At 72.5% G+C, this 112,130-nt stretch carries 109 protein-coding genes and 1 tRNA gene (2 of these 110 cut by a window edge); 36 read left to right on the top strand and 74 right to left on the bottom strand.

The features are described 5' to 3' along the window. Positions 1 to 1,941: the 3' portion of a fused isobutyryl-CoA mutase/GTPase IcmF gene (gene icmF / locus J2X46_RS19060; RefSeq protein WP_310253364.1), read on the top strand. 1,314 nt of this gene lie to the left of the window's left edge; the window shows 1,941 of its 3,255 coding nt (coding positions 1,315-3,255); its start codon lies off the left edge, out of view; its stop codon occupies positions 1,939 to 1,941. Positions 1,942 to 2,087: 146 nt separating this feature from the next. On the opposite strand, the gene J2X46_RS19055 is transcribed toward icmF, so the two are convergent. From J2X46_RS19055 to J2X46_RS19030, 6 genes are all read right to left on the bottom strand, one after another. Then, positions 2,088 to 4,103, bottom strand: coding sequence for an ATP-binding protein (locus J2X46_RS19055; RefSeq protein ID WP_310253363.1), 2,016 nt, complete (start codon positions 4,101 to 4,103; stop codon positions 2,088 to 2,090). A gap of 130 nt (positions 4,104 to 4,233) precedes the next feature. After that, positions 4,234 to 12,141, bottom strand: a complete 7,908-nt coding sequence (locus tag J2X46_RS19050) for a hypothetical protein (RefSeq protein WP_310253361.1) — start codon at positions 12,139 to 12,141, stop codon at positions 4,234 to 4,236. A gap of 209 nt (positions 12,142 to 12,350) precedes the next feature. Further along, complete coding sequence (locus tag J2X46_RS19045) at positions 12,351 to 13,139, bottom strand: SurA N-terminal domain-containing protein (protein ID WP_310253360.1); 789 nt, start codon at positions 13,137 to 13,139, stop codon at positions 12,351 to 12,353. Positions 13,140 to 13,217: 78 nt separating this feature from the next. Further along, positions 13,218 to 13,607 carry a hypothetical protein gene (locus J2X46_RS19040; RefSeq protein ID WP_310253358.1) on the bottom strand — a complete coding sequence of 130 codons (390 nt, stop codon included), beginning with the start codon at positions 13,605 to 13,607 and terminating at the stop codon, positions 13,218 to 13,220. Between the two features lie 24 nt (positions 13,608 to 13,631). Further along, positions 13,632 to 14,372, bottom strand: coding sequence for a SigB/SigF/SigG family RNA polymerase sigma factor (locus tag J2X46_RS19035; protein ID WP_310253356.1), 741 nt, complete (start codon positions 14,370 to 14,372; stop codon positions 13,632 to 13,634). 109 nt (positions 14,373 to 14,481) lie between these two features. Then, entirely contained in the window at positions 14,482 to 15,459 is a 978-nt protein-coding gene (locus J2X46_RS19030; protein WP_310253354.1) for an AraC family transcriptional regulator, read from the bottom strand. A 189-nt stretch (positions 15,460 to 15,648) separates the two neighbouring features. Here J2X46_RS19030 and J2X46_RS19025 point away from each other — a divergent pair, with 189 nt between their 5' ends. Further along, positions 15,649 to 15,996, top strand: coding sequence for an ANTAR domain-containing protein (locus J2X46_RS19025; protein ID WP_310253352.1), 348 nt, complete (start codon positions 15,649 to 15,651; stop codon positions 15,994 to 15,996). Next, a complete protein-coding gene (locus J2X46_RS19020; protein WP_310253350.1) occupies positions 15,993 to 16,706 on the top strand; it encodes a GAF and ANTAR domain-containing protein in 714 nt (237 codons plus the stop codon). The genes J2X46_RS19025 and J2X46_RS19020 overlap by 4 nt, the downstream gene beginning before the upstream one ends. A 7-nt stretch (positions 16,707 to 16,713) precedes the next feature. On the opposite strand, the gene J2X46_RS19015 is transcribed toward J2X46_RS19020, so the two are convergent. The 3 genes from J2X46_RS19015 to J2X46_RS19005 form a co-directional block, all read right to left on the bottom strand. Beyond that, the gene (locus J2X46_RS19015) at positions 16,714 to 17,424 is read right to left on the bottom strand and encodes a GAF and ANTAR domain-containing protein (RefSeq protein WP_310253348.1); all 711 of its coding nucleotides are present in this window, start codon (positions 17,422 to 17,424) and stop codon (positions 16,714 to 16,716) included. Between the two features lie 119 nt (positions 17,425 to 17,543). Then, positions 17,544 to 17,744 carry a CDGSH iron-sulfur domain-containing protein gene (locus tag J2X46_RS19010; RefSeq protein WP_310253346.1) on the bottom strand — a complete coding sequence of 67 codons (201 nt, stop codon included), beginning with the start codon at positions 17,742 to 17,744 and terminating at the stop codon, positions 17,544 to 17,546. Next, positions 17,741 to 18,685 (bottom strand): iron-containing redox enzyme family protein, encoded by a 945-nt coding sequence (locus J2X46_RS19005; protein WP_310253345.1) that lies wholly within the window; start codon positions 18,683 to 18,685, stop codon positions 17,741 to 17,743. The genes J2X46_RS19010 and J2X46_RS19005 overlap by 4 nt, the downstream gene beginning before the upstream one ends. 88 nt (positions 18,686 to 18,773) lie before the next feature. Between J2X46_RS19005 and J2X46_RS19000 the strand changes: the two genes are divergently transcribed. Together J2X46_RS19000 and J2X46_RS18995 are read left to right on the top strand one after the other, a co-directional pair. Beyond that, the gene (locus J2X46_RS19000) at positions 18,774 to 19,478 is read left to right on the top strand and encodes an ANTAR domain-containing protein (protein ID WP_310253344.1); all 705 of its coding nucleotides are present in this window, start codon (positions 18,774 to 18,776) and stop codon (positions 19,476 to 19,478) included. Positions 19,479 to 19,533: 55 nt separating this feature from the next. Then, positions 19,534 to 20,001, top strand: coding sequence for a hypothetical protein (locus J2X46_RS18995; protein WP_310253342.1), 468 nt, complete (start codon positions 19,534 to 19,536; stop codon positions 19,999 to 20,001). 16 nt (positions 20,002 to 20,017) lie between these two features. Here J2X46_RS18995 and J2X46_RS18990 read toward each other — a convergent pair whose 3' ends face one another. After that, on the bottom strand, positions 20,018 to 20,668 hold the full coding sequence (locus tag J2X46_RS18990) for an ANTAR domain-containing protein (RefSeq protein WP_310253340.1): 651 nt from the start codon (positions 20,666 to 20,668) through the stop codon (positions 20,018 to 20,020). 163 nt (positions 20,669 to 20,831) lie between these two features. Here J2X46_RS18990 and J2X46_RS18985 point away from each other — a divergent pair, with 163 nt between their 5' ends. Then, positions 20,832 to 20,987 carry a hypothetical protein gene (locus tag J2X46_RS18985; RefSeq protein ID WP_310253338.1) on the top strand — a complete coding sequence of 52 codons (156 nt, stop codon included), beginning with the start codon at positions 20,832 to 20,834 and terminating at the stop codon, positions 20,985 to 20,987. Positions 20,988 to 20,989: 2 nt separating this feature from the next. On the opposite strand, the gene J2X46_RS18980 is transcribed toward J2X46_RS18985, so the two are convergent. From J2X46_RS18980 to J2X46_RS18965, 4 genes are all read right to left on the bottom strand, one after another. Further along, positions 20,990 to 21,436 (bottom strand): hypothetical protein, encoded by a 447-nt coding sequence (locus tag J2X46_RS18980; protein WP_310253336.1) that lies wholly within the window; start codon positions 21,434 to 21,436, stop codon positions 20,990 to 20,992. Between the two features lie 266 nt (positions 21,437 to 21,702). Next, positions 21,703 to 22,629, bottom strand: coding sequence for a carbohydrate ABC transporter permease (locus J2X46_RS18975; RefSeq protein WP_310253334.1), 927 nt, complete (start codon positions 22,627 to 22,629; stop codon positions 21,703 to 21,705). Further along, complete coding sequence (locus J2X46_RS18970; protein WP_310253332.1) at positions 22,626 to 23,561, bottom strand: sugar ABC transporter permease; 936 nt, start codon at positions 23,559 to 23,561, stop codon at positions 22,626 to 22,628. Before J2X46_RS18970 ends, J2X46_RS18975 begins: the two co-directional genes overlap by 4 nt. Before the next feature lie 3 nt (positions 23,562 to 23,564). Further along, the gene (locus J2X46_RS18965) at positions 23,565 to 24,911 is read right to left on the bottom strand and encodes an ABC transporter substrate-binding protein (RefSeq protein WP_310253331.1); all 1,347 of its coding nucleotides are present in this window, start codon (positions 24,909 to 24,911) and stop codon (positions 23,565 to 23,567) included. 166 nt (positions 24,912 to 25,077) lie between these two features. Between J2X46_RS18965 and J2X46_RS18960 the strand changes: the two genes are divergently transcribed. From J2X46_RS18960 to J2X46_RS18950, 3 genes are read left to right on the top strand one after another with little or no spacing between them, the layout of a single operon-like run. Further along, complete coding sequence (locus tag J2X46_RS18960) at positions 25,078 to 27,084, top strand: beta-galactosidase (protein ID WP_310253329.1); 2,007 nt, start codon at positions 25,078 to 25,080, stop codon at positions 27,082 to 27,084. Continuing rightward, entirely contained in the window at positions 27,084 to 27,881 is a 798-nt protein-coding gene (locus J2X46_RS18955; protein ID WP_310253326.1) for a DeoR/GlpR family DNA-binding transcription regulator, read from the top strand. The genes J2X46_RS18960 and J2X46_RS18955 overlap by 1 nt, the downstream gene beginning before the upstream one ends. Continuing rightward, positions 27,871 to 30,018, top strand: coding sequence for an alpha-galactosidase (locus tag J2X46_RS18950; protein WP_310253325.1), 2,148 nt, complete (start codon positions 27,871 to 27,873; stop codon positions 30,016 to 30,018). Before J2X46_RS18955 ends, J2X46_RS18950 begins: the two co-directional genes overlap by 11 nt. Positions 30,019 to 30,090: 72 nt before the next feature. Here J2X46_RS18950 and J2X46_RS18945 read toward each other — a convergent pair whose 3' ends face one another. From J2X46_RS18945 to J2X46_RS18905, 9 genes are all read right to left on the bottom strand, one after another. After that, entirely contained in the window at positions 30,091 to 31,068 is a 978-nt protein-coding gene (locus J2X46_RS18945) for a zinc-binding dehydrogenase (protein ID WP_310253323.1), read from the bottom strand. 103 nt (positions 31,069 to 31,171) lie between these two features. Continuing rightward, positions 31,172 to 31,774 (bottom strand): rhomboid family intramembrane serine protease, encoded by a 603-nt coding sequence (locus J2X46_RS18940; RefSeq protein WP_310253321.1) that lies wholly within the window; start codon positions 31,772 to 31,774, stop codon positions 31,172 to 31,174. 30 nt (positions 31,775 to 31,804) lie between these two features. Beyond that, positions 31,805 to 32,497, bottom strand: coding sequence for a response regulator transcription factor (locus J2X46_RS18935; protein WP_310253320.1), 693 nt, complete (start codon positions 32,495 to 32,497; stop codon positions 31,805 to 31,807). Between the two features lie 43 nt (positions 32,498 to 32,540). Then, a complete protein-coding gene (locus J2X46_RS18930; RefSeq protein ID WP_310253319.1) occupies positions 32,541 to 33,197 on the bottom strand; it encodes an ANTAR domain-containing protein in 657 nt (218 codons plus the stop codon). 107 nt (positions 33,198 to 33,304) lie between these two features. Then, a complete protein-coding gene (locus J2X46_RS18925) occupies positions 33,305 to 33,967 on the bottom strand; it encodes an HAD family hydrolase (RefSeq protein WP_310253317.1) in 663 nt (220 codons plus the stop codon). A 28-nt stretch (positions 33,968 to 33,995) separates the two neighbouring features. Next, positions 33,996 to 34,622, bottom strand: a complete 627-nt coding sequence (locus J2X46_RS18920; RefSeq protein WP_310253316.1) for a hypothetical protein — start codon at positions 34,620 to 34,622, stop codon at positions 33,996 to 33,998. Positions 34,623 to 34,634: 12 nt separating this feature from the next. Further along, positions 34,635 to 36,062, bottom strand: coding sequence for a gamma-aminobutyraldehyde dehydrogenase (locus J2X46_RS18915; RefSeq protein WP_310253314.1), 1,428 nt, complete (start codon positions 36,060 to 36,062; stop codon positions 34,635 to 34,637). Between the two features lie 19 nt (positions 36,063 to 36,081). Beyond that, positions 36,082 to 36,405: a cupin domain-containing protein gene (locus tag J2X46_RS18910; protein ID WP_310253312.1), complete on the bottom strand. Its 324-nt coding sequence runs from the start codon at positions 36,403 to 36,405 to the stop codon at positions 36,082 to 36,084. Positions 36,406 to 36,547: 142 nt separating this feature from the next. Next, positions 36,548 to 38,176 carry a PucR family transcriptional regulator ligand-binding domain-containing protein gene (locus tag J2X46_RS18905; RefSeq protein ID WP_310253310.1) on the bottom strand — a complete coding sequence of 543 codons (1,629 nt, stop codon included), beginning with the start codon at positions 38,174 to 38,176 and terminating at the stop codon, positions 36,548 to 36,550. A gap of 106 nt (positions 38,177 to 38,282) precedes the next feature. On the opposite strand from J2X46_RS18905, the gene J2X46_RS18900 reads away from it, so the two are divergent. From J2X46_RS18900 to J2X46_RS18890, 3 genes are read left to right on the top strand one after another with little or no spacing between them, the layout of a single operon-like run. Further along, positions 38,283 to 39,806 (top strand): CoA-acylating methylmalonate-semialdehyde dehydrogenase, encoded by a 1,524-nt coding sequence (locus tag J2X46_RS18900; protein ID WP_310253309.1) that lies wholly within the window; start codon positions 38,283 to 38,285, stop codon positions 39,804 to 39,806. After that, entirely contained in the window at positions 39,799 to 41,157 is a 1,359-nt protein-coding gene (locus J2X46_RS18895) for an aspartate aminotransferase family protein (RefSeq protein ID WP_310253307.1), read from the top strand. Before J2X46_RS18900 ends, J2X46_RS18895 begins: the two co-directional genes overlap by 8 nt. A 12-nt stretch (positions 41,158 to 41,169) precedes the next feature. Then, positions 41,170 to 42,582, top strand: a complete 1,413-nt coding sequence (locus J2X46_RS18890) for an FAD-dependent oxidoreductase (RefSeq protein ID WP_310253305.1) — start codon at positions 41,170 to 41,172, stop codon at positions 42,580 to 42,582. 258 nt (positions 42,583 to 42,840) lie between these two features. Here the strand turns inward: J2X46_RS18890 and J2X46_RS18885 are convergent, their stop codons facing one another. Genes J2X46_RS18885 through J2X46_RS18865 form a run of 5 tightly spaced genes read right to left on the bottom strand, consistent with a single transcriptional unit; the run spans position 42,841 to position 47,141 of the window. Then, the gene (locus J2X46_RS18885; RefSeq protein ID WP_310253302.1) at positions 42,841 to 43,626 is read right to left on the bottom strand and encodes a putative hydro-lyase; all 786 of its coding nucleotides are present in this window, start codon (positions 43,624 to 43,626) and stop codon (positions 42,841 to 42,843) included. 5 nt (positions 43,627 to 43,631) lie between these two features. Continuing rightward, a complete protein-coding gene (locus tag J2X46_RS18880; RefSeq protein WP_310253300.1) occupies positions 43,632 to 44,501 on the bottom strand; it encodes a biotin-dependent carboxyltransferase family protein in 870 nt (289 codons plus the stop codon). Beyond that, on the bottom strand, positions 44,498 to 45,109 hold the full coding sequence (gene pxpB / locus J2X46_RS18875; RefSeq protein ID WP_310253299.1) for a 5-oxoprolinase subunit PxpB: 612 nt from the start codon (positions 45,107 to 45,109) through the stop codon (positions 44,498 to 44,500). The genes J2X46_RS18880 and pxpB overlap by 4 nt, the downstream gene beginning before the upstream one ends. Continuing rightward, positions 45,109 to 45,885: a 5-oxoprolinase subunit PxpA gene (locus J2X46_RS18870; protein WP_310253298.1), complete on the bottom strand. Its 777-nt coding sequence runs from the start codon at positions 45,883 to 45,885 to the stop codon at positions 45,109 to 45,111. Before J2X46_RS18870 ends, pxpB begins: the two co-directional genes overlap by 1 nt. A 2-nt stretch (positions 45,886 to 45,887) precedes the next feature. Further along, positions 45,888 to 47,141, bottom strand: coding sequence for a divalent metal cation transporter (locus J2X46_RS18865; protein WP_310253296.1), 1,254 nt, complete (start codon positions 47,139 to 47,141; stop codon positions 45,888 to 45,890). Positions 47,142 to 47,244: 103 nt separating this feature from the next. Between J2X46_RS18865 and J2X46_RS18860 the strand changes: the two genes are divergently transcribed. After that, positions 47,245 to 47,934 carry a GntR family transcriptional regulator gene (locus tag J2X46_RS18860; protein WP_310253294.1) on the top strand — a complete coding sequence of 230 codons (690 nt, stop codon included), beginning with the start codon at positions 47,245 to 47,247 and terminating at the stop codon, positions 47,932 to 47,934. 19 nt (positions 47,935 to 47,953) lie between these two features. Here the strand turns inward: J2X46_RS18860 and J2X46_RS18855 are convergent, their stop codons facing one another. Further along, the gene (locus J2X46_RS18855) at positions 47,954 to 48,562 is read right to left on the bottom strand and encodes a M15 family metallopeptidase (protein ID WP_310253292.1); all 609 of its coding nucleotides are present in this window, start codon (positions 48,560 to 48,562) and stop codon (positions 47,954 to 47,956) included. An 87-nt stretch (positions 48,563 to 48,649) separates the two neighbouring features. Here J2X46_RS18855 and J2X46_RS18850 point away from each other — a divergent pair, with 87 nt between their 5' ends. After that, the gene (locus tag J2X46_RS18850; RefSeq protein WP_310253290.1) at positions 48,650 to 49,321 is read left to right on the top strand and encodes a response regulator transcription factor; all 672 of its coding nucleotides are present in this window, start codon (positions 48,650 to 48,652) and stop codon (positions 49,319 to 49,321) included. Further along, positions 49,314 to 50,417, top strand: a complete 1,104-nt coding sequence (locus J2X46_RS18845; protein WP_310253288.1) for a HAMP domain-containing sensor histidine kinase — start codon at positions 49,314 to 49,316, stop codon at positions 50,415 to 50,417. Before J2X46_RS18850 ends, J2X46_RS18845 begins: the two co-directional genes overlap by 8 nt. Positions 50,418 to 50,426: 9 nt before the next feature. Here J2X46_RS18845 and J2X46_RS18840 read toward each other — a convergent pair whose 3' ends face one another. Next, the gene (locus tag J2X46_RS18840) at positions 50,427 to 50,903 is read right to left on the bottom strand and encodes a PPOX class F420-dependent oxidoreductase (protein WP_310253287.1); all 477 of its coding nucleotides are present in this window, start codon (positions 50,901 to 50,903) and stop codon (positions 50,427 to 50,429) included. A 69-nt stretch (positions 50,904 to 50,972) separates the two neighbouring features. Here J2X46_RS18840 and J2X46_RS18835 point away from each other — a divergent pair, with 69 nt between their 5' ends. Further along, positions 50,973 to 52,232, top strand: coding sequence for a hypothetical protein (locus J2X46_RS18835; RefSeq protein ID WP_310253285.1), 1,260 nt, complete (start codon positions 50,973 to 50,975; stop codon positions 52,230 to 52,232). On the opposite strand, the gene J2X46_RS18830 is transcribed toward J2X46_RS18835, so the two are convergent. Further along, positions 52,229 to 53,587 (bottom strand): ATP-binding protein, encoded by a 1,359-nt coding sequence (locus J2X46_RS18830; RefSeq protein WP_310253284.1) that lies wholly within the window; start codon positions 53,585 to 53,587, stop codon positions 52,229 to 52,231. The two genes, J2X46_RS18835 and J2X46_RS18830, sit on opposite strands and share 4 nt — an antisense overlap. Further along, entirely contained in the window at positions 53,584 to 54,258 is a 675-nt protein-coding gene (locus J2X46_RS18825) for a response regulator transcription factor (RefSeq protein ID WP_310253282.1), read from the bottom strand. The genes J2X46_RS18830 and J2X46_RS18825 overlap by 4 nt, the downstream gene beginning before the upstream one ends. Before the next feature lie 121 nt (positions 54,259 to 54,379). Here J2X46_RS18825 and J2X46_RS18820 point away from each other — a divergent pair, with 121 nt between their 5' ends. Next, positions 54,380 to 54,706 carry a PepSY domain-containing protein gene (locus J2X46_RS18820; RefSeq protein ID WP_310253279.1) on the top strand — a complete coding sequence of 109 codons (327 nt, stop codon included), beginning with the start codon at positions 54,380 to 54,382 and terminating at the stop codon, positions 54,704 to 54,706. Here J2X46_RS18820 and J2X46_RS18815 read toward each other — a convergent pair. The 3 genes from J2X46_RS18815 to J2X46_RS18805 form a co-directional block, all read right to left on the bottom strand. Further along, complete coding sequence (locus J2X46_RS18815; protein ID WP_310253278.1) at positions 54,669 to 55,310, bottom strand: phosphatase PAP2 family protein; 642 nt, start codon at positions 55,308 to 55,310, stop codon at positions 54,669 to 54,671. The two genes, J2X46_RS18820 and J2X46_RS18815, sit on opposite strands and share 38 nt — an antisense overlap. A 155-nt stretch (positions 55,311 to 55,465) precedes the next feature. After that, positions 55,466 to 56,770: a HAMP domain-containing sensor histidine kinase gene (locus J2X46_RS18810; RefSeq protein ID WP_310253277.1), complete on the bottom strand. Its 1,305-nt coding sequence runs from the start codon at positions 56,768 to 56,770 to the stop codon at positions 55,466 to 55,468. A gap of 24 nt (positions 56,771 to 56,794) precedes the next feature. Continuing rightward, positions 56,795 to 57,460, bottom strand: coding sequence for a response regulator transcription factor (locus tag J2X46_RS18805; protein ID WP_310253275.1), 666 nt, complete (start codon positions 57,458 to 57,460; stop codon positions 56,795 to 56,797). 136 nt (positions 57,461 to 57,596) lie between these two features. On the opposite strand from J2X46_RS18805, the gene J2X46_RS18800 reads away from it, so the two are divergent. After that, the gene (locus tag J2X46_RS18800) at positions 57,597 to 58,055 is read left to right on the top strand and encodes a DUF2231 domain-containing protein (protein ID WP_310253273.1); all 459 of its coding nucleotides are present in this window, start codon (positions 57,597 to 57,599) and stop codon (positions 58,053 to 58,055) included. On the opposite strand, the gene J2X46_RS18795 is transcribed toward J2X46_RS18800, so the two are convergent. Then, complete coding sequence (locus J2X46_RS18795) at positions 58,041 to 60,311, bottom strand: aminotransferase class III-fold pyridoxal phosphate-dependent enzyme (RefSeq protein ID WP_310253271.1); 2,271 nt, start codon at positions 60,309 to 60,311, stop codon at positions 58,041 to 58,043. The genes J2X46_RS18800 and J2X46_RS18795 overlap by 15 nt on opposite strands. Positions 60,312 to 60,359: 48 nt before the next feature. Between J2X46_RS18795 and ppk2 the strand changes: the two genes are divergently transcribed. Next, positions 60,360 to 61,172 (top strand): polyphosphate kinase 2, encoded by an 813-nt coding sequence (gene ppk2, locus J2X46_RS18790; RefSeq protein WP_310253269.1) that lies wholly within the window; start codon positions 60,360 to 60,362, stop codon positions 61,170 to 61,172. Positions 61,173 to 61,176: 4 nt separating this feature from the next. Here the strand turns inward: ppk2 and J2X46_RS18785 are convergent, their stop codons facing one another. The 8 genes from J2X46_RS18785 to J2X46_RS18750 all read right to left on the bottom strand — a co-directional run bounded on the left by J2X46_RS18785 (position 61,177) and on the right by J2X46_RS18750 (position 67,123). After that, positions 61,177 to 62,469 carry an Nramp family divalent metal transporter gene (locus tag J2X46_RS18785; protein ID WP_310253266.1) on the bottom strand — a complete coding sequence of 431 codons (1,293 nt, stop codon included), beginning with the start codon at positions 62,467 to 62,469 and terminating at the stop codon, positions 61,177 to 61,179. Between the two features lies 1 nt (position 62,470). Further along, positions 62,471 to 63,301: a twin-arginine translocase subunit TatC gene (gene tatC, locus J2X46_RS18780; protein ID WP_310253265.1), complete on the bottom strand. Its 831-nt coding sequence runs from the start codon at positions 63,299 to 63,301 to the stop codon at positions 62,471 to 62,473. 13 nt (positions 63,302 to 63,314) lie between these two features. Continuing rightward, positions 63,315 to 63,599 carry a twin-arginine translocase TatA/TatE family subunit gene (gene tatA, locus J2X46_RS18775; protein ID WP_310253259.1) on the bottom strand — a complete coding sequence of 95 codons (285 nt, stop codon included), beginning with the start codon at positions 63,597 to 63,599 and terminating at the stop codon, positions 63,315 to 63,317. Continuing rightward, positions 63,596 to 64,018, bottom strand: a complete 423-nt coding sequence (locus tag J2X46_RS18770) for a twin-arginine translocase TatA/TatE family subunit (RefSeq protein ID WP_310253258.1) — start codon at positions 64,016 to 64,018, stop codon at positions 63,596 to 63,598. The genes tatA and J2X46_RS18770 overlap by 4 nt, the downstream gene beginning before the upstream one ends. 76 nt (positions 64,019 to 64,094) lie before the next feature. Next, entirely contained in the window at positions 64,095 to 64,265 is a 171-nt protein-coding gene (locus tag J2X46_RS18765) for a hypothetical protein (RefSeq protein WP_310253256.1), read from the bottom strand. Further along, complete coding sequence (locus J2X46_RS18760) at positions 64,262 to 65,161, bottom strand: ferritin-like domain-containing protein (protein WP_310253254.1); 900 nt, start codon at positions 65,159 to 65,161, stop codon at positions 64,262 to 64,264. The genes J2X46_RS18765 and J2X46_RS18760 overlap by 4 nt, the downstream gene beginning before the upstream one ends. Before the next feature lie 207 nt (positions 65,162 to 65,368). After that, positions 65,369 to 66,061, bottom strand: a complete 693-nt coding sequence (locus tag J2X46_RS18755; protein ID WP_310253252.1) for an NAD(P)-binding domain-containing protein — start codon at positions 66,059 to 66,061, stop codon at positions 65,369 to 65,371. 42 nt (positions 66,062 to 66,103) lie between these two features. Further along, a complete protein-coding gene (locus tag J2X46_RS18750; protein WP_310253250.1) occupies positions 66,104 to 67,123 on the bottom strand; it encodes an NADPH:quinone reductase in 1,020 nt (339 codons plus the stop codon). A 191-nt stretch (positions 67,124 to 67,314) separates the two neighbouring features. On the opposite strand from J2X46_RS18750, the gene J2X46_RS18745 reads away from it, so the two are divergent. Next, positions 67,315 to 68,577, top strand: coding sequence for an MFS transporter (locus J2X46_RS18745; protein ID WP_310253249.1), 1,263 nt, complete (start codon positions 67,315 to 67,317; stop codon positions 68,575 to 68,577). Here the strand turns inward: J2X46_RS18745 and J2X46_RS18740 are convergent. After that, positions 68,531 to 69,454 carry a LysR family transcriptional regulator gene (locus J2X46_RS18740; RefSeq protein WP_310253248.1) on the bottom strand — a complete coding sequence of 308 codons (924 nt, stop codon included), beginning with the start codon at positions 69,452 to 69,454 and terminating at the stop codon, positions 68,531 to 68,533. The two genes, J2X46_RS18745 and J2X46_RS18740, sit on opposite strands and share 47 nt — an antisense overlap. Before the next feature lie 117 nt (positions 69,455 to 69,571). Here J2X46_RS18740 and J2X46_RS18735 point away from each other — a divergent pair, with 117 nt between their 5' ends. Beyond that, positions 69,572 to 69,949: a hypothetical protein gene (locus tag J2X46_RS18735; RefSeq protein WP_310253246.1), complete on the top strand. Its 378-nt coding sequence runs from the start codon at positions 69,572 to 69,574 to the stop codon at positions 69,947 to 69,949. On the opposite strand, the gene J2X46_RS18730 is transcribed toward J2X46_RS18735, so the two are convergent. After that, positions 69,930 to 71,309: an L-serine ammonia-lyase gene (locus J2X46_RS18730; protein WP_310253245.1), complete on the bottom strand. Its 1,380-nt coding sequence runs from the start codon at positions 71,307 to 71,309 to the stop codon at positions 69,930 to 69,932. The two genes, J2X46_RS18735 and J2X46_RS18730, sit on opposite strands and share 20 nt — an antisense overlap. 156 nt (positions 71,310 to 71,465) lie before the next feature. On the opposite strand from J2X46_RS18730, the gene J2X46_RS18725 reads away from it, so the two are divergent. Then, complete coding sequence (locus J2X46_RS18725) at positions 71,466 to 72,026, top strand: sugar O-acetyltransferase (RefSeq protein ID WP_310253244.1); 561 nt, start codon at positions 71,466 to 71,468, stop codon at positions 72,024 to 72,026. 4 nt (positions 72,027 to 72,030) lie between these two features. Here J2X46_RS18725 and J2X46_RS18720 read toward each other — a convergent pair whose 3' ends face one another. Genes J2X46_RS18720 through J2X46_RS18695 form a run of 6 tightly spaced genes read right to left on the bottom strand, consistent with a single transcriptional unit; the run spans position 72,031 to position 76,974 of the window. Then, positions 72,031 to 72,801 carry an NAD(P)-binding domain-containing protein gene (locus J2X46_RS18720; protein ID WP_310253242.1) on the bottom strand — a complete coding sequence of 257 codons (771 nt, stop codon included), beginning with the start codon at positions 72,799 to 72,801 and terminating at the stop codon, positions 72,031 to 72,033. Then, positions 72,798 to 73,781 carry a zinc-binding alcohol dehydrogenase family protein gene (locus tag J2X46_RS18715; RefSeq protein WP_310253240.1) on the bottom strand — a complete coding sequence of 328 codons (984 nt, stop codon included), beginning with the start codon at positions 73,779 to 73,781 and terminating at the stop codon, positions 72,798 to 72,800. Before J2X46_RS18715 ends, J2X46_RS18720 begins: the two co-directional genes overlap by 4 nt. After that, entirely contained in the window at positions 73,781 to 74,140 is a 360-nt protein-coding gene (locus J2X46_RS18710; RefSeq protein WP_310253239.1) for a hypothetical protein, read from the bottom strand. The genes J2X46_RS18715 and J2X46_RS18710 overlap by 1 nt, the downstream gene beginning before the upstream one ends. Beyond that, complete coding sequence (locus tag J2X46_RS18705) at positions 74,137 to 75,015, bottom strand: hypothetical protein (protein WP_310253237.1); 879 nt, start codon at positions 75,013 to 75,015, stop codon at positions 74,137 to 74,139. Before J2X46_RS18705 ends, J2X46_RS18710 begins: the two co-directional genes overlap by 4 nt. Positions 75,016 to 75,028: 13 nt before the next feature. After that, entirely contained in the window at positions 75,029 to 75,814 is a 786-nt protein-coding gene (locus J2X46_RS18700; protein ID WP_310253235.1) for a citryl-CoA lyase, read from the bottom strand. Next, the gene (locus J2X46_RS18695; RefSeq protein WP_397215177.1) at positions 75,811 to 76,974 is read right to left on the bottom strand and encodes a CaiB/BaiF CoA transferase family protein; all 1,164 of its coding nucleotides are present in this window, start codon (positions 76,972 to 76,974) and stop codon (positions 75,811 to 75,813) included. Before J2X46_RS18695 ends, J2X46_RS18700 begins: the two co-directional genes overlap by 4 nt. A 172-nt stretch (positions 76,975 to 77,146) precedes the next feature. Here J2X46_RS18695 and J2X46_RS18690 point away from each other — a divergent pair, with 172 nt between their 5' ends. From J2X46_RS18690 to J2X46_RS18680, 3 genes are read left to right on the top strand one after another with little or no spacing between them, the layout of a single operon-like run. After that, entirely contained in the window at positions 77,147 to 78,628 is a 1,482-nt protein-coding gene (locus J2X46_RS18690) for an amidohydrolase family protein (RefSeq protein WP_310253230.1), read from the top strand. A 3-nt stretch (positions 78,629 to 78,631) separates the two neighbouring features. Then, positions 78,632 to 79,444 carry an IclR family transcriptional regulator C-terminal domain-containing protein gene (locus tag J2X46_RS18685; protein WP_310253228.1) on the top strand — a complete coding sequence of 271 codons (813 nt, stop codon included), beginning with the start codon at positions 78,632 to 78,634 and terminating at the stop codon, positions 79,442 to 79,444. Further along, on the top strand, positions 79,441 to 79,869 hold the full coding sequence (locus J2X46_RS18680) for a DUF1810 domain-containing protein (protein WP_310253227.1): 429 nt from the start codon (positions 79,441 to 79,443) through the stop codon (positions 79,867 to 79,869). The genes J2X46_RS18685 and J2X46_RS18680 overlap by 4 nt, the downstream gene beginning before the upstream one ends. 26 nt (positions 79,870 to 79,895) lie before the next feature. Here J2X46_RS18680 and J2X46_RS18675 read toward each other — a convergent pair whose 3' ends face one another. The 3 genes from J2X46_RS18675 to J2X46_RS18665 form a co-directional block, all read right to left on the bottom strand. Next, positions 79,896 to 80,888, bottom strand: coding sequence for an aldo/keto reductase (locus tag J2X46_RS18675; RefSeq protein WP_310253226.1), 993 nt, complete (start codon positions 80,886 to 80,888; stop codon positions 79,896 to 79,898). A 24-nt stretch (positions 80,889 to 80,912) separates the two neighbouring features. After that, positions 80,913 to 82,187 carry a hypothetical protein gene (locus J2X46_RS18670; protein ID WP_310253224.1) on the bottom strand — a complete coding sequence of 425 codons (1,275 nt, stop codon included), beginning with the start codon at positions 82,185 to 82,187 and terminating at the stop codon, positions 80,913 to 80,915. 176 nt (positions 82,188 to 82,363) lie between these two features. Continuing rightward, positions 82,364 to 82,436, bottom strand: a tRNA-Thr gene (locus tag J2X46_RS18665). A gap of 132 nt (positions 82,437 to 82,568) precedes the next feature. Here J2X46_RS18665 and J2X46_RS18660 point away from each other — a divergent pair. Next, positions 82,569 to 83,012 (top strand): OsmC family peroxiredoxin, encoded by a 444-nt coding sequence (locus J2X46_RS18660; protein ID WP_310253223.1) that lies wholly within the window; start codon positions 82,569 to 82,571, stop codon positions 83,010 to 83,012. Between the two features lie 3 nt (positions 83,013 to 83,015). Here the strand turns inward: J2X46_RS18660 and J2X46_RS18655 are convergent, their stop codons facing one another. From J2X46_RS18655 to J2X46_RS18640, 4 genes are all read right to left on the bottom strand, one after another. Further along, positions 83,016 to 84,572: an alpha/beta hydrolase gene (locus J2X46_RS18655; RefSeq protein ID WP_310253221.1), complete on the bottom strand. Its 1,557-nt coding sequence runs from the start codon at positions 84,570 to 84,572 to the stop codon at positions 83,016 to 83,018. Next, complete coding sequence (locus J2X46_RS18650) at positions 84,569 to 85,741, bottom strand: DNA polymerase III subunit delta' (RefSeq protein WP_310253220.1); 1,173 nt, start codon at positions 85,739 to 85,741, stop codon at positions 84,569 to 84,571. Before J2X46_RS18650 ends, J2X46_RS18655 begins: the two co-directional genes overlap by 4 nt. Further along, on the bottom strand, positions 85,738 to 86,376 hold the full coding sequence (gene tmk, locus J2X46_RS18645) for a dTMP kinase (RefSeq protein ID WP_310253219.1): 639 nt from the start codon (positions 86,374 to 86,376) through the stop codon (positions 85,738 to 85,740). The genes J2X46_RS18650 and tmk overlap by 4 nt, the downstream gene beginning before the upstream one ends. Positions 86,377 to 86,486: 110 nt before the next feature. Further along, the gene (locus J2X46_RS18640) at positions 86,487 to 87,191 is read right to left on the bottom strand and encodes a hypothetical protein (RefSeq protein ID WP_310253217.1); all 705 of its coding nucleotides are present in this window, start codon (positions 87,189 to 87,191) and stop codon (positions 86,487 to 86,489) included. Between the two features lie 178 nt (positions 87,192 to 87,369). Between J2X46_RS18640 and J2X46_RS18635 the strand changes: the two genes are divergently transcribed. Beyond that, complete coding sequence (locus tag J2X46_RS18635) at positions 87,370 to 88,083, top strand: histidine phosphatase family protein (RefSeq protein ID WP_310253215.1); 714 nt, start codon at positions 87,370 to 87,372, stop codon at positions 88,081 to 88,083. Between the two features lie 4 nt (positions 88,084 to 88,087). Here the strand turns inward: J2X46_RS18635 and topA are convergent, their stop codons facing one another. Next, on the bottom strand, positions 88,088 to 90,802 hold the full coding sequence (gene topA / locus J2X46_RS18630) for a type I DNA topoisomerase (protein ID WP_310253213.1): 2,715 nt from the start codon (positions 90,800 to 90,802) through the stop codon (positions 88,088 to 88,090). A gap of 265 nt (positions 90,803 to 91,067) precedes the next feature. Here topA and J2X46_RS18625 point away from each other — a divergent pair, with 265 nt between their 5' ends. Next, positions 91,068 to 91,868 (top strand): hypothetical protein, encoded by an 801-nt coding sequence (locus J2X46_RS18625; RefSeq protein WP_310253211.1) that lies wholly within the window; start codon positions 91,068 to 91,070, stop codon positions 91,866 to 91,868. On the opposite strand, the gene J2X46_RS18620 is transcribed toward J2X46_RS18625, so the two are convergent. The 3 genes from J2X46_RS18620 to J2X46_RS18610 are packed head-to-tail and all read right to left on the bottom strand — an operon-like array spanning position 91,861 to position 94,184. Continuing rightward, positions 91,861 to 93,330, bottom strand: coding sequence for a class I SAM-dependent methyltransferase (locus J2X46_RS18620; protein ID WP_310253209.1), 1,470 nt, complete (start codon positions 93,328 to 93,330; stop codon positions 91,861 to 91,863). The two genes, J2X46_RS18625 and J2X46_RS18620, sit on opposite strands and share 8 nt — an antisense overlap. A 33-nt stretch (positions 93,331 to 93,363) precedes the next feature. After that, positions 93,364 to 93,705, bottom strand: a complete 342-nt coding sequence (locus J2X46_RS18615) for a hypothetical protein (protein WP_310253207.1) — start codon at positions 93,703 to 93,705, stop codon at positions 93,364 to 93,366. Then, complete coding sequence (locus J2X46_RS18610) at positions 93,702 to 94,184, bottom strand: hypothetical protein (protein ID WP_310253205.1); 483 nt, start codon at positions 94,182 to 94,184, stop codon at positions 93,702 to 93,704. The genes J2X46_RS18615 and J2X46_RS18610 overlap by 4 nt, the downstream gene beginning before the upstream one ends. Positions 94,185 to 94,336: 152 nt before the next feature. On the opposite strand from J2X46_RS18610, the gene J2X46_RS18605 reads away from it, so the two are divergent. From J2X46_RS18605 to J2X46_RS18595, 3 genes are all read left to right on the top strand, one after another. Beyond that, complete coding sequence (locus tag J2X46_RS18605) at positions 94,337 to 95,020, top strand: response regulator transcription factor (RefSeq protein WP_310253203.1); 684 nt, start codon at positions 94,337 to 94,339, stop codon at positions 95,018 to 95,020. Then, entirely contained in the window at positions 95,017 to 96,348 is a 1,332-nt protein-coding gene (locus J2X46_RS18600; protein WP_310253201.1) for a HAMP domain-containing sensor histidine kinase, read from the top strand. The genes J2X46_RS18605 and J2X46_RS18600 overlap by 4 nt, the downstream gene beginning before the upstream one ends. Before the next feature lie 75 nt (positions 96,349 to 96,423). After that, positions 96,424 to 97,317, top strand: coding sequence for a hypothetical protein (locus tag J2X46_RS18595; protein ID WP_310253199.1), 894 nt, complete (start codon positions 96,424 to 96,426; stop codon positions 97,315 to 97,317). A gap of 140 nt (positions 97,318 to 97,457) precedes the next feature. On the opposite strand, the gene J2X46_RS18590 is transcribed toward J2X46_RS18595, so the two are convergent. Both J2X46_RS18590 and J2X46_RS18585 read right to left on the bottom strand, forming a co-directional pair. Beyond that, on the bottom strand, positions 97,458 to 99,785 hold the full coding sequence (locus J2X46_RS18590) for a sodium-translocating pyrophosphatase (RefSeq protein WP_310253198.1): 2,328 nt from the start codon (positions 99,783 to 99,785) through the stop codon (positions 97,458 to 97,460). Positions 99,786 to 99,940: 155 nt separating this feature from the next. Beyond that, a complete protein-coding gene (locus J2X46_RS18585) occupies positions 99,941 to 100,276 on the bottom strand; it encodes an anti-sigma factor antagonist (RefSeq protein WP_310253197.1) in 336 nt (111 codons plus the stop codon). Between the two features lie 157 nt (positions 100,277 to 100,433). On the opposite strand from J2X46_RS18585, the gene J2X46_RS18580 reads away from it, so the two are divergent. Together J2X46_RS18580 and J2X46_RS18575 are read left to right on the top strand one after the other, a co-directional pair. Then, a complete protein-coding gene (locus J2X46_RS18580) occupies positions 100,434 to 102,740 on the top strand; it encodes a DEAD/DEAH box helicase (RefSeq protein WP_310253196.1) in 2,307 nt (768 codons plus the stop codon). 18 nt (positions 102,741 to 102,758) lie between these two features. Then, a complete protein-coding gene (locus tag J2X46_RS18575) occupies positions 102,759 to 103,061 on the top strand; it encodes a hypothetical protein (RefSeq protein WP_310253194.1) in 303 nt (100 codons plus the stop codon). A 9-nt stretch (positions 103,062 to 103,070) separates the two neighbouring features. Here J2X46_RS18575 and J2X46_RS18570 read toward each other — a convergent pair whose 3' ends face one another. From J2X46_RS18570 to ssd, 7 genes are all read right to left on the bottom strand, one after another. Further along, entirely contained in the window at positions 103,071 to 103,406 is a 336-nt protein-coding gene (locus tag J2X46_RS18570; protein WP_310253191.1) for an Rv3654c family TadE-like protein, read from the bottom strand. Continuing rightward, positions 103,403 to 103,774 (bottom strand): pilus assembly protein, encoded by a 372-nt coding sequence (locus tag J2X46_RS18565; RefSeq protein ID WP_310253189.1) that lies wholly within the window; start codon positions 103,772 to 103,774, stop codon positions 103,403 to 103,405. The genes J2X46_RS18570 and J2X46_RS18565 overlap by 4 nt, the downstream gene beginning before the upstream one ends. Further along, entirely contained in the window at positions 103,774 to 103,947 is a 174-nt protein-coding gene (locus J2X46_RS18560; protein ID WP_310253187.1) for a DUF4244 domain-containing protein, read from the bottom strand. The genes J2X46_RS18565 and J2X46_RS18560 overlap by 1 nt, the downstream gene beginning before the upstream one ends. A gap of 233 nt (positions 103,948 to 104,180) precedes the next feature. Continuing rightward, the gene (locus tag J2X46_RS18555) at positions 104,181 to 104,867 is read right to left on the bottom strand and encodes a type II secretion system F family protein (protein ID WP_310253185.1); all 687 of its coding nucleotides are present in this window, start codon (positions 104,865 to 104,867) and stop codon (positions 104,181 to 104,183) included. Further along, positions 104,864 to 105,529, bottom strand: coding sequence for a type II secretion system F family protein (locus J2X46_RS18550; RefSeq protein WP_310253183.1), 666 nt, complete (start codon positions 105,527 to 105,529; stop codon positions 104,864 to 104,866). Before J2X46_RS18550 ends, J2X46_RS18555 begins: the two co-directional genes overlap by 4 nt. Then, entirely contained in the window at positions 105,523 to 106,686 is a 1,164-nt protein-coding gene (locus J2X46_RS18545) for a TadA family conjugal transfer-associated ATPase (protein WP_310253181.1), read from the bottom strand. Before J2X46_RS18545 ends, J2X46_RS18550 begins: the two co-directional genes overlap by 7 nt. Positions 106,687 to 106,753: 67 nt before the next feature. Further along, positions 106,754 to 107,764 (bottom strand): septum site-determining protein Ssd, encoded by a 1,011-nt coding sequence (gene ssd / locus J2X46_RS18540; protein ID WP_310253180.1) that lies wholly within the window; start codon positions 107,762 to 107,764, stop codon positions 106,754 to 106,756. Between the two features lie 134 nt (positions 107,765 to 107,898). Between ssd and J2X46_RS18535 the strand changes: the two genes are divergently transcribed. Further along, positions 107,899 to 108,696: an HAD-IB family hydrolase gene (locus J2X46_RS18535; protein ID WP_310253178.1), complete on the top strand. Its 798-nt coding sequence runs from the start codon at positions 107,899 to 107,901 to the stop codon at positions 108,694 to 108,696. Between the two features lie 434 nt (positions 108,697 to 109,130). On the opposite strand, the gene J2X46_RS18530 is transcribed toward J2X46_RS18535, so the two are convergent. After that, positions 109,131 to 109,850 (bottom strand): oxidoreductase, encoded by a 720-nt coding sequence (locus J2X46_RS18530; RefSeq protein WP_310253176.1) that lies wholly within the window; start codon positions 109,848 to 109,850, stop codon positions 109,131 to 109,133. Between the two features lie 11 nt (positions 109,851 to 109,861). Beyond that, positions 109,862 to 110,587: a hypothetical protein gene (locus tag J2X46_RS18525; RefSeq protein WP_310253175.1), complete on the bottom strand. Its 726-nt coding sequence runs from the start codon at positions 110,585 to 110,587 to the stop codon at positions 109,862 to 109,864. 29 nt (positions 110,588 to 110,616) lie between these two features. Here J2X46_RS18525 and J2X46_RS18520 point away from each other — a divergent pair, with 29 nt between their 5' ends. Both J2X46_RS18520 and J2X46_RS18515 read left to right on the top strand, forming a co-directional pair. Further along, positions 110,617 to 111,468, top strand: a complete 852-nt coding sequence (locus J2X46_RS18520; RefSeq protein WP_310253173.1) for a class I SAM-dependent methyltransferase — start codon at positions 110,617 to 110,619, stop codon at positions 111,466 to 111,468. A gap of 21 nt (positions 111,469 to 111,489) precedes the next feature. Beyond that, positions 111,490 to 112,130, top strand: the beginning of a protein-coding gene (locus J2X46_RS18515) for a calcium-binding protein (protein WP_310253171.1). The gene runs 790 nt beyond the window's last position; 641 of the gene's 1,431 nt are visible here — the first part of the coding sequence; it begins with the start codon at positions 111,490 to 111,492; its stop codon lies beyond the right edge, outside the window.

Here is a 112,130-nt window from a genome sequence, read left to right as displayed (position 1 = left end):
GTGCGGGGCTACCACGCGCAGACCGAGACGCTCGTCGCGGCGTCCCAGCGGCTCCAGCGGATCGAGGCCGTGGCCGCCGAGCTGGGTCTCGATACACCCGGCTCGTCCCTCGCCGGGCACTCGACCACCGATGGTTTGCCCGCCCTGCTGGAGTCCGCCCGCAAGGACGTCCCGCACGAGGTCGCCGACCAGATCGCGGCGTGGCCGGCGGTCGTGGAGTCCTACTCCGGCGACGAGCAGGTGGTGAAGGTCCGCGACAAGGAGATCCACACCAAGCTGACCAAGGAGTCGCTGAGCGGCAACAAGATCCCGCGCGTCTCGCTGCCCCGCTTCACCGACCACGGCGAGCTGGTGCGCTTCTGGCGCAACGAGAACCTCCCGGGCTACTTCCCCTTCACGGCCGGCGTCTTCCCGTTCAAGCGTGACAACGAGGATCCGGCCCGCATGTTCGCCGGCGAGGGCGACCCGGCACGCACCAACCGCCGCTTCAAGATCCTCTCCCACGGCAACGACGCGACCCGCCTCTCGACGGCCTTCGACTCGGTGACGCTCTACGGCCGCGACCCCGACCCGCGCCCCGACGTCTACGGCAAGGTCGGCACGTCGGGCGTCAGCGTCGCGACCCTCGACGACATGAAGGCGCTGTACGACGGCTTCGACCTCGTCGCGCCCACCACGTCCGTCAGCATGACGATCAACGGCCCCGCCCCCACGGTGCTGGCGTTCTTCCTGAACACCGCGATCGACCAGCAGGTCGACGCGTTCCGCGACAAGGAGGGCCGCGAGCCCAGCGAGGAGGAGCGCGCCACCCTGGCGGCGTACGCCCTCGCGAACGTCCGCGGCACCGTGCAGGCCGACATCCTCAAGGAGGACCAGGGCCAGAACACCTGCCTGTTCTCCACCGAGTTCTCGCTGCGGATGATGGCCGACATCCAGGAGTGGTTCATCCAGCAGCAGGTGCGCAACTTCTACTCCGTCAGCATCTCCGGCTACCACATCGCCGAGGCCGGGGCGAACCCCATCAGCCAGCTCGCGTTCACCCTCGCCAACGGCTTCACCTACGTCGAGGCCTACCTCGCGCGCGGCATGAAGATCGACGACTTCGCGCCCAACCTGTCGTTCTTCTTCTCCAACGGCATGGACCCCGAGTACTCCGTCCTCGGCCGCGTCGCCCGCCGCATCTGGGCAGTCACCATGAAGGAGAAGTACGGCGCCTCGGAGCGGTCGCAGAAGCTGAAGTACCACGTCCAGACGAGCGGCCGGTCGCTGCACGCGCAGGAGATGGACTTCAACGACATCCGCACCACGCTGCAGGCGCTCATCGCGATCTACGACAATGCCAACAGCCTCCACACCAACGCATACGACGAGGCGGTGACGACCCCGACGGAGGAGTCCGTACGCCGCGCGCTGGCGATCCAGCTGATCATCAACCGCGAGTGGGGCCTGGCGATGAACGAGAACCCGCTCCAGGGCTCCTTCATCATCGACGACCTCACCGACCTCGTGGAGGCGGCCGTCCTCGCCGAGTTCGACTCGATCAACGAGCGCGGCGGCGTGCTCGGCGCGATGGAGACCGGCTACCAGCGCGGCCGGATCCAGGACGAGTCGATGCTCTACGAGCACCGCAAGCACGACGGCTCGCTGCCGATCATCGGCGTCAACACGTTCGTGAAGGAGTCGGCCGCCGACGCGCAGCCGCAGGAGATCGAGCTCGCCCGTGCCACCGAGTCCGAGAAGGAGTCGCAGCTCTCCCGCGTGCGTGCCTTCCAGGCCGAGCACGGCGCGGAGGCGCAGGAGGCGCTGGCCCGGCTCAAGGACGCCGCGGTGTCGGGCGAGAACGTCTTCGCCGTCCTGATGGACGCCGCCCGCGTCTGCTCGCTCCAGCAGGTGACCGAGGCGTTCTTCGAGGTCGGCGGCCAGTACCGCCGCAACGTCTGAGCCTCACGGACGCGCGTCAGCGCGGACGTGAACGCGAAGAGGTTGAGGGCCCCCGGTCCGACGAAGCGAAGCGAGTCGGGCCGACGGGGGAAGCGACCGAGGTACGAGATCGCGACGGGCGGCTCGAAACCCAGTGAGCGTGCGAGCTAGGCGGAGGCGCGCTCGCCCGAGCGCGACGACTCGGGCAGCGGCACCACCATCTCCGAGGCCGGCAGGTCGAAGCGGAAGATCGAGCCCGGGCCGGGTTCGGCGGGCAGGCACTCGATCGACCCGCCGTGACGGTGCACGATCGTCTGGCAGATCGACAGGCCCATCCCGGTGCCGCGGAAGCCGGCGCGGACCGCGTCGCTGCGGTGGAACCGCTGGAAGATGAGCGTGCGCTCGTGCTCGTCGACACCGACCCCGTTGTCGCGCACCTCGACGACCACGCGCGAGCCCTGGCGCCGGGCCGTCACCCCGACCACCGCCGGGACGCCCGGGCGGGCGTACTTCACCGCGTTGTCGATCAGGTTGGCGAAGAGCTGGCGCACCGCTAGCCGGTCCGCGTGCACGGCCGGCAGCTCCCCGGACACCTCGAGCACGTCGTCGGGGCCGAGGAGCGCGCCCGCGAGCGTCAACATCCCGTCGGCGCCGGTCAGCGCGATGTGCTCGGGCACGAGGTCACCGGCCTCGGCGAGGGCGTGCGCGAGCAGGTCGTCGATCAGGTCGGCCATCTGGATCGAGGCACGCTCCGCGCGCTGGAGCGCGGCGTAGGTCTGGGTGTCGGCGTCCATGTCCTCGGTCGCCAGGCCGATCCAGGAGCGGATGGCCGTGAGGGGGCCGCGGAGGTCGTGCGCAGCCGTCGAGGCGAAGCTCACCAGGGGGCGCAGGCCCTGCCGGTGCTCGGTGACCTCGCGCAGCACGAGCAGCACGGCCGAGCCGCTCTCCTCGCCGCGTCGGGACGGGAGCACCGCCCGCGAGACGGCGAGGACGATCTCCTCGCCGGAGTCCAGTGGCACCTGGACGTCACCGACACCGAGCTCGGCGCGCAGCGCGCCGGTGTTCGCGGCATCGGGGTTGACGACCAGCTCGACGAGCGCGGTGAGGGCGACGGAGTCGGGAACCCCCGGACGCACGCGGTGCGCGAGGCGCCGACTCGCGCCGTTGCTGCGCTCGATGCTGCCGTCCGCGCCGACGACGACCAGGCCCTCGCCCATGCTCTCGGTCATCTCCGCGAGCAGCGTGGCCTGCTCGGCGGCGCGCTCCTGCGCCCGAGCTGTGCGCGCGACCAGCTCGTCGATGCGGTCGCTCAGGGTTCCGACGCCGAGACCGGTCAGCAGCACGGTGACCAGGAAGACCTGGGTGAGCACAGCGGCCTCGACCGGGTCGCCCATGCTCGCGAACGGGCCGAGGCCGGCGAGGGTCAGCACGAGGGCGCCGAGTCCCAGAGTGAGTGCGTGGATCGCGGCGAGGTAGGTCGGGAAGCGAGCGGCCGACCAGACGCACAGCGAGACCACCACGAACGCGAGCGGGAGCGGCTGGACGAAGATCGCGACCAGGGCGAGCAGGGAGACCGCCCACAGCAGCACCAGCTCGAGTCGTGAGCCGCCACGCGCACGGGGAGCGACGTGCTGGGTGTACCACTCCCAGGCGAGGTGGCCGATGCAGCCGACGACGAGGATTCCCGCGAAGTGGCGGGTGAACCAGGCCTGCGGGACCCACGCGTCCACGCTGCTGCCGGACGCCCAGACGCCGACGGCACCGATCAGGGCACCCGCGGCGCTGCCGAGCGCGGCGGCGCCGCAGGTGCGGGCCAGCGTCCTCGGCGACCGGAAGCTCTCCGTGCCACCCGCGCCGAGGAGCGTCGGGCACCAGCGCCTCATCAGCGTCACGGTGAGCCAGGTCTGGAACGTCACCGACAGCGACCCGGAGAGCACGACGAGGTACGGCGCACCGGTGGCCCAGACGACGCCGGCATGGATGGCGAGCAGCGGGGCCAGGACCCGCAGCTGCCGACTCGGCGACTCGGCGAGCAGCCAGAGCATCGCCACGCCGGCGCCTGGCCACACCAGGCTCACCGTCTGGCCGTCGATGACCGTCAGCCGTGCGACGACCGCCAGCAGCGCGTACGCCACTCCGAACCCGGCAGCCCACGGGAGCGCGAGAGGAGTGCGAGGCCTCACCGGAGGGTCTCCGACCGTGCCCCTCGCCCGAGGAGCGGGTCCCCGAAGACACGGATCTGACACACGAGGTCAACTTTAGTGCCTCGCGTGCCTACGCGAGGTGAACAACGAGAACTCGGCCCCGGGCCGATCAGCCGGGATACCCCCTCAGGTTCCGCCCGCGGTCGAGCCGTACCGCCGAGCCGTTGAGCCATCCCTGACCGGGGTTGGCGGAGCCACCGCGGAGCTCGCACGTGTTGTCGCGGTAGTTGGTCATCTGCGCGCCCAGGCCCGGACCGAAGCGACAGTCGTCGCGACCGGCGTCGCCGTACAGCCGGTTCCAGTGGTCGCGGGGCGCGGCCTGCTTGGACGCCGAGGTCCCGCCGCCGTCCAGGTCGTCGTTCCCGGCCCCGCCGCGTACGACGTCGCGGCCCAGGCCACCGTTCATGTCGTCGTCCCCGGCATCGCCGTCGAGGTAGTCGTGGCCGGTGCCACCGAGGATCTTGTCGGCGCTCGCTCCGCCGCTCATCAGGTCGTCGCCGTCCTGGCCACGCAGCACGTCCTCGCCGTTGCCGCCGGAGATGTCGTCGTCCCCGGCATCGCCGTCGATCTCGTCGACGGCCGTGCCGCCGTCGAGGAGGTCGTCCCCACCGCCGCCGGACAGGGTGTCCGGGCCGTCGTTGCCCCGGACCTGGTCGTCGCCCGACTCGCCGAAGATCGTGTCCGCGAGGATGCCACCCGAGATCAGGTCGTCGCCGGTCCCGCCCCAGAGCGTGTCGGCCCCCTCGTCGCCGTTGACCGTGTCGTTGCCTGCCTCGCCCCGGACGGTGTCGTCGCCGGTGTTGCCCGACAGGGTGTCGTTGCCGTCGCCTCCCCAGATCGCGTCGCCGCCGAAGCTGCCGGCGATCCGGTCGTCGCCCGCGTCGCCGCGCAGCTGGTCGGTCAGGTCACCGCCGTCGACGACGTCGTTGCCCGCGCCGGCGCTGATCACGTCCTCGCCGCCTCCACCGTTGATCGTGTCGGCACCCGCGGTACCAGTGATCCGGTCGTTGCCGTCGTCGCCGTTGACCAGGCCCGTCGTGCCGTTGATCGTGTCGTCGCCGGGACCGCCGCTGACCGTTCCCACCGTCTGGCTAATCGTGTCGTCTCCGGCACCGCCGCTGACGGGGCCGTTGGTCGAGGACACGTCGTCGTTGCCGGTGCCGCCGTCGACGGAGCCCACGGTCCCCGAGATGGTGTCGTTGCCGTCCTCGCCCAGGATCGTCCCCGACGAGGAGGAGATCCGGTCGGCGCCGGTGCCGCCGCGCACCGTGTTGGCGCCGGCACCCGCGTCGATCGTGTCGTCCCCGGCCGCCCCGTCCACCGCGTCGGCCGACTCTCCGGTCGAGATGGTGTCGTTGCCGTCACCGCCGTTGACGTCGTCGATCGCCGCGCCCCCGATGATCGTGTCGGCGCCCGGGCCACCGTTCACGGTGCTGGCACCGGTGCCGGTGTCGATGCGGTCGTCACCGTCGTCGCCGGCGACCGTGTCCGTCCCGGCGCCGGTGGTGACCACGTCGGCGCCGCCTCCGGCCACGACCCTGTCGTTGCCCTGCGCGGTGGTGATGGTGTCCCCACCGTCGGCGCCTGCGACGACGACGGACACCGCGGGGGCCGTCGCGGTGCGGGCACCGGGGCCGTACGCCACGGACGCGGGGGTCGTCACGGTGCCCGTCGGGCCATAGCCCCAGACCACGTCGTCGCCGCCCCTGCCGAGGATCTCGTCCCCGCCCCCGCCACCGCAGATGACGTCGTTCCCGGTGGTGCCAAGAAGATTGCCGGCCGGTCCAGTCTGGTTGCCCGAGTCGCCCCAGACCGTGCAGGTGAACGAGGCGTCGACCCTCAGGTCGAGCGTCGTGCTCGCGCCCGCAGCGACCGACCCGACCGCGCACGTGACGGGGCCGTCAGCGTCGGGCGAGGTGCACCCGCCCGGCAGCGTCCCGGCCAGGGTGAGGTCGCTCGACAACGGCACGGTGACCACCGTGTTCTCCGAGGAGGCCGGACCGCGGTTGGTCACGGTCGCCCTGAGGACGAAGTCGTCGCCCAGCCCGGTCGAGGTGAGTGCCGTACCGCTCGTCGTACGTGCGGCCAGGGTGAGGGCCAGGTCCGGGTCGCCCTGGACCGCCACGATGAAGTCACGTCCCGCGGCGGGGCCGGTCAGGCCGGCGCCGTTGGTGGCGCGCACCTCGAAGCGGTGCGGACCCGCCGGGAGGTCGTTGAAGCCACGCGGCGACGGGCAGGCACCGAAGGCGGCGTTGTCCATCCGGCACTCGTACGTCGCCGGAGCGTCGTCGGCCACGAACGAGAACGACACGTCGGCGGTGGTCACCGTCCCCGACGGCCCGGCCGTGATGGTGACCGTGGGCGGGGTGTTGTCGACGACCCACGCGCGGGTCGCCACACCCGCATTGCCGAACGAGTCCGTGGCCTCGACACGGAAGCTGTGGGACCCGTCGGCGAATCCGGCGAGGTCGACAGGCGAGGAGCACGGCAGGTGGGAGACCCCGTCCAGCCAACAGGTCAGGGTCGCGCCGGGGTCGTCGACGGAGAAGACCAGGTGTGCCGTGCGGGCCGTCGTGGCGGGCGAGGGGCCGTCGGTGAAGGTGACGACCGGCGGCGTGGCGTCGACGAAGAAGTTCCTGCCCTCGGCGCCCCGGTTGCCCGCCCCGTCCGTCGCCCGCACGGAGAAGGAGTGCGGACCGTCAGCGAGCCCGTTGAAGGTCAGGGAGCCCGAGCACGGCTCCCAGGTGCCACCGTCGAGCAGGCACTCGACGGTGGCCGTCACGTCGTCGACGGTCCACGTGTAGGTCGCGGTCCGGCTGGCGTGGTTGCCCGAGGGGCCGGAGGTGATCACCACGTCGGGCTCGGTGCCGTCCACCGTCCACGACATCACCGCGGTCTGCCCGACGTTGCCGGCCGCGTCGGTCGCACGGATGCGGACCGTGTGGGCTCCGTCGGCCAGGACCGGGTCGAAGGGGCTGGCGCAGGCCTGCCACGCACCGCCGTCGACCTGGCACTCCACCGTGCCCGGCTCGCTGACCGTGAAGACGAACCTGCTGCCCGCGACGCTCGTGACGCCCGTGGGCCGCTGCGTGACCGTGACGACAGGTGCCGTCGCGTCCACTGTCCAGGTGTACGTCGCCGGCGTCGGGTCGGCCAGCCCGGCCGCCACGGCCCGCACGCGGAAGGTGTGCGAGCCGTCCGCCAGCGGACCGACCTCGACGCCGGTGGCGCATGAGGTGAAGGCCGCGGCACCGTCGAGCCGGCACTCGAAGGTCGCGCCGGCCGTGTCGGAGCTGAAGGTGAAGGTCGGCGTCGTGTCGTTGCTCGGCGAGCCGGGGCTGTTGTCGATGGTGGTCTCGGGCTCGGGCGTGTCCACCGTCCAGGTCCGCGAGGCGCTCGGGCCCGTGTTGCCCGCCGCGTCGGTCGCCCGGACCCGCACGGTGTGGGCACCCTGGTCGAGGCCGTTGTAGGTGACCGGGCTGGAGCACGCCACGAAGGCCGCACCGTCGAGGCTGCACTGGGTGGTCACCGGGGACTCGTCGACGGTGAAGGTCAGCGTCGCGCTCGTCTGGCTGACCGTGCCGGTGGGGCCGCCCGTGATCGTGACCGTCGGCGCGACGGTGTCGACCACCAGCACCCGCTCCGCGATCGGTCCCGTGTTGCCTGCTGCGTCGGTCGCCCGGATCTGCAGGGTCCGCGTGCCGTCGGCGAGACCGGTGAAGGCGTGCGGCGACGTGCAGGGCGCGAAGGGGCCGGCGTCGACCCGGCAGAACGTGTCGGCCGACTCGCTGACGGTGAACCCGAGGGTCGCGCTCGCGGTGGTGATCGAGCCGGTCGGCCCGCTGGTGATCGTGACGACCGGTGCGGTCGTGTCGACGCGCCACGTGGCGGAGACGATGTCGGAGACGTTGCCCGCGGGGTCGGTGGCCCGCACCTCGAGGACATGGGTCCCCTCGGCCAGCCCGGCGCGGGTCTCGGGTGACGAGCACCCGGCCCAGGCCCCACCGTCCAGGCGGCACTGCACGGTCGCGGTCGCGTCGTCGACGATGAAGGTGACCGTGCCGGTGGTGCCCTGGGCGATCGCAGCCGGCTGGCCGGTGATCGTCACCACCGGTGCGACCGCGTCCACGACCCACGTGCGGGTGGCCTCCGTTCCCTGGTTGCCGGCGGCGTCGGTGGCGCGGACCCGGAACGTGTGCGACCCGGAGCCGACGGCGCCGAGGTTGTCGGGCGACGAGCACGCATAGGGCGCCCCACCGTCGAGCCGGCAGGTGAAGGTGGCCGGCTCGTTCGCGGTGAACGTGAAGGACGACGGTCCGGCGCCCACCGTCCCGGACGGACCGGAGGTGATCGTGGTGGTCGGGCCGACCGTGTCGACGCTCCACGTCGCCTCGGCCGGGGACGGGTCGCGGAGCGAGCCCTGGATCACCGCACGCACCCGGACGGTGTGCGAGCCCTGGCCGAGACCGGTGAGCTGGAGCGGGCTGGCGCACGCCGCGTACGCCGCCCCGTCGACCTGACACTCGAAGGTGACGGGGCTGTCCGGCGAGGTGAACGAGATCGACGCGGACGTCGAGGACACACGGCCGGACGGTGCGGCGGTGATCGTCGTCTCCGGCGGGTCGGTGACCAGCGTCCACTCGCGGGACGCGACTGCGCTGGGGTTGCCGGCGCGGTCGACGGCCCGCACCTCGAAGCGGTAGTCGCCGTCCGGCAGGCCGTCGTACGACACGCTGGTGCCGCAGGGCACGAACGCCCCCGGCACCAGGCGGCACTCGAAGGTCGCCGGCTCGTCGGCCTGGTAGCTCAGCACGGCGGCGAAGTCGGGGTCGACGACGACGCCGGAGGGGCCGGTCAGGTCGATCACGGTCGGGTCGACGGTGTCGACGGTCCACGAGCGCGTGGCGGCCGTCGCGTCGGTCTTGCCGGCGAGGTCGACCGCACGGACGGCGAAGGTGTGGTCCCCCTGCGCGAGCCCGGACAGCACGTGGGGCGTGGAGCAGGCGACGTACACAGCACCATCGAGGCTGCACTCGAACGTCGCCGTCTCGTCGGCGACGAAGGTGAAGGTGGCGCCCGTCGAGGACACGAAGCCCGTCGGACCGGCGGTGATCGCGGTCTCGGGTGCCTTGGTCTCCACCGTGAACGGCACGGAGGTCACGGGCCCGAACGCGCCGCCGGTGGATCGCGCCTGCACCCGCAGCAGGTGCGCGCCGTCACCCAGCCCGGTGAAGGCCTGCTCCTGGGCGTACGCGCCGTTGCCGAGGGGGTCGTAGCACGACTGGCTGCCCAGGTCGTCGTCCGCGCCGTCGAGCTCCCAGCGGAAGCAGTCCGCCCCCGGGGCCGACCACGCCATGGCCGCGGTCCCGGTGGGCAGGACCTGCCGCGGCCGCGACGAGACCGTCACCCACGGGGCGCTGTTGACCCGGAAGGTGCGCGTGGTGACGGGCCCGAACGTGCCCGCGAACGACCTGCCCTGCACCCGCACCCGGTGCACGCCGTCGGCGAGGGACGCGAAGGCCTGTGCCTGGGCGTAGGCGCCGTTGCCGGTCGGGCTGTAGCAGGACTGGTTGTCGAGGTCCGCCTCCGCACCGTCGAGCACCCAGCGGAAGCACTCCGCCTCGTCAGCGGTCCACGAGAAGGCCGCCGCCGCGGTCGGGATGGTCGCGTCGTCGGCCGGGCCCGAGACGAAGCGCGGCCGTGCGCCGAGCGCTGTGTCCACCGTGAAGGTGCGGGTGACGACGGGCCCGAAGGTGCCCGCCACCGTGCGGCCCTGCACCCGCACCGTGTGCGTCCCGTCCGTCAGGTTGGCGAAGGCCTGCACGCGCGCGTAGGCGCCGTTGCCGTTCGGGCTGTAGCAGGACTGGGTCGAGAGGTCGTCGTCGGCGCCGTCGAGCTCCCAGCGGAAGCAGTCGGCCTGGTCGGCGGTCCAGGAGTACGCCGCCGCAGGGCCGGGCACGGTCGAGCCCTGCGCCGGGCCGCTGGTGAACCGCGGACGGGTGGCGTCGGAGGCGTCCACCGTGAAGGTGCGGGTCGTCACCGACCCGAACGCGCCGGCGTCCGACCTGCCCTGGACCCGGAGCACGTGCACGCCGTCCTCGAGCGGGCCGAACGCCTGCCCGAGCGCGTACGCGCCGTTACCGCTCGGCGAGTAGCAGGACTGCGTCCCCAGGTCGTCGTCGGCGCCGTCCATCTCCCACCGGAAGCAGTCCGCACCGGCAGACGCCCACGAGAAGGCCGCCCACGGCGTCGCGATGGTGCCGGACACCCCGGAGGTGAGCTGCGGACGGGTCAGGTCCGAGGTGTCGACCGTGAACGTGCGCGTCGTGACCGCCCCGAAGTCACCGCTCGTGGAGCGCGCCTGCACCCGGAGCGTGTGGGGCCCGTCGACCAGGGTCCCGAAGGTCTGCGCGACGGCGTAGGTGCCGTTGCCGTTCGGGCTGTAGCAGGACTGGCTCGAGAGGTCGTCGTCGGCGCCGTCGAGCTGCCACCGGAAGCAGTCGACGTCCTCGGCGATCCAGGCGAAGGCCGCCCACGAGCTGCCGATCGTGCCCTGGGGACCGACGACGATGTCGGTGCTGGTGGACGACCCCGTCGCGGGGACCAGGGTGAACGTGGTCGAGGCGATCGGCCCGGGGCCGGTCGTGTCCACTCCTCGTACGTCGAGCTGGTGGGCGCCCGCTGCGGCCGAGCCCGTCACGTGGCCCTCGGCGCCGGACCCGCAGGCCTGCCAGTCACCGTCGTCGAGGCGGCACTGGTGGCTCTGGGCGCCGGACGACCGGAAGGCGGCGGCGTACGCCGTCCCCGCGAGGGTTCCCGCCGGTCGCACCTCCCAGGTCACCTGTCGTTGCGGAGCGATCGTGAAGTCGGTGGAGACGACCGGTCGAGCTCCCTGGCCGTCCTGCGGGCGCACCTCGAGCCGCCAGGCACCGTCCTCGAGGATCGGCGAGGTCCACGACCCCTGCTGGCCGTTGCCGCACGACGCGAAGTCCGGCAGCGTCGCCGGGACGGGATCGGTGAGGAAGGCCCGGCACTGGTAGCCGTGCACGCCGGGTGCCCGGAACGTGGCCGACACGACGCGGCCGTCGATGGTCGCCCCCGGGCGCGAGACCCAGTCGACGGAGCCGTCGACCGCCACCACGAACGCGCTCGAGGCGACCGACCCGGCCTCTGCCCCGTCGATCGCCCGGACGTCGAGGCGCCAGGCGCCGTCCTCGAGCTCGGGGCTGGTCCACACGCCGTCGCGACCGTTGCCGCACGAGCTGAGCCCCGGAAGCGGGTCCGGCAGCGGGTCCGTGCGCACCAGCCGGCACTCGTACTGGCTCGCGCCCGCGGCGACGAAGCGCGCCGAGACGGTCCGCCCATCGGTCACGTCCGCCGGCTCCTCGCGCCACGAGATGCCGAGCGGGTCGGCGACCGTGAACGTGGCCGTCGCCACTGGCCCGGGGACCGAGCCGCGGATCGCCCGCACCTGCAGGGTGTGCGGACCCGAGGGGAGCTGGGTGGAGGTCCAGTAGCCGTCGCGGCCGGTTCCGCAGGACGCATACGGCCCGCCGTCCAGCCGGCACTCGAACGACGCGGCGCCGGCGGCGGAGAACGTGGCCGACACGACGCGGGCGGCATAGCTGCCCGCCGGCTCGACGACCCACTGCACGACCGGGACGGAGGTGACCGTCCAGTCTCGCGTCGAGCTCGGACCGGCCCCGCTGCCGTCGCGGCCGCGCACCTCGAAGGTCCAGTCGCCATCGGCCAGCGCGCTGGTCAGGTGACTTCCGGTGACGCCGCAGTCGGCGTACGCCGGCCGCGATCCGGCCGGTGTGCCGGCGGCGAACACCCGGCAGTCGTACGACGTCGAGCCGGGCGCGTCGAACGTGAACGCGGCGTACGGCGTCTCGACCGTCGCAGTGGGATGACCGGTGATGACAGGGGCACCCGGGGCAGCACCGGCGGGCGCTGGCACGAGGGCGAGACCTGAGACGACCAGCAGGGAGGCGATCCACGCGACAGTCCTGGACATGGTGCCTCGCTCACGAGCGTCAGCAAGCCCTACCGAGAATCGACCCGCGGTGGTGTGGTTGGCCGGTCGCGGACCGGATCCGCCCGCGACCTACCGCAGTCGTAGACCTGTGAGCCTGCTGTGCGCATGATCGATTTGCGGTAGGTCGACCTCGCCCGGGTAAAGAAAGCGGCGCCCCACCTCCTTGGGGGTGGGGCGCCGCGCTGTGCTCAGAGGTTGATCGTGATGTCCGCGTCCTTGCGGAGGTCCTTCAGCAGCGACTCGGCGACCTTGCCGACCTGCTCGGAGCGGGCCTGCTCCTCGAGCTGGTCGTGCACCTGGGCGAAGGGCGGGATCTTCTGCCCCTTCTGGCCGGACTGCGCCTGCTGCTTCTTGGCCTGGGCGTAGAGCGCGCGGAGCTCCTTCTCGGTCGGGTCGATCGACCCGTCCTCGTCGGCCGCGAGCTGCTCGACCATGACCTGGGTCTCGACCTGCGAGCGCGCCTGGTCCTCGCTCATGCCCTGCTTCTCGACGGCCTTGAGGAGCTCCTCGGCCGAGCCCATCTGGTTCTGCTTCGCCAGGGTCTCGAGCTCGGCGTCGACGTCGTCGTCGCTGACCTCGATGCCGCGCGAGTCGGCCTCCTGGGAGAGCAGCTCGGTGTCGACGAGCTCGTCGACGGTCTGCTTCTTCAGGGCGTCCTCGTCGGGGGCCTGGCCGCCCATCTGGGCCTGGCTGGTGGCCTGCTGGAAGGCCACCTCGTAGATCGGGACGAACTCGTCCTTGGTGACCTCCTCGCCGTTGACCTCGGCGACCACGTCGGGGATGCCGTCGAGGTCGGGCTCGGCCGCGGCGTCGGCCGAGGAGCTGGCGGACGGGTCGGCCGACGCGGAGGAGTCGTCCGACGCCTTGGAGTCGTCGTCCCCGCCGGCGTTGCAGGCGGTGAGGGTCAGGAGGGCGGCGGCCGCGAGGGCGCCGACGGTGGTCCGGGCAGGCCGGTGGGTGCGGATCGTGTGAGTCATCGCGCTCGACCGTACGCACCGTTCCTGAGCGCCCTCCTCAGGTTCCTCAGGGAGCGGGAAGCAGGCGCCGGAGCAGGCTCAGAGGCGGTCGGGGACGATGAGCGCGTCGGGGTCCTGGCGCACCGGCAGCTGCGCGAGCGCCGTTCGCACGAGGGTCACGCGCGCTGCGACCGCCACCTTCTGGCGCAACCGGCCGACGCCGGTCTCGCCGAGGGTCTCCTCCACCGCGGTCGCCACCTGCGCATCGGTGAACGTGGGGCGGGTGCCGGCCGCGACCTCGATGTCGGGCAGGGCGAGCATCACCGGGAGCACCTGGCTGCCGACGGCCTCGAGGAGGTGGTAGCGGTCGATCTTGCTCATCGCCTCCCAGGCCTCGTCGTCCTTGGCGCGGCGGCGCGCCTTGCCTGCGGCCACGATCTTCGCGGCGGCCGTGACGGTGACGGTCAGCTCGTGCTCGGTGAAGCGCATGCGGCCAGCATGCCCGATCCGCCCTCAGGCGGCGGGCGTCGGCTCGACGAGCCGCTCCTTCAGGTCGGCGAGGATCCGGGTCAGCACGCGGGACACCTGGGCCTGGGTGAGCCCGATGTCCTCGGCGATCTCCTGCTGGGTGCACTCGTCGACGAAGCGCAGCCGGACGATGCGCTGGTCGCGGTCGGAGAGGCGTCGTACGACGGGCCGGAGCACGACGCGTGCCTCCGCGGACTCGATCTCACGGTCCTCGGAGCCGAGCAGGTCGCCCAGCGTCGAGGTGCCGTCCCCGACGGCGCCGTCGAGCGAGGTGGGCGTGAAGCAGCCGTCGGCCGAGAGCGCCTCGACGACGTCGGAGAGGTCCGCCTCGAGGTGTACGGCGACCTCGCTGGGCCGGGGCGAACGGCCCAGCTTCGCCTCGAGCTCGCGTTGCGCGCGGGTGATGCGACGCTGCAGCTCCTGGACGCGGCGCGGCGGCCGGACCATCCAGCCCGCGTCACGGAAGTGGCGGCGCAGCTCGCCGCGCACGGTGGGGACGGCGTACGAGAGGAAGTCGTGGCCGGCCTCGGGGTCGAAGCGGCGCGCCGCCTTGGTCAGACCGAGGAGGGCGACCTGCTCGAGGTCGTCGAGGTCGATGCCCCGGTTGCGGTAGCGCGCAGCCATCGAGCGGGCGATCGGCATGTTCTCCTCGACGAGGGCGTCGGAGGAGGGCGAGGAAGGAGCCGGCGCGAGGGCAGGCTCGGGGAGGATCGACACGGGAACCACGGGTCGCTCCCTTCGGGTGCGGGTGGCGCTCGCCGTGGTCTCCAGCAAGTGACACCTCCACACTCGCATGGTCCAGACCAGTTGCAAAGCCGCAATACGAACCGGGCGCTCAGGTGTGCGAACGGTGCAGCGTGTCGCGGGGGTTCTCGTCGAACAGCTCGCGGTAGCCGGTGGCGAAGCGGCCGGCGTTGTGGAAGCCGAACCGACCCGCCGCCTCCCCCACCGTCACCGACGACCCGTCACGGAGCGCCTGGCGGACCAGGTCGAGCCGCACGCGGCGCAGGTAGGCCATGGGGGTGCAGCCGAGGTGCCGGCGGAAGGCGTACTGGAGGCCGCGCGGGGTGATGCCGCACTCGCGGGCGAGCTCGGCCATGCTCAGGTCCTCGTGGGCCCGGGCCTCGATGACGCGCACGGCCCGACGCAGCGTGGCCGACGTGACGTCACCGAGGTCGCGGGTCGGCGCCCGGAGGTCGTCGTCGGTCACGACGTTGTTGGGGAAGGTCTGGAGCAGCGTGTGCCCGAGCAGGCGCGACGCGGCCGACCTGGCCAGTGGGGCCCGGGCGCCGGGGTAGTCGCGGCTGAGCTGGTCGACGGTCGCCCGCCACTGCGCGCCCGCCGCGGGAGTCCGGGGCACGTAGCTGCTGAACGACACGTGCTCCCAGGGGTAGTCGAGCACCACGTCCTCCACGGCCTGCGTGACGACCTCGGCGGTGAGCGTGGTCGCACGCACCTCCACGCGGTCGCTGGTGCCCGTGAACGGCATGTCCCAGCCCGACATCAGCAACGTGTCCCCGTCGTGGACGCGGTCGGTGCGGTGGTCGCGGGTGTACTCCGACGTGCCGCCGAGCAGGTCGACGACGACGAGGGCGGGCATCGGGTCGGAGTCGAAGGCGATGCGCCCGTCAATGTGGAGGACGTCGAAGGCGAGCGCGCCGTGGTCGGCGCGACTGTGGCGCACGCTGCCCATCGCGCCGGTGAGCCGGAGCGTGGTGCCGTAGGCGTGGTCGAGCCACTGGCGCGCGTCGTCGCCCTCGCCCTCGAAGTCGAAGGCAGCTGGGCTTCCGCGCCGGGAGCCGGACTCCGGCACTGGAGGACCTCCTCGGGCGAGGAGCGGGCGACCCGTTGGCTGGAGTCCCCTCCACCGTAGCCCCCTCCGCGAAGAACCCACCCCGAGGGAGGTGCACGTCGGGGGTTGTCAGACCCCGCCTGTAATGTGGCGGGGCACGATCACGAGCTCCGCCCTGTGTCCGCGGACCGACGTCATGAAAGGTGACGTATGTCTGGGACACACCTGTCGGCCGACGAGCCCGTCCACCCCGCCGATGCCCTGCGCACCGAGATCGCGCAGCTGCGCGAGGCGGTCGCCTCGCAGCGTGACATCGGCATGGCGATCGGCCTGCTCTCGGCACGCTTCGGGTGCAGCACCGAGCAGGCGTGGCGCACGATGCTGCGGGTCTCGCAGGACAGCAACACCAAGGTGCGCCGCGTCGCCCGGGTGCTCGTCGCGATCCACGACGGCACCGCGGACGCGGCTGCCGAGGAGCTCCTCGCCTCGTTCGTGGGACATCTGCCCGCGTCGGGCTGGCACCGAGGGGCGGGTGCGGGGGAAGATCTGGCACCGTGAACATCGATGACGGCGCCCTCGCAGAGAGCCTGCGACGGCTCACCCAGCCCCGCGACGACGACGGCACCATCACCTCCTCGCTCCAACTGGTGGTGAAGGCGTGCGTCGACCTGTTCGGCGTCGGCGGCGCCGGGATCCTGATCGCCGACGAGCAGGACGTGCTCACCTACGCCGCCGCCAGTGACGGCCCCGGCCGGGTCCTCGAGCAGACCGAGGCCGAGGCCGGCGAGGGCCCGTGCACCGAGGCGTTCGTGAAGAACCGGATCGTCACCACCCGCGACGTCACCGCCGAGGCCGACCGCTGGCCGGTCCTCGCCAAGACCCTGGCCTCGCAGCCGGTGCGTGCGGTGCTCGGGGTGCCGGTGCGCCTCGGCGGCGTGCCCGTCGGCACGCTCGACGTCTACCAGGAGCACGTGCACGACTGGGACGACAGCGAGGTCGCCGCCCTCGAGCGCTACGCCGAGGTCATCGCGACCACCCTCGACGCGGCCCTGCACGCCCACACCGCCGGCGAGCTCGCCCGCCAGCTCCAGTACGCCCTCGACTACCGCGTGCTCATCGAGCGCGGGGTGGGCTACCTGATGGCCAAGGAGCAGCTCGACGCGGTCGCCGCGTTCCAGGTGCTGCGCGGCGCCGCGCGCCAGCGTCGTACGAAGATCGGGCTGATCGCCGAGCACGTCCTCGAGACGGGCGCACTCCCGGTCGACTGACCTCCGGTCAGTCGACCGCCTGCTCGGTCGGCTCGTGCGGGATGGCGCGCGTCTCGACGATCTGGGTGGCGACGTCGCGCAGCTTGACGTTGGTGGTCGACGAGAGCCGCCGCAGCAGCTCGAAGCTCTGGTGCTGGTCGATGCCGTAGCGCTCCATCGCGATGCCCTGTGCCATGCCGATGACGTGGCGCGAGCTGACGGCCGTCTGGAGCGTGGTCGCGCGGCGGGCCGAGGAGAGCGCGTTGGTGGCGTGGACGGCGTAGACCAGGGCGAGGTCGACGACGTCGCGGTCGGCGAACCCGCCGGGCTCGGCGCTGTAGAGGTTGAGCGCACCGAGCGGCTCGTCGCGGTCGTTCACCGCGACCGACAGCAGGGAGCGCACGCCCATCTCTGCGGCGCGCGGACCCCACACCGGCCAGCGGGGATCGGTCTCGACCGTCCCGCTGCGCAGCCAGCCGCCGGTGTCGGTGATCTCGACGCACGGCCCCTCGCCCAGGGCGTACTGGAGGGCGTCGGCCTCCTGCGCCACCGGGTCGCTCGTGGCGAGCGTCTTGTGGCCGTTGCGGGAAGTGCGGATGGTGAGGCTCACGAGGGCGGCCTCGGGGACGAGCTCGCGCATCCGGGTGACGATCGCGCGAGAGGTGAGTGCCTCGTCGGGCTCGAGCTGGAGCTCGGCGGCCAGCGCCGCGAACACGGCCGAGGAGTCGTGGGTCGACAATCTAGATCCCTGCAAGATTCGCAGCTGAGACCCGTGTTCTGGAGTCGGGCACAAGTTAGCGAGCCGACGGACCGCCGATCAACGCGACACCGCGCACAGGGTGGATCCGGCTGGAAGCCTCAGCGCCGCGGGACGACCTTGTGCGTGCCGTCGCACCACGGCAGCCGGCTCGACTTCTCGCAGCGGCACAGCGCGACCACCGGACGCTCGACGGCGTGGACCGTCCCGTCCTCAGCCTGCACCGAGGTGGCGCCCCGCACCAGCGCCGGCCCGTGTGGCTGCAGCACGACGTCGGGGTGCGGGTAGGTCTCGTCGCTCACCGCTGGATTCCCCACGACGAGAAGAGCGCCGACGCCACCCGCGCCTCGAGGTCGAGGCAGGTCCAGGCGCCGAACAGGATCTCCGCGGCCTGGTCCGGCTCGTCCTCGGCGAGGGTGCCGCAGATGGCGTGCGCGGCGAGGACCTCGTGGACCGCGTCGGCCTCGACGTGCTCGTCGTAGTACGCCGCCATCGGCCCGTTGAGCTCCAGGCGGGCGAGACCCTGCGAGATCTTGCGCGCCGGGATCGAGCTGGTCATCTCGAAGGCTGCGAGGTGGCCCATCGCCGCGCCGCGGAGCCTGCGGTGCAGCCCGAACATCGAGAGCGCGTTGTTGAGCTCGAGGGTCTCGGGCAGCGCGTCGTCGACGTAGGCGCCGTACTCCGGGCGGAGGCCGACGGCCTCCATCCCCCGGGCGAAGAGCTCGGAGTGCAGGCGGTTCGGGTCGCCGTCGCCGTACTCGTCGAACTGCAGCTCCATCAGCGCCGCCTTGGCCCGGGCGGGCAGCCGTGGCACGACCCACGTGGTCGGGTCGGCCTCCTTGAGCTGGTAGACCGAGCGCTGCCGGACCATCTCGAGCACCTGGTCGCGGGTGGCGTGGCGCCGCACGTGGTCGGCCAGCGACGGCCCCTCATGCGTGGCCACCAGGTCCTCCAGCGCAGCAGGTACGTCGGCCGGACCCGGGTCGGCGCCGGGCCAGCGGCCGCGGAGCCGGTCCTCCAGCGCGGCCTCGAGCCGCTGGCGCACGACCAGGAGCTCCGCGTCCCACTCGGCCGCGGGATCGGCGTCCTCGAAGCCGCGGTAGGACAGCTCGTGGAGCGTCCAGAGCGAGACGGCCTCGTCGTCCCACGACTCGGGTGCGGGCGCGGGCCCGGCACGGCCGGCGGAGGTGAGCTGCGCCAGCAGCCACTCGCTGGCGCGACCGCGCGGCTTGGGAATCCTCATGAGCCGTGGTTCCCCCCGCGCGGCCGGGGCATGCGCGGAATCGCCGCGCGCTTGTCGCCGGACGGGCACCGTGGGACGGTGGAGGGCCATGACCCGCGACACGTTCGAGCGCCAGCTCGCCGATGCGGTGCGCGAGCTGAACGCCCAGTCGGACCCACCGCACACCCTCGAGACGATGGTCGCGATCACCCCCGAGTTCTTCGACTACTGCGACTTCGTCGGGGTGTCGCTGGTCGAGCGCGACCGCATCCGCACCCCGGCCGCCACGAACGAGAAGCTGCGCGAGCTCGACGAGTCGCAGTACGACCTCGGCCAGGGCCCCTGCCGTGAGGCGATCCGCGAGCACGAGACCGTCCTCGTCGAGGACCTCGAGACCGACGACCGCTGGCCCGTGTGGGGCCGCGCGATGGTGACGGAGCTGGGCATCCGGTCGAGCCTGAGCTTCCGGCTGTTCACCCGGCCCGACAACTCGTGGGGCGCCCTCAACGTCTACTCGACCCGTCCCCACGCGTTCTCCGACGAGGACGTCCTGCACGGGCACACCATCGCGGCGATGTCCGCCGTCGTGCTGGCCCGCTCCATCAACGACGAGCACCTGGCCCGCGCCCTGGAGTCCCGCACGGTCATCGGCCAGGCCCTCGGGATGGTGATGGAGAGGTACGGGCTCGACGAGGAGACCGCCTTCAACGTGCTGCGCCGGCTCGCCTCGGAGGACAACCGCAAGCTGCGCGACCTCGCGGCCCAGGTGGTGGCCGACCGCGGCCTCCCGGACGCCGGACCGGCGCTGTCCTGAAGGTCCGCCCGAGGGTGCGTGGCGCCGCTCCCGGCGGCCGTGTGAGGCTCGCTCCATGACCGACCACCCGACGCCTGAGCACCGTCGACCCGACGGCGTCACCGACGCCACCGTCGAGGCGGTCGGCAAGCTCTCGGCTGCGCTGGACCACGTCGAGGACGCCCGCGGCCACCTCTATGCGTTCCATCGGTTGATGGGGAGTGCGGAGAGCACTCTTGAGGAGGCCACGGAGATGGTGCGCGCGGCGGGGCACACCGAGCTCGCCGACGCGCTCGACCGCGAGGCCCTGGGTGCCAACCCGCTGCCGGGCATGTGGTCGTTCCAGATGGTCGAGGAGTTCGACGACGGCTTCTACGCCCGGGCCAAGGGGCTCCACCAGCGCGCGCTCGACGAGCTGCTCGAGGGGCGGCGCCACGTCTTCGAGGCGGAGATGAAGGAGCTGCGCCGCACTCGCGGGCGCGAGGGCCACGAGGCCACGCCGGGTGACGTCGAGGGCGACCCCGAGTACGACGACCGGGGCTAGCCGGTCCCTGCCTCGGTCAGGCGAGGAGGGTCCGCGCCACCTGAGCGGCCTGGGCCTCGGTCACGCCGGCACGCGCGGCCGCCTCGCACAGGACGAGGTACGCGTCGTCGGTGGTGACCCCGAGTCGCGCGGCGACCACCCCGACCGCCACGTCGACCAGGCGCTGGCGACGCAGCCGTTCGGGTGCCTCCTCCGCCCGGTGCAAGGTCTCGAAGCCCAGGTCGGCGTTGGTCACGGCACCGCCCTGCCACCCTCCGAGCGCGTCCACGAGACCGTCGAGCCGACCGTGGAACGCGTGCGCGGTCGAGGCGTAGAGGTCGATGGTCAGCACCGCCCGGCCCTCCTCGACGACCGGCAGCGAGACGGTGCTGCGGATCCCGTCGAAGGCACGCTCCCTGGCCATCTCGGCCCATCCCGACTCGTCGAGGGCGTGCGGGTCGCCGTCCTCGGGCACCCCCGCGTCGTCACCGTCGGACCTGCCCGGCGCAGAGTCGTCGACGAGGGTGAAGGTGAGGTCCTCGTCGAGCAGCGTCACGCTGAGCGCGACGCACTCGGGCACGGTGCGTACGGCCCAGCCCTCGATCACCCGGAGCAGGACCTCGACGTCGTCGACCGCTGCCGTGGCGTACTCGTCCAGTGCTTCCCTGCTCTGGGGCAGCAGCTTCATGGATTCCTTCGAGTCGGTGCAGCGAAGACACCGATGCTGCTCCTCGGCCACGAGGGGCCACCACACCCGGCGGGGCGTGGGCGGACGGCGCTACTGATCGCAGCCGCAGTGGGTACGGGAGATGCGCTCCACCCGACGACCCCCACCCGGAAGGAGATCCTCGATGACCACCCCCGGCCAGACCCCCGAACCGTCCACGGACCCGCAGACGCACCCCGACACCGACCCGGTCAACGACCCGGCGCACGACGCCGGCCCCGACGACGGCTGGACCTCCGAGGGAGGGGCCACGCCGGAGGGGCCGGCGACCGACGACTGACGTCAGCGGTTGGCGCAGACCAGGTCGGCGGTGAGGGCGTCCTCCGACGACAGCTTCGCGTCCGGGCCGCAGACGAGGTCGAGCGGGTCGGCGGCCTTCTCGACCGTGGCGACCCCCTGGTCGAAGGCGGGCACGACGTCCGCGCACGCGTGCTCGAGGCCGATCCGGGTCAGCGCGGAGGTGGCCGTGTCGCCACTGAGGGCGAGGTGCGCGCTCCACGCGCCGGCGTCCGTGCGCTGGCAGTCGACCGCTGCGCTGGCCCGCAGGGCGTCGAAGTCGAACGTGTCCGCACCGAGCTCGTCCTCCACGGCGGCCCGCCACGCGGCGGTCGCCTCGTCCTCCTGCTGGGCCGCCTTCTCGGCGGTGGCCGGCGTCGCGTCGGACTCGCCGCCGGAGCAGGCGGAGAGAGCGGGGACGAGCAGGGCCAGGGCGAGGACGAGAGCACGCATGCGAGCAGGCTAGGAGCGATCTGCGCGCCTCGTCCGGGGTTCGTTACTGATCAGTACGTGATGCTGGCAACACCACGCCGCACCAGACCGCTGGTTGAGCAGGGCGCTCTGGCGCCCGTGTCGAAACCAAGGCCCAGCGGTGACCTTGGTTTCGACACGCTCGCTGCGCTCGCTGCTCAACCGGCGGAAGGCGCTGCGCTCGCTGCTCAACCGGCGGAAGGCGCTGCGCTCGCTGCTCAACCGGCGGAAGGCGCTGCGCTCGCTGCTCAGCCCTTGGTCGAGCCCAGGGTCAGGCCGGAGACGAACTGCTTCTGGAGGGCGAAGAAGACCACCAGCACGGGCAGCGCGACGATGATCGAGCCCGCCGCGACGAGGTTGGTGTCGGTGAAGAACTGGCCGCGCAGGTTGTTGAGCGCGGAGGTCACCGGCAGCTTGTCGCCCTGCTGGATGAGCACGGTCGCCCAGAAGAACTCGTTGTAGACCCAGGTGACCTGGAGGGTCGCCAGCGCCGCGAGGGCAGGGCGTACGAGCGGCATGGTCAGCTGCCAGTACTGCCGCCACACGCTCGCCCCGTCGAGCTCGGCGGACTCGTAGATCTCGTAGGGCAGCGTCTTCATGTAGTTGCTGAGGACGAAGGTGCAGAAGCCCATCTGGAAGGCGGTGTTGACCAGGATCAGTGCCCAGAAGCTGTTCAGCAACGAGCCGGAGTCGCTGAGGAAGTACGGCACCGGGATCTGGCGGAACATCCGGAAGACCGGGATCAGCAGGGCCTGCGGGGGCAGCAGGTTCGCGGCGAGGAAGACACCGAGCAGGGTCAGGTTGAAGCGGTAGCTGAAGCGGGCCAGCACGAAGGCGACCATCGAGGACAGCCACAGCGTCAGCAGCACCGCCGGGATCGTGACCAGCAGCGAGTTCTTCATGTGGAGCCCGAAGTCGGCGCGGGTCCAGGCGTCCACGTAGTTGGAGAAGGTCCAGCCGCCGAAGGAGAGGTAGCCGTTGGCCTGGGTGTAGTCGTACTCCCGGAAGGAGTTGACCAGGGCCCACAGCAGCGGGAACAGCCAGGCCAGGGCGAGCAGGGCCATGATCACGGTGGCGACCGTGCCGCGCCGACGACCCAACGCGATGCCCTGCGAGCGGGCGGGCGGGGCAGTGGTCACCGGCGGTGCGGTCGCGACCGGGGTCTCGTAGGTCATCCTCGACGCTCCTCTCGGAAGACGGTGCGCAGGTAGATGGTGATGAAGACCGACGAGATCAGCATCATGATCACCGCGAGCGCCGAGCCGAAGCCGTACCTCGTGGCCTCGCCGATGACGTTCTGCGCGACGAGGGCGCCGATCACCTCGAGCCCGTTGCGGCCCTTGTTCACGATCCACACCAGGTCGAAGGCGCGCAGCGACTCGATCACCACGATGACGATGACGATCAGGTTGATCGGACGCATCACGGGCAGGATCACGTGGAAGAAGGTCTTCACCTCGTTGGCGCCGTCGACGGCCGCCGCCTCGCGCAGGCTGGCGTCGACGCCCTTCAGGCCGGCCAGGTAGATCAGCATGATGTAGCCGGTGTGGCGCCAGGACGTGGCCGCCAGCACCGCCCAGAGGTTGACGTCGGGGTCGCCGTACCAGTCGACCTGGGTGCCGAAGACGTCGTTGATCAGGCCCTGGTCGCGGGAGTAGAAGAGCTGCCAGATGAAGCCGATGAGGGCCAGGGACAGCACGACCGGCATGTAGAAGGCCGTCTGGTAGAAGCGGCTGCCCTTCATCTCACGGTCGAGCACCACCGCGAGCAGGATGCCGAGCGGCGTGGGGATGAGGAACAGGAAGCCCAGCCAGATCAGGTTGTGCTGGATCGCCGGCCAGAACGGCGGGTAGATCGTGGCGATGTCCTGGTAGTTCTGGAAGCCGACCCACTCGATGGTGTCGATGTCGCCGAAGCCGTTCCACTTCCCGAAGGACAGCGCAACCGATCCCAGCGCCGGCAACCACACGAGGAAGAGCACCAGCAGGAGCGGCACCGTCACCATCACGATGACGGTCAGCCGGTCCCTGGCGGGCAGACGCTTCTCCTTGCCGGGGGTCGGCGCCGCAGCACGCTCCTGCTGCGGCGCCTCGTCGATGTGTGCCATGGCTCAGCCGAAGATCGAGGCGGCCTGCTCCTGGATGCTGGCGGTGACCCCGTCGATGTCGTCGGGGTTCTTCAGGAACTCCTGGATGGACGGGATCATGACGGTGCTGGCGAAGTCGGCGTTGGTGTCGCGGTCCATGAACTGGGCGATGTTGGCCGCCGCACCGACGACCTCGGCCGACTTCTTCTGCAGGTCGCTGTAGGTCGAGGTGCTGGCGCCCGAGTTGGCGGCGATGAACGGCGCGTCGGCAGCGTTGTTGCCGGCGTCGGCCGCGGCCGCACTGCCGAGCCACTTCGCCATCGCCTTGCCGGCGTCCTGGTTCTTGCCCGCCGCCGCGACGCAGAAGCCGTCGATGGGGGCGTCGAGGGCGTCGGAACCGATGGAGGAGTCCAGCTCGGGGAAGGTGAAGAAGTCGAGGTCCTCGCCGTTCTCACCGAGGGCGTCGACCACGAAGGTGCCGAGGAGGTACATGCCGCAGTCGCCCTTGCCCATCGACGTGGCGGCCTCCTGCCACGTGCGACCGAGCGGGTCCTCCTGGTGGTAGGGCAGCAGCTTGCGCCAGGTGTCGAACACGAGCTTGACCTCGTCGCCGTCCCACGCCTCGTCGCCGGCCATCAGGCTCATGTGGAAGTCGAAGCCGTTGAGGCGCATGTTGAGGATGTCGAAGGTGCCCATCGCCGGCCAGCCGTCCTTGTCGCCGAAGGCGAACGGGGTGATGCCCTTGCCCTTCATGTCGTCCATCAGCGCCATGAAGTCGTCGTTGGTGCTGGGCGCCTCCCAGCCGTTCTTCTCGAAGACCGACTTCCGGTAGAAGACCGCCCACGGGTAGTAGCTGATCGGCACGAAGTACTGCTTGCCGTCGGCGGCGGTCGAGGCCTGCTTGAAGGAGTCGTTGAGGCCGTCGATCGGCCACTGGTCGCTCAGGTCGGTGATCAGGCCGTTCTCGGCGAACTGCGCCATCCGGAAGCCGGCGAACCAGGTGAACACGTCGTCGGGCGTGCCCTGGAGGTAGGTGTTGATGCTCTCCTGGAAGGTGTTGTGGTCGACCGCGTTGAGCGCGACCTTGGTGCCCGACTCCTTCTCGTAGGCCTGGGCGATCGCCGCGAGCCGGTCGTGGGCCGCGCCCACGCCCTCGGCCTCGTTGATGCCGAACTTCACCGTCGCGCCCGACCCGGAGGCCGGGCCACCCGAGTCGCCACCGCACGCGGCGAGGAGGCTGGCACCGCCGACGGCGAGGCTGGAGAGAGCGGCGCCGCGGAGCACCGTGCGGCGGGTGGCCGCCATGGTCACGAGGGCAGACCGGGGCACGGAGGTGCCGCCGAGGGCACCGGTGGAGCGGGGTCGGGACACGGGGACCTCCAAGACACAGAATCAAACAGGGAACGACAGCATGTGACGGCTGACACAGCCGCGTCAAGCCTCAAGATGTCGATATCGGGGTTTGAAGTCCACAAATTCCAAACAAAGTCACCGTCGAGCCGTTGACTTGTGATGCGATGCTCGTCACAGTTCTGGCATGCCGACTCCACTGCCCGTGCTCGCCTTCGGGGGCGACTACAACCCTGAGCAGTGGCCCCGGGAGGTCCAGGAGGAGGACCGCCGCCTGATGGGCGAGGCCGGGGTCGACCTGGTCACGCTGGGCGTCTTCTCCTGGGCCTTCCTGCAGCCCGCCCCCGACCGCTGGGACTTCGGCTGGCTCGACGAGCAGATGGACGAGCTGCACGCCGCCGGCATCCGCGTCGACCTGGCCACCGCGACCGCCTCGCCCCCGCCGTGGCTGACCCACCAGCACCCCGAGATCCTCCCGGTCACCCAGGACGGGCGCACGCTGTGGCCGGGCGCCCGCCAGGGCTACTGCCCCAGCTCGCCCGTCTTCCGCGAGCACGCCCTGACGCTGTGCCGCACCCTGGGCGAGAGGTACGCCGACCACCCGGCGCTGGCGCTGTGGCACGTCTCCAACGAGCTCGGCTGCCACAACGCCCGGTGCTACTGCGACGTCAGCGCGGCCGCGTTCCGCGACTGGTTGCGCCGCCGCTACGACGACGACGTCGACCGGCTCAACCACGCTTGGGGCACCGCCTTCTGGTCCCAGCGCTACGGCGACTTCGAGCAGGTGCTGCCGCCGCGGGTCGCGCCAGCGTGGGCCAACCCCACGCAGCAGCTGGACTTCGCGCGCTTCTCCTCCGACCAGCTCCTCGACAACTTCGTCGCCGAGCGCGACGTGCTGCACGAGGTCTCGCCCGGGGTGCCAGTGACGACCAACTTCATGGTCATGCGCAACACGGTCGGGATGGACTACCTGCGCTGGGGCCGCGAGCTCGACGTCGTCTCCAACGACCACTACCTCCTCGGCGAGGACCCCCACCCCCACCACGAGCTCGCGTTCAGCGCCGACCTCACCCGCGGCACCGCCGGCGGCCGGCCGTGGATCCTGATGGAGCACTCCACCAGCGCGGTCAACTGGCAGCCGCGCAACATCGCCAAGCGGCCCGGAGAAATGAAGCGGTCCAGCCTGGCCCACGTCGCGCGCGGCGCCGACGCCGTCCTCTACTTCCAGTGGCGCGCCTCGAAGGCGGGCGCGGAGAAGTTCCACTCCGGCCTGATGCCGCACGCCGGCACCGACACCCGCCTCTGGCGCGAGGTCTGCGAGCTCTCCGGGATCCTCGACTCGATCGAGGAGGTCGCCGGCAGCGCCCCCCGCAACAGCACGGCGATCCTCTTCGACTGGGAGGCGTGGTGGGGCTGCGAGCTCGACTCGCACCCCAGCGTCGACGTGCGCTACCGCGAGCGCGCCGAGGACTTCCACCGGGCGCTCACCGCGCTCGGCGTCGGCGTGGACGTGGTGCACCCGGGCGCCGACCTGTCGTCGTACGACCTGGTGGTGGTGCCGACGCTCTACCTCGTCACCGACGAGGCAGCCGCCTCGATCGCGGCCGCTGCCGAGCGTGGGGCGACCGTGCTGATCACCTACTTCAGCGGGATCGTCGACGAGAACGACCACGTCCGCCTCGGCGGCTACCCCGGCGCGTTCCGCGACCTGCTGGGCGTGCGCAGCACGGAGTTCCTGCCGCTGCGCTCGGGCGAGACCGTCCGGGTCGAGGGCCTCGACGACGGCGGCCTCGACGCCGACACGTGGACCGAGGACCTCGAGCTGGCGGGCGCCGCCGCCGTGGCGTCGTACGCCGACGGGCCGGCGCAGGGCCTCCCGGCCATCACCCGGCGCGATGTCGGCAGCGGCGCCGCGTGGTACGTCGCGACCCGCCTCTCGCCCGAGGGCACCGACCGACTCGTCGCGCAGGTCGTCGCCGAATCGGGCGTGGAGCGGCTGCCGGGCGCCGGGCCCGACGTCGAGGTCACCCGGCGGGTGGGCGAGGACGCGTCCTGGCTCTTCGTCCTCAACCACGGCGAGGCCGACGCACCGGTCCCGGTGACCGGCACCGACCTGGTCAGCGGCCGGTCGGTCGACGGCGACCTCGTCGTGCCCGCGGGCGGCGTGGCCGTGGTGCGCGAGGCGGGGGCCTGATGCTCGCGGCGCAGCGCCGGAGCCTGATCCTGGCCGAGCTGAGCCGCGGCGGCACCGTGCGCGTGACCGACCTGGTCGACCTGCTCGGCGTCTCCGACATGACCGTGAGGCGCGACCTCGTCTCGCTCCACCGCGAGGGCCTGCTGGAGAAGGTGCACGGCGGCGCGCTCGCCGTGGCGGAGCCCTCGTCGTCCGAGCCCGGCTTCGCCGCGAAGTCGGTGCAGCGGCTGCGGGAGAAGGAGGCCATCGCCGCCCGCGCCGCGGAGTACGTCCACGCCGGCATGGCCATCGCGGTCTCGGCCGGCACGACCACGCACGCCCTCACCGAGCACCTCGCGAAGATCCCCAACCTCACGGTCGTCACCAACTCGGTGTGGGTCGCCGACGTGCTGCACCGCAACGGTGACAGCACCACCTCGGTCCTGCTCACCGGCGGCCTGCGCACGCCGTCGGACGCCCTGGTGGGGCCGGTCGCCGTGTCGTCGCTGCGCACCCTGCACGTCGACGCCTTCTTCATGGGCGTGCACGGCATGGACGTCCGCGCCGGCTTCAGCACCCCGAACCTGCTGGAGTCCGAGACCAACCGCGCGATGATCGAGCGCTCGCGCCGGCTCATCGTGTGCGCCGACTCCAGCAAGTGGGGCGTGGTGGGTCTCAGCAGCATGGCCTCGTTGTCGGAGGCGTCGGTCCTGGTCACCGACGCCGGCCTGTCGGCCCAGGCGAGCGGCATCCTCGCCGACCATGTCGACGAGCTGGTCCTGGTCAACACCTCGGGAGAGAACACGTATGACGGCTGACGCCTTCGCCCCCGTCCACCTGAACCGGCGCGGGGTGAGCGTCGTCGTCGCGTCCGACGACGACGGCGTGCCCGTGCTCCTCCACTGGGGCGCCTCGCTCGGCGACCCGTCCCTGGAGGCGCTCGCCGACCTCGTCGCGGCGCGCCGGCCCGGCGTCTCGCACTCGGCCTACGACCGACCACGCACGACCGGCCTCGTCCCCGAGGTGACCAAGGGCTTCAGCGGCACGCCGGCCCTCGAGGGCCACCGCGTCGGCGGCGAGTCGGCCGCGCTCCCCCGCCTGTCGCAGTGGTCGTGCGAACCCGACGCCGACGGGCCCGACACCGGCGTCCGCCTGACGGGCATCGACGAGGAGGCCGGGTGGTCGGTGGAGGTCCGGCTGCTGCTCAGCGACGCCGGCCTGCTGCGCGCCCGCACCGCGGTGACCAACACCCGCGACGGCGTCCTGCACCTGGCCGGCGTACGGACTGCGCTACCGGTCGGCGCGCACGCGAGCGAGCTGCTCGACCTGACCGGGCGGTGGTGCCTGGAGCGGGCGCCGCAGCGCCACCCGTGGGTGCAGGGCACGCACCGTCGCGACGGCCGGCACGGCCGCACCGGCCACGACGCAACGCTGCTGATGGTCGCCGGCACGCCCGGCTTCGGCTTCTCCCACGGCGAGGTCTGGGGCGTGCACACCGCGTGGAGCGGCGACCACACGACGTACGCCGAGCGCACCGCCGAGGGCGACTGCCTGCTCGGCGGCGGCGAGCTCCTCGCGGCGGGCGAGGTCGCGCTCGAGCCCGGCGAGACCTATGTCGGGCCGTGGCTGCTGGGGTCGTGGTCGGGCGAGGGCCTCGACCCGATGAGCCACCGGCTGCACGACCACCTCCGGGCCCGGTCGCCGCGCTCGCGCACCGAGCGGCCGGTGGTCGCCAACACGTGGGAGGCGGTCTACTTCGACCACGACCTCGACCGGCTGACCCACCTCGCCGACGTCGCGGCCTCGGCCGGTGTGGAGCGCTTCGTGCTCGACGACGGCTGGTTCCTCGGCCGGCGCGCCGCGACCGCGGGGCTCGGTGACTGGACCGTCGACCCCGAGGTCTGGCCCAACGGCCTGCACCCGCTGGTCGACCACGTCCGCGGGCTCGGCATGCAGTTCGGGCTCTGGGTCGAGCCCGAGATGGTCAACCTCGACTCCGAGGTCGCCCGCGACCACCCCGAGCGCGTCCTGCGCGGCCACTCAGAGCCGCCCGCGTCGTGGCGCGACCAGCAGGTGCTCGACCTCCAGGACGAGGCGGCGTACGCCTCCGTGCGCGACGCGCTGCTGGCGCTCCTCGACGAGTACGACATCGCCTACCTCAAGTGGGACCACAACCGCGACCTCACCGACGCCACCCACGGCGGTCGCCCGGCGGTGCACGGGCAGACGCTGGCGCTGCACCGGCTCCTCGACGAGCTCCACACGGCGAACCCGACGTTGGAGATCGAGTCGTGCTCGTCGGGCGGCGCCCGGGTCGACGCGGCGATCCTCGAGCACACCGACCGGATCTGGCCGAGCGACACGATCGACCCGCTGGAGCGCCAGTCGATCCAGCGGTGGACGTCGCTGCTCGTGCCGCCGGAGCTGATGGGCTCGCACGTCGGCGGCCCGGTCGCGCACACCACCGGACGCTCGCACCGGCTCGGCTATCGCGCGGCCACCGCGCTGCTCTACTCCTTCGGCGTCGAGTGGGACGTGACGGGTCTCGACCCGCTCACCCTCGACGCCCTCGGCCGCTGGATCGAGCTGCACAAGCAGGTGCGCCCGCTCATCGGCACCGGCACCCTCGTGCACCCCGACCACGCCGACCCCGGCGTGATGGTCACCGGTCTCGTCGCCGCCGATCGCTCGGAGGCGTGGTACGTCGTCGCGACGGTCGCCTCGACCGCGACCCAGCACCCGGCCGCGCTGCGGCTGACCGGGCTCGACCCCGATCGGACCTACCGGATCGCCGATGTGACCGCCACCGCCGACCAGCACGACATGGGCCTCACCCCGTGGTGGGCGGCCTCCGGCGAGCAGGCGCTTCCGGGTCGGGTCCTCGCCACCGCTGGGGTGTCGCTCCCGGTGATGGCGCCGGAGTCCGCACGCGTGCTGCGCCTGGTCGCCACCTGAACCACCGGCCGGGCGGTGCGTGAGACAGGTTTCCAGCCTCCGGAACCTGCCTCACCCACCGCTCGGTGCGGGTCAGGGGCGGAACATGATCTTCCCGCTGCGACCGGGCGACTGCGACGCGACGACCGCGTCGCTCGGCTGGTCGAGGCCGAAGGTGCCGCCCGAGGTGAGCGAAAGGCTGCCGTCGAGCACCAGGCCGATCAGCTCGCCGAACATCCGGGTGCGGTCCTCGGCCGAGGTGGCCCGGCTGACCTTGGCACCCCAGAAGCCCTTCACGGTCAGCTGCTTGAAGATGATCGGGCCGCTGCTGATCACGAGCGGCTGGTTGCTGGCCGCACCGAAGGTCACCAGCAGGCCGTCGTCACCCAGCAGCTCGGCGAGGCCGTTCGCGACGTCGCCGCCGACGGAGTCCACGGCCGCCCGCGCGCCGGCCTCGCCGACGAGTGCCCGCGCCTGCGCCACCCAGTCCGCAGACTCGGTGGCGATGACGTTGTCGATCCCGAGCTCCGCGAGCTCGGCGATCGCGGCCTCGCGGCGTACGAGGTTGACGACCTTGAGACCGCGCGACCTCGCCAGCACCGCGACGATCTTGCCGACGGCGCCGTTGGCGGCGGTCTGCACGATCCAGTCGCCCTCCTGCACGCCGAGGAACTCGACGAGGCTGATCGCGCTGAACGGCATCGAGATGAGCTGCGCGGCGGCCTCGTCGGTCATCGCGTCGGGCACCGGGACGAGGGCCCCGGCCGGGGCGACGAAGTACTCCGCCCACGTGCCGGGCGAGCCGGCCACGGCGACCCGACGACCGACGAGCGCCTCGTCGGCTCCCTCGCCGACGGCCTCGACGACACCGACGGCCTCCGTGCCGCCGACGGCGGGCAGCGCGGGCTTCACGCCGTAGTTGCCGGTGACGGTCACGAGGTCGTGGTTGTGGATCGGCGACAGGATCGTGCGCACCAGCACCTGTCCGGGACCGGCGACGGGCGTCTCCACCTCCCGCTGCGTGAGGACCTGGTCAGGTGCTCCGAAGGTGTCGTGACCGACGCTGCGCATGCTGTCTCCTGGGGTGTGGGGAGGTGTTCGGGGGCTCTGGTGAGAACGGACCCGTCGTGGCCGGGATTCCTGCCCGGCGGGGAGACCTGCGTCTCCCCAGGGGTCAGCGCAGGGCGTACGACGACGCCGGGCGCGGCCGGTTGAGCAGCCGAGCCGCGATGGCCCCGCCGATCGCGCCGAAGAGGTGTCCCTGCCACGAGATGCCGGGCTGGCCGGGCAGCACCCCCAGCAGCGCACCGCTGTAGAGCAGGAAGACCGCGACGCCGATGAGGATCTCGGTGGTGCGGCGGTTGAGGAGGCCCCGGACGACGAGGTAGACGATCCAGCCGAAGATCAGCACCGACGCGCCGGCGTGGTTGCTGTGGCTGCCGGCGAAGAGCCACACGCCCGCACCGCCGACGAGCCAGATGATCGCCGTGGCGAGCAGCCCGCGGGCGACGCCGGTGACGAGGGCGAGGAAGCCGAGGACCGCGACCGGGACCGTGTTGCTGACCAGGTGCTCGAAGCCGAAGTGCAGCATCGGCGCGACCGCGATGCCGACCAGCCCCTCCTCGCTGCGCGGCTGGATGCCGTACGTGTCGAGCTGGTGGCCCGACGCGGTGTCGACGATCTCGAGGACCCACAGCAGCGCCACGAAGGCACCGGTGACCAGTGCGGCGTCGCGCCACGTGTCGGTGCCCCGGATCGGGTCGGCGGTGCGCGGCATGCCCCCATCGTGACAGTGGGGGTGTAGCGGTCAGTGGTGCTGCGGCACCCGCTGCGTCGGCTGTCCGTCGACCAGGCGCAGGCCGTCGTCGTCCGCCTCGGTCGAGAGCAGCAGCCCGTGGCGGACGGCCCAGAGCACCGCCTGCGAGCGGGAGGTCACGCCGATCTTGGAGTAGGCGCTGCGGATGTAGGACTTCACCGAGTTGATGCTCAGCAGGGTCTCGTCGACGATCTCCTGGTTGGAGCGCCCGGCGGCGATGAAGGCCAGCACCTCGGTCTCGCGCTGGGTGAGCGGCCACCGCTGCTCGGGACCGCCCTGGCCGACCTTCCGGCCGGTCCACGTGTCGATGACGACGCGACCGTCGGCGATCTGCAGCAGGTCGCGCACCATGCGGTGGGCCGGCAGCCACTTGCTGACGAAGCCGGCGGCGCCACGCGACATCGCCGTGGACACCGCGTCGGGTGAGCAGTCCCAGCTGTAGGCGACGGAGCGGCCGGGGACGCGGAGCGGGGAGCCGGGCGCCCGGTGCGGGGCGGCGGGCTCGAAGAGGGTCAGGTCGCAGGGCGGCGCCGGCTGGTCGGCGCGGATGCCGACGAGCGAGACCGCGGAGGAGTGGGGCGCGAGCATGCTCCGCAGCCCGTGGAGGACCAGCTCGCTCTCCTCCCGGACGCCCACGAGGAGGGTGCGGGACGAGATGTTGGTGGTCGGGGCGGGTCGATGCATGCGCTCTCGTACCCCCTGCAGGGGGGTTGTATGCGCCGGCGGTTCAGCCGTTGCTCAGGGCGAGCAGGACGAGCGCCGCCTGGACGTCCTCGATCCCCGCCTGCCGCGCGCTCGAGCGCAGGAGCGTGCGGGCCGCCTCGACGTCGACGCCCTCCCGGGCCGCGAGCAGCCCGACCGCGACCTCGATGAGGCGTCGCTCCCGGAGCCGCTCGGGTGCCTGCTCCGCGCGCCGCCGCGACTCGAAGGCCAGGTCTGCGTTGGTCACCGCACCCCCGCGCCAGGCGCCGAGGGAGGTGGCGAGGTCCTCGAGCCGGTCGTCGAAGGCGTGCGGGGTGCAGGCGTAGAGGTCGATGCCGAGCACCACCCGGTCGTCGTCGACCACCGGCAGCGAGACGGTGCTGGCGATCCCGGCCGCGGCCTGCTGGCGCGCGAGCGCGGCCCAGCCCTCCTCGTCGAGCGCGTGCCAGCCGGCGCCCGGTGGCCCGGCGCCGTGCGGCGGCGACGCGTCCACCTCGTCGCGGCCCCCCGCGACGTAGGTGAAGGTCAGGTCTTCCTCGAGGAGGGTCACGCTCATCGCGACGCACTCGGGCACGGTCCTGGCCGCCCAGCTCTCGATCGCGCTCAGCTGGTCCTCCAGGTCGTCCCCCGCGGGCGCGAGGTACTCATCCAGGGCCTCTCGGCTCTGCGGCAACAGCTCCATCCGGATCCCACCCGTCGAATCGCGGTCTTGGCCTCACTCCCGATGCTGTCGGCAACGGACGGCGCGCACCACACCCGACCGGGCGAATCCGGGCGAGTTCGGGCAGCTCAGGCGTCGCGGAGGGTCTCGGCGAGGTCGCGCGGCGTCTCGAAGACCATGACCGCGCCGGCCTCGCGCAGCGTCCGCTCGGGGATGCCGCCGGTGAGCAGCGCGATGCAGGGCACCCGCGCCGCCGCGGCGGCCTCGACGTCCCACACGGTGTCGCCGACGACCACCGCCTTGCCGGCCTCGACCTCGGCGAGGGCGACCTCGATCAGGTCCGGGTGCGGCTTCGACCGCGACACGTCGTCGCCGGTGACCGACGCGCTGAGCATGCTCGCTGCACCGTCGACCAGGTCGAGGAACCGGTCGGAGGTCTCCGCGTCGGCCGAGGACGCAAGCACGACGTTCACGCCCCGGCTGCGCAGCAGCTCGAGCAGCTCGCTGGCCCCGTCGGTCGCGGAGACCAGGCCGATCCGCTCGGTGAGGTGCGCCTGGTGGCGGCGTCGTACCTCGTCACCGACGTTGCGCTCGACCGCCTCGCCCGCGACCCGCTCGACCAGCTGGTCGCCGCCGACGCCGATCACCCGGTGGATCCGGTGCGAGGGCACGTCGAGGCCGACGTCGCGGAACGCCTCGCGCCAGGCGAGGACGTGGACGTAGTTCGAGTCGACGAGCGTGCCGTCGAGGTCGACGACCACCGTGTCGATGCCGGAGAGGACTTCGGTCACGAGGTCGATGCTGCCCCGGACGGGGCGCTCAGGCTTCACCCCGGAGGACGGGCTCTCCACCCTTGCCGCCCTTGTCCTGGTGCACGTCGAGCCGGAGCAGCCGGCTGGCGAGGTCGACCAGCGGCCCGAGCGCCACGATCACCGCGATCGTGCCGACCCCGACCGTCGCGCCGAGCAGCCAGCCCAGCAGCGCGCCGCCACCCTGGAGGACGCTGTAGCTCCAGCGGAACGCGAGCGGGGGGTCGTACGCCAGTGCGGCCGCCTCGGCGGGCCCGGCGCCGGTGTGGCTGCCGAGGTAGGTGGCGATGCCGACCGCGAGCACGGGGAACGCAAGCACCAGCAACGCGATCCGCGCCGGCCAGCCCTCCGGCGGGTCCCACGCCGCAAGCAACGCGTTGACCGTCACGCCGACCACCACGATCTGCACGACGGTGCCGATGCCGGGCATGACCTTGCGGGCCGCGGCCAGCGCGAGGAAGACGATGCTGACCAGGGTGTTGGCGAGCAGGAAGCCCATCCCCGAGGCCAGCGCGATGCCGTTGACCATCGTCGAGTAGCCGTCGGAGCCGAGGTCGGCGGTGAGCAGCATCGCCACTCCCACGCCCAGGACCACGCACCCCGCGAAGAGCTGGACGAGCTGGCGGGCGGTGGGCACGGCGCAAGGATGTCAGTAGTGCGCGGTCATCACGTGCTTGATGCGGGTGTAGTCGTCGAAGCCGTAGCCGGAGAGGTCCTTGCCGTAGCCCGAGTGGCCGAAGCCGCCGTGCGGCATCTCGGACACGAACGGGATGTGGGTGTTGACCCACACGCACCCGAAGTCGAGCTCGCGGGTGAGCCGGTCGGCGGTGCCGTGGTCGCGGGTCCAGACGCTGCCGGCGAGGCCGTAGGGGACGCCGTTGGCCATCCGCACCGCCTCCGCCTCGTCGTCGTACGGCTGCACGGTGAGGACGGGGCCGAAGACCTCCTGCTGCACGATGCGGTCGTCCTGGCGTACGCCGGTCACGACGGTCGGCGCGAAGAAGAAGCCCGCCTCCCCGTGGCGCGCGCCGCCGGTGCGGACGGTTGCGTGGTCGGGGAGGTCGGCCAGGAACGCCTCGACCTTGGCGAGGTGGGTGGCGTTGTTGAGCGGGCCGTAGTCCGCCTCCGCGTCGGACGGCGGGCCGGGCCGGGTGCCCTCGGCCTCCTTGACGAGGAGGTCGACGAGCTCGTCGTGGACGCTGCGGTGCACGATCACGCGGGTCGCGGCGGTGCAGTCCTGGCCGGAGTTGAAGTACGCGGCCGCGGCGACCATCTCGGCGGCGCGCGCGAGGTCGGCGTCCGGCGTGACCACGACGGGCGCCTTGCCGCCGAGCTCGAGGTGCGAGCGCTTGAGGTTCTTCGCCGCGGAGGTCGCGACCTCGATCCCGGCGCGGACCGAACCGGTGATCGCGACCAGGGCCGGCGTCGGGTGCTCGACGAGGAGTCGGCCCGTGGAGGCGTCGCCGTTGACGACGTTGAGCACGCCGGCGGGCAGCACCTCGGCGGCGATCTCGGCGAGCAGCACGGTCGAGCGCGGGGTCGTGTCGCTCGGCTTCAGCACGACGGTGTTGCCGGCCGCGAGGGCGGGAGCGATCTTCCAGATCGCCATCGCGAAGGGGTAGTTCCACGGCGTCACCTGGCCGACGACGCCGATCGGCTCGCGGCGGATGGAGGAGGTGTGGCCCTCGAGGTACTCCCCCGCCGACTTGCCCTCGAGCAGCCGGGCGGCGCCGGCGAAGAAGCGCAGCTGGTCGACGCCCTGGTCGACCTCCTCGCTCGTGATGTAGCGGATGGGCTGGCCGGTGTCGCGCGCCTGCACCTCGCTGATCTCGTCGCGCCGCTCGGCGATCGCCGCGGCGAGGTCGAGGAGGTGGGCCTGGCGACGACCGGGCGTCAGCCGCTTCCACGTCGCCGACTCGCGCTCGGCGGCGGCGTAGGCCGCGTCGATCTCGTCGGGCGTGGAGACCGGCGAGCGGCCGTCGAGCTCACCGGTCGTCGGGTCGACCAGGTCGATGAACTCGGTGGCCGCGGACTCCACGAGCTCGCCGTCGATGAAGTTCTTGATCGTCTCGGTCATGGATCTCCCCTTCGAGGGCTCAGGCGACGTAGATCTTGCGGAGGGTCTCGTGGACGACCCAGGTCGTGTGCTCGCCCGCGCGCAGCCGGACAACGGTGCCGGGGCCGAGGTCGACCCGCTCCCCGTCCTCGAAGCTGACGGTGGCCGATCCGGACAGGACGACGAAGACCTCGTCGACCTCCACGTCGGTGGCAGTGCCGGGGCTCATCTCCCAGACGCCGACCTCGACGCCGGCCACGGCGGCGAGGGCGCGCGACCCGGCTTCGGGGGCGCCGTCGACGACGGTCGCGGGGTCGAGCGGCGTGGTCGGCACGGCGGTGGCGACGTCGAGAACCCGGAACATCTGCTCATCGTCCCAGCGGTCGCCGCCGGCTGAGCCGACGATCTGTCGGTTGTTGCGGACCGGGCCAGACGATCCGGCGGACGGCCAGCCCGTCTGGTCAGGCTCTCACTGAAGTTGTCAGGCCTTGCACGGGCCGACATGTTCAGTGATCCCCGGTCAGCCGGGGATCGCTGAGCAGCTCGTCCGCCACCAGCGCGACGTGGAGCGAGACACGGACGTCGGGGTCGTCGAGGTCGGCGTCGAGGATCGCCTCGATCCGGGCCAGCCGGTCGTAGAACGCGGCCCGCGAGAGGTGGAGGCTGGCCGCGGCCTCGGTCTTGCTGGCGGGGTGCTGGAGCAGCGCGCGGAGCGCGGCGAGGAGGTCGGTGCGCGACCCGTCGGCGCTGTCGTGCTGCCGGAGGAGGGCGAGCTCGCGGTCGACGAAGAGCCGCACGCGGTCGTCCTCGCCGAGCAGGGCGAGCAGTCCGCGGAGGTGGAGGTCGGCGAGCCGGTGCACGTCGGGGTCCTGCTCCCGGCGGGCCTGCGGCGCCGCGTCCGCGACCTGGCCTGCTTCGGTGACCGAGCGCGCGATCCCCGAGCGGTCGGCCACCACCCGCCCCGCAGCCAGTACGACGTCGTGGTGCGGCAGCACCCGCGCCGCCACCCGGTCGACCAGGTCGTCGACGTCGGCCGAGGCGGGCGCCGACACCAGCACCCGCAGGTCACGCTCGACCTCGCAGACCAGCGCCGGCAGCCGCAGTCCGTGGGCGGCGCGGACCACCGCGGCCGCGACCTCGTCGAGGTCGGCGGGCGTCGTCGTACCGATGCGGGGGCGGACCACGACACCGGCGAACTGCCGGCGCCGCACCGGGAAGCCGGCCAGCTCGCACCGGCGCAGCACGTCGTCGGAGTCGGGGTCCTCGGCGAGGCCGGTCAGCAGCTCGAGGTGGGTGCGGCGCATGAGCGTGCCGCGGTCGCGGTCGTGCAGCCGGTGCAGCGCCAGCGCCGCGGCAGCGCGCTCGGCGACGGCGACCAGCCGCTGCGACGGCGCGGCCGGCGAGCCGATGACCAGCCGACCCCACGCCTGGTCGGTGGTGCCGAGCCGGGTGACGAGCCAGCCGTTCGCCTCGTCCCACCCGGTGCGACCCGCGACCTCGACCCGGCGCGACCGGGCGGGCCAGCCGTCGAGGAAGCCGCTGGTGTCGTCGGCACCGGCGAAGTAGTCGAGCGGCCGGTGCTGGGCGTTCTCCACCACGACGGGCCCACCGGCGAGCCGCTGCACCGCCTGGAGGATCTCGACGGGCCCGGCCTGGGAGAAGCTCAGCTCGGTGAAGGTCTCGTGGACCCGCTGGGCCTCGCGGAGCTCGGTGAGCTGGTGGTCGACGACGCGCTCACCGATCTCCTGGGCGAGGGCGGCGAAGCGGGTCTCGCGGGCGAGTGCGACGAGGGGCAGGCCGTGGCGCTCGCAGGCCGCAACGAGGGCAGGCGGGAGCTCCGACTCCCAGCGGCGGCCGAGCTCGACCACCACACCGGCGCTGCCGACGTCGACCAGCTCGTCGACGAACGCGGACAGCCCGGCCTCGTCGTCGTCGGCCGGCAGCCCGGTGCCCATCGTCAGGACCAGGTCGCCCGCCCGCAGCAGCTCACGCACGTCGGGGCGCTCCGTGGCGTGCACCCACCGGATCGGCCGGTCGGTCGCGGCGGCACCGGCGACGACGGTGGGGGCCGCCCGGCGGAAGGTGGGCAGGGCAAGGGCCTCCTGGAGCGTCACGCCCGGCGTCACCTCGGCCACGCCCGCAGCCTACGCGCGGGACGGGTGACGGAATGTCCGAACGACGGCGCGAAAGCCTACGATCCGACACCCGCGCGGACGCGGCCGCGCGAGCAGGATGGGCGCCATGACGACCGACATCGTGCACTGGGCGGACGGCGCCCTCCTGACCGGCGAGCCCTCGGGCTGGGCCGACGTCACCAACCCGGCGACCGGCGAGGTGACCGGCCGGCTGGCGCTGGCCAGCGAGGCCGACGCGGCCCGCGTCATCGCCTCCGCGTCGGCGGCCGCCCGCGAGTGGGGCACCACCTCGCTGGCGCGTCGTACGCAGGTTCTCTTCGCCTTCCGCGAGCTGCTCAACAGCCGCAAGGACGAGCTCGCGGCGATCATCACCGCCGAGCACGGCAAGGTGCACTCCGACGCGATGGGCGAGATCGCCCGGGGGCTCGAGGTCGTCGAGTTCGCCTGCGGCATCTCCCACCTGCTCAAGGGCGGGCACAGCGAGTCGGCGTCCACCGGCGTCGACGTCCACTCCAAGCGCGTGCCGCTCGGCGTCGTGGGCATCATCAGCCCCTTCAACTTCCCGGCGATGGTGCCGATGTGGTTCTTCCCCATCGCCATCGCCGCGGGCAACACCGTTGTCCTCAAGCCCAGCGAGAAGGACCCGAGCGCCGCCAACTGGCTTGCCGCGCTCTGGCAGGAGGCGGGCCTGCCCGACGGCGTCTTCAACGTGCTCCACGGCGACAAGACCGCGGTCGACGCGCTGCTGACCAGCCCCGATGTGCAGGCGATCAGCTTCGTCGGATCGACCCCGATCGCGGAGTACGTCTACGAGACCGCGAGCCGGCACGGCAAGCGCGTCCAGGCCCTCGGCGGCGCGAAGAACCACATGGTCGTGCTGCCCGACGCCGACCTCGACCTCGCTGCGGACTCGGCCGTCAACGCGGGCTACGGCAGCGCCGGCGAGCGCTGCATGGCGATCAGCGTGCTCGTCGCGGTCGACCCGATCGGCGACGAGCTCGTCGCCCGGATCGCCGACCGCACCAGCACCCTGCTGATCGGCGACGGTGGGCGCGCGGCCACGGGCGATGAGAAGGAAGCCGACATGGGTCCGCTCGTCACGAAGGCCCACCGCGACCGGGTCTCGAGCTTCATCGACTCCGGCGAGGCGGCCGGCGCGAAGGTCGTGGTCGACGGCCGCGACGTCGCGGCCCGCGGTGGAGAGGGGGGCTTCTGGCTCGGCCCGACGCTCTTCGACGACGTCACGCCAGACATGGACATCTACACCCAGGAGATCTTCGGGCCCGTCCTGTCCGTGGTCCGCGTGAAGACCTACGAGGAGGCGGTCGCGCTGGTCAACGCCAACGAGTACGGCAACGGCACGGCGGTCTTCACCAACGACGGCGGCGCGGCCCGCCGCTTCGAGGCCGACGTCACCGTCGGCATGATCGGCGTGAACGTGCCGGTCCCGGTGCCGGTGGCCTACTACTCCTTCGGCGGCTGGAAGCGCTCGCTCTTCGGCGACACCCACGCCCACGGCACCGAGGGCGTCCACTTCTTCACCCGCGGCAAGGTCGTCACCACCCGGTGGATCGATCCGGCCAACCGCCCCGAGGGCGGACTCGAGCTGGGGTTCCCGCGCAATGACTGACGTTCTCTCCACCACCAGCGACCTGGCCGGCACGTACGACGCCGAGCGCGCCTTCGAGCTCGACCGCGCCCACGTCTTCCACTCCTGGTCGGCCCAGGCCGAGATCAGCCCGATGGTGATCACCCGCGCCGAGGGCAGCCACGTCTGGGACGGCGCCGGCAAGCGCTACCTCGACTTCAGCTCCCAGCTGGTCTTCACCAACCTCGGCCACCAGCACCCGCGCATCGTCGCGGCGATCCAGGAGCAGGCCGGGCACCTCGCCACGGTCGCGCCCGCCTTCGCGAACGGCACCCGGTCGGAGGCCGCCCGCCTCATCGCGAGCCACACCCCCGGCGACCTCGACCACGTGTTCTTCACCAACGGCGGCGCGGACGCCAACGAGCACGCCGTACGGATGGCGCGGCTGCACACCGGTCGCCACAAGGTGCTCACGACCTACCGCAGCTATCACGGCGGCACGCACCTCGCGGTCAACATGACCGGCGACCCGCGCCGGTGGGCGAGCGACCACGGCTCGACCGGCACGGTCCACTTCTTCGGGCCGTTCCTCTACCGCAGCGCCTTCCACGCCACCACCGAGGCCGAGGAGTGCCAGCGCGCGCTCGAGCACCTCGAGCAGGTCGTCGCGCTCGAGGGCCCGGCGACCGTCGCCGCGATCGTGCTCGAGGCGATCCCCGGCACCGCCGGCATCATGGTGCCGCCTCCGGGCTACCTCGCCGGCGTGCGCGAGATCTGCGACCGGCACGGCATCGTGCTCATCGCCGACGAGGTGATGTCGGGCTTCGGCCGGTCGGGCCGCTGGTTCGCCGTCGAGCACGGCGGAGTGACCCCCGACCTCCTCACCTTCGCCAAGGGCGTGAACTCCGGCTACGTCCCGCTCGGCGGCGTCGCGATCAGCGACGCGATCCACGCGACCTTCGCGCACCGCACCTACCCCGGCGGGCTCACCTACTCGGGCCACCCGCTTGCCTGCGCGGCCGCCGTCGCGACGATCCGCACGATGGAGGACGACGACGTCGTGGGCCGTGCCGACCGGCTCGGGGCCGAGGTCATCGGCCCCGGTCTCCGCGCGCTCGCGGAGAAGCACGACTGGATCGGCGAGGTCCGTGGCACCGGCGCCTTCTGGGCGATCGAGCTGGTCAGCGACCGGACCACCCGCGAGCCGCTGGCCCCCTACGGCGGGTCGAGCCCGGAGATGGCCGCAGTCGTCAAGGGCTGCCAGGAGCGCGGCCTGCTGCCCTTCTCGAACTACAACCGCATCCACGTCGTGCCGCCGCTCACCACGAGCGACGACGAGGTCCGCGAGGGACTGGCGATCCTGGACGCCGCCCTCACCGCGGCCGCCGGCTGACATCCTCGGTCCGTGGCCAGCCACCAGACCGCCTACGAACGGCACGCGCCCGACCCCCGGCTCGTGGAGCGCGCGCTCGCGGGCAGCCGGCAGGCAGTGTTCTGGCTGGAGGACGCGGACGCAGACACACGACACCCCGAGCTGACCGCGTCGACGACGGCCGACCTCACCGTGGTCGGCGGCGGCTACCTCGGCCTCTGGACCGCGGTCCACGCCAAGCGCCGCGATCCGGGCCGGCGCGTCGTGCTGCTCGAGGCGCGCACCGTCGGGTGGGCGGCCTCGGGCCGCAACGGCGGCTTCTGCGAGGCCTCGATCACCCACGGCGAGGACAACGGCCGCAACCGCTGGCCCGAGGAGTACGACGCCCTCGACCGGCTCGGACGCGAGAACCTCGACGCCTTCGAGGACGACGTACGGACTCTCGGGCTCGCGTGCGAGTGGGAGCGGACCGGTGCGCTCGGCGTGGCCGTCGAGGAGCACCAGGTCGAGGAGCTCCGGGGCGAGGAGCACTTCCTCGACGGACCGGGCATCCGCGCCGAGATCGACAGCCCGCTCTTCCTCGCCGGCGTCCTCGAGCGGGACACGAACGCACTCGTCCACCCCGCGCGGCTCGCGCTCGAGCTGGCGCGCGTGGCGGCGGACCTCGGGGTGGAGGTCCACGAGCACTCGGCCGTCACCGACCTGCGGCGTACGTCCTCCGGGACGGTCGAGGTGCACACCGACCGCGCCGTGGTGACCTCCGCCCACGTGGTGCTGGCGACCAACGTGTTCCCGTCGCTGCTGCGCCGCAACCGGCTGATGACGGTGCCGGTCTACGACTTCGTCCTGATGACCGAGCCGCTCACCGCCGACCAGCTCGCGTCGATCGGCTGGGCGGGGCGACAGGGGCTCGGCGACCTCGCCAACCAGTTCCACTACTCCCGGCTGACCGCGGACAACCGCATCCTCTGGGGCGGGTACGACGCCGTCTACCCCGCGGGCGGTCGCGTGGCGGCCCGGCACGAGGACCGCGCCCAGAGCCACACGCGGCTGGCATCGCACTTCCTGGCGACCTTCCCGCAGCTGGAGGACGTGCGGTTCAGCCACCGCTGGGCGGGCGCGATCGACACGTGCACCCAGTTCACCGCGTTCTACGGCCTCACCCACGGCGGCCGCGTCGCGCACGCTGCCGGCTTCACCGGGCTCGGCGTCGGCGCCACCCGCTTCGCGGCCGAGGTGCTGCTCGACCTGCTGGCCGGCGAGCAGACCGAGCGGACGTCGCTGCGGATGGTGCGCGAGCGACCGCTGCCCTTCCCGCCCGAGCCGTTCGCCTCGATCGGGATCAACCTCACCCGCTGGTCGCTCGACCGCGCCGACCACCGCGAGGGCCGCCGCAACCTCTTCCTCCGCGCCCTCGACAAGGCCGGGCTCGGGTTCGACTCCTGACGGCCCGCTGTAGTCCAGTGGCAAGTGGCTGCCAGACAACCCATCTGACGACCAGAACTCACTGGACTACCCCGACAGACGGCGGCCGACCCCCGGATAGTCCAGTGGCAAGTGGCTGCCAGACAACCCATCTGACGACCAGAACCCACTGGACTACCCCGACAGACGGCGGCCGACCCCCGGATAGTCCAGTGGCAAGTGGCTGCCAGACAACCCATCTGACGACCAGAACTCACTGGACTACCCCGGCAGGGTCGGTCAGGGCACCAGGTAGTCGCTGTCCCGGGCGTCGGTGATCGCCATGTGGCCGGGCGCGTGGCCGATCGCGAACGCGGGCCGCGACCGCATCACCGCGGCCTGCGGCGTCACCCCGCACGCCCAGAAGACCGGCACCTCGCCGGGACGGACCTCCACGGGGTCGCCGAAGTCCGGCGAGTCGAGGTCGGTGATGCCGAGCGCCCGCGGATCACCCACGTGGACCGGCGCGCCGTGCACCGACGGGTAGCGCGACGTGACGCGCACCGCGGTCGCCACCTGGTCGGCGGGGACCGGACGCATCGAGACGACCAGCGGCCCGGACAGCGAACCGGCGGGGCGGCACTCGACGGAGGTGCGGTACATCGGGACGTTGCTGTCGGCCTCGACGTGCCGCACCGGCACGCCCGCCTCGAGGAGGGCGGCCTCGAAGGTGAAGCTGCACCCGACCAGGAAGGCGACCAGGTCGTCACGCCAGAGGTCGGTGACGTCGTCGACCTCGGCGACGAGCTCACCGTCCTCGTAGACGGTGTAGCCGGGCAGGTCGGTGCGCAGGTCGCCCGCGAACAGCGGACTGCTCGTGGCGCCGGGCTCCGTCACGTCGAGCACCGGGCACGGCTTCGGGTTGCGCTGGGCGAAGAGGAGCACGTCGTACGCCACGTCGCGGGGCACCGCGATGAGGTTCGCCTGCGTCCAGCCGGAGGACCAGCCCGCGGTCGGCACCCGCAGGCCGGAGCGGAAGCGGGCCCGCGCCTCGGCGGGCGAGAGGGTGGACGGGTCGATCGACATCGCGGTCACCTCGGGCTGGATCGGAATCGGACGTGTTGTCCCGGACGGGCCTGTGCGGCGAGTCCGAGGTCGGCGCGGACCACGACGGCGATGACGGGGTAGCCGCCGGTCACCGGGTGGTCGGCCAGGAACAGGGTCGGCTGCCCCGAGGGCGGCACCTGGAGGGCGCCGGGCACCATGCCCTCGCTCGGCAGCTCGTCGTCGCGGGCCCGCTCGAGCGCCGGGCCGGCCAGGCGCATGCCGACGCGGTTGCTCTCCGCGGTGACCTCGTAGGAAGAGCCCAGCAGGGCGTCGTACGCCGCCTCGGTGAACCAGTCGTCGCGCGGCCCGCACGCGACGCGCAGCCAGATGTCGCCGTTGTCGGGGACGCGTACGGGCGCGAGGTCCACGCCGGGCAGGGGGCGGCGGGTGCGGCCGATGCGCAAGCGGTGGCCGGGCTCGAGCGGCGGCGGCCCGACACCCGACAGCGTGTCGGTCGACCGGGAGTCGAGGACGGGGGTCACGTCGATGCCACCCCGCACGGCGAGGTAGCTGCGCAGGCCGGAGGTGGGCGCGCCCAGCCGCAGGGTGGCGCCGTCGGGCACCCAGACGACGGCATAGGGCGCGACCTCGCGGCCGTCGACGGCCATCGGGCAGGGCGCTCCGGCGACGGCGACCGTGACGCCGCCGTGCACTCGCACCTCGAGCCCGCCGAAGGTCACCTCGACACAGCTGGTGCCGGGGGTGTTGCCGACCAGGCGGTTGGCCAGCGCCATCGAGTCGGTGTCGGCCGCGCCGGAGCGGCCGACGCCCAGCGCCGCCAGGCCGGGCCGGCCGAGGTCCTGGACGGTGGCGAGCGGACCGGTGGCCACCACCTCGAGCGCGCGGGTGCTCACGTCGCCTCCACGAAGCGCACCCGGACGCCCGGCAGCAGCAGGGCGGGCGGGTCGCGGTCGAGGTCCCACGTCTTCACGGGCGTGTGGCCGAGCAGCTGCCAGCCGCCCGGCGACTCACGGGGGTAGACGCCGGCGAACTCGCCCGCGAGCCCGACAGCCCCGGCCGGGACCCTGGTGCGCGGCGTGCTGCGGCGCGGCACGTGGAGCCGCTCGTCGCTGCCGACGAGGTAGCCGAAACCGGGTGCGAAGCCGCCGAAGGCCACGGTCCACTCCTGGGAGGTGTGGGCCTCGACCACGCCGCGCTCGCCGAGGCCGGTCAGCTCGCCGACCTCCTGCAGGTCGGCGCCGTCGTACACGACCGGGATCTCGACCTCACCGACCTCGGGCCGGGCGCCGCGCGTGGGCCGGGCCTCGCGCACCGCTCGCTCGATCTCGGCCGCGTCGGCCCCGCTCGGGTCCAGGCGCAGCAGCAGCGTGCGCGCCGCCGGGACGAGATCGACGACGCCTGCGGGCGGGTCGTCCACCAGCTCGGCGTAGAGCGCGAGCACCTCGTCGAGATCGGCCAGCTCGACGAGGAGACCGGAGTCGGCGCAGGGCAGGACCCGCATCAGGCCGTGCCGCCCGCGAAGGAGGAGATCCGCACGCCCGCCTGCTCGAGCGCCTCGCGCACCCGGGCGGCCATCGCCACGGCACCCGGGCTGTCGCCGTGGACGCACAGCGACGCGGGTCGTACGGCGACGACGGTGCCGTCGACCGCCTCGACCTGGCCGTCCGTCGCCATGCGCACGCAGCGGTCGGCCACCTCGTCGACGTCGTGCAGCACCGCGCCCTCCTCGCGCCGGGACACCAGCGTGCCCTCCGGCGTGTAGGCACGGTCGGCGAACGCCTCGGCGACCGTCGTCAGGCCGGCCTCCTCGGCGAGCGCGAGGAAGCGCGAGCCGGGCAGCCCGAGGACCGGCAGCGCCGGGTCGTAGCGGCGTACGGCATCGACGACCGCGGCGGCCTGCGTCTCGTGGTGGACGATCGTGTTGTAGAGCGCGCCGTGCGGCTTGACGTAGCGCACCCGGCTGCCCGCGACGCGGGCGAACGCCTCGAGCGCACCGATCTGGTAGAGCACGTCGTTGGTGAGCTCGGCCGGCGCGACGTCGATGAAGCGGCGCCCGAAGCCCGCGAGGTCGCGGTAGCCGACCTGGGCGCCGATCGCCACGTCGCGCTCGGCCGCCCGCTCGCACACGTGGCGGAGCACGGTCGGGTCACCGGCGTGGAAGCCGCACGCGACGTTCGCGCTGGTGACGAGCTCGAGCAGGGCGTCGTCGTCGCCGAGCGTCCACTGGCCGAAGCCCTCGCCGAGGTCGGCGTTGAGGTCGATCGTCGTGGCGTCCACGGTCAGGCCCACAGGTCGGCGATGCCGCCGAGGGAGTTCCAGCCGAGGTAGAGCGTCAGCAGCCAGACCGCGACGCCGATGACCAGCAGCCAGCGGGGGTAGCGGTAGCCGGAGAGCAGGTCGCCGGAGCGGCGGGCCGCGACCCACAGGATCACCGCTAGGCCGACCGGGAGGATCAGGCCGTTGAGCGCACCGGCCAGGATCAGCAGCGTCACCGGGGCCTTGCCGAGGGCGAGGAAGAGCGCGGTGCAGACCGCGATGAAGGCGACCACCGCGAAGTTGCGGCGGCGCTGGTCGCCCTTGAGCAGCCCGCTCAGGAACGACACCGAGGTGTAGGACGCACCGATGACCGAGGTGATGCTCGCGGCCCAGAGGATGACGCCGAAGATGCGGACGCCGGCGTCGCCGAGCGCGTGCTGGAAGGCCGAGGCCGGCGGGTTGTCGGCAGCGAGCACCGCGCCGCCGGACACCACGCCGAGGACCGCGAGGAACAGCAGGGCCCGCATCACGCCCGTGACCAGGATGCCGGTGACGCTGCCCCGGCTGATCTGCGCGACCTGGTCGGGCCCGGTGATGCCGGAGTCGACGAGGCGGTGGGCGCCGGCATAGGTGATGTAGCCACCGACGGTGCCGCCGATCAGCGTGGTGATGATCAGGAAGTCGACCTCGTCGGGCAGCACGCTCTGCTTGAGCGCCTGGCCGACCGGCGGGTCGGAGACGAAAGCGGTGTAGAGCACCATCGCGATCATCACGACGCCGAGCACGACGACGATGCGGTCCATCGCCACACCTGCGCGGCGGCTGAGGAAGATGGCGATCGCGACGACCGCCGAGATCGTGCCGCCGAGCTTGACGTCCATCCCGAACATCGCGTTCATGCCGAGCGCGGTGCCGCCGATGTTGCCGATGTTGAAGACCAGGCCGCCCAGTACGACGAGCGCGGCGAGTGCGTAGCCCGCGCCTGGTGCGACCTTGTTGGCGAGGTCCTGGGCGTGCATGCCGGCGATGCCGATGACCCGCCACACGTTCAGCTGGACGGCGACGTCGACCAGGATCGAGACCAGGATCGCGAAGGCGAACGCCGCCCCCAGCTGGTCGGTGAAGACGGTCGTCTGGGTGATGAAGCCGGGTCCGATCGCGCTGGTCGCCATGAGGAACATGGCGCCGACGAGGGCGCCCTTCCCGGCCTTCGCCGCGGCGCCTGCCGTGTGCTGGTCGTCCTGCTGGTCCGCGTGCTGGTCAGCCTGCTGATCCATGGGTCGTCCTGTCGGTGGTCGTGTCGAGTGGTGAGCCCCGTCACACGAGAGTGCAGGATTGTTGAACAATCTGTCAATCCCCTTGTAGCCCTAGACTGCTCCCGTGGCGTCGGGTGCATGGGTGCAGGAGCTGTCCGCGGAGCGGGCGGCGCTGGGTCGCGCGAGCACGGCCGGCCGGGTGGCCGAGATCCTCCGCTCGCACATCACCGAGGGACGGCTGCCACCCGGCACCCGCCTCTCCGAGGAGGACATCGGCGCCGCGCTGGGCGTCTCGCGCAACACCCTGCGCGAGGCCTTCCGGCTGCTGGCCCACGAGCGGCTCCTGGTCCACGAGTTCAACCGCGGGGTCTTCGTCCGGCGGCTCACCGTCGACGACGTCCACGACCTCTACCGCTTCCGGCGCCTCGTGGAGGGTGGCGTGCTGCGCGCCTGCCCGCCCGACGTCGCCCTCGACGACGTACGACGTGCGGTGGAGGAGGGCGAGTCGGCCGCGGCCGACGGCCGCTGGGTCGACGTCGGCACGGCCAACATGCGCTTCCACCAGTCCCTCGCCGCGCTGGCCGGCAGCCCGCGCGTCGAGGAGGCGATGCGCCACGTGCTGGCCGAGCTGCGCCTGGTGTTCCACGTGATGGCGGCGCCGCAGACCTTCCACGAGCCCTACCTCGCCGACAACCGGCGGATCCTCGACCTGCTCGAGTCCGGCGACGGCGAGACCGCCGCGGCGGCCCTCGAGCGCTACCTCACCGCTGCCGAGGCGCAGCTGACGGAGGCCTACGCCGCCACGTCCGGCTGAGCCTCGGCACCGCTCGCCGTCACTGCAGGCGGGGGTCGTCGGCCGGGTCGGCGTACGTCGCGGGGCACCCGTCGTCGACGGCGTCGGCCACCAGCTCGAAGTGCCAGGGCTCGTTGTCGTAGACCCGGCAGAGCCCGTAGTCGGCGCCATGGTCCGCGAGCCAGAGGGTGGCGTCCAGCGGACCCACGTCGACCGCGGCGCCGGCCTCGTGCACGGAGGTGCCCGGACGCGCGACCCACTCCGCAGCCGCGGACTCGGAGCCGTGCTCGGCGACGGCCTCGTCGAAGAGCCGCTGCTGGTAGGCCTGCGACCGCCAGCCGCTGTTGACGACGATCCCGACCCCCTCGGCGGCGGCGTCCGCGGTCGCGGCGCGGAGCTCCTCGAGGAGCCGCGGGTCGAGCCGCGCGATGCCGGGGTGGTCGTCGTACACCGTCGCGCCGGCCGGCAGGTCGCCGTCGGCGAGGTCGCCGGCACCCGACCGACGAGGCAGCCCCTCCGGCACCCCTGGCAGGACGGCAGCCGTCGACCGGACCGCGCGGTCGAGCCGGGCGACGGACGGCTCCTGCGTCGCGGCGCAGCCGAGGGTGAGCAGGACCGAGGCGAGGACGAACGGGCGGGCGAGCGACATGCGCCCAGCCAAGATCTCGCCGCGTTGTCGGAGCGTATGGAGTTTTCGATACGCCGACGACACACGGTCGCTCCCTACCATCGGGGCATGCGCGTGCTGATCGTCGAGGACGAGCCCCTCATGGCCGGCGCCATCCGCGACGGCCTGCGGCTCGAGGCGATCGCCGCCGACGTCGCCGGTGACGGCGACACCGCGCTGGAGCTGCTCGGCATCAACGCGTACGACATCGCGGTGCTCGACCGCGACATCCCCGGCCCGTCGGGTGACGAGGTCGCCGCGCACATCGTCGCGTCGGGCTCGGGCATCCCGATCCTCATGCTCACCGCGGCCGACCGGCTCGGCGACAAGGCGTCCGGCTTCGAGCTCGGCGCCGACGACTACCTGACCAAGCCGTTCGAGCTCCAGGAGCTGGTGCTGCGGCTGCGCGCGCTGGACCGCAGGCGCGGGCACCACCGGCCACCCGTGCGCGAGCTGGCCGGGCTGCGCGTCGACCCGTTCCGGCGCGAGGTCCACCGCGACGGGCGCTACGTCGCGCTGACCCGCAAGCAGTTCGCCGTCCTGGAGGTGCTCGTCGGCGCCGAGGGCGGCGTGGTCAGCGCCGAGGAGCTCCTGGAGCGGGCGTGGGACGAGCACGCCGACCCCTTCACCAACGCCGTACGCATCACGGTGTCGGCTCTGCGCAAGCGGCTCGGCGAGCCGTGGGTGATCGATACCGTGCCGGGCGTCGGCTACCGCATCGAGGTCGCCGCCGATGCCTAGGCCGCCGGGCGTCAGTGTCCGGCTGCGGCTGGCCCTGAGCTACGCCGGCGTCGTCGTCGTGACGGGGGTCGGGCTGCTGGCGGTGGTGCTGGTCTTCCTGCTGCGCTACGTGCCGGACGAGGCAGGGTCGACCAGCGGGGCCAATGCTCCTGACGGCGGCTTCGGCGGCACCTTCATGCCGGGCCGCTCCGACCTGTGGGACGCCTTCGCACCCAAGGCCGCGCTGATGATGGTGCTGCTGCTGGTCGTCGGGCTGGCAGGCGGCTGGGCGCTGGCCGGGCGGATGCTCGCCCCGCTTGACCGCATCACCGCGGCGACCCGCGCCGCCGGGACGGGCGCGCTCGACCACCGGATCCGGATGCCCGGTCGCAGCGACGAGTTCCGCGAGCTCGCCGACGCCTTCGACGGCATGCTCGAGCGCCTGGAGCGCCACGTCGCCGAGCAGCAACGGTTCGCGGCCAACGCCTCGCACGAGCTGCGCACCCCGCTCGCGATCACGCAGACCCTGCTCGACGTCGCCGCCAAGGACCCGTCGCCCGACGTGGACCTGCTCGTCGACCGGCTGCGGACGGTCAACACCCGCGCCATCGACCTCACCGAGGCGTTGCTCGTGCTGAGCCGGGCCGACCAGAGGTCGTTCGCACAGGAGCCGGTCGACCTGTCACTGGTCGCCGAGGAGGCGGCCGAGGTGCTGCTGCCGCTGGCGGAGGAGCGCGGGGTCGTGGTCACGACGTCGGGCGACGCCGCCACCGCATCGGGCTCGCGCGCGCTGCTGCTGCAGCTGGCGACGAACCTGCTGCACAACGCGATCGTGCACAACCTGCCCGGCGACGGCGCCGCGTGGGTCACCACCCGGGAGACCCCGGCCGGCGCCGTCCTGCGGGTCGAGAACACCGGCGACCACCTGGCCAGCGACGTGGTGGCCACCCTCGCCGAGCCGTTCCGACGCGGCACCGAGCGCGTGCACGACGACCACGGCGGTGTCGGCCTGGGTCTCGCGATCGTGCAGCGCATCGCCGCGGCCCACGACGGCCGGCTCGACCTCGCCCCGCGGACCGGCGGCGGGCTGGTCGCGCTGGTGACGCTCCCCCGCTGACGTACGACGTCAGGCGGGCGCGGACCCCGGCGGGAAGCCGCCGGTGGAGATCGTGCTCCAGCGGGTCGGGGTGATGCGCAGCAGCGACTTGCCCTGGCTGACCATCGCGCTGCGGTACTCGTCCCAGTCGGAGTGCTCGCCGGCGATGTTGCGGAAGTACTCCACGAACGCGTCGAGCGCCTCGTCGCCGTCGGTCGCGTCGAGCACCTCGCAGGTGCCGTCGACCTGCACCCACGCGTCGTCCCACTCGTCGGAGAGCACGAGCACCGAGACCTCGGGGTTGCGGCGGGCGTTCTTCGTCTTGGCGCGCTGCGGATAGCTCGAGATGACGATGCGGCCGCTGTCGTCGACCCCGCCCGCGACCGGGGAGGCCTGGGGCGAGCCGTCGCGCCGCCGGGTCATCAGCACGAAGTGGTGGCGCGGGCGGACGAAGTCGAGGAGCTCGTCGAGCCCGACGTCGGTGTTGGTCGCGATCCTGGGAGCCATGCGTCCACGCTAGCCCCGGCCCGCGCACAGTCAGGTGGCAGTCAGGTGGATCCCGCGACCGTACGACGCATGACAGAACGCGCTGCCACCCCCGACGTACGACAGATGCTCAACAAGGTCCCCGAGGTCACCATCTGGTTCTGGGTGATCAAGATCCTCTGCACGACGGTCGGCGAGAGCTTCGCCGACTGGATCAACATGACGCTCGGCGTCGGGCTGGTGAACACCGCCGTCCTCTTCACCGCGGTATTCGTCGTGGTGCTCGGCGTGCAGATGCGGCTGCGCCGCTACGTCCCGGCGGCCTACTGGCTGACGGTGGTCGTCGTCAGCGTGACGGGCACGCTCTACACCGACATCCTCACCGACCAGGCCGGGGTGCCGCTGTGGATCAGCACGACGATCTTCTCGATCCTCCTCGCCGCCACGTTCGCCGTGTGGTTCGCGAAGGAGCGCACCCTGTCGATCCACAGCATCAGCACGACTTCCCGCGAGGCGTTCTACTGGTTCGCCGTCCTCGTCACCTTCGCCCTCGGCACTGCGACCGGTGACTGGACCCTCGAGCTCACCGGCTGGGGTCCCGGCCTGTCGATCCTGCTGCCGCTCGGCCTGATCGCGCTGGTCACCGTGCTGTGGCGCTCGGGTGCCGACCCGGTCCTCAGCTTCTGGGTCGCCTACATCCTGACCCGCCCGCTCGGCGCCAACATCGGCGACTGGTTCGGCCTGCCCAAGAGCGAGCAGGGCCTGGGCATCGGCGTCTTCGGCACCAGCCTGATCTTCCTCGGCGCGATCCTCGCGACGGTCATCTACCTGTCGATCAGCCGCGCCGACGTGATCGAGGACGTCGAGGCGACGTCGTACGTCCCGCCGTCGTCGCCGCAGCGACGCCGCGCCACCCTCGGTGTGATGGCCGCCGCAGCCGTGGCCACCATCGGCCTGCTCACCTGGGCCAACGCGCAGCCCCACCAGAGCGCGCTGGCCGACGAGGGCCCGGCGCCGTCGTGCGACAGTGGCGCGCCGCTCGACCAGGCGGCGGCGACCAAGCAGGTGGCCGCGGACTTCCCGTCGTCGTCGGTGAACGACTACCGCACCATCGTCACCGACACCCAGGACCTGGTCGCCTCCGACGACCAGTCGGGCGCGCAGTCGCGGATCACCGACCTCGAGACCGCATGGGACGCCGACCAGGGCAGCCTGCAGCCGAAGAACTGCCAGGCGTGGACCTACGTCGACACCCAGATCGACGACGTCCTCACCTCGATCCGCGCCTCGAGCCCCGACCAGGGCGCCGAGGACCAGGCCATGACCGCCCTGCTGACCACCCTCGGTTAGGGCTCCGAAGGAAGCACCGGCAGCACCATCCGGAAGTGGGCGCCGGCTCGGTCCCCGTCGTCATCGACGAGGTCGAGCCGGCCGCCTGCGCGCTCGGCCGCCGTGCGCGCGATGGCGAGCCCGAGCCCGCTGCCCGCCACCTCGCTGCTCCGCGACCGGTCGCCACGGTGGAAGCGCTCGAAGACGAGGCCGCGCTCGTCGGGCGGGATGCCCGGCCCGTCGTCGACCACGTCGAGGACCACGCCGTCGGCCGTCGTCGCGAGGGAGATCTCGACCCCCGACGCGGCGTACGACAGCGCGTTGTCGAGCAGGTTGCGCACGGCGCGGCGCAGCTCCGAGGGGTTGGCCCGCACCGGGCCGGCGGACACCCGGCCCGTGTCGATGCGTACGTCGGTGTGCGTGCGCGCGCGGGCCGCCTCGTCCAGCACCACCGCGTCGAGGTCGAGGCTGCTCGCCACCACCGGCGCGTGCTCATCGGCCGCCGCGAGCACCAGCAGGTCGTCGACCAGGCGCTCCATCGCGCGGGCCGGCCCCAGCACGCCAGATCGGAGCTCGCCGGCGTCGACCGCGCCCGGATCGCGCAGCGCGACCTCGAGGGCCAGGCGCTGCGCCGCGAGCGGGCTCTGGAGGTCGTGGGAGACGTCGGCCACCAGTCGCCGCTGCCGGGAGACGGCGCCGTCCACCCGGCCGAGCATCCGGTTCATGGTGGCCGCGAGCCGGCCGACCTCGTCGCGCGCCCCGTGCTCCGCGACCCGTCGCCCGAGCTGGTCGGGACCGATGGCGTCGACCTCGGCGCGGATCCGGTCCAGGCGACCCAGCGCCCGCCCCACCAGCAGCCACACCACGACACCGAGCAGGAGCACGGCCAGCGGCACTCCGACCAGCAGCAGGGTGCGCAGTCGCCTCGAGGCCTCGTGGACGGACTCCAGGCTGCTCCCGACGACCACCGTGACGTCGCCGGCGGCGGTCGGCGCCGCCACGACCCAGGAGCGATAGGTCTCGGTCTCCTGGTCGTCGGGTCCCTCGAAGGTCCTCCGCTGCACGTCGGTCGAACCAGCCATTCCTGTGATCGGGCCGCGCCCCGTGATGTTGGCGGACGCGGCGAGGACCGTGCCGTCTGAGGCGAACACCTGGGCCACGCCGTCGTCGTCGACCGACCTGAGCACCGACGGCAGCCCGTCGCTCCCGACCTGGTCCACCACCTGTCCGAGCGACGCCCGCGAGGCTCGGTCGCTGGCCGCCACCAGCTGCCGGTCGAGCGTCGTCAGGAGCACCCACGCACCCGTGCCGAGCACCAGCGCCACGAGCACGACCGCGGTGAGCGTCGTACGGCTGCGCAGGGTGAGCGGACTCATCGGTCGTCCACCACGCGGTAGCCGACGAGCCGCACCGTCTGCAGGCTGGTCCGGTCGAAGGGCTCGTCGATGCGCTGGCGCAGCTGGCGGGCGTAGACCTCGACGATGTTGGGGTCGCCCTCGAAGGCGAAGTCCCAGACGTGGTCGAGGATCGTGGACTTGGAGACCACCTCGCCCGATCGCCGCATCAGGAACTCCAGCATCGAGAACTGCCGCGGCGTGAGGTCGATGGGCGTGCCGGCCCGCGAGACCCGGTGCGCCGCGGGGTCGAGCTCGAGGTCGCCCACACGCAGGATCGTCGGCCGCTTCGCACCGCCGCGGCGCACCAGCGCCCGCAGCCGGGCGAGCAGCACCGTCAGTGCGAACGGCTTGGCGAGGAAGTCGTCGGCACCCGCGTCGAGCGCCCGCACCTCCTGCTCGGGCCCGGACCGCGCGGTCAGCATGAGGATCGGGGTCCAGTCGCCGCTCTCGCGCCTCCGTGCACAGAGCTCGTCGCCCGCGAGGTGCGGCAGCATCACGTCGAGGACGAGGGCGTCGTACGCGTTCTCCTGGGCCAGCCACTCGCCCTCGCGACCGTCGAGGGCGACGTCGACGGCATAGCCCTCGCCCTCCAGCGCCCGGCGCAGCGCGGCGGCCAGCTGCTTGTCGTCTTCGACCACCAGGACCCGCACGCCCTGAGAGTCGCACAGCCCACCTGTAGGCCGGCTGAACGCGACCTGAAGACCGGATTCAGGGCCGCTTCAGCGTCCGCGCGCCACGGTGGAGCCACAGCACGAGCGAAGGAGTGAGGACATGCGCAAGCGGATCTGGATCGCAGGAGCGGCGCTGGGCGTCGTCGCGGCAGGCGCAGCAGGGGGCGTCGCGGTCGCCGGCAACGGCGGTGACGACGGACCGGCGAGCCACGACTACACGCAGGAGCAGGCCGACGCCGCGACCAAGGCGGCGCTCGAGGCGACCGGCGGCGGCACCGCCAACAGCGTCGAGACCGACAACGAGAACGGCGCGACCTACGAGGTCGAGGTGACCAAGACCGACGGCACGACCGTCGACGTCCGCCTCGACGACAGCTACCAGGTCGTCGTCATCGAGGCAGACTCCGAGGACTCCGGCTCGGAGTGACGGTCCGGAGAAGGGCGTACGACGTGGTGGCGAGCAGCGCGCCCAGCAGCAGCCCGCCCACCACGTCGCTCAGGTAGTGCGCGCCGAGGAACACCCGGCTCGCCGCGACCCCCAGAGCCACCGCTACGACGCAGCAGGTCACCGCGGTCCGGCGCACGGCCAGGGCGAGCGCCACCGCCGCCGTCGCGGCGGCCGTCGCGTGCCCCGAGGGGTACGACGTCGAGGCGAGCACGGTGATCGGGTCGTCCCAGACCGGCCGGGCGCGGTCGAAGAGGTCCTTCACGGACGGAGCGACGATCCCCTCGACGACCGCGAGACCGACCAACCAGAGCGCGACGTCGACCCGCCGACGGATCGCCGCGACGACACCGGCCGCGGCCAGCAGCCAGCGCATCGGCCCCGGCCCGCCCCAGTCGGTGACCGCACGCCAGGCGGCGACCCGTCCGTCGTGGCCGTAGGTCGCCGCGAACGCCTTGTCGGAGAGCCAGCGGTCGAGCCGGAGCACCGGCGACCACGTCGAGCCGACCGCGAGGCTGACCAGCGCGAAGGCGACGAGCAGCGCGAGCGCGGCGAGCCAGAGCCGCTTCGGTTCACCAGACGTCACCGGGCATTCCTATCGCGGTCAGCCGCCCGGCCACCGGCGCGCAGGTGACCGGCGGGCGAACGGAGCGGGACGGGGTGCGGGCCCGTCCGGGGGAAGACGGGCCCGCAGGATCCACCATGGCGGCAGCCACCTGCACACAACCTGACTGCCCGGGCTCAGCCACGCGGAAGCGAGACCCGGAAGGTCGTCCCGCCGGCGTCCGACCGGTCGAGCTCGACCTCGCCGCCGAGCGAGCGCGCCACGCGGCGCGCGATGCCGAGGCCCAGGCCCGCTCCCCCACCGCGGCTCGAGGCTCCGGGCTCGAAGAGGCGCTCGCGCAGGGCCGGGTCGACGCCGTCGCCGTCGTCGCGGACGAGCAGATCGACCCGGTCGTGGTGGTCCACGGCCCCGAGGACGACCTGCGACCGCGCGTGGCGGGCGGCGTTGTCGACGACCGGGGAGACGGCCCGGACGACCAGCGCCGCAGGGGCGGCGACCCGCGCGGTCGAGCCGTCCGTCCGGTCGAGGACCTCGACGTCGGCACCGGCGGCCGCGAGCAGCCCCGGCACCACGTCGGCGATCGTGCAGGCCTGCTCGCGCCCGGTCGTCGTACCGTCGCGGGCGATGTCGAGCAGGGTGGCGATGACCCCGGCCATGTCGCGCGCGGAGGCGGAGATCTGGCGCAGGTCCTCACGGACGGCGTCGTCGTCGACCCCGCGCAGCAGGGCGAGGTCGGCCGAGCCCTGGATCGCCGTCAGCGGGGTGCGGAGCTCGTGCGCGAGCTCGGAGGTCAGCCGTTGCTCGGATCGGATCGCGGCGGCGACGCGGTCGAGGAGGTGGTCGAGAGTCTCGCCGAGGGCGGCCAGCTCGTTGGTCGGCGGGCCGAGGCCGAAGCGGTGGGTCAGGTCGTGCTCGCTCCAGTCCGCGGCGCGTTCGGCCATCTGCGAGACGGGCCGCAGCGCCTGGCTGGTCACCCGCAGCGCGATCACGGCGGTCGCGCCGATCACGAGCACGCCGAGGACGATGGTCGCGATGAGGGCGTAGAGCTCGGAGCGTTCGTAGGGCTCGGCCTCCTGGCTCACCACGAGCACGCCTGTGTCGCCGCTGGGGGTCGTGAACGGCGTGCCGAGCAGGCGGTCGTCGTCCGTGGGACCCTCGGCGGCGCGCGTGGTCGTGGTCGTGCCGAGGTCGTCGGCGGCTGCGCGGGCCGTCGACTCCACCGACCCCGCGATCCTCTGCCCGCTGTCGTCGTAGACCGCGATGCCCGGCTCGAGCGCGTCGGCGGGCACGGTGAGCCGCGTCGTGGACGCCTGCTCGATGACGGTGATCATCGCCTGGGAACGGTCCTCGAGGACCTGGCGGATGTCGCGCTGCGCGGTGCGGTCGAGCACCAGCTGGATGCCCAGCACGACGAGCACCATCGCCACCGTCATCGTCGCGACGGTCGTCCGGACGATGGTCGAGCGGAAGGAGCGCGGCACCTGCTCAGTCCACCACTCGTGCGGTCACTTCAGCGTGTAACCGACGCCGCGGACCGTCGTGAGCTCGAGCGGCGAGCCCACCTCGCGGAGCTTCACACGGATCCGGCGGACGTAGGAGTCGACGGTGTTCTCGCTGACCATCCCGCCCTGCGGCCACGCGGCCGCGACCACGGCACGACGTCGTACGACCTCACCGGGGCGCGAGGTGATCGCGGCGAGCATCCGGAACTCGGTCGGCGTCAGCAGCGACTCCTTGCCGTTGCAGGCAACGGAGTGACGGGCCGGGTCGAGCACCAGGTCCGTCGGCGCCTCGGCGACGACGAGCCGGCCCCGTCGGGCCAGCGCCTCGACCCGTGCGATCAGCTCGAGCACGTCGAAGGGCTTGGCGAGGTAGTCGTCGGCGCCGGCGCTGAAGCCGGCGAGCCGCTCGTGCACCGCACCGAGGGCGGTGAGGAAGAGGACCGGTGCGGACTGGCCCGCCGAGCGCAGGGCCTGGCAGACGTCACGGCCGTCGGCGTCGGGCAGGCCGATGTCGAGGATGATCACGTCGAGGCGGTCGTCGTCGACGAAGAGGCGCAACGCCTCGCCGCCGGTGTGCGCGCCGACGACCTCGTGGCCGGCGATCTGCATCGCGTCGACGACGACGCGGCGGATCGCTGCCTCGTCCTCGCAGAGTCCCACCCGGGCCATTCGGCTTCCTCGTTCCGCTCGCGCTCGTTGTGCGCGACCACTCTCGACCTGCGTGCCTGCACGCAACCTGACTGCTCCGAGTGTGCCGTTCACGCAGTCAGGTGACGTGCAGGTTCGCGCACCTAGCGTCACCCGCATGTTCGATCTCATCAACGGTCTACCGGTCCACCCGCTCGTGGTGCACGCCGTGGTCGTGCTGCTGCCGCTCGCCTGCCTGGGCACCATCGCGATCGCCGTACGACCCGCGTGGCGGCGCACCCACGGCATCCTCGTGGTCGCCTGTGCGGCGGCCGCCACGGTGCTGATCCCGGTCGCGACGTCCAGCGGCGAGGCGCTGGAGGAGCACGTCGGCGACCCCGGGCAGCACGCCGCGCTCGGCGACCAGCTCATCTGGTTCGCGATCCCACTGCTGGTCCTGTCGGCTGCGCTGGTGTGGCTCGACCGGCGCCCGGCGGTGCCGAGCCGCGGCCTCACCCGGACGGTCGGCGTGCTCGCGCTCGTCGCGGCCCTCGCCACGTCGGTGCAGGTCTACCGCGTCGGTGACTCCGGCGCCCGCGCCGCGTGGGGCGACCAGGTGGCGTCAAGCACGAAGTGAGTCCAGAGCGCGGGTGAGGCAGCCGACGAAGTGGTCGACGTGGGTCTCGTCCCACACCAGCGGCGGCCGCACCTTGAGGACGTCGCCGCGCCTGCCGGTGAGACCGGCGAGGGCACCCTCGCGGACGAGCGCCTCCAGCAACGCCTTCGCGGTGTCACGACCACCGAGCACGTCGACCCCGACCACCAGTCCGGTCCCCCGCACCTCGCCGAGCAGGTCGTACGACGACGCGAGCCCGCGCAGCCGCTCCTGGAGGTACGCACCCGTGACGAGCGCCCGCTCCGGGAGCCGGCGGTCCGCCAGCACGTCCAGCACGGCGTTGCCGGCGGCGGCTGCGGCAGGAGTGGCGGCGAAGGTCGAGAAGTACTCGTAGCGCTCGGCGAACCGGTCGACGACCTCGCGCCGCGCGACCACCGCACCCATCGGGTAGCCCGCGCCCATCGGCTTGCCGACGGTGACGAGGTCGGGCACGACGCCCGACTGCGCGAAGCGCCACAGCGCCGGTCCGGTGCGGCCGTAGCCGACCTGCACCTCGTCGGCGAGGTAGAGCGCACCCGCCGCATGTGCGCCCGCGCGCAGCCCCTCGAAGTACGACGCCGGCGCGTCGTGGACGCCCTCGCTGGTGAAGCCGCTGTCGGCCAGCAGCAGCGCCGGCCGGTGCCCGCGGTCCGCAAGCGCCCGTGCAGATGCCTGCACCTGCTCGCTCGTCGCGGCCGCGGACAGGTCCGACGGCGCGATCGGCGCACGGAACGTCCCGACCGCCTCGGGGCGGTGGCCGGGCGGCCACTCGTTGGAGCTCAGGTCGGCCATCCAGCGCGTGGACCCGTGGTAGCCGTGCTCGACGATCAGCGCGCCCGACCCGCCGGTCCACTCGGTCGCGAGCCGCCAGGCCACCTCGTTGGCCTCCGTGCCGGAGGTGGTGAAGAGGACGGTGTCGAGCTCGTCGGGAATGGACGCCGCCAGCCGCTCCGCCAGCTCGACGACCTCGGGGTGGAGGTAGCGCGAGTGCGTGTTGAGGCGGCCGAGCTGCCGGGCCACGCGCTGGGTCACCGTCGGGTCGGCGTGGCCGACGACGGCGACGTTGTTGTAGGCGTCGAGGTGGCGACGGCCCGCCGCGTCCGTCAGCCAGGCACCCTCGCCGCTGACGATCTCCAGCGGGTGCTCGTAGAACAGCGGTGCGACCGGGCCGCCCATGACCGCGGCACGGCGCTCGGCGAGGCCCTCCCGGGGTGCCACGCGGGTGCCGGCGAGGCGGTGCAGCCGCTCCGCGAGGTCGGCGGGCGAGAGCTGCGCCAGCTCGGTCGTCGTACGGGCGTTGGCGTCGTCGTACTGCGTGATGTAGGCCGTGTTGTCCGGGTGCGCGAGCGCGCGGCCACGCGAGATGACCGTGCCCAGGACCAGCCGGGAGAGCACCAGCTCGCCGAGCACGTCGACCTCGTCGTACGACAGCGGCCGCAGCCGCTGGTAGCCGCGCAGCGCGGCGCCCGCGAGCTCCCACGGCGTGCACACCTGCGCCTCGCTGGTGTTGCGCAGCACCGAGGTGAGCGCGACGGCGAGGTCGGCCACGTCGGCGGTGTGGTGCAGGTCGCCGACGTCGATCACGCCGGTGATCCGGCCGTCTGTGGCGAGGAGGTTGGTGAGGGTGACGTCGGCGTGGTGGACCTGGCTGGGCAGCGCCGTGAGCCGGTCGAGCGAGGCCGCGACCCGGTCGACGACCGGACGCAGCGGGTCGTCGGCGGCGAGTCCGGCCTTCTCGGCGACGGCCGGGAGGCGGCGTACGTCCCAGTCGAGGACGCGGCTGCCGGCGGCGGGGTGGAAGAATCCCTGCAGCGCGCGGGCGGTCCGGGCGGTTGCCGCGCCGACCTGCTCGGCGAGGTCCTCGGTGATCACCTGTCCCTCGAGCGGCGTGCCCGGCACGGTGGTGATCAGGCGCGCGAGGCACGGGCGGCCCGTGTCGTCGGCGATCGTCGCGACGTCGGACCCGTCGAGGAGGCGTACGCCGCGGGGCACCGGGAGGTCGGGGTCGGTGACGGAGGCGTGCTCGAGCGCCGCCACCTCCATCTCCACCAGCGCCGGGTCCTCCGCCGGGTTCGACACCTTGAGGACGTGGCCGGTGCCGACCAGGACGTTGAGGTCGCGCTCGCTCGACAGCGGGCGCACGTCGAGGTCCGTCAATCCCCAGTGCTCGGCCACGAGGCGGCGCACGGAGTCGTCCGCGAGCCGCGGCGCCGGCTCCTCCAACACGTCCTGTGCCACGGCCGCAGGCTAGCCGTAGTCTCGGGCCAGGACCCCGCAGGAGGCGACATGGGCGACACCGTGAAGGACGAGCGCTACACCGCCAAGGGCCGCCTGCGGTCCTCGGTCTACGAGGCGGAGATGAAGCGCCTCCAGGAGCAGCTGGTGCTGCTGCAGTACTGGATCCAGTCCCAGGGCCTCAAGGTCGTGGTGGTCTTCGAGGGCCGCGGCTCGGCCGGCAAGGGCGGGGTGATCAAGCGGATCACCGAGCGCACCAGCCCACGCACCGTGCGGATCGCCGCGCTGCCGAAGCCCACCGACCGCGAGCGCACCCAGTGGTACTTCCAGCGCTACGTCGAGCACCTGCCCGCCGCCGGCGAGATGGTCCTGCTCGACCGGTCCTGGTACAACCGCTCGAACGTCGAGTGGGTGATGGGCTTCTGCACCGAGGACGAGCACCAGGAGTTCCTGCGCAGCTGCCCGGAGTTCGAGCGGATGCTGGTCCGATCGGGGATCGTGGTGCTGAAGTACTGGTTTTCCGTCAGCGCCGAGGAGCAGCAGCGCCGCTTCGAGGCCCGCAACGCCGAGCCGCTCAAGCGCTGGAAGCTCTCCGACATGGACCTCGCCGAGCGCGAGCTCTACGTCCGCTACTCGATGGCCAAGGACACCACCTTCCAGTACACCGACATCAAGCAGGCGCCGTGGTGGGTCGTGCCCTCCGACGACAAGCTGGCCTCGCGGCTCAACTGCATCAGCCACCTGCTGTCCCAGTTCGAGTACGTCGACGTGGCACCGCCGCGCGTCGAGCTGCCGCAGGTGCGCGACATCCCCTACGTCCGCCCGCCGCTGCAGGAGCAGACGTTCGTGCCGTCGCTCTTCTGAGGCCTCACCGCGCGATCTGCGCCAGCAGCACGAGGTTCAGCACGATGATCGCCGCGGCGACGAGCATCCCGGCGATCGTCGTGTGACGCCGGTTGACCAGCGAGCCCATCACGTCGCGGCGCGAGGTGAACCAGACGAGCGGCACCAGCGCGAACGGGATGCCGAAGGACAGCACGATCTGGGACCCGACCAGCGCGGCCGTCGGGTCGACGCCGGCTCCCAGGATGACGAGGGCGGGCACCAGCGTGATCAGGCGCCGCGTGGTGACCGGGATCCGGCGCCGGATGAAGCCGTCCATGATGACCTGCCCGGACAGGGTGCCGACGCTGCTCGAGGCGAACCCGGAGGCGAGCAGGCCGAGGGCGAACAGCAGTGCAGCGCCGGAGCCGAGGGCGCTGCCCAGGCCGGCGTGCGCACCCTCGATGGTGTCGATGCCCTGACCCGACAGGGCCGACGCGGCGACGAGCAGGAGGGAGAGGTTCATCAGCCCGGCGATGCTCATCGCGACGACGACATCGATGCGCTGGCCGCGCATGACCGTGCGCCGCTCCTCCTCGGTGCGCGGTCGACCGCGCTCGCTGGTCAGGGCACTGTGCAGGTAGATCGCGTGCGGCATGACCGTCGCACCCAGCATCCCGGCCGCCAGCGTCACGCTCCCGAGGCCGTCGAAGCGCGGCAGCGTCCCGTCGAGCACGGCCATCGAGTCGACGCCGCTGACGGCGACGTCGTACACGAAGCCGACCAGGATGACGCCCAGCAGGCCGACGATCACCGTCTCGAAGTGGCGGTGGCTCCTGCCCTTGAGGGCCAGCACGGCGAAGGCCACGACCGCGGTGATCGTCCCGCCTGCCATGAGCGGCAGGTCGAAGAGCAGCTTGAGGGCCAGGGCGCCACCGACGATCTCGGCGAGGTCGGTCGCGATCGCGACCAGCTCGGCCTGGCCCCAGAGGACCCGCGCGACCGGCCTCGGGAGGTGGGCCCGGCACAGCGCAGGCAGGCTCATGCCGGTGGCGACCCCGGCCTTCGCGGAGAGGTACTGGATGAGCATCGCCATCAGGTTGCTGGCGATGACGACCCACACCAGCAGGTAGCCGTAGATCGATCCCGCAGCGATGTTGGTCGCGAAGTTGCCGGGATCGACGTAGGCCACCGCGGTGACGAACGCCGGGCCGAGCAGCGGCCAGAGCCTGCCGGCCGTGGCACGTGGTCCGGTGACGGCTGCGGGGCCTTCGAGCACAGCGGTCGCGGACGTCGTACGACGAGTGGGCGGGGCGGCGTAGCGCTTGGTCTGGAACACGTCAGTCCTCGTTCCACGGGGCGACCTGCGCCAGCGCGTGGCTGCGGCGTCGCCGGTCGATGACCCGGGTGATGACCTCGGCGAGGACGAACAGCACCATCATCGGGATGGCGAGCATCAGCATCGAGAACGGGTCGGTGGAGGGGGTGGCGACCGCGGCGAAGACCACGGCGGCCATCAGGATGATCGAGCGGTGCCTGCCGAGCTGGGCGCCCGTGACGACACCGGCCAGGTTGAGCAGCACCAGGAAGAACGGGATCTCGACGGCGAGCCCGAAGACCAGCAGCATCCGGCTGAAGAAGGAGAAGTAGTCGCCGAACTCGACGAGGTTCTCCATGCCCGCAGGGGTGAAGCCGATCAGCACACCGAGGCCCTTGGGCAGGACGTAGTAGCCGAGCGCGACGCCGGCGATGAAGAGCGGGCCGGCGACGGCCGCGAACACCCGTGACCAGCGCTTCTCGCGCGGGAGCAGGCCGGGGACGACGAACGCCCAGGCCTGCCACAGCCAGTACGGGCTGGCGACGACGACCGCCGCGGTGCCGCACAGCTTCAGGTTGAGCATGAGCGGCCCCGTGGCGCCGGCGACGTACGCCGTGCTCACGGTCTCGGCCCCGATGAGGTCCTGGGCCTGGTTGTAGGGGCCCAGGACCAGGGCGAGCAGCTGGTCGTAGAAGGGGAGCGCGACGAAGAACGCCACCACCAGCACGAGGGCGGACCTGATCAGCCTGGCCCGGACCTCGCGGAGGTGGTTGGCCAGGGACATGCTGCCGGGCGCGGAGCCCGGCGAGCTGGGAGCGATCCGCAGCACGTTGACGGCAGTGGCGATCGACATCGGAGGCACCTCGTCAGGCGCGCGGGGCGCCGTGCTCGTGCGGCGTCTCGGAGACGATCGGCTCGGAGACGGCGGCGGGTGCGACCTTCTCGTCGCCGTCCTTCTCGTTGCCGTCCTTCTCGTTGCCGTCCATCAGGCCCTTGGTCTCGGCCTTGAAGATGCGCAGCGCCTGCCCGCTGCCACGAGCGAGGTCGGGCAGCTTGCTCGCTCCGAAGAGCAGGACCAGGACGGCCAGGATGATGAGCAGCTCCATGCCGCCCAGTCCGCCGACGAGCATCGGGGTGATGGTGGAAGTCATGCGGTCTTCCTTTCGTCACGGAGCGGGCTGACCACTCCGTCGTCCTCGCGCGCGGTGGCAGTGAGGGAAGAGGGGGTTGTCTCGGGGGCGCCGTCGTCGTTGTCGACGTCGTCGTAGTCGTCGTCCGATTCGCCGTCGGCGTCGGCGTCGTCCGTACGGTCGTCCTCGTCGCGCTCGGTGAGGATCTCCTGCACCTGACGGCGGACCATCTCGCGCGGGTTCAGGTCACGGAGCTCGAGGTCGGCGTAGTCGTCGCCGAGCGAGGTCCGCAGGTCGTCGCGCACGGAGTCGCCCATGCGCTTGGCGGTCCTGATGCCGTGGGCCAGCTGCTTCGCCAGCCCGGGAAGCTTGTCGGGCCCGAGCAGCACCACGCCGAAGAACGCGATCACGGCGAGCTCGGGCAGTCCGATTCCGAACATGTGGGTCTCCTTCCGGTCCCCGGGGAGGCCCGGACGCACGTGGCGTCCGGACCACCCTCGGAGTACGCGTGAGGTGTCAGGCCCGGTGCTGCGCGGTGTGCAGCACCCGGTCGACCTCGTCGGACCAGCGGGCCGGTCGCAGGACCGCGTGGTGAGCAGCCGGGTGCATCGCCAGCCACGTGGCGCGGAGCACCATGGCGGCCAGCAGCAGCATCCCGACGATCTCGATCGCAGGCACGATCGTCACGCGCTCTTGTTGACGGCGCCGTTGACGCCGCGCGGGAAGAAGCCGCCCTTGGTGACGGACTTCGGGTTGAGGTAGACCACGTTGAGCACCTGGCCGGGCGAGCGGCTGAAGGCGATGCCGTTCTTGTCGGTCGGGACCAGGTTGGCCGCGCCGGCTGCGGAGCCGATGCCCTGGTCCTTGTGGCTCTTGCCGTCGAGGCTGTCTCGAGCCTTGGAGATGGCCTTGGCGGCGTCCTGCAGGCCCTTGGAGTAGAGCGAGGTGCGCACGATGCCGGCGTGGTAGGCCTCGACGGCCAGGATGCCGGCAGCCGCCTCCAGGTAGGTCTTGTTGCTGATGAGCGGCGCTGCGCCCTTGTAGGCCGTGACACCCACGTCCTCGAAGATGTAGGCCGCGAGGAGGAAGTTGTCCTCGTTGGCGTACGGGTCGAAGGTCTGGCCGGGCTGGATCAGGCCGGCCGCGGTGGCGGCAGCGGTGAAGCTCTCCTGGATGTTGATGGCGGGACGCGCCACCTTGGCGCCGCCGAGGGCCTTGCGCAGGAAGTTGACGTGGTCGAGCTCGTCGGTGGCGATCTCCTCGGCGTACTTGCGGATCGCCGGGGTCGCGAAGGAGACCTGGCGGCCGCCCTTCACACCGCCCTTCTTGCCCTTGCCCGAGGTCATCTTGTCGCTCAGGCCGCGACCGAAGGCGGCGTACTGGTAGAACTCCGCCTCCAGGTACTCGAGGTTGAGGGCGAAGTTGAGGACCGCCCCGTCGCTGACGCCGCTCGGCGCTGCGCCGGCCGGGGACATCGTGGCGCCTCCGAGGGCGCCGGCGCCGACGACGCCGAGACCGGCAACACCTGCGGACTTGAGGAAGAGGCGGCGGTCGGTCTCGTTCTCCGCGCTCCGGTTGATCATGTCTGTGACTACTGCCTTGCCGAACATGCGTACTCCGTTCAGGGGTGTTCGCTGTGCGATTCAAGGTCGCCGTGACGGCGGCCCACCGGGGCTGAGGCCCGATTGGTGTGACCTAGGCCATTCGGCTTGACCGACAAGGCGGATGGGTCGTCTGCGGAAGTTCCCACCCCGGGGGGTGGAAGCGCGCGGACCTGTTGCCGCGCCGCCTCACATGTCGCGGTAGCGGACCGCCTCGCCGAGGTACCGCTCGAGGTCGGCGGAGGTCGCCTGCCGGGTGCCCGTCGCGAAGTCGGCGGCGCCCGGCTCGGCGTACGGCGTCACGTAGGCCGCGGTGTCGCGCTGGTAGCGCCAGCCCTCGGCGAGCGGGCCGGCGTCGTGGGCGTCGTAGCCGATCGAGTCGAGGAAGTCGGTGACCGTCGCCTTCGCCCCGGCGTCGTTCCCCGCGATGGCGAGCGCCGAGCGCTCCGGGTCGCCGTGCGGGCGCTGGAGGCTGCCGAGGTGCGGGAAGAAGATGTTGTTGAAGGTCTTCACCACGTGCGAGTCGGGCAGGTGCGCCTGGAGCAGCTCGGACGTCGTGGTCGTCTCGTCGTCGAGCTCGGCGATGTGGCCGTCGCGGTCGGGGTAGTAGTTGTTGGTGTCGATGACGACCTTGCCGCGCAGCGGCTCGACCGGCACGTCGCGGTAGCCCTTCAGCGGGATCGTGACGACGACGAGGTCGCCGGCCTCGGCCGCCTCCTCCGCGGTCGCAGCCCGGGCGCCGTCGCCGAGCTCGGCCACGAGGTCAGCGAGGGTCTCCGGCCCCCGACTGTTGCTCAGCACCACCTCGTGCCCGCCCGCGAGGGCGAGCCGGGCCACGGTGCTGCCGATGTGTCCACTGCCGATGAGTCCGATGGTGGTCATGGCAGGCAGAACGGCAGCGCGGCGCCCGTCATTCCGCGCCGGCTACTCCCCGACGTCGATCAGCACCTTCCCGACCGCGCCGCTCTCGACCGCGGCGTGCGCCTCGGCGGTCTGCTCGAGCGGGTAGTGGTGGAGCGGCAGACCGTGCCCGTCGCCGACCGCGAACCCGCCGTCCGCGACGGCTGCGGTGATGTCGTCGGCCGCCGCCCGCAGGGCCTTCGGGCCGACGGTGTAGAGCAGCACCCACTGGAAGCGGGCGTTGGTGGAGAAGGTCTCGCGGACGCTCAGCGTGAGCTCGTCGCCGCCGTTGTTGGCGTAGATCGCGATCGTCCCGCGCGGTTTGATGAGCTGGACGTCGCTGCGCAGGTTCTGCGCGGGCGCGACCTCGACGACCAGGTCGACGCCGTCCGGCGCGAGCTCGCGCACGGCCGCGACCGTGTCGGCGTCGCGGTAGTTCACGGTGTGGTGCGCACCGGCGGCCTTCGCGAGCACGGCCTTCTCGTCGCTGCTGACGGTGCTGATCACCGTCGCGCCCGCCCACCGGGCGAGCTGGATCGCGGCGTTGCCGACCGCGCCGGCCCCGCCGGCGACGAGGACCGTCATGCCGTCGAGCGCTCCGGGGGCGAGTCGATCGGGCCCGTCCTCGGAGGTCGTCAGCGCCCGGTGCGCGGTGATCGCCGGGACGCCCAACGCAGCCCCGACGTCGTACGACGTCGAGTCGGGCAGCACGGTCACGTTGGCCACCGGCAGCACGACCTGCTCCTGCGCAGTGCCGCCGGGACGGGTGTGCTGGGCGAGCATCGTCCAGACCCGGTCGCCGACCGCGAGGTCGGTGACGTCAGCGCCGATCGCGTCGATGACACCGGCGCCGTCCTGACCGGGCACGATCTCGGGGAAGGCGAGCTCGCCCATCCCGCCGGCGCGGAACTTCCAGTCGGTGGGGTTCACCCCGGCACGCACGATCCGGACCCGCACCTCTCCCGGGCCGGGCTCGGCGGCCTCCCGCTCGACCAGCTCGAGGACGGAGGAGTCGCCGCTCTCGGTGTAGACCACAGCACGCATCAGGTTGCCCTTCGTCGACGTCAGGTGTCTCTCCCCAACGCCTACCACCGCTGATCCATGCCCGCCACCTCGGCAGTCGGCTCGATTGCGCCCGGAGCCGCGCGGGCTCCTAGAATCACGGCAGCAGAGGGTTTCACGCGTCTTGGAGGTGGGTTCGGCGCGTCGTTCCGACGCACCCTGAAGGACCCTCCGTGAGCCCGATCGCCTCCTACCGCCGACTCCTCCAGCTGGCCGGACCGACCTACGTCCTCGTGGCGTTCATCGGCCGGCTCCCGCTCGCGATGAGCCAGCTCGGCACCCTCCTCCTCGTCGCCACCGCCAGCGGCAGCTACGGTCTCGGCGGCCTCAGCGCCGGTGCGCTCGCGGTCGCCAACGCGGTCGGCGCACCGGTCGCCGGCACCCTGGCCGACCGCGTCGGCCAGCGCCACGTCGTGCTGATCCAGTCGCTGCTCGGTGCGGCCGGACTCGCGGCGCTCGTCGCGGTCGTCCACGCCGACGGCGCCGACGCACTCGTCGTGCTCACCGCCGCGGCCACCGGCCTCGCCCTCCCGCAGGTCGGCCCGCTGGCGCGCGTGCGGTGGCGGCCACTGACCCGCACGACCGGCGCCCAGCAGCGCCGCCTCGTCGACGCGGCGTTCTCCTACGAGGGCGCCGCCGACGAGGCGTCCTTCGCGATCGGCCCGGCCCTCGTCGGCCTCTCGGTCGCCGCGTTCTCGCCCTCCGGCGCCCTGCTGCTCGCGGCCGTGCTGCTCGCCGTCTTCGGCTCCGCCTTCGCCCTCGACCCCTCGGCCCGGCTCGCGCACAGCGACGTCCACGTCGAGGCGTCCGGCCGGCTGTTCGGTGCCGCCTTCGTGGTCCTCGTCGTCGCCCAGGTCACCATCGGCTCGCTGTTCGGCGCGACGCAGACGGGCGCCACCGTGCTGGCCACCGACCTTGGCAGCCCCGGCCTGGCCGGCTTCGTCCACGCCACGCTCGGTGTCGGAAGCGCACTCGCCGGGCTGGCGACGGCGTACGTCCCCGAGCGGGTCAGCCACGAGCGCCGCGCGCTGGTCGCGGCCTGGGCGCTGCTCGTCTTCTCGCTGCCCCTGCTGCTGGTCACGACGCTCCTCAGCACGACCGCCACGGTGCTGGTGCTCGGCCTCGCCGTGGCGCCGTACATGATCGCGGTGTTCTCGCTCGCCGAGCGCGTGGTGCCGCCGTCGCGGATCGGCGCGGCCATGACGATGCTGGCCAGCGCGACGGGTCTGGGGTACGCCGTCGGCTCGAGCCTCGCCGGTCGGCTGGCGGACGCCTCGGGTGCGACCGCGGCCTTCGGGGTCACCGTCGGCGCGACCGTGGTGGCGGTGCTGCTGATGACGTCGCAGCAGCGACGCCTGCGCGCGGCCTCCGAGCCGGCCAGCGGGCCGGTCAGCCTCCCGACTGCTCGTACGAGAACGCTGCAGCCGCTTCCCTGATCAGGCCGACGGTCGTGTCGAGGACCTGGCTGGTCGACCGGCTGCGGGCGAGGTGTCGGAGCACCACACGGCGCATGCCGAGGCCGGGCACGTCGAGCACGTCGACGCCGTCGACCGGCAGCGACTCGAGGGCGAGCGCGGGTGCGATCGTGACGCCCTCACCGGCCGCCACGAGCGCGATCGCCGTCTGCGTGTTCAGGTAGGCGTGGCGGGTGTCGGCGTCACCGCCGAGCTCGCGCCGCACGCGCCGCACCGCCTTCGCGTTCGCGGAGCCGTGGTCGAGACCGAGCCACGGGAGCGACAGCCGGCCCAGGTCGACCACCTCCGTGTCGAGGAGCGCGCCCGCGGGCACGAGCAGCTTCCACGGCTCGTCGAGGAGCGGTACGTCAGTGGTCCCCCGGGGCGGCGCGTGGCTCTCGCCCGCGTCCAGCTCGATCACGACGGCGTCGAGGTTGCCGGCGCGCAGTGCGCGCATCAGGTCGGCCTCGTCGGCCTCGCTCGCGCGCACGTCGAGAGCCGGGAAGCGCTCGCGCCACGACTGGAGCGACGGCGCGAACACCGAGATGGCGAAGGACTGGAAGAGCCCGATGCGCACGATGCCGCTGACGGCGGCGTCGTCCTGCTCCAGGCGGGACCGGGCGACGGCGAGGGCGCGCTCGACGTCCTCGGCCGCCTCGGCGAGGGCCATCCCGGCCGGCGTCAGCACGCTCCCGGACGGCGTACGGCGCAGGAGCGTGTGACTCGTCTCACGCTCGAGCTTGGCGACCTGCTGGGACACCGCGGACGCCGTGACGTTCAGCTCGTCGGCGGCGGCGAGCACTCCGCCGTAGCGCGCGACAGCCAGAAGGAAGCGCAGCCTGCCCGGGTCGACATCCACATTAGCGATGCTAAATCCAGAGTGCATGGAAGTGCAATTGTGCTTACTCCGGGAAAAGGTTCACCATTGAACCAAGCGCCACTTCCGGCGGTTTTCCAGGAACGAGGAACGAGCACCATGATCGCGGCAGTCACAGGATGGATCGGGACGCTGGGCACCATCAGCGCCTACGTGATGTTGAGCCGCGGCTATCTCCATGCCGCCTCGCTGCGCTACGTCAGCATCAACTTCGTCGGCGGACTCCTGGGTGCCACGGCTTCCGCGGCGTACTCGGCGTGGCCGAGTGTCGCCTCCAACCTCATCTGGGCAGGGGTCGCGGCCCACACGTGCGTGATGGAGCTGCGCCGCCGCCGCGCGCTGCCGCGGCCGGAGGTCCCCGAGGACCACACGATCCTCGACGAGGTCGACGTGCGTGCCGAGCTGCCCACCGAGCCGGTGGCGGACACCTTGGTCCTCGAGCCGGCGCTCGCGGGCGTCAGCACTCCACGACGTTGAGGGCGAGGCCGCCCCGGGCGGTCTCCTTGTACTTGTCCTTCATGTCGCGGCCGGTCTCGCGCATGGTCTTGATCGCCTTGTCGAGCGAGACGTGGTGCAAGCCGTCGCCACGCACGGCCATCCGGGCCGCCGTGATGGCCTTGATGGACGCGACGGCGTTGCGCTCGATGCAGGGGATCTGCACGAGCCCGCCGACCGGGTCACAGGTGAGCCCGAGGTTGTGCTCGATGCCGATCTCGGCGGCGTTCTCCACCTGCTGAGGCGTGCCACCGAGGATCTCGGCGAGCCCGCCGGCCGCCATCGAGCAGGCCGAGCCGACCTCGCCCTGGCACCCGACCTCGGCCCCCGAGATCGAGGCGTTCTCCTTGAAGAGCAGGCCGATCGCGGCCGCGGTGAGCAGGTAGCGGACGATGCCGTCGTCGTCGGCGCCGGGCACGAAGTGGTGGTAGTAGAGGCCCACCGCCGGCACGATGCCGGCCGCGCCGTTGGTCGGTGCCGTCACGATCCGTCCGCCGGCGGCGTTCTCCTCGTTGACCGCCAGGGCGTAGAGGGTGACCCACTCCATCGCGCCGAGCGGGTCGGGGACGCCGGAGGCCCACTCGACGTCGAGCTTCGCCTTCAGCTCGGAGGCGCGACGGCGTACCTTCAGGCCGCCCGGCAGCACGCCGGTGGCCTGGCTGCCGCGGTCGACGCACTCCCGCATCACCTGCCAGATCGCGAGCAGGTCGGCGCGCACCTCGGCCTCGGGGCGCCGGGCGGTCTCGTTGGCGAGCATCACGTCGCTGATCCGCAGGCCGGTCGCGGTCGTGATGGCGAGCAGCTCGTCTGCGGTCGTGAACGGGTACGGCACCGGCGTCTCGTCGGGCACGATGACCGCGTTGCCGAGGTCGTCCTCGCCGAGGACGAAGCCGCCACCGACCGAGTAGTACTCGCGCCCCCGCAGCTCGGCACCGCTCGCGTCGAAGGCCTGGAAGACCATGCCGTTGGTGTGGAACTCCAGCCGCTTTCGCCGGTGCATGACGACGTCCTCGTCGGCGTCGAAGGCGATCCGGTGCTCCGCCATCAGCGGCAGCACGCCGGACTCGCGGACCTCCTGGACCAACGGGTCGGCCGCGACCGGGTCGACGAGGTGCGGCTGCTCGCCGGCGAGCCCGAGGACAACTGCCTTGACGCTGCCGTGCCCGTGGCCGGTGGCGCCCAGCGATCCGAAGAGCTCGACGTGCACGTGCGCCACGTCGGCGAGGAGGCCGTCGGCCCGCAGCCCGTCGGCGAAGAGGTACGCCGCCTTCATCGGCCCGACCGTGTGCGAGCTGGAGGGACCGATCCCGACCTTGAACAGGTCGAACACGCTGATGGTCATGGGTTTCCCTCCGCCGCCGGCGCCGTTGCCGGCAGCACCTCCGATGATGAGGCTTGGGGCACTGTGGAGACAAGGGCTACGTTGCGCAACACGCTTCGCGTTGCTCAGGGCGCAACCCCGGGTAAGCCGACGTCGCCGGCTCGGTACGTTGACGGCATGACCGAGAAGACCATGCGCGAACGCATGCTGGCCGGCGAGCTCTACCTCGCCGAGGACCCCGTCCTGGGCGAGGAGTCGCGACGCGCGCAGGGCCTGGCCCACCGGATCAACATGATGGATCCGAACGACGGCGCGGGACGCCGCGCCCTCCTGGAGGAGCTGCTCGGCGCGTTCGGCGAGGACAGCGAGATCCGGCCGCCGCTGCAGTGCGACTACGGCTACCAGACGTCGATCGGCGCACGGACCTTCGTCAACTGGGGCGTGACCCTGCTCGACGTCGCCACCATCACGATCGGGGACGACGTCCAGATGGGTCCCAACGTCCAGCTCCTGACCGCGACGCACCCGCTCGAGCCGGGACCTCGTCGCGACAAGTGGGAGGCGGCCGAGCCCATCGTCATCGGCGACAACGTCTGGCTCGGCGGCGGCGTCATCGTGTGTCCCGGGGTGACGATCGGCGCCGACACGGTCGTCGGCGCCGGGTCCGTCGTCACCCGCGACCTCCCGGCCGGCGTGGTGGCCGTCGGATCGCCCGCGCGGGTGGTGCGCGAGCTCTAGGTCGTCAGGCCCCGCGGGGAGCGATGCGGTCGAGGAGGTCGTCGAGACCGGACCGCAGCGCGTCGAGCAGGCCGGCGTCGCGAAGGTGTGCCGCGAGCTGGGCGTTGAGCCCGCCCGGGGTGCTGTGCGCCGCGGCCAGGTCGGCGAAGTCGACGCCCGGCGTCCGCAGCTCGGGCGCGAGGTCGGCGAAGAGGTCGGCGACGTACTTCCTGGCCTGCGCGTCCTCGATCCCGTGGCCACCGACCCACGCCGCGATCGTGCCGAGGTAGTCGAGGTGCGCGGCCACCGTGGCCGAGGCGGCCGAGAGCGACTCGTAGGCCCGCTCGTCCTCGACGGGCAACGTGCCGCCCAGCAGCGAGTAGAGGTCCTCGGCGACGGACCGCGGCGGGTGGATCGGCGTCGTGCTGGAGCGCGTCGCGACCGCGGGAAGGGGCACGCTGCGCGCCACCTCCGTCGCCGGTGCGACCAGCTCGCCGAGCCGCGCCATCGACAGCCCGGCGACCGCGCTCACCACGCGGTGCTCCGGCCGGAACGCCAGCCCGGCCAGTACGTCCGCCTGCTGGGGCAGGAGGCACACGACCACCACGTCGGCGGCGTCGACCACGGCCTGGTTGTCGTCGGCGACGCGGACCGTGGCGAACCGCGCCGCGAGCCGGGCCGACCGCTCGGCGTTGCGCGGCGACAGCACGACCTCCGGCGGCGCGTCCACGGAGCAGAGCCCCGTCACGATGGCCTCGGCGATGGAGCCGACTCCCAACACGCCGTACGTCGTCATGGAGCCATCATCGCGGGCACCAGGACCTGGCGTGTGCCGGCCCCGGCCTGCTGCACGTGCCACACCTCCTCGACCTCACTGAGCGGCCGAGCCTCGTGCGCCACGCCGATCCGGCCCTCGGCGGCCAACGCCGCGATCGCGGTCAGCGCCTCCGCCCGCTGCTCAACGGTGAGTGCGTTGTTGGTGTAGCCGAGCAGCGACAGCGAGCTGCCCCGCAGGACCGCGGACGAGAGGGTGGCGACGTCGGCGGCCGAGCCGCCGAGGTTCACCAGCCGACCACCGGGAGCCATCGCACGCACCGCGGACTCGGCCACCCAGCCGAAGACCGGGTCGACGACGACGTCCGCGCGGTCGGGGAGCACGTCGAGCAATGCCTCGGCGAGGACGGCGGGGTCGGGATCGGCGATCTCCACCACAGCATCCGGGCCCTGCGCCGCCGCCCGAACGGCCGAGTCGCCGGGCCGGCACACCGCGACGACCCGTCCCGCCCCCTGCGCCCGCGCCGCGCCGATCGCGGCCTGGCCCACCGCGCCGCCGGCGCCGAGCACCACGACGCTCTCCCCCGGTCGCAGCCCGGCCCGCCAGCCGAGCGCCTGCCAGGCAGCAACTCCCGAGAGACCGAGCGCGGCGAGGGCGACGTCGTCGACACTCAGGTCAACCTCGACCACGCCCGCCTCCGGCACCACGCACAGCTCGGCCATCGCCCCGTCGCCGTCGGCCATCCCCGCCGAGGTGGAGACGAAGACCCGGGTCCCGGGGTCCAGGTCGCCGCCCGAGACCACCTCGCCGACCCCTTGGACGCCCGGCACGTAGGGCAGCGTGCGCGCCCCGAAGTACGACGTACCGCTGGCGCAGAGCAGGTCGAGCGGCACCACCGGCGTCGCCGTCATGCGCACGAGGACGCCGTCGCCCGGCGCCGGGTCCGGGTGCTCGGCGTAGATCGGCGCAGCACCGTGGGTGCGCAGGACCGCGGCGTGCATCAGGTGGCGATGTCGGGATAGGGCAGCGTCAGGTGCTTCATCGCCTCGCCGTAGGCGAGCTGGTACTCGAGCGGGCCGTGGTCGCGCTCGAACATCGCGATGAACAGGGTGAGCGTCAGGAACGGGTGGGCGCCCAGCTCGAAGAGCTTCACGTGGTCGTGCGACGCCAGTGCCTCGCGCTCCTCGTCGTCGAAGGCGAGCCAGGTCGAGCGCTCGTCGGAGATGCAGTTGAGGATCCGGTTGGCTTCCTCGGCCTCCCACCACTCGACCGTGCCGCGCGGGTCCTCGCGGTAGCGCTCGACGAGTGCCGGGTCGCGGTCGACGGTGAAGAGGAACTTGTCGAGCAGGTACTTGCTCACAGTGCTGCTCCGTCCTGGGGTGCCCCGTTCGGATACCAGGTGAAGTAGGCCTCCATCGTGTGGAAGAGGTCGAGCGAGTCGACGTGGTGGGCCTTCGCGCCCTCGCCCGCGACGCCCATCATCAGCATGAAGTCCATGAAGCCGTGCGTCGCGTTGCCGGGCAGGTGGAGGCTGTCGAGGGTGACCTCGCGGCAGCAGCCGTCGATGTCGCCGTTCGCGATCCACTCGACGGCCCGGCGGTCGAACTCCGGGTCGGGGCCGTGCTCGCCGAACTGGCGCGGGCCGCCGAGCTCGAGCGAGAGGTGCCCGGTGCCGATGATCGCCACGCGCTGGTCGGAGGGCCACGACTCCACGAGCTCGCGGATCGCCTTGCCCAGCGCCACGAACCGGCCGGGCTGCGGCAGCGGCGGCGCGAAGATGTTGGTGTAGATCGGCACGATCGGCAGGTCCGCCTCCGGACACAGCGTGATGATCGGGCAGGTGATGCTGTGGTCGATCCGCAGCTCGTTGCTGAAGGCGAGGTCGAAGCCGAGGTCGAGGCCGCCGCGGAGCACGTGGGCCGAGAGGTCCTCCTGGCCCGCCAGCGTCATCCGCGGCAGGCCGAACTCGCGCTCCTCGTTGTACCAGTTGGCGTCGTAGAAGGGCGCCTTGCCGACGAGGAACTGCGGCATGTTGTCGAGCCACAGCTGGTGGAAGTGGTCGCTGCCGACCATCACCAGGACGTCCGGGCGGGCGCGGGTCAGCGTCTCGCGGAAGGCCTCGATCTTGCGGACCCACTCGTCCGCGAAGGGAGGCCGGTCCTCCCCGACCGCCGTGCTGGCGCGGTAGTAGAACGGGTGGTGCGTCGAGGCGATGACGGCGACGATCTCGGCCATGCGGGGCGGCTCCTCAGCTCTCGGGGTCGACGTAGACGGCGTTGCGGTCGACGCTCAGGTAGGCGTCCATGCCGATCGGCCGGCGCCGCTCCTCGGCGAGCTGGCCGAGCAGCCCGGCGGCGCGCGCCAGCAGGGCGAAGCCGCGCAGCATCTCCACCGGCAGCCCGAGGTCGGCCAGCGCGGCCCCACAGACGCCGGCCCCGTTGAGCGGCAGCGTCCGGCCGAGCACCTCGGGGTGCACCCTGCCGATCGCGGCGAAGAGGCGCAGGTGCGGGCCGAGCAGTCCCTCCTCCTCCGCGATGCGCATCAGCACGGGCGTGCGAGGGTCACGCTCCTTGTGGACCGGGTGCCCGAGGCCCGGCACGAACTGACCGGCCTCCTTGGTGCGTCGTACGGCATCGAGGGCGAGCGCGTCGAAGCCCTCGTCGTCGGTGGGCAGGTCGTCGGTGGCGACGACGACGTCGTGGAGGTAGCCGCCGCAGTCCTCGGTCACGCCGAGGAAGCGGGACCCACCGCCGAGCAGGCCGGCGGCGAGCGCCCCCTGCAGCGAGTCGGGTGCGGAGAGGTACGTCAGCCGCGCTGCGATCGCGGTCGGGGTGAAGCCGTGGTCGGCGAGCGCGACCAGCACGGCCTCGAAGAGCCGCGTCTCCGACGGCGTCGGGCGTCGCATCGCCACCAGCCAGAATGCGAGCTCGCCGAAGCCGACCTCGCCCATCAGGTCGGCGGTGAGGTCCTGGCCGAGCAGCCGGATCTCGTCGGCCGTGGACGTGCCCAGGGAGGTGGGGTACTCGGGTGTCATCGTGTCTCCTCGTCGAGCCACGCACGGATCTCGGCACCGTGCTCGTCGAGCGCCGGGGGTGGCAGGTCGTAGCGGGCCTCGGCGTCGGAGAACCGGATCGGGTGACGTACGCCGGGCAGCGCGGCGTCGCCGGTGCCCACGGTGACGACGGGGTCGAGGCCGATCTGCTCGGCGAAGGCGACGCCTCCGTCGACGGTGTTGATCGGCCCGCACGGCACGCCGGCGCCGATGATGTCCTCGAACCACTCCTGCGCGGTGCGGGTGGCGAGGCGCTCCACGAGCAGCGGGCGCAGCTCGTCGCGGTTGGCGGTGCGGTCCTCGTTGCGCGCGAAGCGCGGGTCGTCGGCGAGCTCGGGGACGCCGAGCACCTCGACGAGCTTGCGGAACTGCCCGTTGTTGCCGGCGGTGACGATGAGGTCGCGGTCGGAGCACGGCAGCGGCTCGTAGGGGAACAGGCTCGGATGGGAGTTGCCCATCCGGAACGGGACGGTGCCGCCGGCGACGTACGCACTCGACTGGTTGACCATCCCCGACAGCGCGGAGGAGAGCAGGTTGACCTCGACGTGCTGCCCGCGACCGGTGCGCTGCCGGTCCTGCAGCGCGGCGAGGACGCCGATGGTCGCGTGGAGGCCGGCGAGCACGTCGAAGACGGAGATGCCCGCGCGGTACGGCTCGCCGTCGGGGTCGCCGGTGAGGCTCATCAGGCCGCTGATGGCCTGCACGATGAGGTCGTAGCCGGGCAGCTTCGCACCCTGCTCGCCGCTGCCGAAGCCGCTGATCGAGGCGTAGACGACGCCGGGGTTGGCCTCCGACACGGTCTCGTAGTCGAGGCCGAAGCGGGCCAGCGCGCCCGGGCGGAAGTTCTCCAGGACGATGTCGGCGCGCGCGACCAGCTTGCGCGCCACCTCGAGGTCGTCGGCGTCCTTGAAGTCCAGCGCGATCGAGCGCTTGTTGCGGTTGACCCCGAGGAAGTACGTCGACATGCCGTCGCGCACCGGCGGCTGCCAGGTGCGGGTGTCGTCGCCCTGCGGACCCTCGACCTTGACCACCTCGGCCCCGAGGTCGCCCATGAGCATCGTGGCGTAGGGGCCGGCCAGGATCCGGGAGAGGTCGGCCACGACCAGTCCCGTGAGCGGCCCCTGCTTCGGACGGTCGGTCACGGGCATCCCTTCGACATTCGCGGACATCTGTCCGCTGGACGTCGCACCAGTGTCGACAGGCGCCCGACGGACTGTCAAGACCACTCTTGACACTGCCGAGGTCGCGGACGCACAGTGACCTGCATCACGACAACCGTCATGCGGACATGTGTCCGAGACAAGGAGCGGATCGATGTCCCCCACGGCTGACCGCCGACCGGTGCTCTTCACCGGCGGCACCGTGCTCACCATGGACGACCAGCACACCGTGCTCACCGACGCCGACGTCCTGGTCGTCGACGACCGGGTCGCCGAGGTGGGGACCGGGCTCTCCGCCCCCGACGGCGCCGAGGTGATCGACGCGTCCGGCGGCATCGTGATGCCGGGCATGATCGACACCCACCGCCACATGTGGCAGACCGCGATGCGCGCCTACGGCGCCGACTGGACCCTCACCCAGTACTTCGTCTGGTACTACCTCGAGCACGGCGCGAAGTTCCGCCCCGAGGACATCCGCTCCGGCAACCTGCTCTCCGCCTGGGACGCCCTCGAGGCCGGGGTCACCACCACCGTCGACTGGTCGCACGGCCTCCAGACCGTCGACCACGCCGAGGCGGCCGTCGACGCGTTGCGCTCTGCCCCGGGTCGCTACGTCCTCGCCTACGGCAACATCCAGGCCGCGCCGTGGGAGTGGACGGCCGACCCGGCGGTCCGCGCCTTCTTCGAGCGCAACCGTGGCTCCGACGGCGACATGCTCGGCTTCCAGCTGGCCTTCGACGTCACCGGCGACCCCGCCTTCCCGGAGAAGGCCGCCTTCGAGCTCGCCCAGGACCTCGGCCTCCCGGTCACCACCCACGCCGGCGTGTGGGGCGCAACCAACGACGACGGCATCCGGCTCATGCACGAGAACGGCTTCATGCAGCCCGACACCGTCTACGTCCACGCCGCGACGCTGACCACCGACAGCTACCACCGGATCGCTGCCACGGGCGGCTCGGTGTCGGTCTCCACCGAGTCGGAGCAGAGCGCCGGCCAGGGCTACCCGCCCACCTGGCAGGTCCGCCGCCACGGCATCCCCGTCTCGCTCTCGATGGACACGTCGGTGTGGTGGAGCAGCGACCTGTTCAGCGCGATGCGCACGACCCTCGGCGCGGACCGCTCGCGCGAGCACCTCGAGGCGCACGCCGCCGGCGACACCGTCACCCACTCCGCGCTGCGCGCCGAGCAGGTCGTCGAGTGGGCCACCCGCGGCGGCGCGGCCGCGCTCGGACGTGACGACCTCGGTCGCCTCACGGCGGGCGCCAAGGCGGACGTCGTACTCATCAAGAACGACGACTCCCCCGTGTCGTTCCCGCTGCTGAACCCCTACGGCCACGTGGCGTTCCAGGCCCAGCGCGGCGATGTGCACACCGTCCTCGTCGACGGCCACGTGGTGAAGCGCGACCACCGCCTCGTCGGCGCCGACCTCGCGTCGGTGCGCACCGAGGTCGAGAACACCGTCGACCACCTGCGCTCCGCGATGGGCGAGGACGTCTGGCAGCAGGGCATGAACCCGGACCTGCCGGGCGAGGACCACAAGGTGCTCGACAACCCGTACCAGTACACCGACTACCGCTCGCACACCACGCACGGCGCTCGCGGTACGGTCTTCGGCGAGCCGAACTCGGGGAGGTAGCCCATGGCCGGTCGTGGCAGCGGGCCCGACTTCGTGGAGTCGCTGGCTCGCGGTCTCGACGTGCTGGCCGGCTTCGGCCCGCACCAGCCGACGATGACCCTCTCGGAGGTGGCGACGGCCGCCGGCCTGGCCCGCCCGACGGCCCGCCGGCTGCTGCTGACGCTCGAGGAGCTCGGCTACGTCCGCGTGCGCGACGGCGCCTTCTCGCTGACGCCGCGGGTGATCGGCCTCGGCATGGCGTACGTCGGCTCGCTGGGGCTGTGGGACGTCGCCCGCCCCCACATGGAGGACCTCGTCGGCCGCATCAACGAGTCGGTGTCGCTGGCCCAGCTCGACGGCTCGGACATCGTGTACACGGCGCGGGTCTCGGTGCCGAAGATCATCGCGCTCCGCGTCGAGATCGGCACGCTCTTCCCCGCGCCTCAGACGTCCAAGGGCAAGGTGCTGCTCGCCGCGCTGCCGCCGCGCGAGGTCGCTTCGGTGCTGGAGATCCCCAGCCGCTCGGGCCTTCCGCCGTACGCCGGCCGCACCCACGACGAGCTGATGGACGAGCTGAGCCAGGTCCGCGCCCGCGGCTGGGCCCTCGCCGACGAGGAGCTCGCGCCGGGCGTCCGCTCGATCGCCGTGCCCGTCCGCGACGGGGACGGCGAGGTGCGCGCGGCGATGAGCGTGACGGTCCACGCCGCCGAGACGTCCCGCGACACCCTCGTGGACGACCACCTCCCCCAGCTCGTGCGTACCGCCAGTGAGGTCAGCGCCGACTGGGCGCTCTGGGCCTCGCGACCGCATGTGGAAGTGGCCGGGGCGCTGGGGTGAACGCGGATCCCTACCGGCTGGATCGTTTCGTCGAGGCGCAGGACGGCGTGTACGCCGGGGTGCTGGGCGAGCTGCGCGCCGGCCGCAAGACGAGTCACTGGATGTGGTTCGTCTTTCCGCAGGTCGCCGGCCTGGGGTCGTCACCCACGTCGCGGTTCTACGCCGTCGCCTCCCTCGACGAGGCCCGTGCGTATCTCGAGCACCCCGTGCTCGGGCCCCGACTGACGGACTGCGTCGAGGCGGTCCTCTCCCACGCCGACCGGACCGCGCGCGAGATCCTGGGCTCGCCGGACGACGTCAAGCTCCGCTCGTCGATGACGTTGTTCGTGCTGGCGGCCGGCCCGGACACGCCGTTCCAGCTCGTGCTGGACGCGTTCTTCAAGGGCGAGCGGGACACCAGGACGGTCGACCTTCTGGCCGGGTGAGCCGAGTCGCGGCGGCTGCCGCAACGTCACCAGCGGGCGTGGACCTGCTCGCGGATCCGTCCGTCGTACAGCTCGCGCACGCCCTCGAGGAACGGCGCGGGCAGCGCACCGACCGCGCCTGCAGCGGCGTTGGCCTGCGCCTGCGAGACATTGCGCGCACCCGGGATCACCGTCGAGACGCCCGGCTGCTGGACGACCCAGGCGAGGGCGGCCTGGGCCGGCGTGACGTCGGGAAGGCCGGCGGACACGAGCGCCGAGAACTCCTGCGCAGCCTGGACGCCCGTCTCGTAGTCGACGCCCGAGAACGTCTCCCCCACGTCGAAGGCGCTGCCGTCGCGGTTGTAGGTGCGGTGGTCGTCGGCGGCGAACGTGGTGTCGAGGTCGTACTTCCCCGACAGCAGGCCGGAGGCCAGCGGCACGCGGGCGATGATCCCGACACCGGCGTCGACCGCGGCCGGGAGCACCTCGTCGAGCGGCTTCATCCGGAAGGCGTTGAGGATGATCTGGATGCTCGCGACGTGGGGCCGGGCGATCGCGCTGAGGGCCTGCGCGGCGGTCTCGACGCTGACGCCGTACGCCGCGATGACACCGTCGTCGACGAGCCGGTCGAGCATGTCGTAGGTCGCGTCGTCGTCGATCACCTCGCTCGGCGGGCAGTGCAGCTGCACGAGGTCGATCGTGTCGACGCCGAGGTTCGCCCGCGACCGGTCGAGCCAGGTGCGGAAGTTGGCCTCGACGTAGCTGGACGGCACCTGCTCGGCCCGGCGCCCCATCTTCGTCGCCACGGTGAAGCCGGCCTCGGGGTGCACTGCCACGAACCGGCCGACGAGCCGCTCACTGCGGCCGTCGCCGTACACCTCAGCCGTGTCGAAGAACGTCACGCCGGCTTCGGCCGAGGCCTCCAGCACCGCCAGCGCGTCGCCCTCGCTGACATCACCCCAGTCGGCGCCGAGCTGCCACGTGCCGAGACCCACGACCGAGACCTCGCGGCCGGTCCTGCCGAGCGTGCGGTGTTCCATGGGACGAGCCTGTCACGTCCCGGGTCAGCGGCGACCCTTGGCCTTGCGGATCTGCTTCTTCAGCTTCTTGACCTTCGAGGTCGCCTTGACCAGGACCGCCTTGGCCTGGGTGAGGACGCCGTTCGCGGCATCGATCGCGGACTGGGCGGCCTGGTAGGCAGGCGTCACGGCGCCGAGCGCGGCGCTCGCCTGGGCGAGGGCGTCGGCGAGCGGCTTCTCCGCGGCGATCAGGGCCGGGAGGGCGGCCTTGGCGGCCTTGAGGTCCTGGTCGAGCTTGTCGAACTCCTTGTAGAGCGGGGCGATGGTGTTCGCCTCGTACGCCCGCATGGCGTCCCCCGTCGTGCGGACGAGAGCCGACTGGTCGGCGATCGGCTGCGCGTAGGAGTCCACCTGCGCCCGCAGGTCGTTGGCGATCCCGTTCCAGTACGCCACGTTGGCGCGGGCGTCGGCGAGCCGCCTGTTGAGGACGTTGAGGTACTCCTCGACGTCCTGCCTGCGGTTCTTGGCCGCGTTGTAGGCGGCCTGCGCGTCCTCGAGGCGGGCCTCCGCCTCGTCGAGGCCGGGCACCGGGCGCCACGTCCCGCTGCGGAGGCCCTCCCAGTGGCCGTTCACCTTGCGGGTGTCGTCCCACTGGGCCTTTCGTCGGGCGAAGTCCTCCCGGAGCGCCTCCTTGGTGTTCCACGCGTCGTTCTCGGCCGCCAGCGCGGCGTTGTACTCGTTCTGCGCGGCGGGGATCTCGTTGGTCTCCAGGTTGCTGGCGTAGACCGCGGCCTCGTTCTGGTTGGTCCTGGCCTCGTTCTCGCGCACCCGCAGCGCCTGCACGGCGTTCTGCAGCTCGGTCATCCTGGCCTGTGCGGCGTTGTAGGCGTCGCGCAGCGGCGCATAGCCCGCCTGGGCAGCGGCCATCCGCCGGTCGAGGTCGGCCCAGAGGGCGTCCTCGTTGCCGATGAGGTTCTGGGCCCGGTCGAGCGCGGCCTTGGCGGTGGCGTGCTTGGCGCGGGCCTCCTCGAGGGTGACCGACGCGGACTGGTGGGCGAAGATCGCCGCGGTGCCCGAGTCCTTGGCCGCCTGGACCTTGGTCGCAGCCGAGGTGACCGCAGCGGCCGCCTTCTTCTTCGCCTTGACGGCCTTGCGCAGCTTGGCCTTGAGGCTCGCGAGCGAGGTGGCGGCCGGCTTGGCGTTCGCCTGGCCGGCTGCAGCGCGAGGCGAGTGGCTCGTGTCGGCGGCGAGGGCCGCGGGAGCGGTCAGGGACACGGACAGGGCGGCGGCGACGAGCGAGGCGGCAGCACGGGACTTCATCAAGGGTCTCTCCAGGGCAGGGACGTGAGGGGCGCGTTGTGCGTCGGACCACGCCCTGCGCGCCGAGAGCGCAAGGAAGCCTTGACGTACGACGCGACTGATACCTACCCGGCGCGCATTCCAAACCTGCCCGAAAGTAAAAGACGCCCCGGGGTCTCGGGTCCCCGGGGCGTCGGAGCCGCCTGTCGGAATCGAACCGACGACCTAGTCATTACGAGTGACTCGCTCTACCGACTGAGCTAAGGCGGCGCTCGGTCCGTCGAGCGTGCTCGATGGACCGCGGGCGAGTATACGGAGCCCGCGGGCCCGGACAGAAATCACCGGTCACGACGGACCCGCTAGCGTCGGCAGGGACCGCACCACACCATCTCAGGAGGCACGATGCCCACTCGCTCCGCACGCACGGCCTGGACCGGCGACCTGATGAGCGGAAACGGCCAGGTCGAGCTCACCAGCTCCGGCGCCGGCACGTTCGACGTGAACTTCCCCAAGCGGGCAGCCGACGACGCCGACGGCACCACGAGCCCGGAGGAGCTCATCGCCGGTGCCCACGCCGCGTGCTACGCGATGTCGCTGTCGAACCTCCTCGCCGAGGCCGGTGGCACCATCCACGCGCTCGACGTGAAGGCAGACGTCACGCTCGGGCCCGACAAGGACGCCGGCGGCTTCAAGCTCACCGGCATCGTGCTGACAGCCCGTGGTGAGGTCGAAGGAGTCGACGACGCAGGCTTCAAGGACGCGGCCGACAAGGCCAAGGCCGGCTGCCCGATCAGCAAGGCGCTCGCCGCGGTGCCGATCACCCTCGACGCGGCGCTGGAGGGCTGAGCCTCAGCAGGTGGTGCCGTCGTCGGGGACGGTGCCCTCGATGAGGTAGTGCTCGACGACTGCGTCGATGCAGTCGTTGCCGGAGTTGTACGCCGTGTGCCCGTCTCCGTCGCGCTCCACGAGCACGCCGGAGTCCAGCTGCGCGGACAGCGCCTCGGCCCACTTCATCGGCGTGGCGGGGTCGCGGCTGGTGCCGAGCACGACGATCGGGGCCGCGCCCTCGCCACGGACGTCGAGCGGCTTCTCCGACGACGTCACCTCGATGCCGCGGCAGCCGGTGAGGCCCCACGCGAACACCTCGCCGAAGGTCGGCGAGGCCTCCTCGAACGCCGCGAGCTCGGACGGCACCTTGCCGAAGCCGATCGAGCGCGGGTCGTCGAGGCAGTTGATCGCGTAGATCGCCTCCATCGAGTTGTCGTCGTAGGACCCGTCGGTGCCGCGCGAGGAGTAGAAGTCGGAGAGCTGCATCAGCGCCGACCCCTTGCCCTCCAGCGCAGAGGCGAGGGCGGTGCTCAGCAGGAACCAGTAGTCGCGGTTGTAGAGCGGCATCACGATCCCGTAGAACGCGTTGCCGACGTCGAGCTGGCGATCACCCGCCGGCAGCGGCTCGTCCTCGACGGAGTCGAGGAGGCCCTTGATCGTGGCGAGCCCCTCGTCGACGGTGTCGCCGAGGAAGCAGTTGTCGGTCGAGTCGAGGCAGTTCTGGACGTAGGCGCGCAGCGCCGTCTCGAAGCCGGCTGCCTGCTCGAGCGCCATCGTCTCGGGGTCGAGCGAGACGTCGACCGCGCCGTCGAGCACGAACCGGCCGACGCGCTCGGGGAACAGCTCGGCATAGGTCGCGCCGAGCTTGGTGCCGTAGGAAGCACCGAAGTAGGTCAGCGTCTCCTCGCCCAGCGCAGAGCGCAGCACGTCCATGTCGCGGGCGGCCTCGATCGTGGTGACGTGCCCGAGCAGCGGGCCCGAGTTCGCCTTGCAGGCGGCACCGAAGCCGAGGACGGTCTGCTTGTAGTCCCGGACCTCCTCGGGGGTGTCGGGCGATGGGTCGGCGGCGACGTAGGCGTCCATCTCCTCGTCGCTCAGGCAGTCGATCGGGGCCGAGCGACCGGTGCCGCGCGGGTCGAAGCCGACGACGTCGAAGGCCTGGAGGAGCGGCTTGCGGAAGGCCAGCCTGCTGGCAGCGGCGTACGACGTCCCGGGGACGCCGGGGCCGCCGGGGTTCACCACCATCGAGCCGAGGCGCTCGCCCGACGCGGGCACGCGCAGGAGCGCGAGGTCGATGGTCCCGCCCTGCGGGTCGGCGTAGTCGATCGGCACCGTGAGCGTGCCGCAGTCCTGGTCGTCGTTGCTCGCGCACGGCTTCCAGTCGATGCGCTGGGCGTAGAACTCCTCGAGGACCGGCCGGGGCGGCTGGGTCACCGACGCCGGCGGGGGCGTCGTGGGTGACGGGGTCGGCTGCACCCGCGGTGCGTCGTCCGGGTCTCCCTCGAGCGCCATCCCGACCGCGACGAAGGCCGTGAGCACCAGGACGAGGATCGCCACCAGCGCGAGGATCCGCCTCACTGGTGCCCTCCGGGCAGTCGCAGCGCGACCGTCATCGACTCCAGGGCCAGCTGTGGCGGCACGTTGAACTCCAGCATCTGCTCGCGGGCGGTGAAGATCGCGTCGATCATGCGCAGCAGCTGCTCGGGCGAGGCAGCCCGGGCGACGACCTCGACGTCGGCGCGCAGTTCCTCGTTGACGAGGTGACCGGGCGCCTCGACGGACACGGCGATGGCGTCGCGGTAGACCGAGACGAGGTCCATCAGGCAGCGGTCGATGACGTCGAGCACCCGGCGGCGGGCCTTCTGCTTCTGCAGCTTCTCCAGCGCCGAGAGCGCCGCCCGGTAGGCCCGGCTCGTGGTGTCCTTGCGCTCGCTGCCGAACATCGACTGGAGTCCCTCGAGCTCGCGCTTCTCGGCATCGGCGGTGATTGCCGCGGTCTCCTCCTTCGCGATCTCGGCGAGGTTGGTCGCGGCGGTCATCACCGCTCCGAGCGAGGTGAGCCGCGACGGCAGCGAGACGACCTCGCGCCGGCGCCGCCGGGCGTCCTCGTCGACGCACAGCGCGCGGGCCCGGCCGATGTGGCCCTGGCTGGCGCGGGCGGCGAACGACGCCATGGTCGCGTCGATGCCGTGCCGCACGAGGAAGTCGCTGACCTCGGGTGCGGTCGGGGTGGCCAGGGTGACGTGTCGCGAGCGCGACGCGATGGTCGGCAGCACGTCGGCCCGCGTCGGCGCGCACAGCAGCCAGACCGTCTTGGGCGTCGGCTCCTCGATCGCCTTGAGGAGCGCGTTGCCGGTGCGCGGGTTCTCCGGCGTGCCGAGCCGGTCGGCGTCCTCGACGAGGATCACCTGCCAGCGCCCCAGCGCCGGGAACTTCGCCGAGCGCTGCACGAGCTCGCGCATGTCGTCGACGTAGAGCACGGTCGTCTCGGAGCGTACGACGGTCACGTCGGGGTGGGACCCGCTCATCACCAGCCGGCAGGCCTCGCACGTGCCGCAGCCGGTGCCGGTCTCGCACTGGAGCGCGGCCGCGAAGGCGCGCGCGACGTTGGAGCGGCCCGAGCCGGGCGGACCCGTGAAGAGCCACGCGTGGGTCATGCCGTGGCCGGCGGCGGCCTCGCGCAGCGTGCCGATGAGCGGCTGCTGGCCGACGAGGTCGTCCCAGACGGCTCCCGTGATGGTCGTCATCGACCCTCCAGCAGCGGCTCGATGCGCGCGCGGATCGCGGCGGCGATCTCGTCGATCGGCGCCCGCGCGTCGAGCACGGCGTAGTGGTCGGGGGCCGCAGCCGCGAGGTCGAGGAAGCCCTGCCGCACCCGCTGGTGGAACTCCAGCGACTGCCCCTCGATCCGGTCGCGCCCGGCGAAGCGCCCCAGACCCGCTTCCGGCTCGAGGTCCAGCACGACGGTCAGGTGGGGGCGCAGGTCGGCGGTCGCCCACCGGGCGACGGCCTCCACCTCCGAGACCTCCAGCGTGCGCCCGGCACCCTGGTAGGCGAGGGTCGAGTCGACGTAGCGGTCGGTGATGACGACCTCGCCGCGCGCGAGGGCCGGCAGCACGACGTGGTCGACGTGCTCGGCCTTGTCGGCGATGTAGAGCAGCGCCTCGGTGCGGTCGGACAGGTGGCCGGTCGCCGGGTCGAGGACGATGCGCCGCATCTCCTTGCCGACCTCGGTGTCACCGGGCTCGAAGGTGAGCAGCACGGTCTCGCCGCGCTCGACGAGCCAGTCACGCAGCAGGCGCGACTGGGTCGACTTGCCCGCCCCGTCGCCGCCCTCGAAGCAGACGAAGAGGCCGTGCTCCGAATACACCCCTGCGCTCATCCGGGGTCCCCGCAGAGTTGTCCGGGGGAGCGCAGCGGAGGAGGAGAACTCCGCGGGGTGGTCTTCACGTCGCACACCCTACGGGCGGGGTGGGACACGGCGGGCAGGAGTCAGCGGGAGACCCAGGAGGCCGGGACGATCATCGCGGCCAGGAAGGCCCAGCCCCCGGTCAGGCGGCGACGCCGGTCCCTCGGCCGGAACGTTCCGAGCGGCCCGCCGAGGAGGAGGTACGCGACGCTCCCCAGGGGGCCGGTCAGCATCCACGCCCAGCCCCACGCCCACCGGGTGGCACGCCACGGCTCGGGCCCGCCGACGATCAGCAGCAGCACCGCCAGCCAGGTCGCCAGCGCCAGAAGGACGACGGCGCCCGGTGCCCGCCACTCCATGAACGAGGTGCTCGGGGCGTCCGAGGAGGAGGCAGGCGTCAGGACGATGTCGCGGTTGATGCTGCGGAGCGTCTCCAGCGGGTCGCCCGAGCTGGTGAACACGGGTTCCTGCCAGGCGTCGTACCCGCGGTCGTCACCGACGTGGACCACGGCGTACTGGTCGAGGACGTCGGCGAGCACTTTCCAGCGGAGCTCGACGCTGTCGCCTGCCTTCGGCACGTCCGGGCCCGCGACACTGACCTCCCTCACCTTGCCGCTGGCCACGTCGGAGAGCAGGTCGCCGTAGGACGCGGGACGCGTGCCCGTGGCGACGAGCAGCGCCGCCGTCGTGAGCGCCATCATCGCCACGAGCAGCCCGGTCAGGCGCCAGCGCCGGTCCAGCCACTCGTCGTGCGCCCTCAGCGCAGGCGTGGTCACCTCGACCGCCATGGTCGCCCCCTCTCCCGTGGGCCGAAGCGTAGACGAGACCGCGCCTGCTCTGGTGCGAACCACCTTCGGCGGCATCGCCTGGGTGGTCGGCGCCGCGCTGGAGCTCAAGGACGCGCGTCAGCGCACGGTCGCTCCGTCGGAGTCCTGAGCCGGGCACGCGCGTGCCAGACTCGCGGGCATGCGATTCGTGCTCGTCCGCCACGGCCAGTCGAACAACAACAAGCTGTGGGCCGAGACCGGTGACGAGACCGGCCGCGAGGTCGACACGCGGCTGACCCCGCTCGGTGAGCAGCAGGCCGCTGCGCTGGCGTCGTACGCCACCGAGCCGGGGCTGCCGTGGCGCCTCACGCACCTCTACGCCTCCCCCATGGTGCGGGCGGTGCAGACGGCCGCGCCACTGGCCGACGCGCTGGACCTCCCGCTGCAGCTGCACGAGGACCTGTTCGAGGTCGGCGGCCCCTACGACCTCCACGAGACCTCGGGTGCGCGGGTCGCCCACCCCGGGTCCGGCCGCGGTGCGCTCGCCGCGCTGTCCGACCGCCTGCACCTCCCCGACTGGGTGGGCGAGGACGGTTGGTGGAGGGGCGAGGTCGAGGGGGAGCGCTCGGCGTACATCGCCCGCGCCGACCGGCTGCTGGCCTCGCTCGAGGAACGTCACGACCCTGGCGACGTGGTGGGCCTGGTCTCGCACGGCTGGTTCGGCAACGTGCTCCTGGCGCGACTGCTCGGCGTCGCCGAGCTGGACGGCGCCTTCGAGCTGGCCAACGCCTCGATCACGCTGGTCGAGGACACCGCGGACGACGTCCCGTGGGGGCGCACCGCGATCCGGGTGAACTGGCTCCCGCACCTCGACGGGACGCTCATCACCGACTCCGCCATCGGCACCACGTGAGCCGTCAGGACTTCTTGGCGGCCTTCTTCGTCGTCTTCTTCGCAGCAGTCTTCTTTGCGGTGGTCTTCTTGGCAGCCGTCTTCTTCGCCGGCGCCTTCTTCGCGCCCTTCTTGGCCGCCTTCTTCGCCGGGCCGCGCTCGCGACGCTCGGCGAGCAGCTCCGCCGCGCGCTCGAGGGTGATCGACTCGACCGTGTCGTCCTTGCGGAGGGTGGCGTTGTACTCGCCGTCGGTGACGTACTCGCCGAAGCGGCCGGCCTTCACGATGACCGGCTGGCCGGAGACGGGGTCGTTGCCGAGCTCCTTGAGGGGCGGGGTGGCCGCGCCGCGACCGCGCTGCTTGGGCTGGGCGTAGATCGCCTTCGCCTGGTCGAGGGTGATGTCGAAGATCTGGTCCTCGGAGGTGAGGGACCGGGAGTCGGTGCCCTTCTTGAGGTACGGGCCGTAGCGACCGTTCTGCGCGGTGATCTCGGTGCCGTCCTCGTCCACGCCGACGACGCGCGGCAGGTCGAGCAGCTTGACGGCCTGCTCGAGCGAGACGGTGTCGAGGGTCATCGACTTGAAGAGCGAGCCGGTGCGCGGCTTGGCGCTCTTGGGCGCGTCCTCGGGCAGCAGCTCGGTGACGTAGGGGCCGAAACGACCGTTCTTGGCGACGATCTGGAGCCCGGTGTCGGGGTGGTTGCCGACGACCTGCTCCTCGCCCGCCGGGTTGGCCAGCAGCTCCTTGGCCTTGGCCACGGTCAGCTCGTCGGGCGGCAGGTCGTCGGGGACGTTGGCGCGGATCGGCGCACCTGCCTCGCCGCCCTCGGGCCCCGGGCCCTCGACGTACGGGCCGTAGCGGCCGACGCGCAGGTTGATGCCGTCGTCGGGCGTGCCGATGGCGAAGGTCGCCATCTCCTTGGCGTCGATCTCGCCCAGGTCGGTGACCAGGGTCTTGAGGCCGATCACGTCGCCGGAGCCGTAGTAGAACTCGCCGAGCTCGGTCGCGCGGTCGCGCTGGCCGTTGGCGATCTCGTCGAGCACGTCCTCCATCGAGGCGGTGAACTCGTAGGACACCTGGCGCGGGAAGTGCTCCTCGAGCAGGCGGGTGACCGAGAAGGCCAGCCACGCCGGGACGAGGGCGGTGCCCTTCTTGTAGACGTAGCCGCGGTTGAGGATCGTGCCGATGATCGAGGCGTAGGTCGACGGGCGGCCGATCTCGCGGTCCTCGAGCTCCTTGATCAGCGTGGCCTCGGTGTAGCGGGCCGGCGGCTTGGTCTCGTGGCCCTCCGGGGTGAGCGTGGCGGCCGAGACCGCGGCGCCCTCGGTGAGGTTCGGCAGGCGCGTCTCGGCGTCGTCGCGACGCTTGGACGCGTCGTCGATGTCCTCGACGTAGGCCTTGAGGAAGCCGTGGAAGGTGATCGTGCGGCCGCTCGCGCTGAAGACGACGTCACGACCGTCGGCGGCCGCGCCACCGAGGCGGATGGTCACCGAGTTGCCGGTCGCGTCCTTCATCTGCGAGGCGACGGTGCGCATCCAGATCAGCTCGTAGAGGCGGAACTGCTCACCGCTCAGACCGGTCTGGGCGGGCGTGCGGAACGTGTCGCCGGCCGGGCGGATCGCCTCGTGCGCCTCCTGCGCGTTCTTCACCTTGGAGGTGTAGGTGCGCGGGGAGTCGGGGACGTACTCGGCGCCGTAGAGCTCGCGCACCTGGTCGCGGGCGGCACCGATCGCGGCACCCGACAGCGTCGTGGAGTCCGTACGCATGTAGGTGATGTAGCCGTTCTCGTAGAGGCGCTGGGCCACCGACATGGTGACGCTGGCGCTCATCCCGAGCTTGCGGCTCGCCTCCTGCTGGAGGGTGGTGGTGCGGAACGGCGGGTAGGGCGAGCGGCGGTAGGGCTTGGACTCCACCGAGCGCACGGCGTACGACGTCTCGCTCAGGCCCGACGCCAGCGCCTCGGCGTCGGCGCGGCTGAGGTGGACGCGCTCACCCTTGCCCTTCAGCACGCCGGTGTTGTCGAAGTCGGAGCCGCGGGCGACGCGGACCTCGTCGATGCTGTGGAGCTTCGCGGGGAACATCCGCGGGTCGTGGCCGGTGCCGGCGTCGAACGTCGCGTCGAGGTCCCAGTAGGAGGCGACCTTGAACTTCATCCGCTCGCGCTCGCGGTCGACGACCAGGCGGGTCGCCACGGACTGCACGCGGCCGGCGGAGAGGCCGGACATGACCTTCTTCCACAGCACCGGGGAGACCTCGTAGCCGTAGAGGCGGTCGAGGATGCGGCGGGCCTCCTGGGCCTCGACGAGGTCGTCGTTGATCTCGCGCGGGTTGTCGACGGCGGCGAGGATCGCGGGCTTGGTGATCTCGTGGAAGACCATCCGGTGGACCGGCAGGCCCTTCGGCGGCTTGAGCTCGTCGAGGAGGTGCCAGGCGATGGCCTCTCCCTCGCGGTCCTCATCGGTGGCGAGGTAGAGGGCGTCGGCGTCCTTGACCAGCTTCTTCAGCTTGGCGATGTGGCTCTTCTTGTCGCGGGGCACGACGTAGTAGGGCTCGAAGCCGTTGTCGACGTCGACCGCGAGGCGGCCCCACGGCTTGTCCTTGATCTTGGCCGGGGTGTCTGCCGCGTTGTTCGGCAGGTCGCGGATGTGTCCGATCGAGGACTCGACGACGTAGTCCTGGCCGAGGTACCCACCGATGGTGCGGGCCTTGGCCGGGGACTCGACGATGACGAGCTTTGCCACTTCTTCACTGCTCCCTCTTGACGCTGCCGAGATGTTGCTCGGCGCCGCAACGGTAGCGCCACATCGGGAGTTCACCACCCCGGGAGCCGAATCGGCTCACCGGTGGACTACGTCCACATCCGTGAACCCTCCGGTCTGGACCGGGCCACGTTCCGTCCACAACCGGGCCACGTCGCCACCTGTCCACAGGCCCGCCCGGCGGCGCGGCTCCCGTGTCGGACGGTGCGCCGAGGGTGATCCCGACGACCCCGAAAGGACCGTGGTGATGTACGACGACCCCTGGCGCACGCCGACCCGTGACGAGCTCTCCCTCTTCGGCTCACCCTCCCCGCCCTCCCTGCTCACCGGTGAGGGTCGGGTCAGCCACCTCGTCTTCCTCGACGGCCGGCTGGTCGACGCGTGGACCGAGAGCCACCACGACTCGCGCTACGAGGCCCTGGCCCGTGAGCTCGACGCCGAGCGGCGGCCCCGGGTGGTGCACAGTCCTCCCCCGCCACCACGGCACGAGCAGGTGCTGGCGTGGCTCGGCGGGATCGTCGGCGGGCGCGACGCGCTGCTCGCGCTGGCGCCCGATCCCACTCGTCCGCTGCTGCGCGAGGTGCTCGATCCGGTCGCCGACGAGCCCTGGCTCGTCGTCGACGAGCTGCTCGGTGACGTCTGCGAGGAGCTGCTCTCCCCCGACCTCGAGGCACCGCTGCGGCGGTGCCTGCTCCTGCTGCGCGAGAAGGCGCCGTGGCTGCCGGAGCGCACCGCACCCGACCGGATCGCCGCCGGGATCGTCTGGGTGGTCGGCAAGGCCAACGCCGCCATCGGCCCGGCAGGCCCGGTCACCCAGGTCAGCATCGCCTCCCACCTCGGCGTCTCCTCGCTCGGGTCGAACAGCGGCGCTGTCTCCGGGCACGTCCGCCGGCTGGGCTGGACCTCTCCCCGACCGTGGTGGGCACCCAGCCCCGACCTCTACGCGACCGGACGCCCGGAGCTGCTCTCGACCACGCTCGTCGAAGACCTGGTCCTGATGCGTGACGAGGCGCTGGCGGAGCAGGGTCGGCTGGATGCGGTCAGCTGACCTCGAGGAAGCCCTCGCCAACGAGCTCGCGCACGACCGGGAGGTAGGTCGTCCGGAGGGTGTCGGCCTCACGCTCGGTGAGCTGCGCGACGGCGCCGAGGAGCTGACCGACGGTCAGGTCGCCGTCACAGGCACCCACGAACGCTGCCTCGATGGTGTCGGCGGTGCGGGCGCGACGGAAGCCACGCTGCTGGCGCAGCACGATGGCCTCGGGGTCCTCGGCACCGGGCCGCCCCACGGTCTCCTGCTGCACGTCCTCGCGGGCACGCAGCCTCGTGACCAGCAGGTCGTCGTCGGACAGCCCGCGCAGGTCGGTGACCGCGTCGCCCCAGGCGTGGATGGCAGGGCCGATCGGCTGCTCGACGTCGTACGGCCACTCGAGGAGGTCGTGGACACCGGCCCCTCCGAGACGGACGTTGATCCAGCCGAAGCCGACCGCCTCGATACTGGTCTCCTCGAACCACGAGAGCCAGGTGTCGTAGCGGGTGGCGTAGTCCGGGCCGCCGTGGTGGCCGCTGTCCTTGAGCCACAGCTCGACGTAGGACGCCGGGTCGAGCGTCTCGCGCTGCACGACGAGCGCATCGCAGTCCGCCCGCAGCCACGAGCCGAGCCGCTCGTCCCAGGGCTGGCCGTCGAGGATCGCCCAGTTGGCCAGCACCTGGAGCCAGCCGCCGTCGGTGAGGTGGTCGGGGCCGGTGCGGACGATGTGCTCGACGACGCGGTCGCCGGGCAGCCCGGAGTCGCGGTAGACGAGCCGCTCGCCGGTCGCCGGGGAGATCACGAAGGGCGGGTTGGTCGAGATGAGGTCGAAGCGCTCGCCCGCCACGGGCTCGAAGAAGGAGCCGTTGCGCACGTCGACCTCGACCTCGTTGACGGCGGCGTTGAGCCGGGTCATCCAGAGCGCGCGGGCGTTGACGTCGGTGGCGACGACCCGGCCGGCGTGGCCGGCGAGGTGCAGCGCCTGCACGCCGCAGCCGGTCCCGAGGTCGAGGGCACTGCCGACGGGCTCCCGCATGGTGAGCTGGGCCAGGCTGGTCGAGGCGCTGGAGATGCCGAGGACGTGGTCGGGGCCCACCGCGACCGGAGACCCGTCGAGGCCGGGCGTGAGGTCGGAGACGATCCAGAGGTCACGGTCCTCGGTGGCATAGGGCCGGCAGTCCGTCCGGGCCGCTACCTCACTCACGCTCTGCTCGAGCAGGCCGGCGTTGCACAGCCGGTCGACCAGGCCGGGGAGGGCGCGGTCAGCGTCGTCGCGGGACACCGTGGTCTGCAGCAGGAAGAGCCGCACCAGCGTGTCGAGCGGCCCGCCCGACGTCGTACGACGCAGGGCGGGGCGGGTCTCGTTGCGTCCGAGCGCGCGGTGCGCGTCCTCGCCGATCGCCTCGGCCACGCGGTCGTAGGTGAAGTCGGCGGCGAGCAGGGCCTGGCGGAGCGCGCCGGCGACGTCGGTGTCCGAGGGCATGGCACCAGCCTCGCAGACCCGCGACACCGCCGGTCAGGGGCAGAAGCCGTGGAGCGTGCCGGGCCGTCCCTCCAGCCAGATCGCGTAGCCCACCGAGGCGTCGACGAGGCGTGGCCGCTGGTCCGGCCGGGTCACCACCGCGTGATGCGGCTCGGGTGAGCCGACCGGTGCCGCGTCGGACCAGCAGTCGTGGTCCTCCAGCAGCGCCGACACCCGGGCCGCCTCCCGCTCGGCCCGGGTGTCGGCGGTGCCCGGTGCGGCACTGACGGCTGGGGCCTGCACCAGCGCCGGCGTGGCGAGGAGTGAGCTCGCCACGAGCGCAGCGCCGGCCACGGCGCAGTTCAGGCCGACCCGGACCGCCAGGCGCCGGATCACGACGCCTCGCAGGCCTCGCGCCGCTGCTGCACGGTCTCCGCGACCTGCTGGACCCGGTCGCCGTACTCCCCGGCGAGGGCGCCGTCGCGGATCGCGCGGTAGGCCGCCACCTGCTCGTCGCCGCTCAGGTCGCGCGCGTCGCGCAGGTCGACCTTGAGGTCGGCCGGCAGGAGCCGGCGCACCGCGCGGACCCGCTGCTCGCGGCGCTCGGCGAACTGCTGCACGCGGTCGCCGTAGTCGCCGTCGAGCGCGTCCTCGCGGATCGCCTGCAGCGCGTCGATCCGCTCGCCCTCGGGGAGCTGCCGGGCAGCGGTCAGGTCGGCGCGCAGGTCGGCAGGGAGCTTCGACCACACCGCCCCGCACGGGATGCGCGGGCCGTCGTCGGGACCGGAGGTGGATCCCGGGGTGGCGCCGGCGAACAGCGAGGTGGTCGTGAGCAGCCCGGCGGTGAAGAGCCCGGCGGTCTGGATGAGGGGCATGTCGATCTCCTTCTCGGGGCCGACCCGGTGCCGGCGCCTGTCCACGACGGTGGTGCGCGTGGGTGGCGGCTGTGTCAGGACTGTGTTCGGGTTGCGTAAGGGCGTCGGCCAACCGCCTGTCCGGGTGGGCCGCGGCCACTAGCGTTCGTGTCGTGGACCAGACGCGCGGACTCGTGCTCGTCGTCGAGGACGAGCCGGCGATCAGCGACCTCGTCCGCCGCTACCTCACCGCCGCGGGCTTCGGCGTGCACCTGGAGACCGACGTCGCCGGCGCGCTCGGGGCCGTACGCCGGCTCCGTCCCGCGGTCGTGCTGCTCGACGTGGGCCTGCCCGACGGTGAGGGCACCGACGTGTGCCGGGCGATGCGCGACGCCAGCGACTGGACACCCGTGCTCTTCGTGACGGCGCGCGACGACGAGGTGGAGCGGGTGCTCGGGCTCGAGCTCGGTGCCGACGACTACGTGACCAAGCCGTTCTCGCCCCGCGAGCTGGTGGCGCGGGTGAAGACGGTCGTGCGCCGCAGCAGCGCACCCACCGGCCCGCGGCCGGTGCGCGACGGCGCGGTCACCCTCGATCCCGGCTCGCGGACGCTGACCGTCGACGGCGCGACGTGCCACCTCACCGCCACCGAGTTCAACCTGCTCGAGGTGCTGATGGGCTCGCCCGGCAAGGTCTTCGACCGCGCCGAGCTGCTGTCGCGTGCATGGGGCCACGCCGACTACGGCACCAGCCGCACGGTCGACGTCTACGTCGCCCAGCTGCGGGCCAAGCTCGGCGAGCACTGCCCGGTCGAGACCGTGCGCGGCGTCGGCTACCGCGCCCGGAGCCGGTCGTGAACCGCACCGGCCTGACCGCCCGGCTCGCGCTCGCCATGGCCGCAGTAGCCGCGGTCTCGGCGCTCCTCGCCGGGCTGCTGGTCGCCCCGCTGCTCGCCGGGGCCCGCGAGGACGCCGTCCGCACCCCGCTCGCCCGCCAGGCCGACCTGCTGGCGCGGCTGCCGCGGCTCGCGCTCACCTCCGACCGGCTCGACCGCGTCACCGCTGTCTCCGGGCTGACCATCGGCGTCGTCACCGACGCCCGCGCGTCGGGCGCCGCGACCGCGCTCACCGCGGACGAGCTCGCCGAGCTCCGGGCCGGACAGCCGGTGTCCACGAGCGGCGACCTCGACGGCGTACCCGTGCTCATCGAGGGGCGTCCCTCACCCAGCGGCGGTGCGGTCGTGCTCGCCGCCGACGTGTCCAGCGCGGACGCCGCGCTCGGTGCCGTACGCCGCCGGGTGGTGCTGGCACTCGCCCTCGGGTCGCTGGTGGCCCTCGGCCTCGCCGCGTGGCTGGCGCGTCGGCTGGGATCGCCGCTGACCCAGGCGGCGAGCGCCGCGCGGCGGCTGGCGGCTGGCGAGCGCGGCGTCGAGCTGCCGACGTCCGGCCCGCCGGAGGTCGCCGACGTCGCCGCGGCGCTGGGCCAGCTCGACGGCGCGCTGCGCACCAGTGAGGAGCGGCAGCGCCGCTTCCTCCTCTCGGTCTCCCACGAGCTGCGTACGCCGCTGACGGCGGTCCGCGGCTATGCCGAGGGCCTCGCCGACGGCACCGTGCCGCCCGAGGACGCCCGCGCGGTCGGCGCGACGCTGGTCGGCGAGGCCGAGCGCCTCGAAGGCTACGTCGCCGACCTCCTCGCGCTCGCCCGCCTGCAGGCCGACGACTTCGCTATCACCCTCTCCGACATGGACGCGGGCAACCTGGTCACCACGACCGCGGAGGCCTGGGCGGCACGAGCCCGCACGGCCGGGGTCTCGCTGGTCGCCGACGCCGCGGCCGTCGTCGTACGAGCCGACCCGGCGCGGTTGCGGCAGGTGCTCGAAGGGCTGCTGGACAACGCGCTGCGGGTGACGCCCCGCGGCGGCACGATCGTGCTGGCCACGCGGGACGGCGGCGTGGTCGAGGTGCGCGACTCCGGGCCCGGCCTGGCCCCGGATGACCTCGCCGTCGCCTTCGAGCCCGGGGTGCTGCACGAGCGCTACCGCGGTCGCCGTGCCACCGGCGGCCACGGCCTCGGCCTCGCGATCGGCGCCGGGCTCGTACGCCGGATGGGCGGCACGATCACGGCCGGCTCGTCGCCCGAGGGCGGCGCGGCGTTCACGATCACCCTGCCGCACGCGGATATCTGAGGACGTGGTGAACGGGAATCGGGTCCACTCACGTCCACCACGTCCTCAGACATCCCGGGGTGTGAGGATGGTCGCGTGCTCGAGCCGCCACCCGACGTGACCGACGCCGATGTCCTCGAGGTCGTGCGGCACCACTGGGAGCCCCGGGCCGACGCGGTCGAGCACCTGGCAGTGGGGTGGGGCGCCCACCACTGGCGGGTCGACATGGCCGGGGAGCCGACGCTCTTCGCCACCCTCGACCCCGACCTGCCCCGGCACACCGCCGAGAGCCTCGAGGGTGCGTACGCCGCCGCGGCCGCGCTCGACCTCGACTTCGTGTGGCCGTCGCTCCCCGCCGTCGGCGGCAGCTTCACCGTGCCGTGCGGCCCGCGCACGGCCAGCGTGACGCGGTGGCTCGAGGGCGAGCGGCCCGCCGAGTCGGTCGCCGAGCTCCCCGACCTCCTCGCCTCCCTCCACGCGGCGGCCCCGCCCTCAGCCGCACCGGTGTGGTCGACCGAGATCGACCCGGGACTGGCAGACCACCTGCGTGACCTCCTCGTCGAGGACTGGCCCGAGCCCCTCGGCCCGGCTGCCCGCGAACTGGTCGTGACGCGCCTCGCCCAGGTCGGCGGGTGGGCGCGGGAGCACGCGCGGCTGCTCGCGCTCGCCGACCCGGCGTCGTACGTCGTCACGCACGGCGAGCCGCACGTGCGCAACCAGTGGCTGGCCCACGGACGGACCTTCCTCATCGACTGGGAGTCGCTGAAGCTGGCCCCGCGCGAGCGCGACCTCGCGACCCTGGTGCACGAGAGGCGCGACGTCGACCACGACCCGCAGATGGTGCGGCTGTTCGACCTGGAGTGGCGGCTCTCGGAGATCTGGTCGTTCGCGCAGTGGCTCCAGGGGCCGCACGCCGGCGACGCCGACGACCACACGGCGCTGGGCGGGCTCACCGAGGAGCTCACCCGCCCGCACTTCGGCGAGCACTGAGCAGGCGCATCTGCACAGCAGAAACGCACCGAGTCGGCGCATCTGCACGCCTGAAATGCACCGAGCCGGCGCATCTGCACGCGATGTGTGTGCAGATGCGCCGACTCGGCGGGTGTACGGCGCGCAGTAGCGCCGACTCGTCAGGCGGTGTGCGGTGCGAAGGACGACGAGCCGGCGTTGTCGCCGTCGTCGGCGATCGCCACCTCACGGCGCTTGGAGATGACCACCGCGACGGTGATGATCGCGACCGCGACGAGGGCGATGACGATGCGGAGGCCGTCGTTCTGGTCGTCGCCGACGCTCATCGAGACCACGGCGCTCGCGATGAGCAGCGAGACCAGGTTCATCACCTTGATGAGCGGGTTGATGGCCGGACCGGCGGTGTCCTTGAACGGGTCGCCGACCGTGTCGCCGATGACCGTCGCGGCGTGGGCCTCGGAGCCCTTGCCGCCGTGGTGGCCGTCCTCGACCAGCTTCTTGGCGTTGTCCCAGGCGCCACCGGCGTTGGCCAGGAAGACGGCCATCAGGGTGCCGGTGCCGATCGCACCGGCGAGGAAGCCCGCCAGGGCGGCGACGCCGAGGCCGAAGCCGACGGCGATCGGGGCCATCACCGCCAGGATGCCGGGCGTGACCAGCTCGCGGAGCGAGTCGCGGGTCACGATGTCGACGACCTTGCCGTACTCGGGACGACCGGTGCCCTCCATGATCCCGGGGATCTCGCGGAACTGGCGACGCACCTCGAACACGACCGCGCCGGCGGCGCGGGCCACGGCGTTGATGGCCAGGCCGGAGAAGAGGAACACCACGGCCGCACCCAGCAGCACGCCGACGAGGACGCCCGGGTTGTAGACGAGGAAGTTCAGCGCGGAGACGTCGTCGTCGCTCAGCACGCCGGCGTCACCCACGGCCTCAGCCACCGAGGTGGAGTAGGAGCCGAAGAGCGCGGTCGCGGCCAGCACGGCCGTCGCGATCGCGATGCCCTTGGTGATGGCCTTCGTGGTGTTGCCGACGGCGTCGAGCTCGGTGAGGATCTGCGCGCCGTTCTCGCTGACGTCGCCCGACATCTCGGCGATGCCCTGGGCGTTGTCGGAGACCGGGCCGAAGGTGTCCATCGCGACGATCACGCCGACGGTGGTCAGGAGGCCGCAGCCGGCGAGAGCGACGGCGAAGAGCGAGACCGTGACGGTCGCGCCGCCGAGCAGGAAGGCCCCGAACACGGCAGCGCCGATGACCAGGGTCGTGTAGACCGCCGACTCGAAGCCGACGCTCAGGCCGGAGAGGATGACGGTGGCCGGACCGGTGAGCGAGGTCTTGCCGACGTCCTTGACCGGGCGGAACTCGGTGCCGGTGTAGTAGCCGGTGAGGGCGAGGATGCCCGCGGCCATCACGATGCCGATGACGACGGCGAGGCTCGCGATGAGTCGCGGGTCGCCGGTCGCCTGGGCGATGTCGCCGCCGGTGAAGTTCTCGAACTCGGAGAACGACCCGGGCAGGTAGACGTAGGACAGGATCACCGAGGCGACCGCGCCGACGGCTGCGGAGATGTAGAACGCCCGGTTGATCGTGGTGAGGCCGTTCTCGCCGGACTTCGGCTTGGTGATGAAGACACCGAGCACGGCGGTCAGCGCACCGATCGCGGGGATCAGCAGCGGGAAGACCAGGCCCTTGTCGCCGAACGCGGCGGCGCCGAGGATGAGCGCGGCGACCAGCGTGACGGCGTACGACTCGAAGAGGTCGGCAGCCATGCCGGCGCAGTCACCGACGTTGTCACCGACGTTGTCTGCGATCGTCGCGGCGTTGCGCGGGTCGTCCTCGGGGATGTTGTTCTCGACCTTGCCCACCAGGTCGGCACCGACGTCGGCCGCCTTGGTGAAGATGCCGCCGCCGACACGCATGAACATGGCGAGCAGGGCGGCACCGAAGCCGAAGCCCTCGAGCACGTGCGGGGCCTCGTCCTTGAACAGCAGCACCACGAGGCTGGCGCCGAGGAGGCCCAGGCCGACCGTGGCCATGCCGACGAAGGCGCCGGTGCGGAAGCCGATGGTCATGGCCGGGTCGCGGCCCTCGGTCTCGGCGGCCGCGGCCACGCGCAGGTTGGCGCGGACGGCCAGGCTCATGCCGAGGTAGCCGATGGTGGCGGAGAACCCGGCACCGACGAGGAAGAAGATCGAGCGGCCGATGCGGACGGTGACGTCGTCGGCGGGAAGTGCGAACAGGACCACGAACGCCACCGCGGCGAAGATCCCGAGAGTGCGGAACTGCCGGGTCAGGTAGGCGTTGGCGCCTTCCTGCACGGCCTGGGCGATGGTCCTCATGTTGTCGGTGCCCTCGCCGGCGGCCATGACCTGGGACCGGAACATCGCGGCCATCCCGAGCGCGCCGAGCGCGATCAGGGCAACGACGACGACCAGGACCAGGTTCCCACCTGCGAGCTCCGGCTTCACGACAGCGGGCAAGATCCCCGTCATTAGCGCGTCCTCCTGTGAATGAGTCAGAACGCGCCGGAGTCTACGCAGACGTGATCCGGATCACGGAGAAGGGTGACCCACGCCACACGGGGTGTCCGTCCCGGGAGACGAAAAGCCCCTCCGGACACGTCCGGAGGGGTGAGGAGCGAGGGCGCTCAGGCGCCGGGCGCGAGGCCGACGGAGTCGTGGATGACGAACACCTTGGCGAGGCCCGTGATGCGGAAGATCTTGAGCAGGCGCTCCTGCGTGCAGACCAGGTCGAGCGACCCGTCGTGGGCGCGGACCTTCTTGAGACCACCGACCAGCACGCCGAGGCCGGTGGAGTCGAGGAACTCGACGGCCTCGAGGTCGATGATGATGTCGTAGGTGCCGGCGCCGACGAGCTCGGTGATGCAGTCACGGAGCTTGGGCGCGGTGTAGACGTCGATCTCGCCGCCCACCGACACGACGGCGCGACCATCCACCTCGCGTGTGGCAAGGGTGAGATCCACGACTGCTCCCCGGTTCCCGAAATCAGTTCGGACAGTACGCCAGCAGGACACAGGTTGTGTCCCTAGTTCATTCCGGGTGGTATCAAACCACGAGTCCCTCCCGTTGCGCAGGACTCCCCAACATCTCTGCGTCGGTCCCGTTTGCCAGACTCGGGACGTGAGTGCGCTGATCGACCGGCTGGCCGGCGTCCCCGGCCGGGAGGACAGGCTCCGGCACCTCGAGGTGCTGCCCGCCCGCGCGGCCGTCCACGAGGACTGGCCGGAGTGGGTGCCGGGCGACGTGCGGGCCGCCTTCGCCGCCCAGGGCGTGGCCCGGCCCTGGCGCCACCAGGTCGTCGCCGCCGATGCCGCACACGCCGGCGACCACGTGATCGTGGCGACCGGCACGGCCTCGGGGAAGTCGGTGGCCTACCAGGTGCCGGCCCTGTCCGCGATCCGCGCCGCACGCGGGCCGCGGGGCGAGCGGGGCGCCTCAGTGCTCTACCTCGCGCCGACCAAGGCGCTCGCGCACGACCAGCTCGCCGGGCTGTCCGCGCTCGGGCTCGACGTACGGCTCTCGGCGCACGACGGCGACAGCTCGCGGGAGGAACGCGACTGGACCCGCGACTTCGGGGAGTACGTCCTCACCAACCCCGACATGCTCCACCGCTCGCTGCTGCCCTCTCACCACCGCTGGTCGCGGCTGCTCGGCTCGCTGCAGTACGTCGTCGTCGACGAGTGCCACCACTACCGCGGGGTCTTCGGCGCGCACGTGTCCCACGTGCTGCGGCGGCTGCGTCGGGTGTGTGCGATGTACGGCGCCAACCCGACGTTCGTGCTCGCGTCGGCGACCGTGGCCGAGCCCGAGGTGACCGCCTCCCGGCTGACCGGCCTGGACGTCGTGGCGCTCACCCGGGACGACTCGCCGCGCGGGCAGGTCTCGCTGCTGCTCTGGGAGCCGCCGTTCACCTCGCATGCCGGGGAGAACGGCGCGCCGGTGCGTCGGGCCGCCTCCTCGGAGGTGGCCGACCTGCTGGCCGACCTGGTGGCCGAGGACGTGCGCACCCTGGCCTTCATCCGGTCGCGGCGCGGCGCCGAGCAGGTCGCCCTGACCGCCTCCGAGCTGCTCGCCGAGGTGGACCGGTCGCTGCCCGACAAGGTGGCGGCCTACCGCGGCGGCTACCTCCCCGAGGAGCGCCGCGCGCTCGAGGCCGCGCTGCGTCGCGGTGACCTGATGGGCCTGGCCGCCACCAACGCCCTCGAGCTCGGCATCGACATCAGTGGCCTCGACGCGGTGCTGATCGCCGGCTTCCCGGGCACGCGGGCCGCCTTCTGGCAGCAGGTCGGCAGGGCCGGCCGCGGCGCAGAGGACGCGCTCGGGATCCTCGTCGCGAAGGACGACCCGCTCGACACCTACCTCGTCACCCACCCCGAGATGCTCATCGGTGCGCCCGTCGAGGCGTCGGTCTTCGACCCGTCGAACCCGCACGTGATGGGTCCCCACCTCGCGGCCGCGGCCCAGGAGTCGCCGCTGACGGAGGCCGACCTGCCGCTCTTCGGCCCGACCGCGCGCGAGGTGGTCGACCAGCTCGTCGACCTGGGCCTGCTGCGGCGGCGCCCGCGCGGGTGGTTCTGGACCGACCGGAGCCGCGCGGCCGACCTCGCCGACATCCGGTCCGCCGGCGGCTCGCCCGTCCAGCTGATCGAGGCCGACACCGGGCGGGTCGTCGGGACGGTCGACGCCAGCGGCGCCCACAACCAGGCGCACGCCGGCGCGGTCTACGTGCACCAGGGCGAGACCTGGCTGGTCGAGGACCTCGACCTCGAGCACTCCGTGGCCACCATGCGCCGCGACGAACCGTCGTACAGCACCACGGCCCGGGAGGTCACCGACATCGGCATCGTCGCCACCCGCGAACGCCGGTCGTGGGGTGGCTGCGAGCTGTCGCTGGGCGAGGTCGACGTCTCGCACCAGGTGGTCTCCTTCCTGAAGCGGCGCCAGCCGGGCGGGGAGGTGCTCTCCGAGGAGCCGCTCGACCTCCCCGAACGCACGCTGCGGACGACGGCGGTGTGGTGGACGGTGCCGGACGACGTGGTCGCCGAGGCCGGGCTGGCCACGCTCGACGTGCCGGGCGCGGCCCACGCCGCCGAGCACTGCTCGATCGGGCTCCTTCCTCTCTTCGCGACCTGCGACCGCTGGGACATCGGCGGCGTCTCGACCGCCCGGCACGCCGACACCGGCGTGCTCACCGTGTTCGTGTACGACGGCCACCCGGGCGGCGCCGGCTTCTCCGAGCGGGGCTTCCACACCGCCGTCGAGTGGCTGACGGCCACCCGCGAGGCGATCGCCGGCTGCGAGTGCGTGAGCGGCTGCCCGTCGTGCATCCAGTCGCCGAAGTGCGGCAACCAGAACAACCCCCTCGACAAGGCCGGCGCGATCCTGCTGCTCGACGCCCTCCTCACGGGGGCACCGCCCCCGGCGTGAGGGCGCTAGATTCGAGGCATGGTCATCCTCGGACTCGCCCTCATCATCCTCGGCGGCATCGCCATCCTCTCTGCCGTGTTCGTCAGCGAGGCCGGCAACGGCGGTGAGCTGCTGGGGTTCAGCGTGACCACCCTCGAGTCGTTCCTGATCGGCGTCGCGGCGGGAGCTGCGGTCCTGTGGGGCTTCTCGATCCTCAAGTGGGGAACCAAGCGCAGCCTCGCCCACCGCCGCGAGCGCAAGGAGCTCACCGAGCTGAACCAGAAGCTCGAGCGGGTCGAGGCCGAGCGCCGTGCCGAGGGCGAGGACGAGACCCGCGCCTGACCGCCCGAATCACCCCGGCCCCGCCCGGGCCTCTGCGGTGACGTGCACCTCGCGCCAGGGCACGTGAGGACCCTGGACCATCACGGCGACCAGCACGTCGCGGCCGCGGACCTGGCAGTCGGTGAGCCTCCCATCGTTGGCAGCGGCGATCCACGCGGCGTCGGCACATGCGTCGGCCTGACTGGTCGCTCCCGCGAGCGCGGCGAGGTCGGCCGCCGCTTGGGCACGACGCTGGGCAGTGACCAGTCCGCCGGCCGCGGAGAGCCCGACCGTGACGAACAGCAGGACGCCGGCCATCGCCACGACCAGCACCGTGGCGCCGCCCTCCTCCGAAGGCCGTCTCACGACTCCTCCGCGAGGGCGACCGCCTCGTCGGACACCGTCACGCCGGGGAGCGCGGAGAGCAGGCCGCCCGGGGCACGCACGCGAGCGCTCGTGGTCACGGTGACCTGGCCGTCTCCGACCACGACGCTGACCCGGGCGCCCTCCGGCGCGATCCGCAGCGCGACCGACTCCGCCGCCGCCACGTCGTCGCCACGCGCGACGGCCCGGGCGGCTTCGCGCGAGGCGTCGACGACCCTCACCTGCGCGGCGCCGACGGCCAGCATCCAGACCAGGCCGGCCGTCAGGGCCACGAGGAGCGGGATGCCGAGCGCCAGCTCGGCGGTCGCGGCTCCACGCTCGCCCGGCCGGCCCCGCGACGACAGCCCCATCAGCCGATGCCGAGCAGGCTCATCACGTGGTCGAAGAGCCGGCCGAGCAGCTGGTCGCCGAAGCTGCCGGTCAGCAACTTGTAGAGCAGCCCGGCGAACCCGGCTCCCGCCGCGGTGCCGACGGCGTACTCCGCCGTGGTGATGCCCCGCTCGTCTCGTCGCGTGGTCGTCATCCGTCCTCCTGAGGGTCGTGCGGGACTCCCGATGAACCCCGTCCTGACGAGCCTCCGGCGCCTGGGCTGCGCCCGCACCTGGACGGCCCGCACGCTGTGGACAGACCGCGATCGACGACGTCTGTGGACGGTTCGCGGCTCGGCCGCCGGTCTTGCCGTCCGTCATACGAACCCGCACCGATGCGGTCGGATTCGTATGACGGATCGAGCCGGGCAGGAGCGGGCCCCCGCCCTCACGGCGCCACCGAGCCGAGGAGCGAGGCGACCGTCGGCACGACCCCGAGGAGGAGGAACGCCGGGAGCAGGCAGACGCCGAGGGGCACCGCGGCGGCCACGCCGACCTTCCTCGCGGCGTCCTCCGCCCGGGCGAGGCCCTCGCGCTCGAGCTCGTCGGCGAGGCGCTCGACGACCTGCACGACCGAGGCTCCGGAGGTCTGCGACCGGACCATCGCCCGCACCAGCGGCGCCAGCTCGGGATCGTCCGCCACCGACTCCCAGGCCTCGGTCGGGGACGCTCCCCACCGGGCGCGATCGACCACCGGCGCGAAGCGGTCCGCCGCCGGCCCGGGGAGGGCGGCGCACACCTGCGCCAGCCCGGCAACGGGCTCGGCACCGGCGCGCAGGGTGGAGGCCAGGAGGTCGACCAGGTGGGGCAAGGTGCGCTGGACCTCCTCGCGCTCACGTCGCCTGGCCGGCGGCTCGACCCGGGACAGCAGCCACCACGCACCCGCCGCACCAGCCGCTCCCGCGACCGGACCGGCGGACCCGCCGACGAACAGCCACGCAGCCATCGCGGCGCCGAGCACGCCGACCAGGCGGACAGGCGGCCGGGAAGGCCTCGAGGGCCGAGGCGGACGGGCAACCGGTGGGACCAGCAGGAGGATCGCCAGCGCCGCACACCCGGCGACCAGCCAGGTCACGGCGCCGCCGCCTGGTCGGCCAGCCGCTCGATCCACCACAGGCCCAGTCCGAGGAGGCCGAGTCCGGCGACGAGGCAGCCCCACCCGACCGGGGTGCCGAGCAGGAAAGCCCATGGGTCGGAGCCCGCACCCGAGCCCATCACGAGCACCGCGAGCGGAAGGCAGGCGACCAGGCGAGCCGTCGCCCGCGCCGACGCGAGCTCGGAGTCGACCAGGCGTCGGGTACGGCGCCTGGCCCGGAGGCCCGCGGACGTGCGCTCGAGGGCAGCAGCCAGTCCTCGCCCGGACTGGTGCGCGACCTGCCACGCCCCGGCCACCCATCGGAGGTCGGCCGCGCCAGGCCGTTCGCGAGCAACGGCTCGCAGGGCGTGCGGCACGTCCGCACCGAGGTGGTGGGCCTCCACCACCGGCCGCAGGGGCGGCCACCTCTCGCCGGCCACGGCCAGCGCGGATCCGGGTGGCGTGCCGGACGCGAGCTCGGCCGCGAGCAGGTCGCACACCTCCAGCACGGCTGCCTGGTCGGCGGCCTGCTCCCGGCGCCGCGGCGCCGGAGGCGCCCACCGGGGGCGTTGCTGTCGCCTCCCGGGTGCGATGCCAGCCGGCGGCACCAGCAGGGCGACCAGCGCACCGACGAGAGCGGCGGTGACCCAGGCGCTCAGCACGCAACCGCCTCCAGCCGTCGCGCGAAGGTCGCGGCCGCCGGACCACGGACGACCCGGTCGGGCTCGAAGGTCGCTGCAGTGCGCAACGACACGAGGCCAGCCTCGTCGCGCTCCGGCACCGCCAGCTCCAGGATCCGACGACGTCCGTCGCGGCCCCGACCGAGATGGATCACGACGTCGAGCGCCGCGGCGAGCTGGCTGTGCGCGGCCTCGCGGGGCAGCCCGGCGGCCAACGACAGGGCCTCGATCCGGGCCGGCACGTCGGCGGCCGAGTTGGCGTGGAGAGTGCCGCACCCTCCCCCATGACCGGTGTTGAGGGCGGCGAGCAGGTCGACGACCTCGGCCCCCCGCACCTCGCCCACCACGAGCCGGTCGGGCCGCATCCGCAACGCTTGTCGTACCAACGTCTGCAACGAGATCTCGCCGGCGCCCTCGATGTTGGCCGGGCGGCCCTCGAGCGCCACGACGTGCGGGTGCTCGGGCCGCAGCTCGCTGGCGTCCTCGACGAGCACGATGCGCTCGCTGGGGTCGACGAGGGACAGGAGTGCCGACAGGACGGACGTCTTGCCGGTGCCGGTGCCGCCGGTGACGAGGAAGGCGCAGCGGGCCTCGACGACCTCCTCCAGCAGGACGGCGCCCTCAGGCGGGAGGGCCGACGCCGCGACGAGCTCGGGCAGGGTCCACACCCGCCCGCGCGGCACCCGCAGCGAGATGACCGTGCCCGACCGCGCGACCGGCGCCAGCACGGCGTGGAACCGGGTGCCGTCCGGAAGTCGTACGTCGGCATGCGGCGTCGCGTCGTCGAGCCGCCTGCCGGCCGAGGCGGCGAGCCGTTGCGCGAGACGTCGCACGGCAGCATCGTCGGGGAAGGTCACCGACGCCCGCTCGAGCCCTCGACCGCGGTCGATCCAGACGTCGTCGGGGCCGTTGACCAGGACGTCGGTGACGTCGGGCAGGCGCAGCAGCTCCTCGAGCGGCCCGGCACCGAGCACGTCGCGCCGCAGCAGGTCGTGCACGGCCAGCACCGTCGCGTCGCCCACTGGCGAGCCGGACGCCCGCAGCGCCTCCGCCACCCGATGCGGGGTGAGGTCGCCGGAGGCGCCGGCCAGCCGGCGGCGTACGTCGTCGAGCACCGCCGCCGGCACCGGCGCGCTCATGCGGGGTCCCCGCGGCGTTGTTCGGCGGAGGAGCGGAGCGGGGGAGGCGAAGAACGTCGTGGGGTGTTCATGCCGCCTCGCCGAGCAGGTCGCGGGCGGCGCGGGCGAGCGGACCGCGGCCGGCGAGCGGCCCGAGCCCGCGGTCGACCGATGCCGCGAGCCCTCGCTGGTCGGGCAGTGCGGCGACGACCGGCAGCCCGGTCACCAGCTCGGCATCGGCGTCGCCCAGCGCACCGGGTCGCACCACGAGCCCGGCCCGCCCCTCGCGCCCGAGCTCGCCGACCAACCGCGCGGTCGCGGCCAGGCCGGGCACGCTGGCCGGGGTGACGACGAGCAGGTCGTCGCAGCGGTCGACCAGCTCGGCGAGGGCGCCACCGTGTCGCGCCAGGTCGACGACGACGAGGTCGTGGCCCCGCACCGCCGCGGGAAGGATCCGACGCACGGTTGGGAGGTCGAGGCGCCGACGCAGCCCGGACCAGGTGAGCACGCCGAGGTGGTCCCGGCGGGGCACGCCCTCGCGCAGCGCACGTGCGCCGAGGCGCCCGGAGGTCTCGCCGAGCCCCTCCCACCGCACGCCGGCGACGTCCTCCATCCCGAGCAGCCGGTCGAGACCCGGCCCGAGCGGGTCGGTGTCGACCAGCAGCGTCGGCGCACGCGCCGCATGCCACTGGGCGAGCGCGCAGGCAAGGGTCGTGGCGCCGGCACCACCCGCTCCCCCGACCACACCGACGACCCGGCTCGGCGACGCCCGCTCGCCCACGTCGGCCAGCACCTCGACCAGCCACTCGGCGCCCGTGTCGAGGTCGACCACCGACTGCGCGCCGACCGCGACGGCGGACCGGAAGGCGCCGTCCTCCGGGGCGGGCCCGACGACGAGGACCCCTTCCCGGCGCGGTGGGGAGAGCCCCGCCACCTCGGCCGCCAGGTCGGCCCCGACCAGCACGACGTCGGCCTCCGCCCAGGTCGCGAGCGCGAGCACGGGGTCGCGACAGACCTGGGCACCGACGCCGGCTGCGGCGCACAGCGGCACCACGGCGTCGTGGACGGGAGCGGACCGGGTGACGAGGAGGACGGGCATGCGGATCAGGCTCCCCGCAGACACCGACGCCACGGCGTACGGACCCCTTCGTCCTGTGGACGAACGCCCTCAGGAGCAGCCTGTGGACGCCAGAAGGCCCGAAATCCTTGCCGGATCGCCCCTACGATGGCCGCATGCCCCGCCCCACCGCGGCCTTCTTCGACCTCGACAAGACGATCATCGCCAAGTCGAGCACGCTGGCCTTCAGCCGTGAGTTCCAGGCGGGTGGACTCATCTCGCGGCGCGCGATGCTGCGCTCGGCGTACGCCCAGTTCGTGTTCTTCACCGGCGGTGCCGACCACGACCAGATGGACAAGATGCGCGCCTTCATGTCGCAGCTGTGTGCCGGGTGGGACGTCGCGACGGTGCGCGAGATCGTCACCGACACGCTGGCCAACATCGTCGAGCCCCTCGTGTACGACGAAGCCGTGACCCTGATCCAGGAGCACCGGGCCGCCGGGCGCGACATCGTCATCGTCTCCGCCAGCGGCGCCGAGGTCGTCGAGCCGATCGGGCAGCTGCTCGGCGCCGACCGGGTCGTGGCGACGCGGATGGAGATCGTCGACGGGAAGTACACCGGCAACATCGACTACTACGCCTACGCCGAGGAGAAGGCCCGCGCGATCGAGCACCTGGCCGACACCATCGGCTACGACCTCGCCGAGTCGTTCGCCTACAGCGACTCCGTCACCGACGTGCACATGCTCGAGGTCGTCGGGCACCCCTTCGCGGTCAACCCCGACAAGGAGCTGCGCCGCATCGCCACCACCCAGGAGTGGCCGATCCTGAGCTTCGTGCGCCCGGTCGCGCTGCGCCGCCACATCCCCGTACCTCCTGCCAAGCCCACGCTCGCCGCCCTCGCCGTGGGTGGCGCCGTGGCTGCCGGAGGCGTCATCTGGGCCAACCGGAAGCGCCGCGGGCCCGACGCCTGAGAAGTTTCGGCCGGATCCCCGCGCACCCACCGGCGGTGGGCAAAGTCAACCCTTGAAGGTGCTCCCGGGCAGGGGTAGGACTGACTCATCAACTCAAGACAGCACGTGTACCGGGTACCCACGCGGCGATCCACCCATCCGATGGGGTGCTGACCGATCGGGATCTGCCCGAGGCAGCGATTGAGAAGAGCACGCTTGGTAGCCACGGCATCACGTGTCAGCGGCGGCACCCGATCCACGTGAGCGGGTGCCGCTCGCATGTGGGTGTCGAGGCTCGCTGCGCTCGCACCTCAACCACCGGACACATGGCCGCGCTCACGTCGGGTAGTCCAGTGGCAGATGGTTGCGATCCCGGCCGATCGACAGCCACTCGCCACTGGACTACCGCGGACGGGCAGCCACTGGCCACTGGACTACTCGGCTGGGGCGAAGGCTCAGCCCGTGACGAGCGGCGAGGCCTCGGCACCCGCCGCGAAGGCCTCGGCGCCGTAGAGCGCCCAGGAGTGCACGCCGCTCGGCCCGCCCTCGGAGTAGCCGCGCAGGTTGGACTCGTACGCCGCCCGGTGGGCCAGGTGCCCCGCCTCGGGTACGACGAGCGACTTGGCGTCGACGCCGCGCGAGACCAGCACCAGCCGCTCGAGCGCGCGGGCCACGATGCCGTTGTGGGAGGCGAACGGCGCGGCGGTCGCCACGTCGGCGTGCGCGATCGCGGCGACGAGGAGGGCCGGGGCCGACGTGTCGGACAGCAGCAGCTCGGAGACCCCGCGCAGGCGGTCGGCGGACGCCGCATCCCGCGGCCGCCCGAGCGACTCGGCCGGGAGGGCGGCGGACGCGACGACCGTGTGGAGCCGCGCGATCGCCTGGAGCGGCGCGGTCTTCAGCAGCGGTGCCAGCGCCAGCATCGACGCCGAGAGCCGGACCGCGTCGGCGGCGATCTCGTCGGTCTCCCCGGCCCGCACCTGCTCGAGCGTGGACGCCGACCCCTCGAGCACGGCACTCGCGTGGGCGCCGCGCAGCAGTGACTCCCCCGTCAGCTCCGGCGACGTCTTGCGCAGGCCGCGGTCACGCAGCATCACGTCGATCCCGTCACGGGTGCCGGCGTAGGCCGAGCGCACCCCGTCGAGGTCGATGAGCCAGGCGAGCGGGTCGGTCATGGGGAGGAACGCTAGTCGCGCAGCGGACGGACCGGCACGTCGGGCAGCAGCGAGATCTTCTGCCAGATCTTGCGCGACATCCCGGTCGTGAGGGTCTCGAGGTCGCTGACCGTGGTGAGGACCAGCGAGTCCTGCGACTCCTCCGCGCACAGCGCCGCGACCTTCCCGACCAGCGAGAGCATCTCCGAGCAGTAGTCGAGGTAGTGCTCCATCTCGCTGCGCGTGAGGTCGAGCTCGACCGAGGCGCCGGTGGGGACGAAGTCGGGCCGCAGCCGCTCGGGGTCCTTGGTGAGCTGGTGCATGTCGACGATGTGCGCCAGCGACCGGAGCCGGTGCAGCAGCCCGAGGAGGTGGCCGCGCTCGAGCCGCTGCGGCAGCGCGTAGAGGAACCACAGCGCGAGCCCGGCGAAGACCAGGTCGTTGATCGTCGACTCGATCAGCGGCACCCACTCGAAGGAGCGGTCGGGCCCGGCACGACCGGCGTCGCGGAAGGCCAGGACCAGCACGACGACCGTGGCCAGCAGGACCGCGACCGCGGCGACCCGCGAGGCCAGGCGCACCCAGCGCAGCCGCTCGCGGATCGACGCCGACCCGGACGCGACGTCGGCGGTGAGCACGCGCAGCTCGCCGGCGACGGCGTACAGCCCGCGGTCGGGGAAGCGGGCGCCGATGCGGGACTCCAGGCGCGCCACGGTGTCCAGGACGGGCGCGGCGTCGAGGCGCTGGAGCGAGCTCACGCGCTCAGCGTAGGGATACGGTGAGCGGGATGAGCGACGAACTCCCTGCAGCCCCCGCCCCGGTCGACCGCGCACGGTCCTTCGGCTCCGTCGCCGAGGCGTACGACCGCGGCCGGCCGTCGTACCCCTCCGACGCGGTGGCGTGGCTCGCGGGCGGCGAGGCGAAGGTCGTCCTCGAGCTCGCGGCCGGCACCGGCAAGCTCACCCGCGAGCTCGTCGACCAGGGCCACGCCGTCTTCGCGACCGAGCCCGACGAGGCGATGCTCGAGGTGCTGCGCGAGCGGGTGCCCGAGGTGAGCGCGAAGCCCGCGACCGCGGAGGAGATCCCGGCCAACGACCGGTCGGTCGACGTGGTGGTCGTGGCGCAGGCCTTCCACTGGTTCGACCACGAGACGGCGCTGCCCGAGATCGCCCGCGTGCTCAAGCCCGGCGGCCACGTCGCGCTGGTGTGGAACAGCCGCGACGAGCGGATCCCGTGGGTGCGACGGATGGGCGACCTCCTCGGCCGCCAGGACCTCGACACCACCTCGGCCGAGCACCTCGTGCACAGCGACCTCTTCGGCTTCATGGAGGAGGCGAGCTTCAAGCACTGGCAGGAGGTCAACCGCGAGACCATCCTCGACATGGCGCGCTCGCGCTCGAGCTTCGCGGTGATGGACGAGGCCGAGAGGGAGCGCCACCTCGCCGAGGTGCTCGCGTTCTACGACGACTACGGCCGCGGCATGGACGGCATGCAGATCCCCTACGTCACCCGCTGCTACCGCGCCGTCGTGGTCGATCGCGACGACCAGACAACTTCCTCGCCCGACGAGCCGTCACAGGAAGGACCGGTCGTGAGCGACGGCACCGACACCGACATGTTGCTCATCGACTTCCGCTGACACTGCTCCACGGGGGAACACATGCGTCGTACGACGTTCATCGCTGCCGGCCTGCTCGGGCTGGGCCTTCTCACACCGACGAGCGCCGCGAGCGCCGCTGGCGAGACCTGCCGCGGCGAGGCGGCCACGATCGTGGGCTCCGGCCCGGACGTCACCGGCACCGAGGGCCGGGACGTCATCGTGACCGGCGACTCGCTCCGGGTCTCGGCCCTCGGCGGGGACGACCTGATCTGCGTCGTGCCCGGCCGCACCGGCTCCAACGTGCTCTACGTGGACGCCGGGGCAGGGGCGGACGTCGTCGACACCACCTCGCCGCAGCTGACCTACTACTACGTCGACACCGACCTCGGCCCCGGTGCGGACACCCTGGAGGGTGGGCCCGCCGGCGACTGGGTGGACACGGGCGACGTGGCGGGCAGCCAGGCCGAGGTGGACGTCGTACGCGGAGCCGCCGGCAACGACGACGTGACGACCCCGGGCGGGTCCGACGTGGTCGACCTCGGCCCGGGGACCAACCGGCTCGTGCTCCACGGCCCCGGCATCACCCCAGAGGGCCGGCTCACCGGCGGGGACAGCTACGACACGCTCGTGATGACGGTGGACGCCAGGGCCGTCTTCGACATGGCAGCGGGCACCTACGTCGGTACGGCGGGCTCGGCGCG

The organism is Nocardioides sp. BE266 (assembly GCF_031457855.1).
GTDB lineage: Bacteria > Actinomycetota > Actinomycetes > Propionibacteriales > Nocardioidaceae > Nocardioides.
Note: the sequence above shows the minus strand (reverse complement) of the source record. Positions and strands in the feature narration are given on the sequence as shown.

Coding starts and splice junctions, on each gene's coding strand:
- tatA (WP_310253259.1), bottom strand. CDS start 63,599: ATGACTTCCACCATCACCCCGATGCTCGTCGGCGGACTGGGCGGCATG.
- J2X46_RS18940 (WP_310253321.1), bottom strand. CDS start 31,774: ATGCCGCGCACCGCCGACCCGATCCGGGGCACCGACACGTGGCGCGAC.
- J2X46_RS18840 (WP_310253287.1), bottom strand. CDS start 50,903: ATGGCTCCCAGGATCGCGACCAACACCGACGTCGGGCTCGACGAGCTC.
- J2X46_RS18650 (WP_310253220.1), bottom strand. CDS start 85,741: ATGACGACCATCACGGGAGCCGTCTGGGACGACCTCGTCGGCCAGCAG.
- J2X46_RS18590 (WP_310253198.1), bottom strand. CDS start 99,785: ATGACGGGGATCTTGCCCGCTGTCGTGAAGCCGGAGCTCGCAGGTGGG.
- J2X46_RS19040 (WP_310253358.1), bottom strand. CDS start 13,607: ATGCGCTTCACCGAGCACGAGCTGACCGTCACCGTCACGGCCGCCGCG.
- J2X46_RS18705 (WP_310253237.1), bottom strand. CDS start 75,015: ATGGCCGAGATCGTCGCCGTCATCGCCTCGACGCACCACCCGTTCTAC.
- ssd (WP_310253180.1), bottom strand. CDS start 107,764: ATGCCCGTCCTCCTCGTCACCCGGTCCGCTCCCGTCCACGACGCCGTG.
- J2X46_RS19000 (WP_310253344.1), top strand. CDS start 18,774: ATGACCCGCGACACGTTCGAGCGCCAGCTCGCCGATGCGGTGCGCGAG.
- J2X46_RS18530 (WP_310253176.1), bottom strand. CDS start 109,850: ATGACCGACCCGCTCGCCTGGCTCATCGACCTCGACGGGGTGCGCTCG.
- J2X46_RS18625 (WP_310253211.1), top strand. CDS start 91,068: ATGTACGACGACCCCTGGCGCACGCCGACCCGTGACGAGCTCTCCCTC.
- pxpB (WP_310253299.1), bottom strand. CDS start 45,109: ATGCGGGTCCTGCCCTGCGCCGACTCCGGTCTCCTCGTCGAGCTGGCC.
- J2X46_RS19025 (WP_310253352.1), top strand. CDS start 15,649: ATGTCTGGGACACACCTGTCGGCCGACGAGCCCGTCCACCCCGCCGAT.
- J2X46_RS18575 (WP_310253194.1), top strand. CDS start 102,759: ATGGTCATCCTCGGACTCGCCCTCATCATCCTCGGCGGCATCGCCATC.
- J2X46_RS18850 (WP_310253290.1), top strand. CDS start 48,650: ATGCGCGTGCTGATCGTCGAGGACGAGCCCCTCATGGCCGGCGCCATC.
- tatC (WP_310253265.1), bottom strand. CDS start 63,301: ATGTCGATCGCCACTGCCGTCAACGTGCTGCGGATCGCTCCCAGCTCG.
- J2X46_RS18980 (WP_310253336.1), bottom strand. CDS start 21,436: ATGCGTGCTCTCGTCCTCGCCCTGGCCCTGCTCGTCCCCGCTCTCTCC.
- J2X46_RS18985 (WP_310253338.1), top strand. CDS start 20,832: ATGACCACCCCCGGCCAGACCCCCGAACCGTCCACGGACCCGCAGACG.
- J2X46_RS18755 (WP_310253252.1), bottom strand. CDS start 66,061: ATGACCACCATCGGACTCATCGGCAGTGGACACATCGGCAGCACCGTG.
- J2X46_RS18995 (WP_310253342.1), top strand. CDS start 19,534: ATGACCGACCACCCGACGCCTGAGCACCGTCGACCCGACGGCGTCACC.
- J2X46_RS18560 (WP_310253187.1), bottom strand. CDS start 103,947: ATGACGACCACGCGACGAGACGAGCGGGGCATCACCACGGCGGAGTAC.
- J2X46_RS18895 (WP_310253307.1), top strand. CDS start 39,799: ATGACTGACGTTCTCTCCACCACCAGCGACCTGGCCGGCACGTACGAC.
- J2X46_RS18960 (WP_310253329.1), top strand. CDS start 25,078: ATGCCGACTCCACTGCCCGTGCTCGCCTTCGGGGGCGACTACAACCCT.
- J2X46_RS19005 (WP_310253345.1), bottom strand. CDS start 18,685: ATGAGGATTCCCAAGCCGCGCGGTCGCGCCAGCGAGTGGCTGCTGGCG.
- J2X46_RS18930 (WP_310253319.1), bottom strand. CDS start 33,197: ATGGAGCTGTTGCCGCAGAGCCGAGAGGCCCTGGATGAGTACCTCGCG.
- J2X46_RS18750 (WP_310253250.1), bottom strand. CDS start 67,123: ATGCGTGCTGTGGTCTACACCGAGAGCGGCGACTCCTCCGTCCTCGAG.
- J2X46_RS18725 (WP_310253244.1), top strand. CDS start 71,466: ATGACCGAGAAGACCATGCGCGAACGCATGCTGGCCGGCGAGCTCTAC.
- J2X46_RS18720 (WP_310253242.1), bottom strand. CDS start 72,801: ATGACGACGTACGGCGTGTTGGGAGTCGGCTCCATCGCCGAGGCCATC.
- J2X46_RS18855 (WP_310253292.1), bottom strand. CDS start 48,562: ATGTCGCTCGCCCGCCCGTTCGTCCTCGCCTCGGTCCTGCTCACCCTC.
- J2X46_RS18620 (WP_310253209.1), bottom strand. CDS start 93,330: ATGCCCTCGGACACCGACGTCGCCGGCGCGCTCCGCCAGGCCCTGCTC.
- J2X46_RS18935 (WP_310253320.1), bottom strand. CDS start 32,497: ATGCATCGACCCGCCCCGACCACCAACATCTCGTCCCGCACCCTCCTC.
- J2X46_RS18770 (WP_310253258.1), bottom strand. CDS start 64,018: ATGTTCGGAATCGGACTGCCCGAGCTCGCCGTGATCGCGTTCTTCGGC.
- J2X46_RS18910 (WP_310253312.1), bottom strand. CDS start 36,405: ATGTTCCGGGTTCTCGACGTCGCCACCGCCGTGCCGACCACGCCGCTC.
- J2X46_RS18955 (WP_310253326.1), top strand. CDS start 27,084: ATGCTCGCGGCGCAGCGCCGGAGCCTGATCCTGGCCGAGCTGAGCCGC.
- J2X46_RS18900 (WP_310253309.1), top strand. CDS start 38,283: ATGACGACCGACATCGTGCACTGGGCGGACGGCGCCCTCCTGACCGGC.
- J2X46_RS18845 (WP_310253288.1), top strand. CDS start 49,314: ATGCCTAGGCCGCCGGGCGTCAGTGTCCGGCTGCGGCTGGCCCTGAGC.
- J2X46_RS19050 (WP_310253361.1), bottom strand. CDS start 12,141: ATGTCCAGGACTGTCGCGTGGATCGCCTCCCTGCTGGTCGTCTCAGGT.
- J2X46_RS18820 (WP_310253279.1), top strand. CDS start 54,380: ATGCGCAAGCGGATCTGGATCGCAGGAGCGGCGCTGGGCGTCGTCGCG.
- J2X46_RS18830 (WP_310253284.1), bottom strand. CDS start 53,587: ATGAGTCCGCTCACCCTGCGCAGCCGTACGACGCTCACCGCGGTCGTG.
- J2X46_RS19045 (WP_310253360.1), bottom strand. CDS start 13,139: ATGACTCACACGATCCGCACCCACCGGCCTGCCCGGACCACCGTCGGC.
- J2X46_RS18865 (WP_310253296.1), bottom strand. CDS start 47,141: ATGGATCAGCAGGCTGACCAGCACGCGGACCAGCAGGACGACCAGCAC.
- J2X46_RS18640 (WP_310253217.1), bottom strand. CDS start 87,191: ATGGCGGTCGAGGTGACCACGCCTGCGCTGAGGGCGCACGACGAGTGG.
- J2X46_RS18685 (WP_310253228.1), top strand. CDS start 78,632: ATGGCCGGTCGTGGCAGCGGGCCCGACTTCGTGGAGTCGCTGGCTCGC.
- ppk2 (WP_310253269.1), top strand. CDS start 60,360: ATGGGCGACACCGTGAAGGACGAGCGCTACACCGCCAAGGGCCGCCTG.
- J2X46_RS18610 (WP_310253205.1), bottom strand. CDS start 94,184: ATGCCCCTCATCCAGACCGCCGGGCTCTTCACCGCCGGGCTGCTCACG.
- J2X46_RS18800 (WP_310253273.1), top strand. CDS start 57,597: ATGTTCGATCTCATCAACGGTCTACCGGTCCACCCGCTCGTGGTGCAC.
- J2X46_RS18945 (WP_310253323.1), bottom strand. CDS start 31,068: ATGCGCAGCGTCGGTCACGACACCTTCGGAGCACCTGACCAGGTCCTC.
- J2X46_RS18835 (WP_310253285.1), top strand. CDS start 50,973: ATGACAGAACGCGCTGCCACCCCCGACGTACGACAGATGCTCAACAAG.
- J2X46_RS18660 (WP_310253223.1), top strand. CDS start 82,569: ATGCCCACTCGCTCCGCACGCACGGCCTGGACCGGCGACCTGATGAGC.
- J2X46_RS18970 (WP_310253332.1), bottom strand. CDS start 23,561: ATGGCACACATCGACGAGGCGCCGCAGCAGGAGCGTGCTGCGGCGCCG.
- J2X46_RS18735 (WP_310253246.1), top strand. CDS start 69,572: ATGATCGCGGCAGTCACAGGATGGATCGGGACGCTGGGCACCATCAGC.
- J2X46_RS18520 (WP_310253173.1), top strand. CDS start 110,617: ATGAGCGACGAACTCCCTGCAGCCCCCGCCCCGGTCGACCGCGCACGG.
- J2X46_RS18760 (WP_310253254.1), bottom strand. CDS start 65,161: ATGATCAACCGGAGCGCGGAGAACGAGACCGACCGCCGCCTCTTCCTC.
- J2X46_RS18690 (WP_310253230.1), top strand. CDS start 77,147: ATGTCCCCCACGGCTGACCGCCGACCGGTGCTCTTCACCGGCGGCACC.
- J2X46_RS18885 (WP_310253302.1), bottom strand. CDS start 43,626: ATGTCGATCGACCCGTCCACCCTCTCGCCCGCCGAGGCGCGGGCCCGC.
- J2X46_RS18805 (WP_310253275.1), bottom strand. CDS start 57,460: ATGGCCCGGGTGGGACTCTGCGAGGACGAGGCAGCGATCCGCCGCGTC.
- J2X46_RS18670 (WP_310253224.1), bottom strand. CDS start 82,187: ATGAAGTCCCGTGCTGCCGCCTCGCTCGTCGCCGCCGCCCTGTCCGTG.
- J2X46_RS18715 (WP_310253240.1), bottom strand. CDS start 73,781: ATGCACGCCGCGGTCCTGCGCACCCACGGTGCTGCGCCGATCTACGCC.
- J2X46_RS18635 (WP_310253215.1), top strand. CDS start 87,370: ATGCGATTCGTGCTCGTCCGCCACGGCCAGTCGAACAACAACAAGCTG.
- J2X46_RS18975 (WP_310253334.1), bottom strand. CDS start 22,629: ATGACCTACGAGACCCCGGTCGCGACCGCACCGCCGGTGACCACTGCC.
- J2X46_RS18990 (WP_310253340.1), bottom strand. CDS start 20,668: ATGAAGCTGCTGCCCCAGAGCAGGGAAGCACTGGACGAGTACGCCACG.
- J2X46_RS18565 (WP_310253189.1), bottom strand. CDS start 103,774: ATGGGGCTGTCGTCGCGGGGCCGGCCGGGCGAGCGTGGAGCCGCGACC.
- J2X46_RS18545 (WP_310253181.1), bottom strand. CDS start 106,686: ATGAGCGCGCCGGTGCCGGCGGCGGTGCTCGACGACGTACGCCGCCGG.
- J2X46_RS18700 (WP_310253235.1), bottom strand. CDS start 75,814: ATGACACCCGAGTACCCCACCTCCCTGGGCACGTCCACGGCCGACGAG.
- tmk (WP_310253219.1), bottom strand. CDS start 86,376: ATGAGCGCAGGGGTGTATTCGGAGCACGGCCTCTTCGTCTGCTTCGAG.
- J2X46_RS18675 (WP_310253226.1), bottom strand. CDS start 80,888: ATGGAACACCGCACGCTCGGCAGGACCGGCCGCGAGGTCTCGGTCGTG.
- J2X46_RS18535 (WP_310253178.1), top strand. CDS start 107,899: ATGCCCCGCCCCACCGCGGCCTTCTTCGACCTCGACAAGACGATCATC.
- J2X46_RS18950 (WP_310253325.1), top strand. CDS start 27,871: ATGACGGCTGACGCCTTCGCCCCCGTCCACCTGAACCGGCGCGGGGTG.
- J2X46_RS18730 (WP_310253245.1), bottom strand. CDS start 71,309: ATGACCATCAGCGTGTTCGACCTGTTCAAGGTCGGGATCGGTCCCTCC.
- J2X46_RS18915 (WP_310253314.1), bottom strand. CDS start 36,062: ATGACCGAGACGATCAAGAACTTCATCGACGGCGAGCTCGTGGAGTCC.